The organism is Haloarcula salina, from assembly GCF_010119195.1.
GTDB classification, from domain to species: domain Archaea; phylum Halobacteriota; class Halobacteria; order Halobacteriales; family Haloarculaceae; genus Haloarcula; species Haloarcula salina.
In genome coordinates this window covers 552,548-655,411 of record NZ_WRXL01000002.1, presented here as the reverse complement: position 1 = coordinate 655,411, position 102,864 = coordinate 552,548, and the positions used below count along the sequence as shown (strand labels likewise).

Annotated in this window: 106 protein-coding genes, 1 rRNA gene and 1 pseudogene (1 of these 108 running past the window's edge); 50 read left to right on the top strand and 58 right to left on the bottom strand. The window is 65.6% G+C overall.

The window, feature by feature from the left end; all coding sequences use genetic code 11:
• Positions 1-260 precede the first annotated feature (260 nt).
• From GM656_RS08375 to GM656_RS08320, 13 genes are all read right to left on the bottom strand, one after another.
• Positions 261-1,732, bottom strand: a 16S ribosomal RNA gene (locus GM656_RS08375).
• A 142-nt stretch (positions 1,733-1,874) separates the two neighbouring features.
• On the bottom strand, positions 1,875-2,000 hold the full coding sequence (locus GM656_RS19480; RefSeq protein WP_277815045.1) for a hypothetical protein: 126 nt from the start codon (positions 1,998-2,000) through the stop codon (positions 1,875-1,877).
• A gap of 335 nt (positions 2,001-2,335) precedes the next feature.
• The gene (locus tag GM656_RS08370; RefSeq protein ID WP_162413203.1) at positions 2,336-2,632 is read right to left on the bottom strand and encodes a translation initiation factor eIF-1A; all 297 of its coding nucleotides are present in this window, start codon (positions 2,630-2,632) and stop codon (positions 2,336-2,338) included.
• A gap of 159 nt (positions 2,633-2,791) precedes the next feature.
• Positions 2,792-3,028 carry a UPF0058 family protein gene (locus GM656_RS08365; protein ID WP_162413225.1) on the bottom strand — a complete coding sequence of 79 codons (237 nt, stop codon included), beginning with the start codon at positions 3,026-3,028 and terminating at the stop codon, positions 2,792-2,794.
• A 296-nt stretch (positions 3,029-3,324) separates the two neighbouring features.
• Positions 3,325-4,071 carry a DUF7289 family protein gene (locus tag GM656_RS08360; RefSeq protein ID WP_162413202.1) on the bottom strand — a complete coding sequence of 249 codons (747 nt, stop codon included), beginning with the start codon at positions 4,069-4,071 and terminating at the stop codon, positions 3,325-3,327.
• Positions 4,068-4,526: a DUF7266 family protein gene (locus tag GM656_RS08355; protein ID WP_162413201.1), complete on the bottom strand. Its 459-nt coding sequence runs from the start codon at positions 4,524-4,526 to the stop codon at positions 4,068-4,070. The genes GM656_RS08360 and GM656_RS08355 overlap by 4 nt, the downstream gene beginning before the upstream one ends.
• On the bottom strand, positions 4,526-5,407 hold the full coding sequence (locus GM656_RS08350) for a hypothetical protein (protein WP_162413200.1): 882 nt from the start codon (positions 5,405-5,407) through the stop codon (positions 4,526-4,528). Before GM656_RS08350 ends, GM656_RS08355 begins: the two co-directional genes overlap by 1 nt.
• On the bottom strand, positions 5,401-5,973 hold the full coding sequence (locus GM656_RS08345) for a DUF7288 family protein (protein ID WP_162413199.1): 573 nt from the start codon (positions 5,971-5,973) through the stop codon (positions 5,401-5,403). Before GM656_RS08345 ends, GM656_RS08350 begins: the two co-directional genes overlap by 7 nt.
• Before the next feature lies 1 nt (position 5,974).
• Positions 5,975-6,493: a DUF7287 family protein gene (locus GM656_RS08340; RefSeq protein ID WP_162413198.1), complete on the bottom strand. Its 519-nt coding sequence runs from the start codon at positions 6,491-6,493 to the stop codon at positions 5,975-5,977.
• Between the two features lie 55 nt (positions 6,494-6,548).
• Positions 6,549-8,585 carry a type II secretion system F family protein gene (locus tag GM656_RS08335; RefSeq protein ID WP_162413197.1) on the bottom strand — a complete coding sequence of 679 codons (2,037 nt, stop codon included), beginning with the start codon at positions 8,583-8,585 and terminating at the stop codon, positions 6,549-6,551.
• Complete coding sequence (locus GM656_RS08330; RefSeq protein WP_162413196.1) at positions 8,582-11,080, bottom strand: type II/IV secretion system ATPase subunit; 2,499 nt, start codon at positions 11,078-11,080, stop codon at positions 8,582-8,584. The genes GM656_RS08335 and GM656_RS08330 overlap by 4 nt, the downstream gene beginning before the upstream one ends.
• 263 nt (positions 11,081-11,343) lie before the next feature.
• Complete coding sequence (locus tag GM656_RS08325; RefSeq protein ID WP_162413195.1) at positions 11,344-12,489, bottom strand: pyridoxal phosphate-dependent aminotransferase; 1,146 nt, start codon at positions 12,487-12,489, stop codon at positions 11,344-11,346.
• The gene (locus GM656_RS08320; RefSeq protein ID WP_162413194.1) at positions 12,486-12,980 is read right to left on the bottom strand and encodes an Lrp/AsnC family transcriptional regulator; all 495 of its coding nucleotides are present in this window, start codon (positions 12,978-12,980) and stop codon (positions 12,486-12,488) included. The genes GM656_RS08325 and GM656_RS08320 overlap by 4 nt, the downstream gene beginning before the upstream one ends.
• Before the next feature lie 105 nt (positions 12,981-13,085).
• On the opposite strand from GM656_RS08320, the gene GM656_RS08315 reads away from it, so the two are divergent.
• Together GM656_RS08315 and GM656_RS08310 are read left to right on the top strand one after the other, a co-directional pair.
• Positions 13,086-13,415 carry a hypothetical protein gene (locus GM656_RS08315; RefSeq protein WP_162413193.1) on the top strand — a complete coding sequence of 110 codons (330 nt, stop codon included), beginning with the start codon at positions 13,086-13,088 and terminating at the stop codon, positions 13,413-13,415.
• A 77-nt stretch (positions 13,416-13,492) separates the two neighbouring features.
• Positions 13,493-14,083: a thioredoxin family protein gene (locus GM656_RS08310; RefSeq protein ID WP_162413192.1), complete on the top strand. Its 591-nt coding sequence runs from the start codon at positions 13,493-13,495 to the stop codon at positions 14,081-14,083.
• Between the two features lie 7 nt (positions 14,084-14,090).
• Here the strand turns inward: GM656_RS08310 and GM656_RS19060 are convergent, their stop codons facing one another.
• A complete protein-coding gene (locus GM656_RS19060; RefSeq protein WP_174242951.1) occupies positions 14,091-14,252 on the bottom strand; it encodes a hypothetical protein in 162 nt (53 codons plus the stop codon).
• Between the two features lie 282 nt (positions 14,253-14,534).
• Between GM656_RS19060 and GM656_RS08305 the strand changes: the two genes are divergently transcribed.
• The 5 genes from GM656_RS08305 (at position 14,535) to GM656_RS08285 (ending at position 19,180) form a co-directional block, all read left to right on the top strand.
• Positions 14,535-15,569 (top strand): DUF7504 family protein, encoded by a 1,035-nt coding sequence (locus GM656_RS08305; protein ID WP_162413191.1) that lies wholly within the window; start codon positions 14,535-14,537, stop codon positions 15,567-15,569.
• Between the two features lie 48 nt (positions 15,570-15,617).
• Complete coding sequence (locus GM656_RS08300) at positions 15,618-16,286, top strand: O-methyltransferase (protein WP_162413190.1); 669 nt, start codon at positions 15,618-15,620, stop codon at positions 16,284-16,286.
• A gap of 68 nt (positions 16,287-16,354) precedes the next feature.
• Positions 16,355-16,744, top strand: a complete 390-nt coding sequence (locus tag GM656_RS08295) for a hypothetical protein (RefSeq protein WP_162413189.1) — start codon at positions 16,355-16,357, stop codon at positions 16,742-16,744.
• 99 nt (positions 16,745-16,843) lie between these two features.
• A complete protein-coding gene (locus GM656_RS08290) occupies positions 16,844-17,446 on the top strand; it encodes a chemotaxis protein CheC (RefSeq protein ID WP_174242950.1) in 603 nt (200 codons plus the stop codon).
• A gap of 81 nt (positions 17,447-17,527) precedes the next feature.
• Positions 17,528-19,180, top strand: coding sequence for a long-chain fatty acid--CoA ligase (locus GM656_RS08285; protein ID WP_162413187.1), 1,653 nt, complete (start codon positions 17,528-17,530; stop codon positions 19,178-19,180).
• Between the two features lie 35 nt (positions 19,181-19,215).
• Here the strand turns inward: GM656_RS08285 and GM656_RS08280 are convergent, their stop codons facing one another.
• Positions 19,216-19,989, bottom strand: a complete 774-nt coding sequence (locus GM656_RS08280; RefSeq protein ID WP_162413186.1) for a DUF6517 family protein — start codon at positions 19,987-19,989, stop codon at positions 19,216-19,218.
• 125 nt (positions 19,990-20,114) lie between these two features.
• Here GM656_RS08280 and GM656_RS08275 point away from each other — a divergent pair, with 125 nt between their 5' ends.
• Positions 20,115-21,269 carry an acyl-CoA dehydrogenase family protein gene (locus GM656_RS08275; protein ID WP_162413185.1) on the top strand — a complete coding sequence of 385 codons (1,155 nt, stop codon included), beginning with the start codon at positions 20,115-20,117 and terminating at the stop codon, positions 21,267-21,269.
• 703 nt (positions 21,270-21,972) lie between these two features.
• On the opposite strand, the gene GM656_RS08270 is transcribed toward GM656_RS08275, so the two are convergent.
• Positions 21,973-23,301, bottom strand: coding sequence for a Cdc6/Cdc18 family protein (locus tag GM656_RS08270; RefSeq protein WP_162413184.1), 1,329 nt, complete (start codon positions 23,299-23,301; stop codon positions 21,973-21,975).
• A gap of 564 nt (positions 23,302-23,865) precedes the next feature.
• Positions 23,866-24,585, bottom strand: a complete 720-nt coding sequence (locus tag GM656_RS08265) for a DICT sensory domain-containing protein (RefSeq protein ID WP_162413183.1) — start codon at positions 24,583-24,585, stop codon at positions 23,866-23,868.
• A gap of 294 nt (positions 24,586-24,879) precedes the next feature.
• On the opposite strand from GM656_RS08265, the gene GM656_RS08260 reads away from it, so the two are divergent.
• From GM656_RS08260 to GM656_RS08235, 6 genes are all read left to right on the top strand, one after another.
• Positions 24,880-26,778 (top strand): 2-oxoacid:acceptor oxidoreductase subunit alpha, encoded by a 1,899-nt coding sequence (locus GM656_RS08260; protein ID WP_162413182.1) that lies wholly within the window; start codon positions 24,880-24,882, stop codon positions 26,776-26,778.
• Positions 26,779-26,781: 3 nt separating this feature from the next.
• Positions 26,782-27,720 (top strand): thiamine pyrophosphate-dependent enzyme, encoded by a 939-nt coding sequence (locus GM656_RS08255; RefSeq protein WP_162413181.1) that lies wholly within the window; start codon positions 26,782-26,784, stop codon positions 27,718-27,720.
• An 85-nt stretch (positions 27,721-27,805) separates the two neighbouring features.
• Positions 27,806-28,234, top strand: a complete 429-nt coding sequence (gene lrpA1, locus GM656_RS08250; protein WP_162413180.1) for an HTH-type transcriptional regulator LrpA1 — start codon at positions 27,806-27,808, stop codon at positions 28,232-28,234.
• Between the two features lie 34 nt (positions 28,235-28,268).
• Positions 28,269-29,858 carry a DHH family phosphoesterase gene (locus GM656_RS08245; protein ID WP_162413179.1) on the top strand — a complete coding sequence of 530 codons (1,590 nt, stop codon included), beginning with the start codon at positions 28,269-28,271 and terminating at the stop codon, positions 29,856-29,858.
• A gap of 38 nt (positions 29,859-29,896) precedes the next feature.
• A complete protein-coding gene (locus GM656_RS08240; RefSeq protein ID WP_162413178.1) occupies positions 29,897-30,688 on the top strand; it encodes a CBS domain-containing ParB/RepB/Spo0J family partition protein in 792 nt (263 codons plus the stop codon).
• A gap of 123 nt (positions 30,689-30,811) precedes the next feature.
• Positions 30,812-32,515, top strand: coding sequence for a methylmalonyl-CoA mutase family protein (locus tag GM656_RS08235; RefSeq protein ID WP_162413177.1), 1,704 nt, complete (start codon positions 30,812-30,814; stop codon positions 32,513-32,515).
• Here GM656_RS08235 and GM656_RS08230 read toward each other — a convergent pair.
• The 4 genes from GM656_RS08230 to GM656_RS08215 all read right to left on the bottom strand — a co-directional run bounded on the left by GM656_RS08230 (position 32,512) and on the right by GM656_RS08215 (position 35,773).
• Positions 32,512-32,781, bottom strand: coding sequence for a DUF7520 family protein (locus GM656_RS08230; RefSeq protein WP_162413176.1), 270 nt, complete (start codon positions 32,779-32,781; stop codon positions 32,512-32,514). The genes GM656_RS08235 and GM656_RS08230 overlap by 4 nt on opposite strands.
• Before the next feature lie 247 nt (positions 32,782-33,028).
• Entirely contained in the window at positions 33,029-34,807 is a 1,779-nt protein-coding gene (gene ctaD, locus GM656_RS08225; RefSeq protein ID WP_162413175.1) for a cytochrome c oxidase subunit I, read from the bottom strand.
• Positions 34,808-35,000: 193 nt separating this feature from the next.
• Entirely contained in the window at positions 35,001-35,327 is a 327-nt protein-coding gene (locus GM656_RS08220) for a DUF6684 family protein (protein ID WP_162413174.1), read from the bottom strand.
• A gap of 44 nt (positions 35,328-35,371) precedes the next feature.
• Complete coding sequence (locus tag GM656_RS08215) at positions 35,372-35,773, bottom strand: DUF7541 family protein (protein ID WP_162413173.1); 402 nt, start codon at positions 35,771-35,773, stop codon at positions 35,372-35,374.
• Between the two features lie 140 nt (positions 35,774-35,913).
• On the opposite strand from GM656_RS08215, the gene GM656_RS08210 reads away from it, so the two are divergent.
• Entirely contained in the window at positions 35,914-36,168 is a 255-nt protein-coding gene (locus GM656_RS08210; protein ID WP_162413172.1) for a hypothetical protein, read from the top strand.
• Positions 36,169-36,284: 116 nt separating this feature from the next.
• Positions 36,285-38,786, top strand: coding sequence for a DUF7527 domain-containing protein (locus tag GM656_RS08205; protein WP_162413171.1), 2,502 nt, complete (start codon positions 36,285-36,287; stop codon positions 38,784-38,786).
• Between the two features lie 12 nt (positions 38,787-38,798).
• Here GM656_RS08205 and GM656_RS08200 read toward each other — a convergent pair whose 3' ends face one another.
• Entirely contained in the window at positions 38,799-39,104 is a 306-nt protein-coding gene (locus GM656_RS08200) for a hypothetical protein (protein WP_135304560.1), read from the bottom strand.
• 180 nt (positions 39,105-39,284) lie between these two features.
• Here GM656_RS08200 and GM656_RS08195 point away from each other — a divergent pair, with 180 nt between their 5' ends.
• Positions 39,285-40,661: an adenylosuccinate synthase gene (locus GM656_RS08195; protein WP_162413170.1), complete on the top strand. Its 1,377-nt coding sequence runs from the start codon at positions 39,285-39,287 to the stop codon at positions 40,659-40,661.
• A 14-nt stretch (positions 40,662-40,675) separates the two neighbouring features.
• Here GM656_RS08195 and GM656_RS08190 read toward each other — a convergent pair whose 3' ends face one another.
• Positions 40,676-41,038 (bottom strand): group I truncated hemoglobin, encoded by a 363-nt coding sequence (locus tag GM656_RS08190; RefSeq protein ID WP_162413169.1) that lies wholly within the window; start codon positions 41,036-41,038, stop codon positions 40,676-40,678.
• 169 nt (positions 41,039-41,207) lie between these two features.
• Between GM656_RS08190 and GM656_RS08185 the strand changes: the two genes are divergently transcribed.
• The gene (locus GM656_RS08185) at positions 41,208-41,402 is read left to right on the top strand and encodes a methytransferase partner Trm112 (RefSeq protein WP_162413168.1); all 195 of its coding nucleotides are present in this window, start codon (positions 41,208-41,210) and stop codon (positions 41,400-41,402) included.
• 100 nt (positions 41,403-41,502) lie between these two features.
• Positions 41,503-42,066 (top strand): DUF7524 family protein, encoded by a 564-nt coding sequence (locus GM656_RS08180; protein ID WP_241692726.1) that lies wholly within the window; start codon positions 41,503-41,505, stop codon positions 42,064-42,066.
• Between the two features lie 41 nt (positions 42,067-42,107).
• Here GM656_RS08180 and GM656_RS08175 read toward each other — a convergent pair whose 3' ends face one another.
• Positions 42,108-43,184 (bottom strand): DR2241 family protein, encoded by a 1,077-nt coding sequence (locus GM656_RS08175; RefSeq protein ID WP_162413167.1) that lies wholly within the window; start codon positions 43,182-43,184, stop codon positions 42,108-42,110.
• Positions 43,185-43,280: 96 nt separating this feature from the next.
• A complete protein-coding gene (locus GM656_RS08170; protein ID WP_162413166.1) occupies positions 43,281-44,162 on the bottom strand; it encodes a CbiX/SirB N-terminal domain-containing protein in 882 nt (293 codons plus the stop codon).
• Positions 44,163-44,246: 84 nt separating this feature from the next.
• On the opposite strand from GM656_RS08170, the gene GM656_RS08165 reads away from it, so the two are divergent.
• The 6 genes from GM656_RS08165 (at position 44,247) to corA (ending at position 48,775) form a co-directional block, all read left to right on the top strand.
• Positions 44,247-44,732, top strand: coding sequence for a DUF7523 family protein (locus GM656_RS08165; protein WP_162413165.1), 486 nt, complete (start codon positions 44,247-44,249; stop codon positions 44,730-44,732).
• A gap of 63 nt (positions 44,733-44,795) precedes the next feature.
• Entirely contained in the window at positions 44,796-46,274 is a 1,479-nt protein-coding gene (gene cysS / locus GM656_RS08160; protein ID WP_162413164.1) for a cysteine--tRNA ligase, read from the top strand.
• Between the two features lie 86 nt (positions 46,275-46,360).
• Positions 46,361-46,882 carry a hypothetical protein gene (locus GM656_RS08155; RefSeq protein WP_162413163.1) on the top strand — a complete coding sequence of 174 codons (522 nt, stop codon included), beginning with the start codon at positions 46,361-46,363 and terminating at the stop codon, positions 46,880-46,882.
• 65 nt (positions 46,883-46,947) lie between these two features.
• Positions 46,948-47,583 (top strand): DUF6517 family protein, encoded by a 636-nt coding sequence (locus GM656_RS08150; protein ID WP_162413162.1) that lies wholly within the window; start codon positions 46,948-46,950, stop codon positions 47,581-47,583.
• Positions 47,584-47,630: 47 nt separating this feature from the next.
• A complete protein-coding gene (locus GM656_RS19055) occupies positions 47,631-47,801 on the top strand; it encodes a hypothetical protein (RefSeq protein WP_174242949.1) in 171 nt (56 codons plus the stop codon).
• Positions 47,798-48,775 carry a magnesium/cobalt transporter CorA gene (corA, locus tag GM656_RS08145; protein WP_162413161.1) on the top strand — a complete coding sequence of 326 codons (978 nt, stop codon included), beginning with the start codon at positions 47,798-47,800 and terminating at the stop codon, positions 48,773-48,775. Before GM656_RS19055 ends, corA begins: the two co-directional genes overlap by 4 nt.
• Here corA and GM656_RS08140 read toward each other — a convergent pair.
• On the bottom strand, positions 48,770-49,996 hold the full coding sequence (locus tag GM656_RS08140; protein WP_162413160.1) for a tripartite tricarboxylate transporter permease: 1,227 nt from the start codon (positions 49,994-49,996) through the stop codon (positions 48,770-48,772). The genes corA and GM656_RS08140 overlap by 6 nt on opposite strands.
• A gap of 103 nt (positions 49,997-50,099) precedes the next feature.
• Positions 50,100-50,510, bottom strand: a complete 411-nt coding sequence (locus GM656_RS08135; protein WP_162413159.1) for a winged helix-turn-helix domain-containing protein — start codon at positions 50,508-50,510, stop codon at positions 50,100-50,102.
• Between the two features lie 98 nt (positions 50,511-50,608).
• On the opposite strand from GM656_RS08135, the gene GM656_RS08130 reads away from it, so the two are divergent.
• Entirely contained in the window at positions 50,609-51,229 is a 621-nt protein-coding gene (locus GM656_RS08130) for a DUF7509 family protein (RefSeq protein WP_162413158.1), read from the top strand.
• Between the two features lie 20 nt (positions 51,230-51,249).
• On the opposite strand, the gene GM656_RS19050 is transcribed toward GM656_RS08130, so the two are convergent.
• Complete coding sequence (locus tag GM656_RS19050) at positions 51,250-51,408, bottom strand: hypothetical protein (RefSeq protein WP_174242948.1); 159 nt, start codon at positions 51,406-51,408, stop codon at positions 51,250-51,252.
• 68 nt (positions 51,409-51,476) lie between these two features.
• Between GM656_RS19050 and GM656_RS08125 the strand changes: the two genes are divergently transcribed.
• Both GM656_RS08125 and GM656_RS08120 read left to right on the top strand, forming a co-directional pair.
• Complete coding sequence (locus GM656_RS08125) at positions 51,477-52,694, top strand: molybdopterin molybdotransferase MoeA (RefSeq protein WP_162413157.1); 1,218 nt, start codon at positions 51,477-51,479, stop codon at positions 52,692-52,694.
• Entirely contained in the window at positions 52,691-54,571 is a 1,881-nt protein-coding gene (locus tag GM656_RS08120) for a molybdopterin biosynthesis protein (RefSeq protein WP_162413156.1), read from the top strand. Before GM656_RS08125 ends, GM656_RS08120 begins: the two co-directional genes overlap by 4 nt.
• A gap of 297 nt (positions 54,572-54,868) precedes the next feature.
• Here GM656_RS08120 and GM656_RS08115 read toward each other — a convergent pair whose 3' ends face one another.
• Both GM656_RS08115 and GM656_RS08110 read right to left on the bottom strand, forming a co-directional pair.
• On the bottom strand, positions 54,869-55,714 hold the full coding sequence (locus tag GM656_RS08115; protein WP_162413155.1) for a BKACE family enzyme: 846 nt from the start codon (positions 55,712-55,714) through the stop codon (positions 54,869-54,871).
• 2 nt (positions 55,715-55,716) lie between these two features.
• Positions 55,717-55,902 (bottom strand): hypothetical protein, encoded by a 186-nt coding sequence (locus GM656_RS08110; RefSeq protein ID WP_162413154.1) that lies wholly within the window; start codon positions 55,900-55,902, stop codon positions 55,717-55,719.
• 125 nt (positions 55,903-56,027) lie between these two features.
• Between GM656_RS08110 and GM656_RS08105 the strand changes: the two genes are divergently transcribed.
• The 5 genes from GM656_RS08105 (at position 56,028) to GM656_RS08085 (ending at position 61,323) form a co-directional block, all read left to right on the top strand.
• Positions 56,028-56,984, top strand: a complete 957-nt coding sequence (locus GM656_RS08105; protein WP_162413153.1) for a ring-cleaving dioxygenase — start codon at positions 56,028-56,030, stop codon at positions 56,982-56,984.
• Positions 56,985-56,990: 6 nt separating this feature from the next.
• Entirely contained in the window at positions 56,991-58,211 is a 1,221-nt protein-coding gene (locus GM656_RS08100; protein WP_162413152.1) for an iron-containing alcohol dehydrogenase family protein, read from the top strand.
• Positions 58,212-58,961: 750 nt separating this feature from the next.
• Positions 58,962-59,336, top strand: a complete 375-nt coding sequence (locus GM656_RS08095) for a winged helix-turn-helix transcriptional regulator (protein WP_162413151.1) — start codon at positions 58,962-58,964, stop codon at positions 59,334-59,336.
• A gap of 47 nt (positions 59,337-59,383) precedes the next feature.
• On the top strand, positions 59,384-59,794 hold the full coding sequence (locus GM656_RS08090) for a CoA-binding protein (RefSeq protein ID WP_162413150.1): 411 nt from the start codon (positions 59,384-59,386) through the stop codon (positions 59,792-59,794).
• A gap of 71 nt (positions 59,795-59,865) precedes the next feature.
• Positions 59,866-61,323: a lipase maturation factor family protein gene (locus GM656_RS08085; RefSeq protein ID WP_162413149.1), complete on the top strand. Its 1,458-nt coding sequence runs from the start codon at positions 59,866-59,868 to the stop codon at positions 61,321-61,323.
• A 76-nt stretch (positions 61,324-61,399) separates the two neighbouring features.
• Here the strand turns inward: GM656_RS08085 and GM656_RS08080 are convergent, their stop codons facing one another.
• A complete protein-coding gene (locus GM656_RS08080; protein ID WP_162413148.1) occupies positions 61,400-61,798 on the bottom strand; it encodes a thiol-disulfide oxidoreductase DCC family protein in 399 nt (132 codons plus the stop codon).
• Between the two features lie 79 nt (positions 61,799-61,877).
• Between GM656_RS08080 and GM656_RS19045 the strand changes: the two genes are divergently transcribed.
• From GM656_RS19045 to GM656_RS08070, 3 genes are all read left to right on the top strand, one after another.
• Positions 61,878-62,054 (top strand): hypothetical protein, encoded by a 177-nt coding sequence (locus tag GM656_RS19045; protein ID WP_174242947.1) that lies wholly within the window; start codon positions 61,878-61,880, stop codon positions 62,052-62,054.
• Positions 62,055-62,123: 69 nt separating this feature from the next.
• The gene (locus tag GM656_RS08075) at positions 62,124-62,366 is read left to right on the top strand and encodes a BolA/IbaG family iron-sulfur metabolism protein (protein ID WP_162413147.1); all 243 of its coding nucleotides are present in this window, start codon (positions 62,124-62,126) and stop codon (positions 62,364-62,366) included.
• A 90-nt stretch (positions 62,367-62,456) separates the two neighbouring features.
• Positions 62,457-62,795 carry a glutaredoxin family protein gene (locus tag GM656_RS08070; RefSeq protein WP_162413146.1) on the top strand — a complete coding sequence of 113 codons (339 nt, stop codon included), beginning with the start codon at positions 62,457-62,459 and terminating at the stop codon, positions 62,793-62,795.
• A gap of 4 nt (positions 62,796-62,799) precedes the next feature.
• On the opposite strand, the gene GM656_RS08065 is transcribed toward GM656_RS08070, so the two are convergent.
• Complete coding sequence (locus tag GM656_RS08065) at positions 62,800-62,973, bottom strand: DUF5786 family protein (protein WP_162413145.1); 174 nt, start codon at positions 62,971-62,973, stop codon at positions 62,800-62,802.
• Positions 62,974-63,203: 230 nt separating this feature from the next.
• On the opposite strand from GM656_RS08065, the gene GM656_RS08060 reads away from it, so the two are divergent.
• Positions 63,204-65,126, top strand: a complete 1,923-nt coding sequence (locus tag GM656_RS08060) for a beta-CASP ribonuclease aCPSF1 (protein WP_162413144.1) — start codon at positions 63,204-63,206, stop codon at positions 65,124-65,126.
• A 34-nt stretch (positions 65,127-65,160) separates the two neighbouring features.
• Here GM656_RS08060 and GM656_RS08055 read toward each other — a convergent pair whose 3' ends face one another.
• The 6 genes and pseudogenes from GM656_RS08055 to GM656_RS19600 all read right to left on the bottom strand — a co-directional run bounded on the left by GM656_RS08055 (position 65,161) and on the right by GM656_RS19600 (position 71,760).
• Positions 65,161-66,171 carry a DHH family phosphoesterase gene (locus tag GM656_RS08055; protein ID WP_162413143.1) on the bottom strand — a complete coding sequence of 337 codons (1,011 nt, stop codon included), beginning with the start codon at positions 66,169-66,171 and terminating at the stop codon, positions 65,161-65,163.
• 85 nt (positions 66,172-66,256) lie between these two features.
• Positions 66,257-67,345, bottom strand: coding sequence for a GTP 3',8-cyclase MoaA (gene moaA, locus GM656_RS08050; RefSeq protein ID WP_162413142.1), 1,089 nt, complete (start codon positions 67,343-67,345; stop codon positions 66,257-66,259).
• Between the two features lie 127 nt (positions 67,346-67,472).
• The gene (locus tag GM656_RS08045) at positions 67,473-68,075 is read right to left on the bottom strand and encodes a molybdenum cofactor guanylyltransferase (RefSeq protein WP_162413141.1); all 603 of its coding nucleotides are present in this window, start codon (positions 68,073-68,075) and stop codon (positions 67,473-67,475) included.
• A gap of 663 nt (positions 68,076-68,738) precedes the next feature.
• On the bottom strand, positions 68,739-69,503 hold the full coding sequence (locus GM656_RS08040) for an IclR family transcriptional regulator (protein ID WP_162413140.1): 765 nt from the start codon (positions 69,501-69,503) through the stop codon (positions 68,739-68,741).
• Positions 69,504-69,863: 360 nt separating this feature from the next.
• A complete protein-coding gene (locus tag GM656_RS08035; protein ID WP_162413139.1) occupies positions 69,864-70,628 on the bottom strand; it encodes an IclR family transcriptional regulator in 765 nt (254 codons plus the stop codon).
• An 86-nt stretch (positions 70,629-70,714) separates the two neighbouring features.
• Positions 70,715-71,760 (bottom strand): annotated as a pseudogene (locus GM656_RS19600) (zinc-dependent alcohol dehydrogenase).
• A 91-nt stretch (positions 71,761-71,851) separates the two neighbouring features.
• Between GM656_RS19600 and GM656_RS08025 the strand changes: the two are divergent.
• The gene (locus GM656_RS08025) at positions 71,852-72,625 is read left to right on the top strand and encodes an SDR family NAD(P)-dependent oxidoreductase (RefSeq protein ID WP_162413138.1); all 774 of its coding nucleotides are present in this window, start codon (positions 71,852-71,854) and stop codon (positions 72,623-72,625) included.
• 98 nt (positions 72,626-72,723) lie between these two features.
• Here GM656_RS08025 and GM656_RS08020 read toward each other — a convergent pair whose 3' ends face one another.
• The 8 genes from GM656_RS08020 to GM656_RS07985 form a co-directional block, all read right to left on the bottom strand.
• Entirely contained in the window at positions 72,724-73,878 is a 1,155-nt protein-coding gene (locus GM656_RS08020; protein ID WP_162413137.1) for an ABC transporter ATP-binding protein, read from the bottom strand.
• Complete coding sequence (locus GM656_RS08015) at positions 73,878-75,026, bottom strand: ABC transporter ATP-binding protein (RefSeq protein ID WP_162413136.1); 1,149 nt, start codon at positions 75,024-75,026, stop codon at positions 73,878-73,880. Before GM656_RS08015 ends, GM656_RS08020 begins: the two co-directional genes overlap by 1 nt.
• 2 nt (positions 75,027-75,028) lie before the next feature.
• Positions 75,029-75,958: a carbohydrate ABC transporter permease gene (locus GM656_RS08010; RefSeq protein ID WP_162413135.1), complete on the bottom strand. Its 930-nt coding sequence runs from the start codon at positions 75,956-75,958 to the stop codon at positions 75,029-75,031.
• A 2-nt stretch (positions 75,959-75,960) separates the two neighbouring features.
• A complete protein-coding gene (locus tag GM656_RS08005; RefSeq protein ID WP_162413134.1) occupies positions 75,961-76,911 on the bottom strand; it encodes a carbohydrate ABC transporter permease in 951 nt (316 codons plus the stop codon).
• A 49-nt stretch (positions 76,912-76,960) separates the two neighbouring features.
• Entirely contained in the window at positions 76,961-78,304 is a 1,344-nt protein-coding gene (locus tag GM656_RS08000; protein WP_162413223.1) for an ABC transporter substrate-binding protein, read from the bottom strand.
• A gap of 453 nt (positions 78,305-78,757) precedes the next feature.
• The gene (locus tag GM656_RS07995) at positions 78,758-79,990 is read right to left on the bottom strand and encodes a mandelate racemase/muconate lactonizing enzyme family protein (protein ID WP_162413133.1); all 1,233 of its coding nucleotides are present in this window, start codon (positions 79,988-79,990) and stop codon (positions 78,758-78,760) included.
• Between the two features lie 119 nt (positions 79,991-80,109).
• On the bottom strand, positions 80,110-80,973 hold the full coding sequence (locus tag GM656_RS07990) for a fumarylacetoacetate hydrolase family protein (RefSeq protein WP_162413132.1): 864 nt from the start codon (positions 80,971-80,973) through the stop codon (positions 80,110-80,112).
• Positions 80,974-81,829: 856 nt separating this feature from the next.
• A complete protein-coding gene (locus GM656_RS07985) occupies positions 81,830-82,681 on the bottom strand; it encodes a formate/nitrite transporter family protein (RefSeq protein ID WP_162413131.1) in 852 nt (283 codons plus the stop codon).
• 321 nt (positions 82,682-83,002) lie between these two features.
• Between GM656_RS07985 and GM656_RS07980 the strand changes: the two genes are divergently transcribed.
• The gene (locus GM656_RS07980) at positions 83,003-83,545 is read left to right on the top strand and encodes a hypothetical protein (RefSeq protein ID WP_162413130.1); all 543 of its coding nucleotides are present in this window, start codon (positions 83,003-83,005) and stop codon (positions 83,543-83,545) included.
• Positions 83,546-83,583: 38 nt separating this feature from the next.
• Here the strand turns inward: GM656_RS07980 and GM656_RS07975 are convergent, their stop codons facing one another.
• From GM656_RS07975 to gvpA, 3 genes are all read right to left on the bottom strand, one after another.
• A complete protein-coding gene (locus GM656_RS07975) occupies positions 83,584-84,240 on the bottom strand; it encodes a helix-turn-helix domain-containing protein (RefSeq protein ID WP_162413129.1) in 657 nt (218 codons plus the stop codon).
• A gap of 79 nt (positions 84,241-84,319) precedes the next feature.
• Positions 84,320-84,832 (bottom strand): gas vesicle protein GvpO, halophile-type, encoded by a 513-nt coding sequence (gene gvpO, locus GM656_RS07970; protein WP_162413128.1) that lies wholly within the window; start codon positions 84,830-84,832, stop codon positions 84,320-84,322.
• A gap of 23 nt (positions 84,833-84,855) precedes the next feature.
• Positions 84,856-85,137, bottom strand: a complete 282-nt coding sequence (gene gvpA, locus GM656_RS07965) for a gas vesicle protein GvpA (protein WP_162413127.1) — start codon at positions 85,135-85,137, stop codon at positions 84,856-84,858.
• A 182-nt stretch (positions 85,138-85,319) separates the two neighbouring features.
• Here gvpA and GM656_RS07960 point away from each other — a divergent pair, with 182 nt between their 5' ends.
• From GM656_RS07960 to GM656_RS07920, 9 genes are all read left to right on the top strand, one after another.
• Positions 85,320-85,967, top strand: coding sequence for a GvpL/GvpF family gas vesicle protein (locus tag GM656_RS07960; protein ID WP_162413126.1), 648 nt, complete (start codon positions 85,320-85,322; stop codon positions 85,965-85,967).
• Entirely contained in the window at positions 85,968-86,219 is a 252-nt protein-coding gene (gene gvpG, locus GM656_RS07955; RefSeq protein ID WP_162413125.1) for a gas vesicle protein GvpG, read from the top strand.
• Positions 86,220-86,241: 22 nt separating this feature from the next.
• Positions 86,242-87,090 carry a hypothetical protein gene (locus GM656_RS07950; RefSeq protein WP_162413124.1) on the top strand — a complete coding sequence of 283 codons (849 nt, stop codon included), beginning with the start codon at positions 86,242-86,244 and terminating at the stop codon, positions 87,088-87,090.
• Entirely contained in the window at positions 87,083-87,502 is a 420-nt protein-coding gene (gene gvpJ / locus GM656_RS07945) for a gas vesicle protein GvpJ (RefSeq protein WP_162413123.1), read from the top strand. The genes GM656_RS07950 and gvpJ overlap by 8 nt, the downstream gene beginning before the upstream one ends.
• Positions 87,489-87,854, top strand: coding sequence for a gas vesicle protein K (locus GM656_RS07940; RefSeq protein ID WP_162413122.1), 366 nt, complete (start codon positions 87,489-87,491; stop codon positions 87,852-87,854). Before gvpJ ends, GM656_RS07940 begins: the two co-directional genes overlap by 14 nt.
• Complete coding sequence (gene gvpL, locus GM656_RS07935; protein WP_162413121.1) at positions 87,847-88,704, top strand: gas vesicle protein GvpL; 858 nt, start codon at positions 87,847-87,849, stop codon at positions 88,702-88,704. The genes GM656_RS07940 and gvpL overlap by 8 nt, the downstream gene beginning before the upstream one ends.
• Before the next feature lie 39 nt (positions 88,705-88,743).
• Complete coding sequence (gvpM, locus tag GM656_RS07930; protein WP_162413120.1) at positions 88,744-89,028, top strand: gas vesicle protein GvpM; 285 nt, start codon at positions 88,744-88,746, stop codon at positions 89,026-89,028.
• A 105-nt stretch (positions 89,029-89,133) separates the two neighbouring features.
• Positions 89,134-90,615, top strand: a complete 1,482-nt coding sequence (locus GM656_RS07925; RefSeq protein ID WP_162413119.1) for a hypothetical protein — start codon at positions 89,134-89,136, stop codon at positions 90,613-90,615.
• A gap of 191 nt (positions 90,616-90,806) precedes the next feature.
• Positions 90,807-91,550: a GNAT family N-acetyltransferase gene (locus GM656_RS07920; protein ID WP_162413118.1), complete on the top strand. Its 744-nt coding sequence runs from the start codon at positions 90,807-90,809 to the stop codon at positions 91,548-91,550.
• Positions 91,551-91,884: 334 nt separating this feature from the next.
• Here GM656_RS07920 and GM656_RS07915 read toward each other — a convergent pair whose 3' ends face one another.
• From GM656_RS07915 to GM656_RS07875, 9 genes are all read right to left on the bottom strand, one after another.
• Positions 91,885-92,661 (bottom strand): ABC transporter ATP-binding protein, encoded by a 777-nt coding sequence (locus tag GM656_RS07915; RefSeq protein WP_162413117.1) that lies wholly within the window; start codon positions 92,659-92,661, stop codon positions 91,885-91,887.
• The gene (locus GM656_RS07910; protein WP_162413116.1) at positions 92,658-93,476 is read right to left on the bottom strand and encodes an ABC transporter permease; all 819 of its coding nucleotides are present in this window, start codon (positions 93,474-93,476) and stop codon (positions 92,658-92,660) included. Before GM656_RS07910 ends, GM656_RS07915 begins: the two co-directional genes overlap by 4 nt.
• 2 nt (positions 93,477-93,478) lie before the next feature.
• Positions 93,479-94,468, bottom strand: a complete 990-nt coding sequence (locus tag GM656_RS07905) for an ABC transporter substrate-binding protein (RefSeq protein ID WP_241692723.1) — start codon at positions 94,466-94,468, stop codon at positions 93,479-93,481.
• Between the two features lie 154 nt (positions 94,469-94,622).
• A complete protein-coding gene (locus tag GM656_RS07900; protein ID WP_162413114.1) occupies positions 94,623-95,462 on the bottom strand; it encodes a hypothetical protein in 840 nt (279 codons plus the stop codon).
• A gap of 334 nt (positions 95,463-95,796) precedes the next feature.
• On the bottom strand, positions 95,797-96,477 hold the full coding sequence (locus GM656_RS07895; protein ID WP_162413113.1) for a class I SAM-dependent methyltransferase: 681 nt from the start codon (positions 96,475-96,477) through the stop codon (positions 95,797-95,799).
• A 279-nt stretch (positions 96,478-96,756) separates the two neighbouring features.
• Entirely contained in the window at positions 96,757-97,422 is a 666-nt protein-coding gene (locus GM656_RS07890) for a PHP domain-containing protein (RefSeq protein WP_162413112.1), read from the bottom strand.
• A 2-nt stretch (positions 97,423-97,424) separates the two neighbouring features.
• Positions 97,425-98,369: a diacylglycerol/lipid kinase family protein gene (locus GM656_RS07885; RefSeq protein ID WP_162413111.1), complete on the bottom strand. Its 945-nt coding sequence runs from the start codon at positions 98,367-98,369 to the stop codon at positions 97,425-97,427.
• An 8-nt stretch (positions 98,370-98,377) separates the two neighbouring features.
• Entirely contained in the window at positions 98,378-99,502 is a 1,125-nt protein-coding gene (locus GM656_RS07880) for a CBS domain-containing protein (RefSeq protein WP_162413110.1), read from the bottom strand.
• Between the two features lie 101 nt (positions 99,503-99,603).
• The gene (locus tag GM656_RS07875; RefSeq protein ID WP_162413109.1) at positions 99,604-100,386 is read right to left on the bottom strand and encodes a YihY/virulence factor BrkB family protein; all 783 of its coding nucleotides are present in this window, start codon (positions 100,384-100,386) and stop codon (positions 99,604-99,606) included.
• 207 nt (positions 100,387-100,593) lie between these two features.
• Here GM656_RS07875 and GM656_RS07870 point away from each other — a divergent pair, with 207 nt between their 5' ends.
• Together GM656_RS07870 and GM656_RS07865 are read left to right on the top strand one after the other, a co-directional pair.
• Complete coding sequence (locus GM656_RS07870) at positions 100,594-100,893, top strand: amphi-Trp domain-containing protein (RefSeq protein WP_162413108.1); 300 nt, start codon at positions 100,594-100,596, stop codon at positions 100,891-100,893.
• A 1,213-nt stretch (positions 100,894-102,106) separates the two neighbouring features.
• Positions 102,107-102,864, top strand: partial view of a PKD domain-containing protein gene (locus tag GM656_RS07865; RefSeq protein ID WP_162413107.1) — the beginning only. Its footprint extends 1,570 nt past the window's final position; only the first 758 of its 2,328 coding nucleotides appear in the window; its start codon is at positions 102,107-102,109; its stop codon lies off the right edge, out of view.

Here is a 102,864-nt window from a genome sequence, read left to right as displayed (position 1 = left end):
GCGGTTTGACCCGGCTTGGTGCATCTGTCGTCGTACCATATCCCATCGCCGTCCCACACTTAAGGGGCACGGTTCGGAACCGGCACGAGGTACGGACCTGTCGGGAGTTGCACCCGACATCCCCGCGAGGGGATATCCGCCTCGGATAGGTCTCGTGAGCCCAGCGGGCCCAAGCAGTAGTCGGCGCTTGCCGACTCGCGGTGACTTGTGGTCACCAGTCAATGTAGGTGGGTTGGGGCGATGCCCCAATCCCGGTCAGTAGGAGGTGATCCAGCCGCAGATTCCTCTACGGCTACCTTGTTACGACTTAAGCCCCCTTGCGAAGCCCAGATTCGACCAGCGCATGCTGGCCTCATCCGGACCTCACTCGGGTGCTTTGACGGGCGGTGTGTGCAAGGAGCAGGGACGAATTCACCGCGCGCTTCTGACACGCGATTACTACCGAATCCAGCTTCATGCGGGCGAGTTTCAGCCCGCAATCCGAACTACGACTCCGTTTCGAGATTAGCTTCGCCTCTCGGCGTCGCATCCCTTTGTCAGAGCCATTGTAGCCCGCGTGTTGCCCGGTCCATTCGGGGCATACTGACCTACCGTTGCCCGTTCCTTCCTCCGCTTTAGCAGCGGCAGTCTCCGTAGTGTACCCAACTACCACGTGGGTATTGCTGGCAACTACGGATGCGGGTCTCGCTCGTTGCCTGACTTAACAGGACGCCTCACGGTACGAGCTGACGGCGGCCATGCACCTCCTCTCAGTAGCGTCGGGTAAAGTCGTCAACCTGACCGTCATTACTACTGTCGGGACCGGTGAGATGTCCGGCGTTGAGTCCAATTAAACCGCAGGCTCCTCCGGTTGTGGTGCTCCCCCGCCAATTCCTTTAAGTTTCATCCTTGCAGACGTACTTCCCAGGCGGCTCGCTTCTCGGCTTCCCTACGGCGCAGCGCAGGCTCGTAGCCTGCGGCACACCTAGCGAGCATCGTTTACAGCTAGGACTACCCGGGTATCTAATCCGGTTCGAGACCCTAGCTTTCGTCCCTCACCGTCGGGTCCGTCTTCTTGAGGTGCTTTCGCCATTGGTGGTCCGTCCAGGATTACAGGATTTCACTCCTACCCCGGACGTACCCCTCAAGTCTTCCGGCCCCAAGCCGGACAGTTTCCGCTGGACGCCGACCAGTTGAGCTGGTCGATTTCCCAACGGACTTGTCCGGCCGGCTACGGACGCTTTAGGCCCAATAATATCGGCCATCACTTGGACTGCCGGTATTACCGCGGCGGCTGGCACCGGTCTTGCCCAGTCCTTGTTCCTGCACCACCTTACGGTGCAGAAAAGCGAGGGCTATATGCCCTCGCACTCGGAGTCCCCCTATCGCACTGTCGTGCAGTGTAAAGGTTTCGCGCCTGCTGCGCCCCGTAGGGCCCGGTATCTTGTCTCAGATACCGTCTCCAGGCTCTTGCTCTCACAACCTGTACCGATTATCGGCATGGTGGGCCGTTACCCCACCATCTACCTAATCGGCCGCAGCCACATCCTACAGCGCCGGAACGTTTCCAACTCTCGACACTCCAGTCTGAGAGTCGTATCCGCTATTAGCCTCAGTTTCCCGAGGTTATTGCGGTCTGTAGGGTAGTTTGGCCACGTGTTACTGAGCTATATGCCACGAGTATGAACTCGTGCGACTAGCATGGCTAAATCGGACTCCGATAGCAATGGCCTCCGGCAGGATCAACCGGAATGTGCTGATATACATCAGCGGCGGAAGTGGTTGCACTCCGTCGGAAGCTAACCCATCGATTCCTACGTCGATGGTGACTACTGCATGGGTCCGTGGGCTCACATCAGATTCCATCTTAACGGCGGACCGCAGGGGTGGAATCCTCATGGGGTGAGCAGTCGCCGACCCCAGACGGGGAAGACGACGAACTCTCGTAGCCCGATCGGCCAGGTGGCCGACGTGGGCTGTGTCGTCCCGGGCTCGCCGCCCGGTGCGACCTTCGCATTCATTCGGATGGGTGGGGTACATATAAATGAATCGTCTCGCAGCCGCCCTGTGTCGGTTGCACACGACGCATACGTAACGTGATGCCCACACACACATATTCGCAAGACAGCGGCCAGATAATGAGAGTTCGACACACATACCTTATCGAAATCTATCATATCTGATCGCTCGGCGGCGGCGAGACGGCATTACATATCAATAGGTAGCGGTATTGAGCAAGCCTATTTCGAGGTCTCGTACGCGCGTGGCCGACGCTATGCGTCACGAAGCTCGAGATGGGTTCGGAGAAGTCGCGCTGTGTTGCGTTCGCTGGTCGGTTCGAGTCAGTACGGTGTGACTATGCGGTCAGGGAGTCGATGTGGCCCTCGGCGCGGAGCTGGTCGGCGTCCTGGCCCTTGTAGCGCCATTCGATGTTGGCCTTCTCGTCCTGCCAGTCCCAGGGCTCTGCGAGGACGATGTCGTCCTCGTTGATCCAGGTTCGGAACTTCATCCGGCCCGGAATCCGTCCCATTCGGGTCTCGCCGTCCTCGCAGAGGATGCGGACGTGGTTGCCGCCGAGGTGTTCTGTGACCACTGCAAACAGTTCGTCGCTTGTAGGCATGCGGAGATTCCGCCGCCCTGAATCGTCGCTCACAGCATAAATACGTGCGCCCGCTGTATAAGTCATCTGAGAGTTACGATAGCGTGTGCCATGCAGGGGCCCTCGAATCGAGGGGGGACACGATCCAGTCGAAGAAAGCGAAAAGCGTTGAGATGAGAATCGTCGAGTGAGAGCCGATCCGAGTCGAACGGGTCAGTCGGCAGCCATCGGGCGCGGCTCGTCGGTTGCCTCGGCCATCTCCGTCGTCAGTTCGGTAGCGAGCGCGAAAACAGCTTCCTTGTGGTCGGTCTTCGACTTGTGAATCGATGTCGGTTTGACGCCGAGATCGGCGTATCGGTCGTGTTCGACTTCAGAATCGGCTTCGGCCTCGTAGTGGTGCTGTACCTGTGCGAGAAGGCTGTGAAGGTGAATGAGCTCCTGTTTCTTCATTAGTAACCAACCCTTGTAATTGGAGGCTAATAGTACTACCTTGCCAACAGTTATCACGTTCTATCACTGAAATTTATTCACAAGTAAATATCAGGATTAAAATAGTCCATCTAATTCATCGTATTCAGGGATCTATAGCCGGTTTCTGTATTTCAAATCGTAATATCCTCGTCAACTCGAGAGATATTAATCAGATTTTCACGCACGCCGACAGGTTTGTGACACGTAGCGAAGCGCCCGAGCGTTGCGACGATTGGGTCGCTGGCAGCCCACAGGCGAATACCAGAGAGCGCCCGTCAAGAGATCGTCCGAAGGCTAACCGACGTGTTGTGGACTACGGCGCGATCGATGCCCGTACACCGGTAGGTGTACGACTCGCTCGGGTGCGGTTTCCATCGAGGCGCGTTTCGCTCGAAGAGTCGCTGCCATGCGGCGGGATAGGCGGTGTTAGAGACGTTGACGGAGACCGTCGCTGCAGACGGAGCGTCACCGGCCTTCGGAGAGACGAGTGTCTCGTCCCGGAGCGACGTCTCGAGTGTCACGCGATTCGCCGCGGAGAAGTTCGTCTGGCCCGTGAGTGTGAGTACGGAGAGATACGCGCTATCCGGACTGCACCGGAACGACGGCTCTCGCGAGACGACCAGTCCCTCGCGTTGCACTCTGAACACCGCGCCACTGGTGTAGACGATGTCGGTACCACTGTCGGTCTCGCGGACGAGCGACCGACTCTGTATCACTGTTGAGTCACCGTCGACCGTCACGTTGATCCCGGACGACCGCTGGGAGAGGCCGTGTCCCTGGAGCTTGATGCTGGTCGTCCGACGCGGCGCGCCGTCGCGAACGTGGTCGCTCGTAGTCTCTGCGAACCCGACCATCGTCGTCTCTGCGACGTCCGTGGCGGCCCCACGCTGTATCGTCTCGAACGCACCGAGGCCGCCGAGAGAGACCAGTGCGATTCCGCCCACGATGATGCTGAAAGTCAAGGTGAACGCGAGCAGGTCAGAGACACCGCGGTCGTCGCGGGCGATCTCGTTCCCCCTCATCCGCGGACCACCTCCATGCAGTCGGTGGTCGCGTTGTACCTGACGATCATCGGCCCGCTGCTGGCGAAGGACCGACAGACGGCCGTCTCGTTGTTGAACCGGACGACCGCGAACCGATCCATCGCCGTCGCGTTCACGTAAACGCGCGTGCGCGAAGCGTCGGCGGTCACCTCCACGTTGTACGTCTGATCGGCGATCCGATCGGGATACGTCGCTCGGAAGGCCACCGAGCCATTGAGATCGGACGTGGCGAACGCGTCGAGTCGGAGCAGGTCCCTCGCGACGCCGTCGCCGACGTTCTCGAGCGCTTCTTCGGTCACGCGCTCGCGCTGGGACTCGACCATCTGACTCCCGCCGATGAGGAGACCCGTCACCAGCAGCGCCGTGATGCCGATCGTCAACGCCTGCGTCACCGCCGGTGAGACGCCACGGTCGTCCCGACGCAGTCTGTCCATCACGTGCTGTTCACCTCCACGAAGACCGTCCGGTTGTAGCTCGCCGACGGCGTGTCGTACGTGGTGTCGACCGCGGGAACGACCGGGTAGGGCGCTTTGTGATCGGAATGGATGTCTGAGAAATCGCCGAGTGCGGCAAATCGATACCGGACATCTGATTGGGCCCCGTGTTTGATCGTGACGTTGTAGGGGCCCTCAAGTTCGCTGGCGAAGGTCGGGTACGTTCCAGTCGAGCCCGCGACCTCACACGTTCCGGATAGAATCTCGAGGTGGGCCGTCCCGCTACCCGAACATCTGGAGACGCCGTTGACGAGTATCTCTTTCTGTGTTCCCGGCGGCGTGCCATCGAGTGTCATCGTCCAGCGATCCGTCGCGTTCTCGACGACGATAGTGGTCGGATTCCCACCGCCGTTGAGGTCGACATACGTGATGTTGAACACCACGATGCGAGTGCTTTCGTTCACCAAGTTCCACTTGTTCCCGCCGCCGCCACCCGGCTCCTTGAACTGCTTCGCGGGTGTTTTGGTCTGATTGACCTCGGTCCCGAGCGACGCGCTCTCGTTGAGTGTCGCGTTGAGGTACGTTCCGTCGCGGCTCCCGACGACCCGGTTGTAGGTCACCGTGTAGTTCGAGAGGGCGTCACGATAGCGCGTCTCGTACCCGTCGAGGTCGTCGCCGCGGGTCTCGACTGCGAGGCGCCCGAGGTCGCGGTTCACGGACGCTTCGCGATCGGCGAGTCGCTCGATGCTTTGGGCGCTTCCCGTCGTCGCGATCGCGTCGGTGACGGCCAGACTGTGCGCGAAGAGGATCGTGCTGAAAACGACGATGGCGATGGCGACGCCGCCGATCAACAGCAACTGTCCGCGGTCACGCGCTACCATACGACCAGGCGCACCTCCACGACGTTGTAGACGATCGAGTCCGGTCTCGCGTCCGGAGCGAAGTAGTCGCCGACGGCGGAGAGCGGCGGCCCGGTGCCACTACAGTCGCCGATGCGCGTTGGCATGTCGTCGGTCAGCGTGACCGTCTCCGTCGCGACGGCCGCATCGGCGGGATTATCGGCCGCGTTCCGAGTCGCCGCCTGTGAGACGAGATCGGTTTTCCTGTCGTTCGCGCCCCGATCCCAGTAACTGAGATAGATGTTGTACTCGTCGCCCTGCCGATCGAACGTATGGTTGAGCATCCGCTCGAATTCGGTCGTACTCCCGGTCTGGTTCCCGTTGAGCGTCGGGGCCCCGACGCTGTAACACCGCGTCGCGTTCTGCAGGGTTCCGGTCTCGGCAGCCAGCGAGAGGAGGTCTGCCGCGCGCGCGTCGAGTTCGGCCGTCCGCTGCTCCGCGCCGGTCTGGAACGGTCCGGTGTCGACCGCCGAGAGTCCGTACACCGTCGCCGTCACGACGACGATGGCCGCAAGCACGCCCTCGAGCGTGTACGCCTGTCCCCGCATGTTACCACACCCGCACCACGAGCCAGCACACCGGATCGCACTGGTCAGTGTTGGTCAGTTTCACGACGCGAGTCGCTCGCGCGACGTTCTGCCGGTCCGTCGCGTCGGGTCCCCAGGCGAGCGTGTCGCCGTCGTCGACCGCCGGTGCACGTCGGCTCTCGAAGAGCGTCGACGCGTTGACGATGGTCACGTTCACGCGCGGATTCGCCCGTCTCTCGGACGCGACGAGGAGTCCGGCGTCCGCCTTCAGCGCGTCGAGTTCGGCCGTGTCAGCATCGAGCGACGCGTTGATCCCCCCGGTCGTGTTGTAGACGAGATGGTTTCGCGTCCCCTCGACCGTGAAGTTCTCGACCAGGTAGGTCGCGGTACGGTCCGCGATCGGTTGGCTGCGCTGTACGTCCGGGGACTCGTACACGGCGATAGCACTGCCCTGTACGAACGCGAGTACCCCGATGATCGTCACGAGCAGGACGCTCACCCCGACGGCGAAGTCCTGCGGTGTTTGTGCTCTTGTATCCATGTCCCACACCCCGTTTGTCGCGTTGTTCGTTCGCTGTCGAAACCCCCGGAGTTCGCTACCCCACGGCGATCCACACCACCAGTGCGATCGTCGAGAGGATGACCGCGAATTTGACGCCGGCGACGAGCTTCACCTCGCGGATGTACCCCGCGATGAACGACGACAGCAGCGCCTGCAGCGTCACCGCGTGGAAGAACAGCATCGACAGGAGGTCCGTGTCGACGCTGCCCCCGAAGTTACCGCCGGGCGCGCCACTGCCGCTCGATCCGGACGCCTGCGTTGCGAGCCCGGCCATCACGTCGAGGAACTGCGTCTTCAGCAGCGCCATGACGCCCAGTAGCGTCAGGTACGTCATGATGATGATGACCGTCTGCATGCGCGTTCGCGACTTGCGCTCGCGCTCGATGTCGTCCTGGTTCTCCGAGGCCTGTGCGGCCGTCGAGAGCACGTCCTGAATCTGGCTGGAGGCCTCCTGTGCCTCCGCGATGAGCTTCACCGTTCGGGCCAGCCGCGGGACGTGGTACTTGTTGTTGAACTCCCGAAGCGCGTCTTTCAGGCTCGTCCCGTAGTTCACCTTCGCGTGGATCGTCTCGAACTCGTCGGAGAGCTTGCCCGCGGAGGTCTCGGAGACGACCTTGATCGACTCGAGCAGGGTCATTCCGGTGTCGTTGGCCGACGCGAGCTTGCGGAGGTTCTCCGAGAGATTCCCGATGATCGCCTTCCGCGAGCGGAGGTTCCACTCGTAGAAGATCATCAGCGGGACGAAGTTGATGTACATCGGGACGTACACCCAGAAGAACGTCGAGCGGACCGGAACCGCGATCATCCCGTCCAGCGACAGCGGCGCCCAGCCGAGGACGATGGCCACAACGATCGCGAGAATCGAAGTCGGAATCGTCAGCCCGAGGACGAGCAGCGGATGGTCGCGGAAGAACAGGTCCGGTCGCTTGAGGATCTCCATGAGTTCGTAGGTCCCCTCGCGGCGCTTGATCCGGTCGAAGACGCCGTAGGTCCCGGCGTAGTTCTCGATGAGGCCGAGATTGAACACGCCGACGCCCTCGTCGACGACGAGTTCCTTTTCGCCGGCGTGCGACCGGAGGTAGCCGTCGCCGATGGAGTCCTGCGTGACCGTCGAGACAAGGACGAGAAAGCCCAGGCCGGTCAGCGGGATCAGCCCGTAGACGGTCCCGTAGATGAGCGACTGCTGGGCGTTGCCCATCATCGACATGATGACGAGGATGATGATGAGAAGCAGCGGGAACAGCGAGAGCGTCATGTACATCTCGCCGAACAGTTCGAGCGTCTCCAGCTGTTTGTTCTGCTCCTGTCTGGCGGTCCGCATGTGCTTTTCCTTCTGATCTTCGAGGAACGAGGTCATGTCCCCGCCGGAGTTGATGATCGAGAGCATGTCGGTCAGAAACTGCGACAGCTCGTCCGACGGCGTCTGAATCGCCTGGTTCCGGACGGCGGTCCGGTAGTCGGTGTCGAAGTACTCCGTCTCGAGGACGATAGACTGGAACTCTTTTGCCACCTCCCCGTAGGTGTCTTCGGCCTGTCCCATCGCCTGCAGGATCTCGAGTTGGTTGAGCCCGCCGACCGACAGGGCGTACATGAACGAGACTGCGTCCGAGAGGAGGACGTTAATCTCTCGTTTCCGGGCGCTCGCCCGGAAGTAGGGGATGGAGACGAGCGAACCGAACCCGATTGCGAATCCGATCGCGCCGAATATCACTCCGGTCACGAGCACCAGGAACGGGACCTTCAACACGTCGAGGATGGCGGAGACGTTCTCCGGGACCGGGATGCCGATAAGCGTCGGGGCTTCTCCGCCGGCAAAGAGCAACTGGACGAGGAGGTAACCGAGCAGCGTCCCGACGAGCCACAGCGCGAGGCCCGCGATGACGCCGACAGCGAGGGCGCGCGCGAGGAACATCTCGACGTTGTCGGCCATCCGGGCCTGTGCCAGCTTGTTCTCGACGCTGTCGACGAAGTCGCCCTCCTCGTCGAACACCATCTTGTACACCGGGTAGAACGTGTCGCCGAGCGCACCGCCGCTCCCGAGCTGTTTCTGTCCCGGTGTGTCCATGCTCATTCGCTATCTGCCTCCGCGCCGGCCTTGGGAACGAACTGGCCGAAGTCGATGCTGTCGTCCTCGCCGGCGTCGTCGGCGTCCGTGTCTCCGTCCATCAGGGCCGAGACGATGTCCGGCGTCTCGCGGCTCTTGTAGGTGTCGAACAGCGGCTGTGCGTTGTCGAGGACCTGCTTGGTCTCCTCGACCATCTCCGGCGGGGCGTCGGGACGCGGGACCATCTCCTCTTTCTCCGGCTCGATGTCGATCTTGACGGACTCCATCTCGCGGAGGTCTTCGAGCGACAGTTCGAGCTGCTCGTTCGCGATGAGCGTCAGGATGGTCTCGGGGTCGTTGACGAACGCCTGCACCGTCGCGGCCACCTGCGTGTACGTGTTCAGCCCCTGTTCGATGAGGTACGCCAGGACGACCTTGCGCTTGAACAGTTCCTCGTCGAGCTTCTCCTGTGTCCACCCGCGGTCGAACTTGATCTCTTCGAGGGTGTTCGAGTTCCCCATCTGGATGTACTCGTCCGTCTCGGCGCGCCACTCGTAGACGTCCCTGACGTTGATCTCGTCGTTCTCGGCGGAGTACTCGTTGATCTCGGTCAGCGACTTGTTCCGGCGCACCTTGCTGCCGTCGACCCGGGTCTGGGTCTGGATGGAGACGAGGTCCAGCGCGGTGAACAGCGTCTTCGAGACGTTGATCGGCTCGGTCGTAAAGCGCTTGATGACCTCGCCCACGGAGTCGGCGTGGAAGGTCGTGTACGTGGTGTGGCCGGTCGACATGACCTGGAACAGCGTTCGCCCCTCCTCGCCACGGATCTCACCCATGACGATGTAGTCGGGCCGTTGCCGGAGTGCGGCCTCCAGCAGGTCGAACTCGTCGACGTCGCCCTTGTCGTCCTCACCGAAGGAGGGGCGGGTGACGCTCGCCACCCAGTTCCGCTGGGGGAGCTCGACCTCCCGCGTGTCCTCGATGGAGACGATCTTGGAGTTAGAGGGGATGAACAGCGAGACGGCGTTCAGCGAAGTGGTCTTCCCGGACGCCGTCCCGCCGGCGAAGATGAGGCTCTTGTTGTTCTCGATACAGAGCCAGAGGAACGCCATCTCGTCGAGCGAGAACGTGTTCCAGTTGATGAGGTCGATGGGGGTAAACGGTACGTCCTTGAACTGACGGATGGTGTAGTTGGTCCCGTGATCCGACACCTCGCGGCCGAGCGTCAACTGGGCGCGTGACCCGTCCGGCAGGGTCGCGTCCACCTGCGGCTGGCGCTTCGAGATGCCCTTGCCCGAGCGCTGGGCCAGTTTCACGACGAAGTCATCGAGTTCGCCCTTGCCGTGTTCGACGTTGGAGATGATCTGCTCGTAGTCGGTGTGGTAGACGAAGACGCGGGAGTTGTAGCCGTCACAGGAGATGTCCTCCACGTTGATGTCGTGTTTGACCGCGTCGATGCGGGCGTAGCCGACGAAGTCCCGCTTGAGCATGTACAGCAGTTTCTCGACCTGGTACTCGTTCAGTTGCGACTCGTCGTCCTCGATGACGGCCGGCTCCGGGCGAGTCGAGAGGCCGGTCAGCGGCCCCGTCGTCTCGTCACTCTCGCCTTCGTCGAGACCGAACAGTTCCTTGACCTGGCCGAGGACGCTCTCGCTCCCGCTGGCGTCGACCGGTCCGTCGTAGAGATCGTACCGCGAGAGGAGCTGTTCGGCCTCGCGCTGGATGACCTGTGCCCGGTCCGCGTCCGTCCCCTGGACGATGACGTCGTCCTCTGAGTACTTGATGGCGGTCTTGAGTTTGCCCGATAGGAACTCTCGGAGGTCGATCTCGATGGCATTGAGGTACGGCTCGACGACGTAGTACTTCTTCTCGTTCTCCTTGCGCGAGTGGAAGATGACGACGCAGGCGTAGGGCTTGTTCACCCAGTAGCGTTCGAGTTCCGAGAAGTGGGATTTCTTCGCCTGCGGGACCGCCTTCTCGAGGTCGTATCGGTTGACGACCGTCGTGTGGCCCTCGCGCGTCGAGAAGAACTCGTCTTCGTCGAGGTCTGGGTTCACGTCGACCGTGTTCTCGTCGACGTACTCGTGGAGTTCGCTGGCGATGTCCTCCGCGGCGGATAGTTTGTGTTCAGTGTGATCCGGGTCGAAGCCGAGATGCTCGCTGGCGTCGAACGGCACGATCGCACCCTCGCCGTCGCGCGGACGGCTGCCGTCCTCGTAGTAGTATTCCCGTTTAAAATGCTCCCAAGAGTAGACGTCCTTCGCGACAGGGGTGGTCTCCGGATCCAGAAACTCCTGAAAATGGTCGTCGAGCGTCTTCCCGGCGCTCGCCGCGTCTTCGATGCGGTCTGGGAGATCTCGGGGTTCGAAGCCGAGGTATTCGCTTCGGTCGAACCGACCGCCGTCGTGGAGTTCACGTCGGAGGTCGTCCCAGGTGTACTCGCCGACCCGGGCCGAGCGGTCAGTCAGGCCGCCCCCACTGGCCTGATCCGAACCGCCTCCCCCAGTGTCATCGATAGCCATTGTTATTCATCTCCTGGTACGCAGGAAAAAACTTTACGCCCAGAAAATGTATGATAAGATATACTTTTAATCGGTTCCATCCAAGTCTGACTACAATAGTAAGTCATCCATACTGAACGTTTCGGCGAAGAAACCCGAAATCGGTCGCGGTCGCACCGAGTGAAGACGGAGTCGAGCGGAGTTAGCGACTACCGACCGAAACGTCGATCACGTTGGGCTGGTCCGGTCGAGATAGCGCAGACGGCTGGAGTAGGAGGTGATTACTACTCGATGAACGACTCGATTCGAGCCATCGCTTCCTTGAGGTCGGACAGCCCGGTCGCATACGAGACGCGGAGGTGCCCAGCGCCGCCCGCGCCGAAGGCCGATCCCGGCACGAGCGCGACGCGCTTCTCCTGCAGGAGCGCTTCGGCAAACTCGTCCGCGTCGTCCCAGGGGCACTCCGGGAACGCGTAGAAGGCACCGGCGGCGGGGAAACAGTCGATGCCCATCTCCTCGAAGCGGGTGAGGACGTACTTCCGTCGGCGGTCGTACTGGGCGGCCATCTCGGTGACCTCGTCGCGGCAGTTATCGAGGGCCTCGATCGCGGCGTACTGGGCGGTCGTCGGTGCGGACAGCATCGAGTACTGGTGGATGCGGTTCATGGCCTCGATCGCCTCGGGCGGCGCCATCGCGTAGCCCAGTCGGAAGCCAGTCATCGCGAACGCCTTCGAGAAGCCATTGAAGACGACCGTCCGCTCGCGCATCCCGGGGAGCGACGCGATCGAGGTGTGTTCGTGTTCGTACGTGAGGTCGGCGTAGATCTCGTCGGCGAACACGACGAGGTCGTTCTCGCGGCAGAACGCGGCGACCTCGGCGATCTCGTCGCCCGTCATCGTCGCGCCGGTAGGGTTGTTCGGGTAACAGTAGACGAGCGCGTCGGCGTCGGCCGCGCCGGTCGATTCCAGCACCTCCCGGGTGAGCTTGAACTCGTCCTCGGCGCGCGTGGGCACGTCGACCACGTCGACGCCCGCGAACGTCGCGCCGGGGACGTAGGAGACGTAACAGGGCTGGGCGATGGCCACGGTGTCACCGGGATTCAGCAGCGCCCTGAACGCCAGGTCGAGTCCCTCGCTCGCCCCCGCGGTCACGAGGATCTCCTCGTCGGGGTCGTACTGGAGGCCGTGGGTGGCGGCCTCGTAGTCCGCGATCCGCTCACGGAGTTCCCGCTTCCCGCGGTTGGCCGTGTAGGACGTCCGCCCGCGTTCGAGGGACGCGATAGCCGCCTCGCGGGCCGCCCACGGCGCGGAGAAGTCGGGCTCGCCGACGCCGAGTGAGATGATGTCGTCCATCTCCTCGGCCAGTTCGAAGAAGCGCCTGATCCCGGACGGAGGGACGCTGTCGACGCGTGTGGCGGGTTCGAGCGTCATGGTGAGACCGACAGCCTATCGTCGTCGTCGTGGTCGTCGAACTCCATGCCCTGTTCCTTGTAGGACTCCATGATGTAGTGGGTCACGGTCTGCGTGATCTCCGGGATCGGGGCGATCTTGTCGCTGATGAAGTGCGAGACCTCTCGCATCGAGTCGCCCTCGACCTCGAGATCGAAGTCGTAGTCGCCGCTGACCAGTCGGAGCGAGGTCACCTCCGGGAATTTCGCGATGCGCTCGGAGATGTCGTCGTAGCCCGTCTCGCGGTCAAGCGTGACGTTGAGTTCCACCGTGGCGCGGACGCGCTCCTCGTCGGTCTCGACGGCGTTCCAGTCGACGACCGCCTGATAGCCGCGAATGACGCCTGCCTCCTCGAACTCCTCGATGATCTCGGCTACCTCGCTCTCCGAGAAGTCCGTCAGCCGAGCGATGTCCTCGGTGGTGTAGCGAGCGTTCTCCCGTAGCAGGTCCAGTATCTCGCGGCGACTGCTCATACAGAGGTGGCGGAGCGAGGCGGACAAAAGCCTTGCTCAATGGTGAGAACGCGTCGCATCCGGGCCGGAGATGGTTTTAATACCGTCCACGGTAAGGATTCGGTAATGTTCGAAGAGGGTGAACGACGCAGCGACTCACAATCGGGGTGGGCATTCATCGCCGCGTACGACGGGGCAGCGGCGGTGATCGACGCTGTACTCGAACTCGATCCGACCGAGCGGTACACGAAGACTGAACTGAGCGACGTGGCCGGCGTCCCGCTGAAGACGCTGTATCTGGACGGCACGCTCGAAGAACTGGTGACGGTCGGTCTGCTGGAGAAGCACGGGGACGAGGGCGAGGAGACGGTGTTCTCCGTCGACGACGGAAGCCCGGTGTTCGACGCGGCACTGGCGTTCGACGACGCGGTCCGAGACCAGCAGTCGGACGCCTGAGCGCGTCCCCGTCGTGGAACTCCGGTCGATCGGGAGCATCCGTGAGGTTTTATTTCGGGCGGTCGAAGTCGTCGTCGATGGTCTCACTCGACTCGGAATCCGACGTGCTCCAGCGCGGTGACGAGGCCCCGTCGTTCGAACTCACCGGAACAGACGAGGAAACGCACTCGCTGGCCGAGTTCGCCGACAACGAGGCCCTCCTCGTCGTGTTCACGTGTAATCACTGTCCCTACGCGAAGGCCAAGATCGACGAGCTGAATCGCCTCGCGGCAGACTACGACGACCTCGCCGTCGTCGGGATCAACGCGAACGACCCCGAAGAGTACCCCGACGACTCCTTCGAGCGGATGCAAGAGCTCGTCGAGCGCGGCGACATCGACTACGACGCGTACCTCTTCGACGAGTCACAGGAGGTCGCGGCGGCTTACGGCGCTCGCTGCACGCCCGACCCGTTCCTGTTCCGCAACGACGGCGGGGCGTTCAAACTGGCCTATCACGGGCGCCTCGACGACGCGCCGAATCCTGACGACGAACCGAGCGAACGGGAGATGGCGGCCCACGTCGAGACGCTTCTCGCGGGCGAGGACGTCACCGCCGCCGAGAAGCCGTCTCGCGGCTGTTCGATCAAGTGGAAACCCGGCAACGAACCGGACTACTGGGACGTCTGACGCCTCGTCACTCGATTTCGTCGAGCGAGTCGAACCCGCTCCAGCACTCGCAGTCGAGGTCCTCGATCGACGTGACCTCGTCCGGGAGCGAGGAGATCGGCATCCCGTCGTCGAACTGGTCACACCCGTCGGCGTGGATGGAGAAGTCGTCGCTCGCCATGACCGGCATGGTCGTAGTTTTCGCGTACCGTCGCAAAAATCCTCGGTCTCGCGCCAGAACTGCGCCGTCTGCACGTGCGGACGGTCGGCGAAATCATCGCGCTAGTGACGGTTATCTCTGTGTGAGGGCGGCCCCGTCCCCGGAAACTCCGACCCGGAGCGGGACAGCGCGGCCGTGTGAGTCCTGAACGATACGGTAGTGTTATCTGTGAGCACTGGACAATTAGATGTCACGAACCCCGAACTATTTTTGATTGATGGGTTTATGGTTGCTGGTACGATACAACAGCCAATGACCGGCGGGCCAGAGACACCGAACGAGTTCATCGACAGCACGTCTTCGGTCCTGTTACTGGCACGGTCCGGGAGCGACGCCGAGTGCGAGGGCTGTACCAGCCTCCTCTCCGAGCACGGTCTGCGCGACTCGAGAGCCATCTGTATCACGATGACGGATTCCCCCGACTCACAGCTCTCGCTCTGGCAGCAGCAACTGGACGACGAGATGCCGGAGGAAGCAGTCATCCTCGACGCAGGGAGTCAACTCCCGGCCGAATCCCAGGCAGCCGGATCGGGCGCGTTTCCCTCACTGACGCTCGAAACGCTCCAGTCGTCCGTCGAGCCGATCGACATTGGGCTCGCAGTCTCCCGTCACCTCGGCCGGTGGGAGGCCGCGGACGGCCCGTCGGTCCTGTGTCTCAACTCGCTCACAGACCTGTTGAACGAGTGGGAGCGCGATCGCGTCATCTCGCTCGTGACCGCGCTCAACCGACAGTGTAGCGAGATGGGCGTGATGTGTCACCACCACCTGGACCCGGAGGCAAACAGCGAAGAGACCGTCGAGATGTTTCGCCCGCTGTACGACGTGGTGTGCGAGTACATCCCGGACCACGGCTGGACGATCACCGGCTCCCCGAACGACGACGCGCCGACGTTCCGCGACTCCGTCACGCCGCCGGGCGGGGTCGCGAAGGGGAACCCGCAGGAACCAGAGACCATCCCGATTCCCTACTCCTTCGACCAGGTGCTCGAACTGATCTCCTCACCGCGGCGTCGGTGCCTGCTCTATCACCTGAAAGACCGCACGGAACACACGATGGACCTCGGCGAGCTCGTCGAGCGCGTCTACGAGCGCGAGAGATCTATCCCAGCGCGCAAGACGCCGAAGTCGCGCGACGAGGTGAGCGTGTCGCTGGCGCACAACCATCTTCCCCGACTAGACGACCTCGGAATCCTCTCGTACGACGCCGACGGCAACACCGTCGAGTACTATCCGAACCCCGCGCTGGAGTCGGCGATGCGGTACGTCGAGCGCCTCGAACTCGGATAGCCGCCGCCACGTCGTACCTTTATATCGCCGCTGGCGGCATACACCGACATGGACGAGACACCGCTGCCGGCGGTCACCGAGCAGTTCGCCCGAACGATAGCGCCCGACGCCGACGATGTGATCGCGGAGATGGACGCGAAGGCCGACCGCGAGGGGTTCCCGACGGTCGGCCCGGCGGTGGGCGGTTGGCTCCGCCTCGTCGCGCGGATGGTCGACGCCGAGCGCGTCTTCGAGTTCGGGTCCGGATTCGGCTACTCCGCGTACTGGATGGCCCCTGCGATCCCCGACTCGGGACGAATCGTGCTGACGGAGATCGACGCCGACGAACTGGCCGAGGCGCGCGAGTACCTCGGACGCGGGGGCTTCGCGGACCGTGCGGCCTTCGAGCACGGCGACGCGATTGACATCGTCGACGAGTACGACGGCCCCTTCGACGTGGTCCTCATCGACAACGAGAAGCACCGGTACGCCGAGGCGTTCGAGGCGGTCCGCGAGAAGGTACCGGTCGGCGGGGCCGTCGTCGCCGACAACATGATCGAGGCCGGCCCGCTCGACTTCGAGGACGTGCGCGCGCTGCTCGACGGCGAGGACGTCGACGCCAACGAGACGAGTCGCGGGATCGCCGCTTATCTAGAGCGCGTGGGCGAGGACCCAGCGTTCGAGACCGGACTGCTGCCGCTCGGCGAGGGCGTCGCCGTGAGCGTCCGCGTCGACTGAGCCGTCATTCGGCTGGTCGCGGCCGTGTACCCAAACGCTATAGTAGTGTGCTAACGAATGTCATAGATATGGCGGACGCCGACACCGGGACGGCAGCGACTGAATCGGGCCTCGACAGCGCCGTCATCGAGCGCGCGGCCGAGCGGGCCGGCGTCGACGAGCGCGACCTGTGCGACGCACTGGTCGTCCTCCACGCCGACCTCATCGGGCGACACGGCCGGTTCGAGCGGACCGTCGACTACGTCACTGTCGACGGGACCCGGGCCTACCGCGTCGCCGACGATACCTGGGACGAACTCCTCGGCGAGTTCGAGTTCGAGAGCGCGGTGGCCGACGCGGCCAGGCACGCACACACCGAACAGGCCAAGCTGCTGTTCGCGGCGTCGGTACGTGGCGACGACAACTTCGACGACGAGAGCGGTGTCGTCATCGGGATCGACACGGCAGAGCAGTTCTGAGTCCGGCGGTCGTCGGCTCCGATTCTCGTCTGCGAAAATGCGGGTGCATAGCTTATGTAGGAGGCAGGGTAACTGAGGGCCAACGGCTAGTCCTAACGCATGAGTCTGATGATAGATATACGGAAGCTCGGGTTGTTCAATCAGATGGCAAAGGAGGGCGGGAACACCGTCGCGAACCACCTGAGCCAGATGACGGGGATGGAGACGGAGATGGAGATCACCAAGATCAATTTCATCGACATCCCGGACATCAAGACCCACGTTGGCGACCAGAAGCAGATCGGTATCAGTATCGAGATGGTCGAGAAGCCCCACGGCCACATCCTCTTTCTGTTCAACGCCGCCAGCGCGAAGGACCTGGCAAGCGGAATGATCGGCGACATGGGCGAAACGGATCCGAACGCCAACGGCTTCACCGACATGGAGCGATCCGCCATCCAGGAGATCGGCAACATCATGACCAGCGGCTTCATCGACGGCTGGGCGAACGTCCTCGATACGACCATCGACATCTCGACGCCGAACTTCACCTTCGGGCCGGGCAGCGGCATGGTCGACCAGCTCGTCGGCGACCGCGAGAACGAGATGGCGTTGATGTTCGACTCGCGCGTCCACGCGCTGGAGTCCGACATCAACGTCAAGGTCTACACGTTCCCGGAACTGGAAGAGCTCGTGGACCTCATGCAAGAGATCGAGGTGTAGGACTCACCTCGCGGATAAACTCCGTTTCTTCCATGAACAATTTAGCAGATCTTCATGTGTCATGCGCCCCTGGGGCACGGTATGCCAGGAGGTTCTTCCCAGCGGCTGCGACCGTTCCTGTGGCGCGCCGAGCAACTGTACGCCGACACGGAGATCGTCTCGCGGACCAACGAGGGGCTGGTCCGGTACGATTACGCCGAGTACGGTGACCGGACTGCCCAGCTAGCGAACGCCCTCGACGCCGCCGGCTACGGCGACGGGGAGCGACTCGGGACGTTCTGCTGGAACACGAACCGGCACTTCGAGACCTACTTCGGCGTCCCCGGCATCGGCGCGCAGTTGCACACGATCAATCCGCTCCTCCCGGACGAGCATATCCAGTACATCGTCGAGAACGCGCGGGACCGGACAATCTTCGTCGACGTGTCGCTGCTGCCGAAGCTCGAAGGGGCCGTCGCCGACGACCCCGAGCCCTTCGAGTCCGTCGAGCGCTACGTCGTGATGAGCGACGAACTTCCGGAGACCGACCTCGACGCCGTCGCCTACGAGTCGTTCATCGCTGACCAACCCACGGAGTACGACTGGCCGTCCCTCGAAGGGGACCGACCCGCCGGCCTCTGTTACACCTCGGGGACGACCGGCCGGCCGAAGGGCGTCGAGTACACCCAGCAGATGCTCTGGGCGCACACGATGGGGATCCAGTCCCCCCAGGGGATCCCGCTGGCCGACGACGACGTGGTGATGCCAGTCGTCCCGATGTTCCACGTCAACGCCTGGGGACTGCCGTTCTCGGCGACCGCCGGCGGCGCGAAACACGTCTACCCGGGCCCACAGCCCGATCCGGCGGACCTGGCAAAGCTCATCGAGGAAGAGCGCGTCACGGTCACCGCGGGCGTCCCGACGGTGTGGCTCGGCCTGATGGAGTACGTCAGGGAGAACGACGTCGACCTCTCGTCGCTCGACCGCCTCGTGGTCGGCGGGAGCGCGGCCCCGGAGGCGATGATTCGCTTCTTCGACGACCGCGACGTGGAGCTCGTCCACGCGTGGGGAATGACCGAGACGGCTCCGGTCGGCGCGGTGGCGACCCTCAAGAGCGACCTGCGGGACGCCGACTACGAGACGCAGTTGGCCAAGCGCTCGAAACAGGGCCTCGTCTCGCCCGGCCTGGAGTTCCGCGTCGTCGACGACGACGGGAACGAGGTCCCGCACAACGGCGAGGATTTCGGCGAACTCTACGTCCGCGGACCGTGGGTGACGACCGAGTACTTCGAACGCCCCGACGCCACCCGGACGGACTTCGAGGACGGTTACCTGAAGACCGGAGACGTGGTCACCGTCGACGAAGACGGCTACATCGAGATCGTCGACCGCGCCAAGGACGTCATCAAGAGCGGCGGCGAGTGGATCTCGTCGGTCGAACTGGAGAACGAACTGATGGCCCACGAGCACGTCGCGGAGGCGGCGGTCATCGGCGTCCCCCACGAGCGCTGGCAGGAGCGCCCGCTCGCGATGATCGTCCCGACGGCCGACGCCGACGAGGACACGCTCGGCGACGAACTGCGCGAGTACATCCTCGACTCGTATCCGAAGTGGTGGGTCCCGGACAACTTCGTCGTCATCGACGAGGTCCCGAAGACGGCGACCGGGAAGTTCGACAAGAAGGCCCTCCGCGAGGCGTACGGCGACGAGTCCCTCGTCGAGGGGCGCGTGCCGGACGACGCCGCACCGGAGTAGCGGGCCGTCCCACTTGGATCGAGCGACCCACCCGACTACTGAACGCCGGCGACGAGCCCTCTGATCTCGGTCCGGTACGCCTCCGGTTCGAGGCCGAGATCTACGTCGACGGTCACCGTGATCCCCTCGCTCAGGGAGTTCTCGACGACCTGATCGAAGTTCTGGGCCGGATAGGCCCCACCGGAGATGAGGACGTAGTCGCCGTGGTGCCAGACGGCGAGGAGCGCCGCGATGTCGATGTCGGCCGGCGGAATCTCCACCGACTTGTCCTCGGTCACGTCGAAGCCGATTCCCTGGAAAGGGTACGCGGCAGAGAGCCGGATCGTCTCGGCCGTCTCGCCGGTGTCGATATCCAGTGTCCCTTCGCCGGTCTTCTCGATGTCCGTCAGGCCCTGGTTCCGCATCTGCTGTTCGAAGGTCTCCCGTGCGTTCGACTGCACCTGGCTCAGGAGCTCCGCCCGCCCGGCTCCGGCGGGGAGGTTGTCGAGGTTCGGGCTGAAGTCGACGCGAGTCGCGAAAAACACCGATAGGGCGGTCTGGACCTGTTCGAGCGTTCGGCCGGCGACGCGCTCCTGTAACTGCTCGTCGACGTACTGGACCGTGTTCGACACCGCTTCGATGGTGACCGGCCCGTAGCTCCGTTCGAGCACCGTCTCGGAGGCCTGGTTCGTGCGCGTCCAGCCGCCGTCGTCGAGTCGCTGTTTCGGGACGTTCGGCGCGGGTGTCGCGGCGGCGGCCAGGAACGAACACCCGGCGAGTCCGGCCGTTCCGAGGCTCGCGCCGGCGATGAGGTAGTCACGACGGTTCATATCCGACCCTGGCTACTGCGACCCAAAAGCGTGCTGGCCGATTATCAGCGAATTTTCGGGAACAATCCCACCGAGGTTTGTCCGAGTTTCACGAATTATATGCCAATTCGGGCCGTGATACGGATATGGAGTTACTGTCCGAAGAACTCGTCCCGGAGCACGCACGCGAGGTCAAGCGAGCGGCCCGCGAGTTCGCGACGGAGCACATCGAGCCCGCGGCGGCCGAGTACTACGCCTCGGGCGAATACCCGTGGGAAGTCCTCGAAGCCGGCATGGACGCCGGGCTGGTCGCACAGGACATCGGCGAGGAGTGGGGCGGCCGCGGGTTCGACCTCCAACAGGTCCTGGCCGTCGCCGAGGAGTTCTACAAGGCCGACGCGGGCATCGCGCTGACGCTCCAGCTCGCCAGCTTCGGGGCCGAGATCGTCGAGGACCACGGCGACGAGTGGCAGAAAGAGGAGTTCCTCCGTCCGGTCGCGGCGAACGACAAGCTCACCGGGCTCGCGGTCTCCGAACCGGAGACGGGCAGCGACCTGGCCGGGATGTCGACCACCGCGGAGAAGGACGGCGACGAGTGGGTCCTCGACGGCGAGAAGTACTGGATCGGTAACGGCGTCGAGGCGGACTGGGTCACGCTGTACGCCAAGACCGGCGACGACCCGGACAACCGCTACGGGAACTACTCGCTGTTCATCGTGCCGACCGACGCCGACGGCTACCACGCCGAACACATCCCGGAGAAGATGGGCTTTCGGGCGTCCAAGCAGGCCCACATCGTCCTCGACGACTGCCGGATCCCGGAGGACCACCTCATCGGCGTCGAAGGGGCCGGATTCTACATGCTCGCGGAGTTCTTCAATCACGGCCGGACCATCGTCGGCGGCCACGGTATCGGACTCGCCGCGGCGGCCATCGAGGAGGCATGGGAGTTCGTCCACGACCGCGAGGCCTTCGGCAGGACGGTCGACGAGTTCCAGGCGGTCCAGCACAAACTGGCCGACATGCAACTGGACTTCCAATCGGCCCGCACGCTGACCTGGCACGCCGCCGACCGCGTCGCGAATCAGGAGAACGCGGGCTACTGGGCGGCGCTCGCGAAGACGCAGGCGACAGAGGCCGCGATGGACTGCGCTGAACGGGGGATGCAACTGCACGGCGGTCGGTCGGTCCTGACGGAGAACCGGATCTCGCGGGTGTACCGCGACGTTCGCATCCCGGTCATCTACGAAGGAGCCAACGACATCCAGCGGAACCTCATCTACAATCAGGCGCCCCAGTGACGGGCCGGATCGTGGGAGCGGACAGGGCGCTCTCACCAGTGGAACGTGGTGCCGTCACACACCACGCTGCAAGTGTTCTTGACCGCCGACGTATCGGCCGATGCTGTCGCTGAGACACCACCCTGCAAGTGTTTCTCGTGAAGAGCGACGGTTCCCTGTGACAGTCCCAGTCCTCGAATCCGATGTGGCTCCCGGATCAGATACCGAATTGCCGTCTCACCGACCCACACCACCTTGCAAGTGTTTTTCAGCGGTTTCGAGACGGTTCGATCGGTTTCGTCCTGTACCCGAGAGCGCGGGACACCACCGTGCAAGTGTTCCGCAGGGGTAGTATCGCCCCCCGTTACACACCCTGAACCGCCGTGTTCCGGGACCACACCACCCTGCAAGTGTTTTCAGCGATGGCTGGGGGGTCTCGGTCCGTCCCGACGCCCGTCGACCACCGGACACCGCCGTGCAAGTGTTTCCACCGCCAATCGGACCGATAGCCCGGTATTTCTCCGGTCACAGAGGCCCCGAACGGCCGGATGACACACCGGCTTGCAACTGTTCTCCGTCGCGATAGCGCCTGGTACCACCGATAACTGACGGACACCCACACACCACGCTGCAAGTGTTCTCCGATCCTGCGGCGGCCGGCCCCAGGTGAACTGCCAGAGGTTCTGTTCGACCTCAGGTGAACTGCCAGAGGTTCTGTTCGACCTCAGGTGAACTGCCAGAGGTTCTGTTGTTCGTCGTCGGTGGTGTCCGGCGCCTCGAACTCGGTCGCCTCCCCCTCCAGATAGTGTTCGAGGATGCCATCGACGTTGCTCGGGACGGCGTCGCTGTAAGAGGACTGGAGCGCGGCGCTGATGATGTCGGCCGGGTCGTCGGTGACCTCGTAGATGTACTTACGACCGCCCTTCCGACCGAGATTCCGCTCGGCGGAGCGGACGAGTCCCTGCATCGAGAGCTGATCGAGGAACTCGTAGATCTTGCGCTCGGACTTGACCCGGCGGCCGCTGGACTCCGCGATAGATGAGTACAGATTGTAGATTCGCTTCGTCGACGCCTCGTGTTTCGGTTCGATGAGAGCGAGCGTCGTCGCCAGATACGTCAGCGCCTGCTGTGAGCTGAGGTCGTGTTCGAAGTAGTCGAGGAGTTCGTCGGTCTCGATGGTGTCTGTCGCGCGGCGCGTGTGAGCCTCCGTCACGCCCTCTGTACCCTCCATCCGGGCGTACTCCCCGGCTTTCTCCAGAATTCGGAGCCCCTGGCGCACGTCGCCGCGTTCCTGAGCGGAGAACGCCGCGGCCAGCGGGACCACCTCGTCACCGAGGACGTCGTCCCGGAACGCGATGTCGGCGTAGTAGCCGAGGATGTCCCTGAGTTCGTTCGCGTCGTAGGGCCCGAACTTGATCTCGCGTTCGCCCAGCGTCGACTTCACTTTCGGTTCCAGCACGTCGACGAACTTCAGATCGTTCGAGATGCCGATGAGACCGACCTTCGCGTCCGTGATCGGCGTGTTCTCGTTTGCCTCCGCCCGCGGCAGTTCGTAGAGGAAGTCGTTTCGCGCGTCCGCCGGAATGTTGTCGATCTCGTCTAAGATTATGAGGACGTTCCCGCCGACGGCCTCGATCTCCTCGTAGAGGAACTCGAAGACGCTGTCAGTGCTGTAGCCGCTCTCCGGGAGCTGGTCTTCGGGGTCGCGGAACTCGTTGACGAGCGTGTTGACGAGCGCGTACGCAGACCGGTAGTTCCGGCAGTTGATCGGGCCGACGACGGTGAGCGGGATCTCCTCCGCGTCGGCCTTCTCCTCGAGTTTGTCCCTGACCCATTTCGTGACGGCGGTCTTCCCGACGCCGGTGGGTCCGTAGACGAAGACGTTGTTCGGGTCGTGGCCGACGATCACGTCCTGGAGCGCGTTGATGTAGAACTCGATCTCCTCGTCGCGGTGGAAGATCGTGTCGGGAGTGAACGTGTCCTTCTTCAGTGGCTGCTTCCGCTCGAAGATCGCGTCGGTCCCGTCGAAGGGGTTCTCGTTCACGTCGACCATCCGTGGACCACCTTTCGGTCGGTCATATATAAAATCCACGACCACCGTTCAAGTGTTTCAAGTGTTCTCGATGGAGGTGGGCACACACCACCGTGCGAGTGTTTTTTCGAGACTAACTCGTAGTCATCCCGGTGAGAACTGCTCTGTCGGGAACCTGAAGTCACGATACTTCAGTCCTGTGATTTAGCGTCAGACCAGACGTTTGCAATTCGGAGAATCCGGCTATTTGTTATATTTTACGATACGTGCAAAATTTACTACTGCGAAACCGAGAGTGGTTCAGACGAGAAAACAATCAAGAGTCGATATGCTCCGAGAATACTCGAATCTCGCGCATTCTGAGTTATGGACCAAACGACCAATCGCCCCGCAGTATTCTCGAAGTTATATCCGAATCCGCGTCTCGGTCGCGTCGTCGTGTCCACCCACCACTCTCCGATTCAGAACACTTGCAGGGTGGTGTGTGTCTGTCCCGCCGGATAGAGTAGTCCAAACGTAAAAGGAGATCGATGATCACCGGACGAATGAGAGCGCGCAGACGCGCCGTTCCGGGGGATGTGGGCCTTACTGTTCGAGATAGCCGTAGGTCGACTCCAGGTAGTCGATGATCCAGTCGACCGTCGATTCGTCGTAGGTCCAGAACCCGTAGAACTGTCGGGGCTCTCGCTCCTCGGCCAGCAGCGCACACTTCTGTCTGGGATCGCCGCCGCCGTCGAAGACGACGAACCAGGAGTCGGCGATCTCCTGGCTGCGTTCGAGGTGGAGGGAGAACGCGCTCGATTCCGGGGGTTCGATGTCCGGGACGGCGTAGGCGTGGACCGACACCTCCGTCTCGCCGAGTCGCTCGTACAGGTCGAGTTCGCCCTGCAGGGTCGACAGCGTCTGGAAACCCGCGTGCAGCGACCCGTTTCCGACGCGCCACGCGCGATCCTCGATCTCGCGCGAGGCGGCGACCATCCGTTCGATGGACCACGACGTGAACATCGTTTCGTCCATGTGATCCAGAATCGAGCGATAGGGACTGCTGTCGCGCGTGATGTAGCGATCGCCGTTCGAGAGCGTCTCGGTGAACGAATCGAGGCTCGCGGCCGCGACGACTTCGTCGCCGTCGCTGAGCGTGATGAACTCCCCGGGACGGCCGCTCTCAGTTCGTTCCGCACGCACCCGCACGTTCCGATCGGAAAAACGCTCGCGCAGGTCGTCCACGACCGACTCCCCGGCGTTGAAGACCGTCAGCGTCTTCTGGTGGTCCTCCACTCCGGCGATGAGTTCCGTTAACGACATCCTCGATTAGACATCGGTTCTCACTGTGTTAGTCGTTCCGACGACTCTCACCGAGAGTCACCCGACGGGCCGTGAATTACAGGCACTGCGGGCGATATATTGCGGCCGTATTCTCCGCATAATCGCGGTATTCTCCGACATACCACGGACAGACGATCCGAAAGTCGAAATCCGGCACGTGAGCCGCTGAATCGAAAGATAACGATTAATGAACGGTGTTGTAGTGGAAAATCTTTAGTCACGGCCCTCCAATTGGCGAGATACGGCACCAGAGCTGGGGCCGAGGATTTCACCATGACAGACAACGAACTAATCTGGCGCATCGCTGGCGGTTCCGGTGACGGGATCGACTCGACGAGCCAGAACTTCGCGAAAGCCTTGATGCGGTCGGGGCTTCACGTGTTCACACATCGCCACTACCCGTCGCGCATCCGTGGCGGCCACACGTACGTGGAAGTACGCGCGAAAGACGAGCCGGTACAGTCACGCGGTGACGGCTACAACTTCCTGCTCGCGCTGGGCGACTCCTTCGCCCGCAACCCGCAGGAAGAGGCCTATTACGGGAAGGAAGAGCTGAAGCCGCTGTACGAGAACTTCGACGACCTCCGCGAGGGCGGCGTCCTCCTCTACGACGAGGGGCTCCTCGACGAAGAGGACGTCGAGGAGATCGAACTCGAAGAGGCCGCCGAGGAGAACGGCTGGCACGTCGTCCCGATGGACCTGCGCGGCATCGCCAAGGAACACGGCCGCGAGATCATGCGGAACACGGCCGGGATCGGCGCGACCGCCGCCATCCTCGACATCGACACCGCCGAGTTCGAACAGCTCATCGAGCAGAACATGAGCGGCGACATGCAGGAGGCGAACCTCAACGTCCTGCACGACGCCTACGAGGCCGCGGCCGACCTCGACATCGACCACGACATCGAGGTGCCAGACAACTCCCACGACGAGGAGCAAGTCATCCTCTCGGGTTCGAACGCCATCTCCTACGGGGCGCTCGACGAGGGCTGTCGGTTCATCTCGGGCTACCCGATGACGCCGTGGACCGACGTGTTCACCATCATGTCACAGCACCTGCCGGAGTTCGGTGGAATCTCCGAGCAGGTCGAGGACGAGATCGCGGCCGCCGCGCTCGCCCTCGGTGCGTCACACGCCGGCGTGAAGGCCATGTCCGGGTCGTCCGGCGGTGGCTTCGCGCTGATGTCAGAGCCGCTCGGACTCGCCGAGATGACCGAGACGCCCATCGTGCTGGTCGAAGCCATGCGTGCCGGTCCGTCGACCGGGATGCCGACCAAGCCCGAGCAGGCCGACCTCGAACACGTCCTGTACACCTCGCAGGGCGACTCCGCGCGCGTCGTGTTCGCGCCCGCGAACATCCGCGAGTGCTACACGCAGACCCGGTCTGCGTTCCGCATCGCCTACGAGTACCAGATTCCGGCCATCGTCGTCTACGACCAGAAGATCCAGGGCGAGCTCCGGAACCTCCCGGCCAGTCACTTCGACGAGGAGCCGAACGCCGACCCCGGCTCCGTCCTCACCGAGGAGGAGATCCAGGAGGCCGCACACCACCCCTCCGGGAAGTTCCAGCGCTTCCTTCACGAGCCGGAGGACGGCTCGAACGTCAGCCCGCGCTCCGTGCCGGGCCAGAAGGACGGGCGCTACCTCGCGACCGGCAACGAGCACAACCCCTCGGGCCACATCAGCGAGGACCCCGAGAACCGCATCGCCCAGATGGAGCGGCGGCTGAACAAGCTCGACGACATCCGCGCCGACCTAGACGAGAACGCGGGCCACCAGACCTACTACGGGCCGGAGGACGCGGATCACGGGATCCTCGTCTGGGGGAGCCAGCAGGACACGGCCTTCGAAGCCGTCGACCGGCTCAACGAGAACGGTCACTCCGTGAAAGCGCTGGGCGTCTCCGACATGATGCCCTACCCGGTCGAGGAAGTCAGCGAGTGGCTCGAGTCCGTCGACGAGGCGCTCGTCGTCGAGATGAACGCCACCGCCCAGTTCCGGGGACTGACCCAGAAGGAACTCGGCAAGTACGGCGAGAAGCTGTCGAGCTTGCTGAAGTACAACGGTAACCCCTTCGAGCCCGCCGAGATCGTCGACGGGTTCGAGTCCAGCATCGACGGCGAGGAACTCGCCGCGAGCAACATGAAGTTCGTACCCGCGGCAGGTGACTAACCCATGAGTGCATTCAGTGCAATCGGCGACGAGCGAGAGATCGACCGCGACGAGTTCACGCCCGGCATCGAGCCGCAGGCGACCTGGTGTCCCGGCTGTGGCGACTTCGGCGTCCTGAAGGCGCTGAAACAGGCCATGCCGGAGGTCGGACGCAATCCCGACGAGGTCGCCCTGTTCACGGGCATCGGCTGTTCCGGAAAGCTCAACAGCTACTTCAACAGCTACGGCTTCCACACCATCCACGGCCGCTCGCTGCCCGTCGCCCGGGCGGCGAAGCTCGCCAACCCCGAACTCGAAGTCATCGCCGCCGGCGGTGACGGCGACGGGTACGGCATCGGCGGAAACCACCTCATCCACACGGCCCGTGAGAACCACGATATGACGTATATCGTGTTCAACAACGAGATCTTCGGGCTGACCAAGGGGCAGACCTCGCCGACCTCGCCGAAGGGGCACAAGTCCAAGACGCAGCCCCACGGCTCGGCGAAGTCGCCGATCCGGCCGCTGAGCCAGTCGCTCAACGCCGGCGCGACCTACATCGCTCGCACGGCCGCCGTGAATCCGAACCAGGCCAAGGAGATCATCGCCGAGGCCATCGAACACGACGGCTTCGCGCACATCGACTTCCTGACCCAGTGTCCGACCTGGAACAAGGACGCGAAGCACTACGTCCCGTACACGGACGTCCAGCAGTCCGACGACTACGACTTCGACCTCTCGGACCGCGCGGAGGCCGCCGAGATGATGCGCCAGACCGAGGAGAAGCTCTACGAGGGCGAAGTCCTCACCGGACGGATGTACGTCGAAGACGCGCGCCCCTCCTACGGACAGGAGAAGCGCCAGATCGGCGAGATGCCGGAGGAACCGCTCGCGGAGCGGTACTTCGACGAGGACGCGGAGTGGGAGCGGACCTACGACAACCTCCTCGAGCATCACAAATAAGGGTCCCGTCGGTTCGTTCGACGGCTTCCCGAAACCGGCTTTCCGGTTCGGAAGATATTTTTTCATGCACCGAAAAGATAGCTCCATGAGTTCCGAGTCTACGGAGCGTCGAATCCTTTCGGTCCTCGAAGAGGACGCACAGGCTTCGTACGCGGAGATCGCGGAGCGTGCAGACGTGTCGAAGCCCACGGTGCGCAAGTACATCCAGAAGCTCGAAGAGGAGGGCGTCATCGTCGGGTACTCCGCCGACATCGACCCGAAGAAGCTGGCGGGCCAGTCCATCGCGCTCGTCGGCATCGACGTGGCGAGCGAGCGCTACGTCGAAGCGACGCGCCAACTGAAGGACATCCCGGCGGTCGAAGAGCTGTACACCTCCAGCGGCGACCACATGCTGATGGCCGAGGTCCGCGCGCTCGACGGGGACTCTCTGGCAGAGGTCATCGAGGACAAGATCCTGTCGCTCGATGGCGTAACGGCCGCGCATCCGTCCTTCCTCCAGGAACGGCTGAAATAACGGGATTTTAGGCGCTCCAGAGCCGACTGCGAGTATGCTTTCTCGGCTGGTGCTCGGATTCGGGCCGACGGCACGACACCTCCTCGATCACGTCAGCGCCGACGCCGGCGATCTCGTGGTCGTCACCGACGACGAGCACCGGGTCGAGACGCTCCGCGCGGACGGGGTCGAAGTCCACGAGGCCGATCCGACCGACCGCGCGACGCTCTCTGCGCTGGATTTCGAACCGGAGAGCGTCGTCGTCGCCGGCGAGGATCCGGACCGGAACACCGCGGCGGCGACCCTCGCGGCCGAGTGCTTCCCCGACGCGTTCCTGTTCGCCTACGCCGGGACGGAGGCACCGCCGGAACAGCGCGAGCGCCTGGAGGCCGCGGCCGACCGCGTGGTGGTCCCCGAGGCAGTCGTGACGGAGCGCCTCCAAGAGATTGTCGGCGACGAGGGGACGCGCGCTCGCAAGCTCCAGCAGGTCCTCCGGGACGTCGACGACCACCTGGCGGTCGTCACGCACGACAACCCCGACCCGGACGCGATCGCGAGCGCCGTCGCGCTTGGCGAACTCGCCGAGCGGGCCGGCTGCGAGGTGACGATCTGTTACTACGGGGAGATCTCCCACCAGGAGAACCGCGCGTTCGTGAACGTCCTGGAGTTCGACCTCGCGAACCTCGACCCGGACGACCCGGACGCCTTAGAGCCGTTCGACGGCTTCGCGCTGGTCGATCACTCCCGACCGGGCGTCAACGACCAGCTCCCGGAAGAGACCCCGATCGACATCGTCATCGACCACCACCCGCCGCGCGTGCCCGTCGAGGCGCGCTTCGTCGACCTCCGGAGCGGCGTCGGGGCGACGAGCACGCTGCTGGTGGACTACCTCCAGCGGTTCGGCGTCGACATCTCCGGCCCCATCGCCACGGGCCTGTTGTTCGGTATCCAGGTCGATACGAAGGACTTCCGGCGCGAGGTCGTCGCGAAGGACTTCGAAGCCGCCGCTCACCTCGTCACCGACGCGGACATGGGAGCGCTCCAGCGCATCGAGAACCCGAGCGTGAGCGCCGAGACGCTCTCTGTCATCGGGCGCGCGATAACGAACCGCCAGCGCGAGGGCTCTGTGCTGTCGAGCGGCGTCGGCGTGATCGGCGACCGAGACGCGCTCGCGCAGGCGGCGGACCGCCTCCTCAACCTCGAAGGGGTCCAGGCGACGATGGTGTACGGCGTCATCGACGGTGTGATCTACGTCTCGGCGCGCGCCCGCGGGGCCGACATCGACCTCGGCGAGGCGCTGCGGGACGCCTTCGGGCAGATCGGTTCCGCCGGGGGCCACGCCGATATGGCCGGCGCGCAGATCGAACTGGGCCTGTTAGAGGCCGTCGACGACCGCGAGGAGTCCCTCGAAGCGGTCGTCGAGTCCATCGTCTCGGACCGCTTCCTCGACGCCGTCCAGTCGCGGTCCAACCGCCTCCTCGGGCGGATGTACGGTCGCGCGGGCTACGACGGCGAAGCGTTCGCGGAGGCGACGGGCGTCGGTCGAAGAATCCACGGCGACCGCGACGAGGCCGAGAGCGCGACTGACGACGCCGACGAGGCCGAGGACCTCGTCGACCCCGAATCGGATCAGGACGCCAGGTAGGCGAGCCTTTTTTGCCGTCGGTCGAGAACTCACCGGCGATGGACGAATCGAGTCGACCGACGGTCGGGGATTACATGAGCCGCGAGGTCGCCACCGTCGAACTCGACGACACCGTCGGTGAAGTGGCGCGACGCATCGCCGACAACGATCACTTCAGCGGCTTCCCGGTGACGGACGGCCGGCGCGTCGAGGGATTCGTCAGCGCCCGCGACCTGTTGCTCGCGGAGGACCACGAGCCGATGTTCCGCGTGATGACCGAGGACATCCTCGTGGCCCACCCGGACATGGCCGTCCAGGACGCGGCCCGGGTCATCCTGCGCTCGGGCATCCAGAAACTCCCCGTCGTCGACGACGCCGGCCACCTCGTCGGCATCATCTCGAACGCCGACGTGATCCGCTCGCACATCGAGCGGGCGACGCCGGGCAAGGTCGACAAGCTCAGCCGAACGCTGGAGAACATCCACGGCATCACCACCCACGAAGGCAGGCGGGAGGTGAAGCTGTCCGACCTCACGCCGACGCAGACGACGGTGTACGCCGACGAACTCGAAGGACGGGTGTACGAACTCGAACGCGGGCTGGCCGAGCCCCTGGTCGTCATCGACAACGGCGGGGACCTCCTGCTGGCCGACGGTCACCACCGGGTGAAGGCCGCCGCGCGCCTCGGCATCGAAGAGATGGACGCTTACGTCATCGTCCTCGACGAGACGGTCGAACTGGGGATGGCCGAGACGGCCGCCAACTCCGACCTCGAATCCATCGAGGACATCGAAGTCGTCGACTACGCCCACCACCCCCTCGTCCAGACGACCGAACGGCTCCAGGAGTAGCGCTCACCAGCGGAGCGCCGTCGGGAGCGGCTCCGCCCGGAGGGCACACGTTGGCCGGCCGGTACCTGCCGCCCCCTCCCGACCGCCCGAACCTTCTTGCTAAATCGTGACATACTCGCACGCATGTACGACGAGGCGGACCTCCGGCGGATCCGCGAGCAGCGAGACGAGTGGGAAGCCGAGACGCTCGACCCGGTACTGGACGCCTACGGCGAGCGCGACGACCGCTACGCGACGGTGTCGAACCACGAGGTCGACCGGCTGTACACGCCGCTGGACGTGGCGGACCTCGACTACGAGGCCGACCTCGGCTTCCCCGGCGAGGAACCGTACACCCGCGGCGTGTACCCGACGATGTACCGCGGCCGGCAGTGGACGATGCGTCAGTTCGCCGGCTTCGGGACCGCCGACGAGACCAACGAGCGCTTTCACTACCTCATCGACGAGGGCCAGACCGGGCTCTCGACGGCGTTCGACATGCCGACGCTCATGGGTATCGACTCCGACGACGCGATGGCCGACGGCGAGGTCGGCAAGGAGGGCGTCGCCGTCGACACGCTGGCGGACATGGAGCGGTTGTTCGACGGCATCCGCCTCGACGAGGTGTCGACCTCGTTCACCATCAACCCCAGCGCGCCGGTCGTCTACGCCATGTACATCGCGCTCGCTGACCAGCAGGGGGTGCCGCGCGAGGAGATCCGCGGGACCCTCCAGAACGACATGTTCAAGGAGTTCATCGCACAGAAGGAGTGGGTAATCCCGCCCGAGCCGTCGCTGAAGCTGGTCACCGACGTGATCGAGTTCGCCTGTCGGGAGACGCCGAAGTTCAAGCCCGTCTCGGTCTCGGGCTATCACATCCGCGAGGCCGGCTCGACCGCGATCCAGGAGCTCGCGTTCACGCTCGCCGACGGGTTCGCCTACGTCGAGGACTGCCTGGAACGGGGCCTCGACGTCGACGAGTTCGCGCCCCAACTGTCCTTTTTCTTCAACTCGCACAACTCCATCTTCGAGGAGATCGCGAAGTTCCGCGCGGCGCGGCGCATCTACGCGCGCGTCATGGACGAGTGGTACGGCGCGGAGGCCGACGCCAGCAAGCAACTGAAGTTCCACACCCAGACCGCCGGACAGTCGCTCACCGCCCAACAGCCCGTCAACAACGTCGTCCGCGTGACCATCCAGGCGCTCGCCGGCGTCCTCGGCGGGACCCAGAGCCTCCACACCAACAGCTTCGACGAGGCGCTCGCGCTCCCCTCCGAGGACGCCGTCCGCGTGGCCCTGCGCACCCAGCAGATCATCGCCGAGGAGTCCGGAGCCGCCGACATCGTCGACCCGCTCGGCGGGAGCTTCGCCGTCGAGGCGCTGACCGACGAGGTCGAGGAGAAGGCGATGGCCTACATCGAACACGTCCGCGAGGAACTCGGCGACGGGTCCGTCCGCGACGGCGTGCTCGACGGCATCCAGGGCGGCTACTTCCAGCGCGAGATCCAGGACGCCGCCTACGAGTACCAGGAGCGCGTGGAGGAGGACGAGGAGGTCGTCGTCGGCGTCAACAAGTACACCGTCGAGGAGGACACCGAGCCGGAGATACTGACCGTCGACGAGGACGTCCAGGAGCGCCAGCGAGACCGGCTGGCCTCGGTGAAGGCGGACCGCGACGACGCGGCCGTCGAGGCCGCACTCGACGACCTTCGCGACGCCGTGGACGCGGGCGAAAACGTCATGCCGGTCATCGTCGACGCCGTCAAGGCGTACGCGACGATGGGCGAGATCATGGCCGTCTTCGAGGCCGAGTACGGGTCGTACCAGGAGACGGCGAGCGTGGCCTAGTTCGCGGCCGCGTCGTCGAACCGCGCGGAGACGTACATCACGAGCGCGAGGAGCGCGCCGAGGCCGACGCCGACGGTGACGAGTCCGTAAATGGCGACGCCGAGCGGCGTCGGCGGGAGCGCGAGCACGCCGAACAGCCTCGGCTGAAGGTTCTCCGGGCGGATACTTCCGAGAACGAATCCCATCACGCCCGCCAGCACGACGATGGCGACGTACAGCCGGACCACGATGCCCTGTCCGGAACGGCCCTCCGCTCGCTGGGTCATACCGGAACGAAGGGCCCGAGACGATTAGCCTTTTTCACTTCGGCCCCGTAGTTCACGTATGTCCCAGAAGGAACTGCTGTTTCTCGTTCTCTCGGGTATCGCCCTCATGATGTTCGTCACCGCCATCGTCCTCGTCTCCGGTGCGAGCTAGGCCGCGGCGCTCTTGCGGCCGCGCTCACGCGGTTGTAGCGCCGCTGTCGAGTTCAGCATCGAACGAGAGAACCGCGGTCGAAAACAGTCTTCTCGCTTACGAGTCCGTCTGTTCGTCCTGTCCGCCGTCGGCGAGCAGCGACGGGTCGCGCTCGTGTTCGTCGGCTTCGAGCTGCTCGTCGAACCACTCGAACTCGCGGTCGAGCATCCCGTCGCGTTCGAGGTTCCACGGGTCGCCGTCCTCGACCTTCGGTCCTTCGAGCCAGGACTGGACGATGTTCCAGACGAAGATGAGCTGACCGACCAGCAGGATGACCGCGCCGACCGTCGCCAGCTGGTGGAACGTCGTGACCTGGACCAGCGGGGCGATCGCGCCGTCGAACTGGTAGGTGGCGTACCGGCGCGGCATCCCGAGGTAGCCAAGCGCCAGCATCGCGAAGAAGGTGAGGTTGGTCCCGACCATCGAGAGCCAGAAGTGCGCCTTCCCGAGGGTGCGCTGGTACATCCGGCCGGTGAAGACCGGGAACCAGTAGTAGATGCCCGCGAAGGCCGCGAAGCCGATCGCCCCCATCACGATGTAGTGGAAGTGACCCACGACGTAGTAGGTGTCGTGGAGGATGAGGTCGACCGGAACGGCGGCGAGGAACACGCCGGTGACGCCGCCGATGATGAAGTTCGAGACGAAGCCGATACAGAACAGCATCGGCGTCGTCAGGCGGAGCCGACCGTTCCACATCGTCGTGATCCAGTTGAACGTCTTGACGGCGCTCGGGATGGCGATGGCGAGCGAGACGGCCATGAACGAGGCGCGCAGGCGCGGGTCCATGCCCGTCGAGAACATGTGGTGTGCCCAGACGCCGAAGGAGAGGACGCCGATGGCCAGCGTGGAGTAGACGACGAACTTGAAGCCGAACAGCTTCCGGCCGGAGAACTTCGGCAGGATGAGACTCACGAGCCCCATCGGCGGTAGGACGAGGATGTACACCTCGGGGTGGCCGAAGAACCAGAACAGGTGCTGCCACAGCAGCGGACCTCCGCCCTCGACGGCGAAGAACGTCGTCTGGAGGTTCCGATCCATCAGCAGCATGACGAGGGCGCTCCCCAGCAGCGGGAACGCGAACAGGATGAGCGCGGACTGGGTAAGCATCGTCCACGAGAAGATGTCGAGGTTCGCCCAGTCGACGTCGCCGTCGCGCTCGGTGAAGATGGTCGCGATGAAGTTGATCGCGCCCATCGTCGCTCCGACCCCGGAGAGGTGGAGTCCGAGCAGCATCAGGTCCACGCCGGGGTTCGTCTGCTCGACCGACAGCGGCGTGTACATCGTCCAGGCCGTCCGGGCCGGCTCGATCATGTTGTCGGTCACCGGCGCGAGGAAGAACCCGGCCCAGATGAGGAGTGCCGCGGGCGGGAGGACCCAGAACGCGATGGCGTTGATGCGCGGGAACGCCATGTCGTCGGCCCCGATGAGCAGCGGGATGAAGTAGTTCGCGAACGCCGCGATGATGGGCGTCCCGAACAGGAACAGCATCGTGATCCCGTGGCTCGTCAGGATGGAGTTGTAGGCGTTGTTGCTCAGGATCGCCCCGGCGGGCGTGACGAGCTGGACGCGGATGAGAAACGCCATGATGCCGCCGACCGCGAAGGCGATGATGGCGTACAGCCCGTACAGCAGGCCGATGTCCTTGTGGTCGACGGTTGTCAGCCAGCGAATGATACCAGCGGGTTTCTCTCGATGAACCACGGTCTCACCCGTGGCGGTCCCGCCCCCGGCGAGGGGCGTATAGGACCGCCAGTTCTCGATGCGCGTGAGAAGCGCGGCGATGCCGACGAGGAGGACGGCCATGAGCCCCGTCAGCACAATATCTCCTGCTACCATGGACGATTCTCAGGACTGGGCCATAATGAAAGGGTCGGTTCACGCGCCTCGTGCGCCCGCGATCGCTTGCCCCGACCGGCACACGGCACTGGCGTGTGAACGTCGGCGACGCCACTTGCCTGGGTCTCGTTGGAGTGGGTATCCGTCGAACTGCAGAACGGCTCTCGCGGGGCCCCGGGCGACCGGGTATCGTTTACTCCTGGGTCGCTTCGCCGTCCTCGACGCCGGTGTCGTCGAGCCCGGTGACTTCTCCTGGCGGTTCCTCGACGGCGGACGCCGCTTCGACGCTCTCCTGGCGCGACTCTGCGTTCTCGATGGCGCGGCCCGCGTAGTACGTCAGGACGGCGAGCAGCAGGAACATCGAGACCATCAGCGCGAACTGCATCCCGGAGAAGACGGGGTCCGTTCCGAAAGCCGGGAACACGGCGAACGCGGCGATGAAGAAGAGGATGATACCCAGCGGAATGACGTTCACAGTGAGGTCGAGCAGGGTGTCTTTTTCGAACCCAAACAGTGCCATGGCTGGGCCTTTGTAGAGGCCGGTAAATAGGCTGTTGGTTTCGCTCAGGCCGCGGTCTGTTCGAGGAGCGACGCGACGCTCCCCATCGCGGCCATCACGAGACCGGCGACGGCGACGGCGACGAGGCGGGTCAACAGCGGCCCCTCGCCGACGTTCGACAGCGCGATGTCGGCCAGCGGAATCTGCCAGAGCGCCAGCGCCGCGGCGAGTACCGTCAGCACCGCGCCGACGCCGAGCAGCGTCGGCCACGGGCGCTCGGCGTACCCTGACTCGGTCAGAATCCCGGCGACGCTCCCACCGAACAGTATCAGCCCGAAGACGGCGACCGGAAAGAGGCCGATGAACACGCCGATCTCGGACAGCGTCAGCCCGAGAGCGACGAACAGCGGCCACGGGCTCGCGGTCGGATACTGGTCGCTCAGTCCCGGCTCCTCTGCCTCTGCCATACCGTCACTTGCGACCGGCCGGTGATATGTCCATCGGACCGCCGGTACACCGTCCGCCCGAGACCCGGTCCCGCGCCGACCGGACTGTCCCGCAGTATCCGGGAGCTACTTACGAGGGGGCGGTGACCGGTCGGACAGGTATGTCGCCCTTCGTCGACCCCGCTACCGGGGACCTGAACGTCGCACAGATCCTCTCGGAATCCCGGCCGCTCGCGAAACTCATCGGCGCGTTCGTCGCCGTCGCCCTCGTCCCCTACGCCCTCGTGTACCTGGCGCTCGGCAGTTCACCGCTGGGGGCCGTGCTGGCCCTGCTCGGCCAGTTCGTCCTCGCCGTCGGGACCGGCATCGTTCTCATGTACGTCGTCGCTCGCGGGCGACACCTCGCCGACTCGTAACTCCAGTCCCGACCCGATTCGGGCCCGACAGCCCGCGACGCCGGCCAAACCGAGGCCGATAACGCGTTCCGACCCGGGCACAAACTATTTGTCCGCCATCCGGCTTGAGTGAGGTAATGAGTACACGCACGGTCGAGCGGATCGACGGCTGGGAGTCGGTCCCGTTCGAGGGCGGGTACGCGGGCCTGCAGGCCCTCGCCGGAGAGGAGTTCTCCGGCGCGGTGACCGCCGGCCCCACCCGTCTGTTCATGTTGAACGGGACGGTCGTCGGCGTCCTCGACGGCGACATCGAGGACTTCGAGGCCGCCGAGGGGACCGCCAGACGCGCGCCTCACGACGCGCTTGCCCTCCTCGCGGTGATGCAAGAGCGCGCCGACGAGGTCAAAGCGAAGTACTACACCGAGGAGACGCCGCTCTCGGAGGTCGACCGGACGCTGAGCGACGGGAGCTTCACCGGGTTCATCGAACTCTCCGAGAACGTCCTCTCCGGGGACTACTACACGGTGTATCACCAGGGCCGGTCGATGAGCGTCGCGTGGGTCGGCAACGCGGAGAAACTGCTCACCGGCGACGAGGCCTTCGAGACGGCCGACGACGAGGTGGGGATCTACGAGGTCATGCCGGTCGACATCGATCCGGTCGAGATCCCCGAACCCGTCGACGACGACCCGACGGACGCGGCGGCCGCCGTGCCCGACAGCGACGAGGGCGGTGCGTCCGACGACGCTGACGACGCGGATGCCGCCGATGCGGCGGCCGTCCCGACAGACGATGCCGCCGACGCGACCGACACCGACGAGTCGCCGAACGACTCCCGGTCGTCGTCGGCGATAGAACCGACCGAACCACCGGCGGACTCCGGGCGAACGGACCGGCAGCCGTCCGAGGGCGGTCCGACGGGCGGGGCGGGCGGTCCTCCCGGAACGAAGGGGACGAACCCCGGCGGTGCGCGCCAGCGTTCCGCGGACGACCGGGCGGACCCGGCGGCCGATCGAACCGCCGACGCGACCGGGCAGTCCTCGACTACGGAGGAACCGAACAGCGACGTGAGCGAAGACACGGAGTCTGCGACGACACCCGAAACCGACTCGGCCCACGAGGGACCGGTCGCGGGTGACCAGTCGAGCGCGCGCGAGCAGACTGACGCGACCTCGACACGAGAGCCGGCTCAGGCCGCCGAGACGCGCACCGAGGACAGCGCGCAGGCGAGCGAGGCGAGTCGACGCACGCCGGAGACGAATACCGAGCGCGCCGGCCCGACGGAGCAGCACCGCGAGCCGCGACGGCCCCGAGCGCAGGCGGAAACGGCGGCGGCCGAGCCAGAACCGTCGAGCGCCGACCTGGAGACCCGGTCCATTCCGTCGCTCGACCCCGGCAAGTCCGCGAGCGCTCGGGAGCAATCGGGCGGCGGAACGCAGGTACCGCCGTCGGCGATGGGGCCGGCGTCGGCGTCTCGGCGCGACCAGTCCGCCGGAGATGCCGACGCGAACACGCCCCAGTCGTCGGGCGCGGGCCGCTCGCAGGACCGGTCTCCGCACCGCGAGACGCCGACTTCGGCAGAGAGGCGCACCTCCGAACCGGCGACCGTCGAGCGGGACCACCAGCGGCAGGAAGCCACCGGCCAGGAGCCACCGACCCAACCGGCGCCCGACCGCGACGAGTCGTCGTCCGGTTCCGACGAGCGCGTGGCCGAACTGGAGACGGAACTCGAAGCGCGAGCCGAGACGGTGTCGGAACTCGAATCGGAGCTTGCCGACCTCGAAGCGACGACCGAGGAACTTCGGACCGAACGGGATCGACTGGAGTCGGAACTGGCCGACGCGCGGGCCGAGATCGAGCGCCTCGAGGACCGCCTCGCCGAACAGGCCGGCGACGGAGCCCCCGCCGGGCCGCGGCTGAGCACTGCCGAGGCGATCAACGGGACGAACCTCTTCGTCAGGTACCACTCGAAGGGGAAGGCGACGCTGGAGAAGGCCCGCGACGGGGAGGCGACCCGCGAGCAGGTCGAGGAGAACCTCCGACTGGAACACCACACGCAGTTCGAGGCCGAGGGCGCGACGGTCGACGGCACGCCGTTCGAGGAGTTCCTCTCGGAGAGCATCCAGTACCGCTTCGTCAACTGGCTCGTCCGAAACCTCCTCTACGAAATCGCGAGCACCGGCCACACCGGTTCGATGAAGGACCTCTACGAGGGGCTGCCCCAGATCGACCGTGCGGAACTGAACGGACAGGTCTCGGTGACCTACACGGAAGACGGCCAGGAGACCCGGTCACAGGAGCGCTTCGACGTGGTCGTGCGCGACCGGATGGGGAACCCGCTGGTGGTCGCGAACATCAACGACTCGCGGGACCCGGCGACCGACAGCCAGATGACCGATCTGGTCACCAACGCCGAGCGGGTCGGGAACGCCTCCGATTCGCTGGCCGCGGCGTTCCTCGTCACTAGCAGTTTCTTCGAACCCGGCGCGCTCGAAACCGCCACGGAGGCCACGTCGAGCGGGCTGTTCAGTCGGGACAAGCGAAAGAGCTTCGTGAACCTCTCACGCAAGGAGGGCTTTCACCTCTGTCTGTTAGAAGCGAGAAACCAGGAGTTCCACCTGGCGGTCCCGGAGCTCTGAACGGAGAAGAGGTTAGCCTTCGATCTCGGCCGCGTCTTCGATTTTCATGCCTTCGAGCTTCTCGATGATCTCGTCGATCTTCTCGTCGAGATCGTCGACGAACTCACCGGTCTGTTCGGTGGTGATCGCGCCCTGACTGGAGGGCTCGATGAGGTTCTCCTCCTCGAGGACGCGAAGGGAGTAGCGCACCTTGTGGTGCGGGTAGCCCGTCTCGTTCGACATCTTCACGATACCGATAGGCTCGTTCTCAATAACCATGCGCAGCACCTGCAAGTGGCGCTCCAGCATGTCGACTTCCTTTTCAAGCCTGTCTATCATGGCAATTGTTAACTTGTGTTTGCGGGATTTAAATGTTCCCCTCACACACCCGCCTTTACCGGTTTTTACTTCAAACAGGTGCGTATTAAAGGCGTCGTAACGGTTCACATGGGGACTGCTGGCGAGGGTGACGTGTGCGGACCGTAATCTGTTTATCACGGAGGCTGGAAGGTCCGTGCGATGACCGTAACCATCGTCGGCTCACAGCTCGGCGACGAGGGGAAGGGCGGCATCGTCGACCTGTACGGCGACGACGTGGACGTCGTCGCGCGCTATCAGGGCGGCGATAACGCCGGCCACACCGTCGTCCACGAGGGCGAGGAGTACAAGCTCTCGCTGGTTCCGAGCGGAGCCATCCGCGGCAAGGTCGGCGTACTCGGCAACGGGTGCGTCGTCAATCCGCGAACGCTGTTCGACGAGATCGACACGCTGCAGGACCGCGGCCTCGACCCAGACGTCCGCATCGCCGAACGGGCACACGTCATTCTCCCGTTTCACCGGGTGCTCGACGGCATCGAGGAGGAGGTCAAGAGCGAGTCCGACCAGGAGGTCGGGACCACCGGCCGCGGCATCGGGCCGACCTACGAGGACAAGGCCGGCCGGCGCGGGGTTCGCGTCGGCGACCTGCTCGACCCCGACGTGCTGCGCGAGCGCCTGGAGTACGTCGTGCCCCAGAAGCGCGCCGTCGTCGAGGACGTCTACGGCCTCGACGTGGACGACCTGGAGGACCCGGACGCCCTCGACGTCGACGCGCTCTTCGAGGAGTTCCGCGACTTCGGCCGCCGCTTCGAGGCCGAGGACATGACCGTCAACGCTGGTGCGTTCCTCTCGGCCGCCATCGACGAGGGCCAGAACGTCATGCTGGAGGGCGCACAGGGGACGATAATCGACATCGACCACGGGAACTACCCGTACGTCACCTCCTCGAACCCGACCGCGGGCGGCGCGGCGACCGGGACCGGGCTCAGCCCCGGCGTCGTCGGCGGCGGCGAGATCATCGGCATCGTCAAGGCGTACCTCACGCGCGTGGGCAGCGGCCCGCTCCCGACCGAACTCGGCGGCGTCGTCGGCGACACGCCCGGCTACGACGAGCAGGGCGAGGGCGAGAACGAGGAGCTGGCGAACTACATCCGCGAGGAAGGGGGCGAGTACGGCACGGTCACCGGACGGCCGCGACGGGTCGGCTGGCTCGACCTGCCGATGCTCCGGCACTCGACGCGCGTCTCCGGCTTCACCGGCATCGCCATCAACCACCTCGACGTGCTCGCCGGCCTCGACGAGGTGAAGGTCGGTCACACCTACACGCTCGACGGCGAGGAACTGGCGTCGATGCCCGCGACCACCGAACAGTGGGCCCGCTGTGAGGCGAACGTCCGCTCGTTCGACGGCTGGCCCGAGGCCGACTGGCAGGCCGTCGCCGACGAGGGATACGACGCGCTGCCGGAGAACGCGAAGGCCTACGTCGAGTACATCGAGGACGAACTCGACACGCCGGCCTACGCCATCGGCGTCGGCCCCGGCCGCGGCGAGACCATCGTCAGAGAACAGCCGTTCTAGCCGCTCGTCGCTTCTTATCGGTTCAACACGTCGGCTTCGAGATCCGCGACAGCCGACAGCACCGCCTCTCGGTCGGCCTCGGAAACGCCCGCCGCCCGGAGCGCGTCGCCGAGGTGGCCCGCGACCCCCTCGAAGTCGGCCACCGACAGATCGAGGTGGGCGTGGGCCGCCCGCATGTCGTCGCCGTCGTAGGTCGTCGGCCCGCCGGTGACCATCGTCAGGAACGCCCGCTGGTGGTCGCGCAGCGCCTCCATGTCGGTGTCCTCGAAGTACTCGCGCAGGTCGTCGTCGGCCAGCACGCGCTCGTAGAAGTCGTCGACGACCGCTTCGAGTCCCTCGTCGCCTCCCAGTCGGTCGTACAGGGTGTCCTCGGCCATACCAGGTCGGTCCGTCCCACGTCGGATAATGCATGCTGGTGGCGGCAAGGCGGCGACGAGACGGTCAGTATTCGGGGTCGGCCGGAGTCGTTGAGCCGCGAGCGGCACTGCGGGACCCCGGGCACGCGAGAGCGGCAGACTTTTGCGACCGCCGGACCTGGCCCAGCGTATGAAAGAGGACCTGATGGAGATTATCTGCTGCCCTCTGGACAAACACGACCTCGACCTGGACGTGACCGAGCGCGAGGACGGCGAGATCATCTCGGGCGAGCTGGTCTGTACCGAGTGCGGCGAGTCGTTCCCCATCGAGGACGGCATCCCGAACCTGCTCCCGCCGGACATGCGCGACGAAGCGCCGGCGTGAGGCCGTCCCTGACGGAGCCCGCCGGTCGAACGACGGTCGTCTCGACGGGAGACAGTCAACAGTATGAACCTTTTTCTCCTCGCCCCGTGCAGACAGGTCCGTGCCTGACTCCCTGCCCGTGCACGTCAATCGGACCGGCATCCACAGCCTGGAGGTCCCACACGAGTTCGACGCGACAGGGAGTTTCGACGTGGACGTCGTCAACCACGGCGAGTCCCTCCACGTCCACCTCCACCTCGACGACGCGCTCTCGTCGGTCGCGTCCATCGACGCCGCGAACCACCACATCGAGGCCGACAGCGAGCGCCGCATCCGGGTGACCGTCGACGGCGACGGACCGGTGCGCGGGAAGCTCAAGGTCGTGACCGCCTACGGCGCGGAGACGCGCTACGTCGACGTCGTCGTCCCCGAAGGGGGGCCGGAGAACGAACCGGTCATCGTCGACGAGGAACTGGCGAAGCCCCAGCCGAAGACCGAGACGGAGTCCGAACCACTTCTGGAGGTACTGTCGACGGAGACGCTGTTCGCCGCCGGTGGCGGCGTCCTCGCGCTCGTCGTCGGCCTGCTGACGCTGGCGCTCACGAGCGATTTCCTCCTCACCCTCGGCGTCCTGATCGTGGTGGCCGGCGCGCTGGGCGCGCTGTATCTCACCGTCGTGCGATAGTCCACGGCGACGCGCGAGGGGGTCCCCGCCGCCGCTCCCGCTCAGTCGTCCGTCTCGACGCCCGCGAGATTCCCGTCCTCGTCGAACAGCTTCGCCCTGAGGTACCGGACCCGGTAGCGGTTCGCCCCCTCGTAGATGTCGGCCTCGCGGATGTCGTCGGCCTCGCCGTCGGCGACGGCGTCGATGACCGCTTCGAGTTGCTCCTTCTCGCTCGGCGTCAGCTCGAACTCGTAGGTCCGCGTCGCCTCGCCTTCGAGCTTCGTCCACTTGCGGGCGGCGGCGATGACCAGCGAGCAGGGCTCGCGGCAGGGGAACGTCCCCGAGCCGCCGTCCACGTCGAGATCCGTCTCGTCGTCGTACTGCCACTCGCGTCGCTTGAGACACTGGGAGTCGTCACAGCAGGCCTCGGCGACCCAGTCGACGTGCTCGTGGCCGTCGCCGCGGTCCCAGGTGTCGACGACGCCGTAGATGCCCGTCTGGCGGGAGACGGTGTCGCGCCAGTGGCTCACGTCGAGGTCGCCCTCGCGCTCGCGGTGCCAGTTCGCGATCGTCGCCGGATAGAAGGCGTCGACGGTCGCGACCAGTTCGGCGGCGGTCAGGTCCGGGAACGCCCAGCCGGTCCGCAGGGACGGCGCGGTCTTGAGCGGGCGGTACTGACCGTCGTCGTCGTGCTTGGCGAGGTCGCGCGCGTCGAGCGGCTCGTCGTGCTTGGCGAGGTCTTCCGAATCCGTGTCGGCGTCGGCTACGTGTCGAACGTGATACCGACGCTCGCCCCCGGTCAGTTCGACGCGCAGGTGGAGCTGGCCCCACGTCGCCGCGACGCCGTCCGAGAGCGCGTCGTACCGCTCGGTGACGCCGCGTTCGTCGGCCCCTTCGAGCCAGCGCAGGAACGCCCAGTGGTCGTCCTTCTGGGGCGCGACGGCGTGCCAGAAGTACCAGTTTCGGACGTACGGCGAGTCCGCCGCCACCTCGCGGAGCGTCTCCTCGTCGATACCGGTGTGGGTCGCCGCCGGCGTCCGGAACGCGTACCCGTCGGGGTCGCGGTCCACGTGGAGGTCGTCGAAGTCGATCCCGTCCGGGGCGGTGTCCACCAGCGCGTCCACGTACTCGCCGTCCATACGCCGAATCGGGGCTCGGCGGGCAAAAGTCGGCTGGTTCCGCTCCGCTCTGCCGGGGCCAACGACGACGACCCGGCGGACGGACAGCGGTCCGCCTCAGTCGCCGGTCGCCGGCCGCACGCCGCCGGTCTCCTCGCGTACCTGCTCGATGGCTGCGCTCACGTCGGCCCCCGCGTCGGCGGCCCGTTCGAGCACCACGTCGGCCATCAGCGGCTCCGTGCCGACGGCCCCGGCGTACCAGATGTCGTGGCCGTCGACGGTCGTCGGCACGTCGTAGCCGGTCCGGTAGTCGTCGGTCAGCCCCATGTCCTCGGGGATGTCTTCCTGCGTGTGGAAGCCGTCGGCGATGAACAGCGGGACCACGACGATGTCGTCGCTCTCGAAGTGCTCGGTCACGTCGTCGACCTCCGGCTCCTCGTCCATGAACAGCGACTGGACCTCGTCGAAGCGATCGCGGTCGCGGATGCGGTCGGCGTGGTACTGGATGGCCTTCGCGGAGTTCTCGTTGCGCTCGGTCCCGTGCCCGACGACGGCCAGACCGAACCCCTCGCCCACGTCGGAGTCGCCCGTGACGGACTGGGCCCGCTGGACGATCACGTCGCTCATGGTGTCGTGGGTCCCGACCGGGCCGCAGTAGTGGACGGTCTGGCCCGTGTCGCCGGCGGTCAGTGTCGCAGTCGTGGCGCTCGTGCCGTCGGAGTCCCACAGCTCTGGGTCCCAGTCGTCGAGGCGGAACTCCCGCGGGATGACCTGTTCGGTGAAGTAGCCCTCGGAGATGAACAGCGGCACGAGGTAGACCTCCTCGGCGTCGACGGTCCGCAGGACCTCCCGGAACGACGGCTCCTCCTTCCAGAACGACTCGCGCACCTCGGCGAACGCGCCGGTCGCCCGGATGGTGTCCGCGTGGTCGTAGGTCGGCGTACTCGACTCGGCGTTCAGGTGGGAACCGTGGGCCGCGATGACGAGCGCTTGGTCCATACCTTCGGTTGGAACGAGCCGGTCTTAGGAGCTTCGCTGGCGGCATCTGGGCACGTTTTTATCCGCCGGGCTCGGGCTTCCGATATGTCACTCGCAGCCGCCACCCGCGAGGCCGTCCGCGAGCGCCCGTTTCTCTACGACGCGCTCCGAGCCGGCGTCGTCAACTACACCGCCGCCGCGCGCACGCTCGACGTGGACGGCGAAGCGGAAGCCATCGCGACGGCCCTCAGGCGATTCGCGGAGGAACTGCCCGACGACCCGGTTCACGACGCCGACGCCCGCGTGTCGATGCGGAGCGGGCTGGGACGAGCGGACGCGGCCGAGCCGGCCGACGAGTGGGTGCTCGCGGTCGGTGACGCCCGGTTCGCGGCGGACGCCGGCTCGTTGACCGGCATCGTCGCCGCCGGCGACCTCGGTCCAGCGGCTCTCGGTGACGTGCTCGGCCGACTGCGGACGGCCGACGTGCCCGTCGAGGCGGCCGGCGTCACCGAGGCATCGCTCGTCGTCGTCGTCGCGCGCCGCGACGGGCCGGACGCGCTTCGGGTCGTCGAAAGGGCGGTCGGGAACTGAATCGGCAGGCGCCGACGAGCCGTTCCGACGCCTTGAAGCGGCCCGGCGCAGTGTCGTTCGACAATGACGCTACGCGTGACGAACACGCTGACCGGCGAGACGGAGCCGTTCGAGCCACGCGACCCCGACTCCGTTCTGCTGTACTACTGCGGCCTGACGACCTCCGACCCGCCGCACCTCGGCCACGCCCGCGGCTGGGTCCACGTCGACGTGATGTGCCGCTGGCTCGACTGGCTCGGCTACGACGTCCGCCACGTCGAGAACTTCACCGACGTGAACGAGAAGATCGTCGCCCGCGTCGGCGAGAACGGCGACAGCGAGGCCGAAGTGGCCCGCCACTACGTCCGCCAGGTCATCGAGGACATGCGCTCGCTCAACCTCGACCGCGCCGAGGTGTACCCCCGCGTCTCCGAGCACGTCCCCGAGATCATCGACCTCGTGGAGCGCCTGCTCGAACAGGGCCACGCCTACGAGGCCAACGGCTCCGTCTACTTCGACGTGACCAGCTTCGAGGACTACGGCAAGCTCTCGAACCAGTCCGTCGAGGACATCGAGTCCCAGGGCGAGGAGAGCGCGGGGGAGAAGCGCCACCCGGCGGACTTCGCGCTCTGGAAGGCAGGCGGCGTCGCGCCCGAGGACATCGCCGAGCACCAGCACCCCGGGGCCGCGCCGGCCGAGGAGGCCTGCGCGACCGCCCAGACGTGGGATTCGCCGTGGGGCGAGGGCCGACCGGGGTGGCACATCGAGTGCTCAGCCATGTCGATGACGCACCTGGACGAGTCCATCGACATCCACGTCGGCGGCCAGGACCTCGTCTTTCCACACCACGAGAACGAGGTGGCCCAGAGCGAGGCGGCGACCGGCGAGCAGTTCGCGAAGTACTGGCTCCACGTCCGCCTGCTGGAGACCGACGACGAGAAGATGTCCTCCTCGCTGGGCAACTACTTCACCGTCGGCGACGCCGTCGAGGAGTTCGGTCCCGACGTGCTCCGAACCTTCCTGCTGTCGACGGCCTACACCTCTCGGGCGACCTACAGCGACGAGACCATCGCCGAGGCCCGAGAGCGCTGGGACCGCCTCTCGCGGGGCTACGAGCGCGCCGTCGCGGCCTGTGACGACGTGGACGCCTACGCGAAGGTGACCGACGAGGCGCTCCGGAACGCCGTCGACGCCGCCCGGGACGACTTCGAGGCGGCGATGAACGACGACTTCAACACCCGCGAGGCGACGACGGCACTGCTCGACCTGACCGCCGCGGTCAACACGCACGTCGACGGCCACGACGAGTACGACTACCGGGGCCTCCGACGCGCCGTCGAGACTTACGAGGAGTTCGGCGGCGGGGTACTCGGACTGTCCTTCGGCGACGAGGACGGCGGCGACGTGTCGCTGGCCGGTGACGTGGTCGACCTCGTGCTCGAACTCCGCGAACAGGAGCGCGAGGCGGGCAACTACGACCGCGCCGACGACCTCCGGGACGAACTCGAAGCGCTCGGGGTCGAAGTGCAGGACACCGACGACGGGCCGACGTACCGGATCTGACACTCTATTCCCGGTAGGCGGACAATAACCGGTGTAACACGGCTCACTACGGCTTTATATACTATTCGAACGTTTATATATTCGTTATGAAGTACGTACCAGCTACAGTCGATTTCGCCCGCGTAGTCGTCTCTCTCATGCTCGTCGTCGCCGCGGCCGGCGCAGTCGCCACACCCGTCGTCGCACAGAGCGACCAGCCGGACTGGGCCGTCCAGCTGTTCGAGGACATGGGGCCGATGGTCGAGACGTACAACGCGAACGTCGACGTGAGTGATTTCGGGTTCCTGGCCGGGCAGTTGCAGGGCGAGAACGTGAACCTCGTCGTGGACGACCCCGCGAACGGAACCGAGGCGTCCGTGTCGTTCACCCTGGACGACGACCTCCGGATGCAGGAACTGACGCTGGGAACCCGTGACGACGCCACGATGCAGATGAGCACGGACAAGGCGACGATGGACCGCATCATCGCGTCCGGCAACCCCGCGACGGAGTTCAAGAACGCCGTCGTAGACGACGATATCACCATCTCCGGAATCGGGACCGTCAGCCAGGTGAAGTGGGCCGTCATCAACATCGTCGGAGGCGTCCTCAAGGGCATCTTCGGCTGACGCGGCCGGCCGCTACCGAGCGGCCACAAAACGTTTTATCATCTCGGACAGTGGTATACGAGAAGATGGCACACCGATGGCTCCTCGTCGCCGTGTCACTCCTTATCGTGACTTCGGGCTGTTCCGGGCTCATCACCGGAGAGACGCTCACCTTCGAGTCGTCGCCGGCTTCGGTCTCGAGCGATGCGCTCCAGGAGACCGGCTACGAAGAGACGGTCGCGAACGAATCGACCATCGAGCGGACCGTGACCGTCGCCGGCCAGGAGCGGACGGTCCGCATCACGAATCACATCCGACAGTACCAGCGCGGGATGGAACTGGGCCCGGTCGGCGAGGTGACCGCGGGGCAGTTCATCGTGCTCTCGACGCCGAGCGCAAGCGTCGCGGGACAGCCGCTGAACCCGGCGGCGAGCTGGTCCAATCAGCGGCTCGTCCGGGAAGTGGCGAGTCGGAGCCGCGGGGTCAGCGACGTCCAGTTCGAGCGCAACCGGACGGTCCAGTCGCTCGGTGACTCCCGCGAAGTCTCGGTGTTCTCCGGAACCACTACCATCGAGGGCCAGGAGGTGGACGTGCTGGTCCACCTCGCGAGCTTCGAGCACGAGGGCGACGTGGTCATCGCGGTCGCGGTCTACCCCGAGACGATCGACGAGGGGGAACGGGTCGACACGCTCCTGTCCGGGCTCACGCACTCCGGGAACTGACCGCCGCGTGGGACACTGTTTTCTCTCGGGCCGGCGATAGCGGAGTCATGAATCGGGTGTTCGCCGCGGGCGCGGCGCTGACGCTCGCTGGCATCGCCGGCTACCTGCTCGGCGTCGTCGCCGCTTATCCGGGCCGCTCGCTGTCGGTGGCCGCGGTCATGGTGGGGCTGACGGTGGCCGCCGTGGGATACTCCTCGCCACCGGAGGGTGCGACGTGATCTCCGCGCTGGTGTACGCTGACAGACACGCCGAGGAGTACGAGGACCTGACGGCCGCCCGGACGGCGGTGGGGACCACGTGGGTCCACGTCAGCGACGCGAGCGCCGCGGAGATCGACGCGGTCCAGTCCGCGTTCGACCTCCACGCGCTCTCCGTCGAGGACGTGCAGAACGACGTCCGAGCGAAGGTCCAGGAGTTCGACGCCTACACCTTCGTCCTCGTCAAGTCCACGTCGCTCACCGCCGGCGACACGACGTTCGACAAGGAGGTCAAGACGACGCCGGTCGGCGTCTTCGTCGGCCGCGACTGGGTCGTCACGCTGTCGACGGGGGCCGTCCCGCCCGTTCAGCGGGTGATGGACGCCGCCGCCCGCGGGGACGAGCGCCTCCTCCACCGCGGCCCGGACTTCACCGCCTACCGGGTCATCGACGTCATCGTCGACGCGTACTTCGACCTGCTCGACGAGATCGAGACGGACATCGAGGCGATCGAGGAGGAAGTGACCGTCTCGACCGAGATCGAGACGCTCGAACGCATCAACGACGTTCGCCGGGACCTGCTGTCGTTTCGCAAGCAGGTCTGGCCGGCCCGCGAAGCGGTCGGGGTCCTGGCCCGCGGCGACCCCGACCAGATCCAGCCCCAGACGGAGAAGTACTTCCGCGACGTGTACGACCACCTGGTCCAGATCGTCGACCTGACCGAGACCTACCGCGACCTGGTGGCCGGCGCGCGCGACATCTACCTGAACACCGTCTCGCAGTCGACAAACGAGGTGATGAAGGTGCTCACCGTCGTCGCGACGATCTTCATCCCGCTGACGTTCGTCGTCGGCGTCTACGGCATGAACTTCGCCGACAGCCCCTACAACATGCCGGAGCTCGGGTGGCCGATGGCCTACCCCGCGGTCATGCTCGGGATGGGGCTCATCGTCGCCGTCCTCCTCGTCCACTTCCGCCAGCGCGGGTACCTATAGCGCCAACGGGACGAGCAACACCCCCATCAGCGCGGCTCGCCGAGAGCCGAACCGCGGCGGGAGGTGCCCAACAGCGGTCGCCGCCCCGAACGCCCCCACGCCGAGGAGTCCGGCGAAGAGCGCGGAGAGACAGACGAGCAGGCAGACGACGGACAGCGAGAGCCAGCGCGGGTCGAGACGGCCGACCGTCCGGAGGTACCGGTCGCCGAGGACGGGGACGAGCACCGCGCCGGCCGCCGCGGCGACGGCGACCGCCGCGAGCAGCGCCGGCAGGACGAGCGGAACGGCCGCCCGGTCGAGCGCGACGAGGACGCCCGTTCGCGGCGTGCCGAGCGCGATCAACGCGAACAGCGCGAACACCGCCGTCGCCGTGTTGACGCCGCTGGTCGTGACGACGAACGCCCGCGGCCCGCCGTCGGCGATAAGACCGAGCGCCAGCGTGGCGGCGACGGCGCTCGACACGCCGGGAAGATAGCCGACCGCGCCGCCACAGAGCGTCCCGACCCCGGCGAGCGCAACGACCGCTCGCGGGGGTGTCGTCACCGCCGCGTCGGCCTGCGATGGAACGCCGGCCCCCTCCAATGCGGCGATCAGTACCGGCGCGCCGAACAGCCCAGAGAACAGCGGGACCAGCACGTCCGAGACCGGCAGCGGCCCGGAGACGGGGGCGTCGAGCAACGCGAGTCCGAGCAGTCCGCTCGCGGCGAGCGAACAACACGCGCCAGTCTTTCGGCGGAGTCCCCGTTCGGTGACCACGAGGAGGGCGGCGATTCCCAGCAGGACGACCGAGAGCCAGCGCTGGAGCAGCGGGTACAGCGCCTCCATCGCCATCGTCAGCGGGACCGCCAGGGGGGCGGCGAACGCGACGGCCAGTCCGCTCCCCAGCGCCGACAGGCGGAGGGCCTCGCGGCCTCGGCCCTCGATGACGAGGCGGTGGCTCGGGAGCGCGCCGGCCGCCATCGCGGGGTCGGGGACGCCGAGCGCCAGCGCCGGGACCACGTCGAGGAAGGTGTGCGTGACCCCGGCGGCGAGCATCGCGACGCCGACGTATAGCCGCGGCCCCGGGAGCGCGCTCGCGGTCGCGGCGAGCAGGAGCGCGAACGTGTTGGCGTGCAGGCCCGGGACGAGCCCGCTGACGGTCCCCAGCGCGACGCCGCCGCCGACTGCGAGGAGGAAGGCGAGCGTCCCCGCGAGATCGACGGTCGGCGTCACCGGGAGCATACCGGGTCGTCGTCGCCTCCCCGTATTTGAAGGTCAGTACGCGACGGATCGACAGCCGCCGCTCACCATCGCGGTCGCGTCACGGCCGACGGAGCCGCTGTCGTCACTCGGCCGAACTGTCGTACATCTCGTCGAAGGCCCGTTCGCCGCGAATCAGTTCGTCGACGCCGTCGGAGAGCGTCACCTCGCCGAAGACGGTCGCGCGGTAGTAGGTGTACAGCCCGTCTCGGTCCCGTTCCGTCCGCTGGCGCTTCTCGACGAGGCCGACATCGACGAGTTCGTTGAGGTGGTAGTGGAGCGTGCTGTCGTCGATCTCCATCGCGGCCGCCAGTTCCGTCGGACTCATCTCGCCGCCGTGAACCAGCCGGTAGAGGACCTCGTACCGAGTCCGGTGGCCGACGGCAGCGTGCATCGCCAGGTACTCGTCGAGAGAGAGAACGCTGTCGTCGGGCAACAGGTCGGACGGGTCGTCCGGGAACTCCCGGTCGAACGGACGCGTGTGATCCGTGGCCATCTCGTCCCGTTGTACGAGCGGGGAACTCTTAGCAGTTATCAAGCCAACAACCGCTGAAAACACGACTCTTTACATGCTAGTGTGCGATACGAGACGCTATGTCGACCGCGATCACGCGCGATCTGATCATCGAACGGGTCGGGGCAGTCACGTACGACCGCTTTCTCTTCTATCTGATGGGACCGTACAAGTCGTTCAATCTCAACTACGTGCTCAGCGAGGAGGAGCGCCGGGATATCGAGGTCGAGGACCTTCCCGGTCCGCTCAGGAGGCTCTTCCGGAGCAGGGACGAGATCGACGCGGCGCAGGCGCTCTTGCGGCGGGTACAAGGCGCACTCAGGTCGGACCCCGGCGTCAACGCGTTTCTGGCTCTCGACGTCGACGTGGACACCGACGACCTGGACGCTGTCACCCAGAGCATCGAGTACGCCCGGTGCAGCAACGCGACGGCGTTCGTGCTCCCGTTCCTCGGACACAACTTCGGCGTCGGCGAAGAGGCCGGGAGCGTCCTCGAAACCCTGGCCGACACGCACGGAGAGCGACTGGTCTTCGTCCACGAAGCCGACGTGACGAGCGCGATGATCCGCTCGGCGTCGGTCCGCTGGGACCTCAGAATCGAGACGTACGAGACCGAAGCGGAGCTGGTCGACCGGCTCCGACTGTTCGCGGCCGCCATCATGCACCGAGAGCGACGGGGTGGCCTGGACCGCCTCGACTGAGCGCTCCGCCGTACTCGCGCTCACCGCTCGACGGCGTGGTGCGGCCCGACCGGTCCGTGCTCGGGACAGGCCCCGGCGATGGGCGTCGCGTTGAGACAGCAGTGCCGGCTGTCGGTCGCGACCAGGCCGGTCGACAGCCGGTTCCCGCAGAGGCGACAGTACAGGTCCGACTCGGACATACCCGGTAGAGAGGGCCGCGAGACCTAAACCTGGCGAGCTTTTTGGTGTGGCGACCGCTCGTACGAGCATGAGCAACGAGTCACGCAGGTCGGCCGGCTTCAAGGACCGGACGCCCGTAGCGGCGGCTAGAGAGGCGCTGCTGGCGGCCGTGACGCCACACGAGCGGACCGAGCGGGTGCCGCTCCGCGACGCCGACGAGCGCGTGGTCGCGTCGACGGTCACCGCGGATCGACCGGTCCCGCACTACCGCCGGGCGGCGATGGACGGGTACGCGGTGCGGGCCGAGGACACGTTCGGCGCGAGTCGGCGGTCGCCGGCGAACCTCAGAGTCGACGAGGCAGTGACGGCCGGGACGGCGACCCGGGTCCACACGGGGAGCGAACTCCCGGAGGGGGCCGACGCCGTGGTGATGGTCGAGGAGGCGGACCGGACCGGCGACACCGTCGCGGTGTTCGACGCGGTCGCCGGCGGCGAGAACGTCGCGCCGGTCGGCGAGGACGTGGCGAAGGGCCAGACGCTGTACGAGGCGGGTCACCGGCTCCGCCCGTCGGACCTCGGGCTGGTGAAGTCCGTCGGCCGCGACGCCGTCGAGGTGTACGAGCGCCCCCGCGTCAGCGTGCTCCCGACCGGAGAGGAACTGGTTCAGGACGACCCCGGCCCCGGCGAGGTCGTCGAGACGAACGGCCAGACGGTCGCCCAGTACGTCGCGCGCTGGGGCGGCGAGGCGAGCTACCGAGAGGTGGTCACCGACGACGCCGACGCGCTCCGAGCGGCTATCAGCGCGGACCTTGACCACGACCTCGTCGTGACGACTGGCGGGTCGTCAGTCGGCGAGCGCGACCTGCTCCCGGAGGTCGTCGACGACCTCGGCGAGGTGCTGGTCCACGGCGTCGCGCTGAAGCCCGGCCACCCGGTCGCGCTGGGCGTCGTCGAGGGGACGCCGGTCCTCGCACTGCCCGGCTACCCCGTGGCCTGTATCGTCAACGCCGTCCAGTTCCTCCGGCCGGCGCTCCGCCGCGCGGGCCACCTCCCGCAGACCGCTCCGCCGACGACCGAGGCCGAACTGACCCGGAAGATAGCGAGCGAACCGGGGACGCGGACGTTCGCCCGGGTCGAACTGGACGACGAGGGGGACGAACCGACAGCGACGCCGACGCGCACCGGCGGCGCGGGCGTCCTCTCCAGCGTCGCGCTGGCGGACGGCTGGGTCGTCGTCCCCGAGTCCGTCGAGGGGTACGACGCCGGAGCCATTGTCGCAGTCGAGCACTGGGAGTGGTCGCAGTGAGCGACCGACGGGAGTTCCGCGACCTCGCCTCGCCCGAGGAAGCCCGAGAGGCCGTGGACGGCCTCGACATCGCCCCGGAGCCGGAGACGGTCCCGCTCGACGCGGCGCGTGACCGCGTCCTCGCCGAGCGGATCGACGCCGCCATCGACGTGCCCGGCTTCGACCGCGCGAGCATGGACGGCTACGCCGTGCGCGCCAGAGACACCTTCGGCGCGGACGAGGCCGACCCGAAGACGCTGTCCGTCGCCGGCGTCGTTCACGCGGGCGAGGAGCCCGACGTGACCGTCGAGCCGGGAACGGCGGCGGAGATCTCGACCGGCGCGGTGCTGCCCCCCGGCGCGGACGCCGTCGTGATGGTCGAGCGGACGACCGAGACCGACGACGGCGTCGACGTCCGCACGGCCGTCGCGCCCGGCGACCACGTGATGCTGGCCGGCGCGGACATCGCGGCCGGGGCGCGGGCGCTCGGCCCCGGGACGCGGCTCACGGCCCGGGAGATCGGCCTCCTCTCCGCGCTGGGCGTCGACGAGGTCCCGGTCCGGGGTCGCCCGCGCGTCGGCATCCTCTCGACGGGCGACGAGCTGGTCCGCCCCGGCGACGCCCTCGACAGCGCCGCCGGCCAGATCTACGACGTGAACAGCTACGCGCTCGCGACCGCCGTCGAGGAGGCCGGCGGCGACCCGGTGCTGTACCCCCACGCCGGCGACGACTTCGACGAGATGGAGCGGCTGCTCCGCGAGGCGGCCGACGAGTGCGACCTCGTCCTCTCGTCGGGGTCGACCAGCGCGAGCGCGGTCGACGTGATCTACCGCGTCATCGAGGAGCGCGGCGACCTCCGACTCCACGGCGTCGCGATCAAGCCCGGCAAGCCGATGCTGGTCGGGACCATCGGCGACTCGGCCTACGTCGGCCTGCCGGGCTACCCCGTGTCGGCACTGACCATCTTCCGGACGTTCGTCGCGCCGGCGCTCCGCGACGCCGCCGGACTGCCCGCGCCGGAGACGGCCGTCGTCACCGGTCGGATGGCGGTCGAGGAGCGCTACGGCGAGGGGCGTAGACGCCTGCTGCCCGCCGGACTCGTCGAGGACGGTGCGGGGACGACGCTGGTCTACCCCGTCGACAAGGGCAGCGGCGCGACGACGAGCCTCGTCGACGCCGACGGCTTCGTGGACGTGCCGGCGGGGACGGACTACCTGGCCGACGGCGAGGCCGTCGAGGTGACGCTCTTTTCGCCCGCCGTGAGACCGCCGACCCTGCTGGGGATGGGCGAGGACGATCCGCTGCTCTCGCGCCTGTTAGACGAGATCGACCGACCGCGCTACCTCCCGGTCGGCACGGCCGAGGGCCTCCGCCGTCTCGGTGACGGCGTACCGGACCTCGCTGTGGTCGCGGGCCCCGTCGATGCGGAGCCCGACGCGACCGACATCGGCGGGTGGACGCGAGAGTGGGGCCTCGTCGTCACCGAGGCGAGCGACGTGACGAGCCTGTCCGACCTCGTCGACGACTCGGTCCGGTTCGTCAACCGCGACGGCGGCTCCGGCCTGCGGCGGAGCCTCGACGACTCGCTCGACGCGCTGGCCGACGAGCGGGGCGTCGGTCGGGCCGCCCTCACCGAGGCCATCGAGGGCTACGAACTCACCGCGAAGGCCCACGAGAGCCCGGCCCGGAAAGTGCGAAACGGGGACGCCGACGCCGGCCTCGGGCTCCGCGCGACCGCGACGAAGCTCGGGCTCGGGTTCGTCCCGCTCGGGACCCAGTCGGTCCGCGTCCTCGCCGCTCCAGACCGGCGCGAGAAGCCGAGCGTCGCCGACTTCGAATCGATACTCGACGACCTCGAAGCGCGGACGGACGGCCTAGACGGATTCGACCCCCGCTGACGTCGGCGGTCGCGACCGGTTCCGGAGTTCGTCTGCCTGCGCGATCCCGTGCGCACCTCTCGGAATATGATAGTATATCTTCCGGGGGAAAAATACAATACTCGTATATGGGCGTATCACCTCTCGTTATTCGGTATTTCGAGGATATAGTTGTCTATATATCCCCACATTTCCGCATCTGGCGGCTACATTACTGATACTGCACACGCGTCGGTCGAAAAAGCGAACATATCCGTTTCCTTCTCGCTCGAACGGATCGAAGTAGGAACCGGCCGCCGATGGAATTGCGGGGGTCGGTCACTTCAGCCCCAGAATCGCCCGCGCTTCCGCCGTCGAAGCGACGGGGCGGCCCAGTTCGGCGGCCACCCGCACCACGCGCTCGACGAGGCGGGCGTTGCTCTCCGCGAGTTCGCCGCGCTCGTAGTAGACGTTGTCTTCGAGGCCGACGCGGACGTGGCCGCCGAACAGCACCCCCATCGCGGCGAAGGGCAACTGGTGGCGACCGAACCCGAGCGTGTTGAACAGCGCGCCCTCGGGGAGATTTCGGACGGCGTTGAGGAAGTTCCCGGGCGTCGGCGGGGCGAGCGTTCCCGGGCCGAAGATGAGGGTCGCGTACACGGGGTCGGCGAGGTCGCGCCGGTCGAGCAGGCCGCGGACCTCGTTCAGGTGGCCGTCGTTGAACGCCTCCAGTTCCGGCTTGATGCCGCGGTCGACCATCTCGGCGTGGAGCGAGTCGACCAGCGCGCGGGTGTTCTCGCTGGTCAGGCGGTCGTAGCGGTTCAGCGGCCCCATATCGAGCGACGCCATCTCCGGCGGCGGGTCGGTCCGAAGCGGCTGGTGGCGAACGTCGTCCGGCGCGCCCGTCCCGCCGGTCGAGTGCTGGATGATCACGTCGTCGGTGTGCCGGCGGACGGCGTCGTCGATCTCCTGGAACCGCGCCGTCTCGAACGAGCGCTCGCCGTTCGGTCGGCGAGCGTGGAGATGAACCACCGAAGCGCCCGCGGCCTCCACTTTTGCCGCCGCTCGACCGATCTCCGCGGGCGTCTCGGGGAGGTTCGGGTTCGCCTCCTTGCCGTGGACGCCGCCGGTCAGCGCCGCGGTGACGATCACCGGCTCCGCGGCGAGGTAGTCGTCGTATCCCACGGCTACTCGACCTCCGCGTGGGCGCGGTAGATCTCGCAGTCGCGCTCGTGGTCGAGGTCGTAGCGGTCGTTGCAGATGTCGGCCCGCATCGGCTGGACGAGCGACGACGACGCGGTGCAGTACGCCCGCTCGTGGTCGAACGACGCGTGCCCGTCGGCGCTTCGGTACTCGAGATAGGGACAGGCCATGGCCGGCGATACGATCCGGGGCGTGTTAACGCTTCAGTTGCCTCCGGTGACGTAGTAACACCGGCGTCCGCCGGTGACGCGGGGGTGAGAAAAGCTACTCAACCGTGGGGGCCGTATTCGTCGGTATGGCACCCGACACCGGCGGTCTGCACCACGTCACGGCCATCGCCGGCGACCCGGAGCGCAACGCCGAGTTCTACGTTGAGACGCTCGGCCTCCGGTTCGTCAAGCGCACCGTCAATCACGACGACCCCGGAACGTACCACTTCTACTTCGGCGACGGCGAGGGGACGCCGGGGACGAATATCACCTTCTTCCCCTGGACAGACAGCGGCCGACGGGGGACCTTCGGGGCAGGCCAGACGCAGACGACGGCGTACCTCGTCGACGAGGGCTCGATGGGCTACTGGCTCGACAGACTCGGCGACCGCAGCGTCGACGTGACGCGGACCGAGCGGTTCGACGAGACCGTCCTCCGGTTCGAGGACCCGGACGGTATCACCCTCGAACTCGTGGCGGCCGACGTGCCGTCGGACGCCGTCCCGTGGGACGACAGTCCCGTTCCGGCCGAACACCAGCTCCAGGGCTTCCACGGTGTCACACTGGCGCTCAGCGACATCGAACCCACGGCCGAGGTGCTCACGGACGTGCTGGGATACGTCCACGAAGCGACCGAGGACGGCCGCCACCGCTACCGGAGCGCGACCGGCGGCCCGGGTTCGGTCGTCGACCTGGTCGAAACGGACCTCGAACGGGGACGGATGGCCGTCGGAACGGTCCACCACGTCGCGTTCCGGGCCGAAACCACCGCGGACCTGGAGGCCTATCGCGAAGCGTACCAAGAACGCGGGATTTCGCCGAGTCCCATCATCGACCGCACGTACTTCCACGCGCTCTACGCCCGGGAGCCCGGCGGTGTCCTGTTCGAGATCTCAACTGCGGGCCCGGGCTTCACCGTCGACGAGGACCTCGACGACCTCGGCTCGCGGCTGACGCTCCCGGAGAAATTGGAACCGGACCGCGACGCCATCGAGCGACAGCTCCCCCCGTTCGAGAGGCCGAATCCCGAGGGAGGCGACTGAGTGGCGATGGCCAATCCGATCGGTGGGGACCTCGCCGCGCCGTTCCGGTTCGACTACGACCCGGCCGCGCTCCGGTACGGCCCCGGTAGCACGGCGTCACTCGGCGACGAACTCGCCGCGCACGGCTGCGACCGCGCGCTCGTCGTCTGCGGGTCGACCGTCGGCGAGACGCCGGCCGTGATGGACCCCGTCCGCGACGGTCTCGGCGACAGTCTCGCCGGCACCTTCGCGGAGACGACGCCGCAAAAGCGCCTCGGCACCGCATACGACGCCCTCGACGCGTTCCGAGCGGCCGACGCAGACTGCCTCGTCGCCGTCGGCGGCGGGAGCAGCCTCGACGTGGCGAAAATCGCCGGCGTCCTCGCCGCGACCGACCGCGACCCCGACGCCGTCGGTCGCACGCTCGTCGATACGGGGACGCTTCCGGTTCCCGACGCGGGGCTGCCGCCTGTCGTCGCCGTCCCGACGACGCTCGCCGGGGCCGACCTCTCGTCGGTGGCCGGCGTCACCGCGGCCCCCGACACCTGTCCGGTCGACGAACCGGTCAGCGGCGGCGTCGGCGACCCCGGCCTGATGCCGGCCGCCGTCTGCTACGACCCCGAGCTGGTGGCGACGACGCCGCGGACCGTCCTCGCCGCGTCCGCGATGAACGGCTTCGACAAGGGCGTCGAGACGCTGTACGCCGCGAACGCCACGCCGGTCACCGACGCCACGGCCTCGCGCGGCCTCGAACTGCTCACCGAGGGCCTGCTCGCCTACGGCGACGGCACCGAGGAGCCGTGGGTGTACCGCGCGCTCACCCAGGGAATCATGCTCGTCCAGTACGGCATCTCGCGGGCCGACGGGACGACGCTGTCGCTGATCCACGCCTTCGGCCACGGACTGACGCGCACCTACGCGGTCCAGCAGGGCGCGGCCCACGCGGTCGTCGCTCCGCACGCGCTCTCGTACCTGTTCGAGCGGGTCGACGGCCGGCGGGACCTGCTCGCCGACGCGCTCGGGGTCGGCGACGCCGACGACCCCGCCGCCGCAGTGGTCGACCGCGTGGCAGCAGTCGCCAGCGCCCTGTCGCTTCCGACGCGCCTCCGGGACGTTGACGGTCCGGACCGCGACGCGTTCCCGGCCGTCGCCGACGCCGTGCTCGCCGACTCGTTCATGGCGAACGCGCCGCCGGGGCTGGACCCGTCGACGGACGACCTCGAAGGCGTGCTCCGTGCGGCCTGGTAGGTCAGCGAACGGTCTCGACCGGGAGCGTCTGGTCGGCGCGCTTGACCTCGTGTTGCACGTCCCGTGGCGGTGTCGGTCAAACAACACCCGACGCTAGCATTCGGCAGCGAGAGCACTATCGGAGTCCCGTTCGTGACGACGGCCTGGTCGACCCGTCGTTCGCGAAAAACACATCAGTGATGAACCGCGAGCAATTCGTCGTAACGTACGTACTGCTGTTATTTATCTCTGCTAGACCGGTCGACGGCAGTGGCCCATCCCGATGGCATCGGTCCCGGCGGTTCGGGCCAGTGACCGACAGTACAGCTGACAGGTAGCCGAACTCACGACCCTGTTCACCGATCGCCTCGGAGCCGCCCGATCGACGAAATGATAAATATACTAGTATCAAGTGAATTCTGATAATACTGATGTGCCGATCGTACCGCGTGTTTCTTCGAGCGGTGAAATCAGACCAACAAATAGACTCTACCGACAGATGTGTCGCTCGAACTGTACGGCCGGCAGCGTTCGGTCGAACTCTCTCAGATCCTGCTATGACGCCAGTCAGAGTTAGTTGAGAGGGGTTCGAATAATATCGGGGGAGACAGCTACTACCTATGTTTATTCGATTATTTAGATAGAATAGTAAGAATTCGATAATATCGTATACGACGGTCGATTGGAGGGTCGCACTGTGGCGACTGACGCGACGTAATGGCCTAACCAGGGGTAACCTATTAGCGGGCCGCGAGTGAACGGTCACCAACAATGACCGACTCACCGGAGAAGCTCTCCGTCTGGTGTGCCGGCGAAGAGTGGTGTCCGATAACCACCACGGCGTCGCTCATCGGGAAGAAGTGGCACCCCGTCATCGTCCACCGACTGCTGGAGCACGGTCCCTCGGGGTTCAACGAGCTCAAGGAGAACGTCGACGGCATCTCCTCGAAGGTGCTGTCCGACAGTCTCGAAGACCTCCAAGAGAAGGGGCTGGTCGACCGAGAAGTCATCAGCGAACAGCCGTTTCGAGTCAATTACTCGCTGACGGAGCGCGGGGCGTCGCTCGAACCGGTCATCGACGAGATGGCGAAGTGGGGCCAGGAACACCTGGATGAACCGGCCGACGCGGACGACGGCATCCGGTGACGGCCGCCGGGCAATAGCTTTTGACGCTGCCCGGCCAATCTGGTGGTATGCCCGTAACTGACGAGGCGGAACTCCAAGCGATACTGGAACTGGACCGCGTCGCCGTCGTCGGCTGTTCGGCCAGCCCCGGCAAGGACGCCCACGAGATCCCGAAGTACCTCCTCGAGCAGGGCTACGACGTGATTCCGGTCAACCCCTTCGCCGACGAGATATTCGGCCGCGAGACGTACGACTCGCTCGCCGACGTGCCGGGCGAGGTGGACATCGTCGACGTGTTCCGGCCGAGCGAGGAGGTCAGCGACATCGTCGACGCGGCGCTGGAACGCGACGACGACGCCGTGATCTGGCTCCAGCTCGGAATCCACGACGACGAGGCCGTGGAGCGCGCGGAAGCGGCCGGTCGCCGCGTCGTCCAGGACCGGTGCATGAAGCCGACGCACCAGCAGCTCATGGGCTAACGTGGCCGGCCCGGACGACCGCGTCGCCCACGCCCGGTACGTCTATGGCGATGGCCGGACGATAGCCGACCATGCTCCCGTGGGACGCGGGGTCCTACTGGCTCGTACGGGTCCTGTTTCACAGGGGACTCGCGGCGATCTACCTGCTCGCCTTCCTCGTCGCGGCCAAACAGTTCCGGCCGCTCGCGGGCGAGGACGGCCTGCTTCCGATCCGGCAGTACGTCGACCGTCACTCGTTTCGAGAGCGGCCCAGCCTGTTCTACTACTATCCGAGCGACCGCGTCATCGGCGTCGCGGCGTGGGCCGGCGTCGGCCTCTCGGCGGTCGCGCTCGCGGGCGGCCCCTCGTGGCTCCCGACGCCCTACGCCGTCCCGGCGTCGATAGCGCTCTGGCTCGCGCTGTGGGGGCTGTACCTCTCCTTCGTCAACGCCGGGCAGACGTTCTACGGGTACGGCTGGGAGTCGATGCTGCTGGAGACCGGCTTCCTCGCAGCGTTTCTCGGAGCCGGGCCGACGGGGCCGCCGGTGGTCGTCGTCTGGCTCCTGAAGTGGGTGCTGTTTCGCAACATGTTCGGCGCGGGCCTCATCAAACTCCGCGGGGACGACTGCTGGCGGGACTGCACCGCGCTCGACTCCCACTACGAGACCCAGCCGATCCCCAACCCCGTGAGCTGGTACGCCCACCACCTGCCCGACCGCTTCCACAGGGTCGAAGTGCTCGGGAACCACGTCGTCGAAGTCGCGGTCCCGTTCCTCTACTTCGCGCCCCAGCCCTGGGCCTCGGTCGCTGGCGCGGCGACCGTCGGCTTCCAGGGGTGGCTCATGGTCACGGGGAACTTCTCGTGGCTCAACGCCCTCACCATCGTCCAGGCGGTCGCGACGTTCAGCGACGGCGTGCTCACCGCCGTCCTGCCGGTCACCGCGCCGACGGCGTCTAGCCCGCCGCTGTACCTCCAGGTCCTCGCTCTCGCCCTCGCCGCCGTCGTCCTCTGGCGGAGCGTCGGCCCGGCGCGAAACATCCTCTCGGAGCGCCAGGTGATGAACACCGCCTTCGACCCGCTGCACCTCGTCAACACCTACGGCGCGTTCGGGTCGATCACCCGCGACCGCTACGAGATCGTCGTCCAGGGGACGGCCGAAGACGCGGTGACGCCCGATACGGAGTGGGAGACCTACGAATTCAAGGGCAAGCCGACCGACCCTGGCCGGCGACCGCGACAGGTCGCACCCTACCACTATCGGCTGGACTGGCAGCTGTGGTTCGCGGCGATGGCCCCGACGCCCCACCGGAGCCCGTGGTTCCTGGCGCTGTTGCAAAAGCTCCTCGACGGCGACGAGGCGACGCGCGCTCTCCTCGAATCGGTCCCGTTCCCCGAGGGGACGCCGACGCACGTCCGCGCGGTCCGCTACCGCTACCGGTTCACGACTCCGGAGGAACGCCGCGAGACCGGCCGATGGTGGGTCCGCGAGCGGGTGGGGACCTACGTCAGTCCGGTCGGCGAGGGCGACCTGCGGCTCACCCGGGCCTGACGCCGACTATAGTAGCCATTGAAAGTCAGTACACACCCGATCGCACGACAGCAGTGCGATCGGTGTGTTTATCGTTTCAATTGTTACTATAGCAGTTCGAATCGCCCGTGCTCGCCGGCGGCGTCTTCGAGAGGTACTTCCCCCACCGACTCCGGTCGTCCGCGACGCGGCGGTAGGCGCGCTCGCGGAGCCGTTCGTAGTCCTCGAACTGGTCGAGGAACTCGATCACCGGGCGCGCCAGCTCGCCCGGGCCGGTCCGCGCCAGCGCCGCCTCGATGGACGCGCCACAGGAGTACACCTCGTCCCCGGTGACGAAGTGCGAGCAGGACTCGTAGTCCTCGGGCAGTCGCGCCAGCAGGTCGTCGTCGAGTTCCGAGAACCCGACGATGTCGACGTCCGAGCGGGTCCGGACGAAGTCGGCGCACCAGGTACAGAAGCCGCAGTCGTCGTCGTAGACGAGTGTACCGTCGCTCATATCCGTGTCTAGGGAGGCGACGCACAAACGGGTTCCGCCGGTCGGCAGGACTTTACCGCCGCTCGTGCCAGAACGACGCATGGAGCGGTTCGTCGAACTCGTGGTCGCCGGCGGGCTGGCGACCGTCGCCGGACTCTGGGTGACGCGGCTGGCGGCGTCCCGCTCGTCCCTGTGGCTCGCCGGGGCCGCGCTCGCGGGCCTCGGACTGCTCGCTCTCGGCGCGGGAATCGCCCGCGAAGTGTCGCCTGCCTGGTGACGAGACGCCGGAGCGGTATCGCGCCACGCGACGCCAACTGTTTTGGCCGCCCGCGCCCTCGGAACGGACATGAACGAAGCAGAGGTCGCCGCGCTCATCGAGGACGAACTGCCGGACGCGACGGCGACGGTCACCACGCCGCGAGACCCCGACGACGACAAGCACTACGCCGTCCGGGTGGTCTCGCCGGCCTTCGAGGGAGAGACGCTCGTCGACCAGCACCAGCTCGTCCACGACGCGCTGGGCGAACACCTCACCCGCGATATTCACGCCATCGAACTCCGGACGCTGACGCCCGACGAGGCGGAGTAGCCGGACTCGTCAGGGCCACCACCGGGTCCACGCTCGCGGTCCTTGCCCAGTCGTCGGTACGCCTTTACCCGTGGTCGCACTAGGGCAGGTATGGCATTCGAACCCGAAGAGGTCTCACCCGAGGAGGTCACCGACCACGTCGACAGCGCCATCGCGGACAACGAGGTCGTCCTGTTCATGAAGGGCGACGAGCTGATGCCCCAGTGTGGCTACTCCCGGAAGGCGCTCGGGCTGCTCACACAGTACCGAGACGACGTAGAGACCGTGAACGTGCTGCGCGCGACCGACGCCTACCGCGAGGCGCTGGAGCGCCACAGCGGCCGCGAGACGATTCCCCAGACGTTCGTCGACGGGGAGTTCATCGGCGGCAGCGACATCCTCGAACAGCTCGACGAACGCGGTGAACTCGAAGCGAAAATCGGCGGCTAAGTCCCTATTCGTCGTCTTTCATCTCGCCGAGTTTGTCGACGAGGTCGCTCGTCGACGCCTCCGTCTCGAAGGAGACCGAGCCGTCGTGGTCGTTCTCGTGGACGGCGACGCCGTCGCTGTCGTCCGCGTCTACGTTGTTGTCCTTCTGCTCGGATTCGTCGTAGCTACCAAAACCCATGTCTCGTACGGGGGGCGTGGGACACTAAAATCAGACGATCTCGCGGGCCGGACGCTACCAGCTACCATTCCACGACGACGCACTGGTGTCCCGCGACGACTGGTGAAACCGGACGGCGGCGCCCTGTAAGCAAAGGTTCTTAACTGTCCTCGTTCTCCCACCTAGATAACGGCACCCGAGAGCCGTGGTTTTCCGACGGCTATCGCGCCTCCACCGGAATCTTCAAAGCTATGAGTTCAGCAGACGAGACACTTGAGAGAATCAAAGCACAGGTCGAAGCGGAGACGCCAGACGACATCGAGATCGAGTCCGTCGAGTTCGAAGGGCCGGAACTCGTAATCTACACGCCCGACGCGCGGACCGTCGCCAACCGCGACGGCATCGTCAGGAACCTCGCACAGACGCTTCGCAAGCGCATCAACGTCCGCCCCACGCAGGAGGCGCTGGTCCCCCACGAGGAAGCACGGGTCCGCATCACCGAGACCATCCCCGAGGACGCCGGCGTCCAGAACCTCGATTTCGACAGCCAGACCGGCGAGGTGTTCATCGAGGCCGAGAAACCCGGCCGCGTCATCGGCCGTCACGGCGCGACGCTGGACGAGATTTCGGGCTCGGTCGGCTGGACGCCCGAAGTCGTCCGCACGCCCCCGATGGAGTCCTCGACGGTCTCCAACGTTCGAAACTTCCTCAAGCAAGAGCGCGACGACCGCCGTGACATCCTCCAGCGCGTCGGCCGGCAGATCAACCGCCCGATGACGAACGACGACGACTGGGTGCGCCTGACGACGCTCGGGTGCTGTCGGGAGGTCGGCCGCGCGTCGTTCATCCTCTCGACCCCCGAGTCGCGCATCCTCATCGACTGCGGCGACAAGCCCGGCGCGGAGGGCGAGGTCCCGTACCTCCAGGCCCCCGAAGCGCTCGCCGCGGGCCCGAACTCGCTGGACGCGGTGGTCCTGACCCACGCCCACCTCGACCACTCCGCGCTCATCCCGATCCTGTTCAAGTACGGCTACGACGGCCCCATCTACACCACCGCCCCGACGCGGGACCTGATGGGCCTGCTCCAACTGGACTACCTCGACGTGGCCTCGAAGGAGGGACGCACGCCGCCCTACGAGAGCCAGCAGGTCCGTAACGCGCTGAAACACACGATCCCGCTGGAGTTCGGCAACGTCACCGACATCGCCCCCGACGTGAAGCTGACGATGCACAACGCGGGCCACATCCTCGGCTCCGCGGTCTGTCACTTCCACATCGGCGAGGGCCGGTACAACGTCGCGTTCTCCGGCGACATCCACTACAAGGACACGCGCCTGCTCGACGGCGCGGTCAACGACTTCCCGCGGGTGGAGACGCTCGTCCTCGAATCGACCTACGGGGGCAAGAACGACTACCAGACCGACCAGTCCGACTCCGAGCGCGTCCTGCGCGACGTGATCAACACCGCCCACGAGAAGGAGGGCCACATCCTCATCCCCGCCTTCGCCGTGGGCCGCTCGCAGGAGCTCATGCTCGTCCTCGAAGAAGCCATGCGAAAGGGCGACATCCCGACGATGCCGGTGTACTTAGACGGGATGATCCGCGAAGCGACGGCTATCCACACCGCCTACCCCGAGTACCTCCGCGACGACCTCCGCCAGCGCATCCTCTACGAGGACGAGAACCCCTTCCTCGCCGAGCAGTTCGAGCAGGTCGACGGCGGCGAGGAGATGCGCCGCGACATCACCGACGACGAGCCGGCCATCATCCTGACCACCTCCGGGATGGTCACCGGCGGCCCGGTGATGTCCTGGCTCCGCCTGCTGGGCAGCGACCCGGACAACACGATGGTGTTCGTCGGCTACCAGGCCGAAGGGACCCTCGGTCGCCAGATCCAGCGCGGCCAGGACGAGATCACGCTCGGCGACGGCAGCGGTCCGCGCGCCGAGCGGGTGAGCCTCAAGATGGACGTGGAGACGGTCGACGGCTTCTCCGGTCACGCCGACCGCCAGGGGCTCGAATCCTTCGTCGAGACGATGCACCCCCGCCCCGAGAAGATCCTCTGTGTCCACGGCGACGAGTCCTCGACGAACCAGCTCTCCTCGGCGCTGTACCAGAAGTTCAACATGCGGACGCACAACCCGAAGAACCTCGAAACCTTCCGGCTGTCCTGATCGCGGGGCAGTCCGCCTGTCGGCCGCTTCCCGGCTACTCCTCGGCGATATTCAGTTCGGCTAGCAGGCGAGCCGTGATGACCTGCTCGACGATGGATACGAGGACCGAATCGTCCGTCGTGTAGTCGGCGAAGATGCCGAGCGGAATCTCGCCGCCGGCCATCTCCCGGTGGCCGCCGGCGCTGCCCACGTCGTCGAAGGCGTCATCGAGCGCGTCCCCCACGTGGATACGCGAGTCCGTCGACCGGGCGCTGAGCTGGATGCTGTCGTCGACGATGCCGAAGACGATGGCCGTCTCGACGCCTTCGAGCGTCGCCAGGTAGTCGGCGGCCTGCGGCAGGGCGTCGCGCTCTGACGTCCGGCCGACGTGCGAGATGAGGACCGAGCCCTTGACGTTCCGGTTCTCGATGGCGTCACCGATGGCGTCGATGGTGGCCCCGCTGACCGACGGCGACGCCAGCGTCCGCAGGAGCGACGAGTCCGCCCGGTCGGTGAGAAAGCCCGCCGCCCCGTACTCGTCCGGCGTCGTCCCGCGGAGGAACCCGAGCGTCTCGCGGCGGATGGCGAACAACAGCGCCGTCGCCACCTTCGGGTCGAGTTCGATCTCGAGGTCGCGGACGTACTCCGTCAGTATCGTCGCCGTCGCGCCGATGTGCTCCCGGTGGTCGACGAAACGTCCCTCGATGTCTTCGGCGGGGTGGTGGTCGATGACGATGTCGACCGCCACGTCCTCGGGGACGCGGTTGTTCGTGCCGGGCACGGAGTGATCGACGAACGCCAGCAACTCCGTCGACGGTCGGTCGCGGACGACGTCGGGGTCGAACTCCCGGAGGTCCATGTCGAGGAGGTTGACGAACGAGCGGTTCTGCTGATGGGAGATCTCGCCGCTGTAGAGGATCCGCCGCTCGTCGATGCCGACGTGGCCCGCGATGCGACCCAGCGCGAGCGCGCTCGCCAGGCAGTCCGGGTCGGGGTTGTTGTGACAGACGATGGTGAGCGCTTCCGCTTCGCCGAGCAACTCCGCCAGTTCCATTGCGGGACGCATCTTCTGGTGTCGCTTGGGGCTCCCGACACAAGCGTCTATGGGCGCCACGTCGCAGGCGTCTCTCGCCGAGCGGGTCCGACAGTGACTACTCGGAGTACTCGTAGGGAGCGCGGTCACCGTCGGTGTCGACGTACGCGTCGTTGCGTTCCCACCCGCCGTCGTCGGTCTCGACGAGGTACTCGCCGTAGTACGGGACCCGCGTGTCGACCGTCTCGCGGAACGCCGCCCGCATCGACGACTTGTCGTCGCCGATGTCCCGGAGGTCGTCGTTGCGGTTCAGACAGCCCTTGAGGTAGCCGTCGTGGGTCAGTCGGACGCGGTGGCAGTTGGCACAGAAGTCCGCGTTGCCGACGGGGTCGACGATCTCGACCATCCCGCTGTTGCGTGCGTCGACCGGGGGCGTCCGCACGCCGCCGTCCGAGGCCGCGAGCGAGGTCCCGGTGTGGGCCGCCTCGTCCGCGTCGGCGTCGCTTTCGCTGTGGATCCAGTAGCGCTTGCGGTCGTGCATCTCCCGGTGTTCGACCCGGTCGGCGCGGTCTTCGAGCCAGTCGTGGACGCGCTGGATGTCGATGGCCCACTCCGGGTGGCCGGCCAGTTCCGGCATGTACTCGATGAGCTGGAGCTGGAGGCCGGGGTTCTCGGCGACGTGGTCGACCATCTTCGGGACGTAGCCCGCGGTGGGCTCGAAGACGACCATGTTGAGCTTCACCGGGGCCAGTCCGGCGTCCAGGGCCGCCTCGACGCCTTCGAGAACGCGGTCGTAGGCCCCGCTCTGTGTCAGTTCCGCGAACGCGTCGGCGTCGAGCGCGTCCTGCGAGACGTTGACCCGTTCGAGGCCGGCGTCGACCAAGTCGTCAGCGCGGCCGGGAAGGAAGGTCCCGTTGGTCGTCATCGACACCTCCATCTCGTCGGGCGCGCGCCGGACGATGTCTTCGACGTCCTCGCGCAGCATCGGCTCCCCGCCCGTGAACTTCACCGAGTCGACCCCGAACTCGGCCGCGACTTCGAGGAAGGCGACGACGGTGTCCGTCGAGAGTTCGTCGTCCTGTGGCTCCATCGGGCCGCGCGTGTCCCCGAGTCCTTCGTTGTGGCAGTAGACGCAATCGAAGTTACACCGATCGGTGAGCGAGACCCGCACTCCCGTCACCTCGCGGCCGAAGTCGTCCTCGAGCATTTCCTTGGTACGGATTCACAGCACAGCGTCTTAAATGGCGTGAATGCAACAGTACGCGCCGGTCGATCGTGGCTTCGTGTGGCGAACTGGCCACGCGCGACAACGGTGTCACAAACGGGGCGCACGCTCACAACTGCTCGGCGACCGCGTCCAGTTCCGCAGGGGTGTTGACGTTCTCCAGCGATGGGAGCGCACCGTGTCGCCGGATCGCTTCGCGCTGGACGACCGCGCAGTCCAGTTCCGCCACCGCGTCGCGGAGTCGGCGCTCTCCCCGCTCCAGCGCGCCCCGACAGGCCGCCAGCATCGGTTCGGTCCGGTAGACTGCCTGTGCCGGCTGGAGCCACTCGTCCGGTCGGGGGACCGCCCCGTCGCGTCCGCGGGCCCGCTCGAAGAGGTAGGTGACGAACGCCGGATCGACCAGTGGCATGTCGCAGGCGACGACGGCGGCGTACTCGCTCTCGACGGCGGCGAGACCGGCGGCGACGCCGGCGACGGGGCCTTCGTCCGGCCGCTCATCCGTAGCGAATGTCACGCCGTCGAGGCCGTCGAGCGCCGCTGTGATGGACGTGACCTGTTCCGCACGACAGTTGACGACGAGCCCGTCCACCGCGGAGTCGAGCCGGTCAGCGACGCGACGGATCATCGGCGTCCCCGCGAGATCGGCGACCGCCTTGTCGCGACCGCCAAAGCGCGTCGAGCGACCCCCGGCCACGACGACGCCAGTACGCATACGCGCCCCTTGTCGCACACGGTAGATAGGTGCTTCGTGAGACCGACCACCGGTCGGACGACTCTCGAATCGGTTCCGTGTGGACATCGTCGGCAGCCTTCTCTTCCACCGCATTCAGATGAGGTCTCGAAAATACAAGACTGAAGAAAAGAGATATGAATTCATAAGTAAAAAATCTCTAACGATATTTCGGATATATGGTCTTAGTTTACAGAATAAATATTCAAATAGTGGATTTCCTTCCTCGACTTCAGGGAATCTCTTTCCCAAATACCGCCCGACACGAAAATAATAGGTGTACTCATGTTATTCAGACGCTTATTCGAGTCTGGTCGCACCGACCTGACCGCTCGGCCAGCAGTGTGGGAATATGTTCCATATTGTTGAACGAGCGTCTTCCTGTCAGTCGGTACGAATGACGCTCGAACAGCTAAGTCTTTCAGAGAAAATAGGGGAGGTAACTAATCACACATCCGATCGTAGGAACCGAAACTGAACGGATCCGAAAGGGAGAGTAGTGCCGCTGTCGCTCAATTCTACACTGATTGAGATAGGTACTCGGATCCGAAACAACATTATAAACCATGGACAGAACGTCTACCGCTCGTTCGGCAGATCGCGATCTTCTGCGCCCACACCGTTCAGTTATAGTGAACATCCGCGTCACGAATAGGTGACGTTCAGTTCGATCACGTTCGCCACTTCGAGGACCTTCTGGGCGAGTTCCTCGCGGAAGCGCTCGCCACGGAACCGGTTCGTCGGGCCGGAAACGCTGATCGCGCCGATGACCTCGTGGTCGTGGTTGAGAACCGGAGCGGCCACGCAGCGGAGGCCTTCGAGTCGCTCCTCGTCGTCGAAGGCCACCCCGCGGTCGCGGACGTCTGCCAGCGCGTCGGCCAGTTCCTCGCGGGTGTCGATCGCCTTCGGCGGTTCACCACCGAGGCCGTGACGGTCGACGATGTCGTCGACGCGCTCCGCCGGCAGGTGCGCCAAGATCGCCTTCCCGAGCGCCGTCGTGTGCAACGGGACCCGCGTGCCGATGTGGGCCTTGACCCGGACCGCTTTGTCGCCCCTGGCCCGGTAGAGGTACGAACCGCGGCCGTGCTCCTCGACGAGGATGTTCGCCAGTTCTCCCGTTTCCTCCGCTAACCGATCGACCTCCGGCTTCGCGATCCGGAACAGTTTCCGGTGGTGGCGTGCGTACGCGCCGAGTTCCAGGAACCGGAGACCAACCTCGTAGACGCCGTCCTGTTTCACCACGTACTCTTCCTGTTCGAGCGTACTGAGATAGTTGTGAATCGTGCTCTTGGGCACGTCGAGGTGCTGTGCCAGTTCGGTGACTCCGGCGCCGTCCAGGTCGCGGAGGGCGTTGAGGACCTTGAACGTGGTCTCGACGGACTTCACCGGGTTCCGGGCGGTGTTGGCCATAGCAGATGTATGGGGGCTCTACTACTAAACAGTTGTTCACCCATATGGGACGAATCCGCGTCGGAAGTGTGCTATCCGGCAGCCGAAGCGACCCCGGCGCGAATCGCCGCAGGTAGCTGATGCGAGGGAGTTCAGGTGACCTGGACGAACCGCGATGGTTTGCCAACCAGGCGATCACTGTGAGCGCGGTGTCTCGATCTGTGTGGTCTCGAACGGCAGTCTCGGTCGCTCTGTTCCGGACGCCGCGTCCGCAGTTGCTGCTCGCCTCCCGGCATTCGACAACCGGTGATACACAACCGTTCCATATACCGGAACGAGTGTCCGCCCGAGACGCCGGCCGAAATGCGGCGAACGGCTCTCTCAGGAGTGCGTCACGTTCAGCTCGATCACGTTCGCGGTTTCCAGTACCTTCTGTGGGAGTTCCTCGCGGAAGCGCTCGCCACGGAACCGGTTCGTCGGGCCGGCGACGCTGATCGCGCCGAGCACGCGGCCGTCGTCGGCCCGAACTGGCGCGGCCACACAGCGGAGGCCGTCGAGGCGCTCCTCGTCGTCGAAGGCGACGCCGCGCTCACGGACCGCTTCGAGCGACGCGTCGAGGGCGTCGCGGCTGTCGATGGACTGGGCAGTCGGGCCGCCCAGTCCGTGTCGCTCGACGATGTCGTCGACGCGCTCGCTCGGTAGATGTGCCATGATCGCCTTTCCGAGCGCGGCGGTGTGGAGGGGGATCCGCGTGCCGACGTGTGCCTTCACCGTGACGGCGTCGGCCCCTTGCGCCCGATAGAGGTAGATACCCTTGCCGTGTTCCTCCACCAGGACGTTCGCGAGTTCGCCGGTCTCGGCGGCGAGTCGGTCCACGTCCGGTTTCGCGACTCGAAAGAGTTCTTCGCGGTGTCTGGAGTACGCACCCAGTTCGAGAAATCGGAGTCCGACCCGATATCGGTCACCCGACTTCGTGACGTATTGCTCCTGTCTGAGGGTACTGAGATAGTTGTGGACGGTGCTTTTCGGGATGTCGAGATGTCGCGCCAGCTCCGACAGCCCCGCGCCGTCTAACCCCTTCAGCGCGTCGAGGATCTCGAACGCCGTGCCGACCGATTTGACCGCTGGTCTCTCGGTTCTCGCCATGCAAATCAGTACTCGTCACTTCGTGGCCGACAATATATAACGATTTTTAGTTAGAGAGGCGGCCGGGGCCGATCGGTCGCTCGGCCTCAGTCCCAGATTTGTGACACGTCGAACACCGGCTTGCACGTCTCGCCGGCGACGAACGCCTCGAAGGCCTCGTCCGCCGTTTCGAGCGAGAAGCGGTCGTCGATGAACGTCTCGCAGTCCACGTCGCCGCTGTCGATCAGCCGCAGCGAGCGCTCGAAGTCCTCGTACATCGACGCGTAGGAACACTGGAGGTCGATCTCAGAGCGGACCAGCGGCGAGTACTCCATCGTCGTCTCGCCCGTCTGGCCGACGAGGACGATCTGGCCGCCCTTCCGGACGGCGTCGACGGCCGACGGGAGTCCGGAGGGGTGACCCGTAGTGTCGAAGACCACGTCGTAGCCGATGCCGTCTGTCTGCTCCGCGCGGCGCGCCTCGAAGTCGTCCTCGGCGACGTTGATCGTCTCGAAGCCGAACTCCTCGGCGAGCGGAAGTCGATACTCGGCGTCGGGGCCGACGCCGGAGACGGTGACAGTCCCCCCCTGGGCGCTGGCGATCTGTGCCGTCAGCTGGCCGATCGGGCCCGGCCCCTCGACGAGGACGCGGTCGCCGGGGGAGACCCGGGAGTTCTCGATGACCGCGCGCGCGCGGCGATGCTCGTCGGCTCGACGACCGCGGCGTGTTGCTGTTCGACGGAGTCCGGGACGGGGTGGAGCGCCCGCTCGGGGACGGCGACGAACTGCTCGTACGCGCCGTCGTGGTCGACGCCGGTGATGACCGCGTTCTGACAGACGTTCGGCGAACCGATCTCGCACTGGTAGCAATCGCCACAGCCGCGGATCGGCCGCTCGACGACGCGGTCGCCGACCTCGAACTTCGTGACGGCGTCGCCTGTCTCGACGATACGACCGGCGTACTCGTGGCCGATGACGGTCGGGAGGGTCATCCGCTCGAAGGCCGATTCGAACTCGTAGATGCCCGCGTCGCTGCCACAGAGACCGGCGTAATCGACTTCGACGACAGCCTCGTCGGGGGCCGGTTCCGGCCGCTCTCTGTCGACGAACTCCATCGCGCCGCTGGTACGGCTAACTTTGGCTAATCCACGCATGTATATACGGTGTTCGTCGGTCCGTATAATTCTATGGAATCGCGCCGGACGGTCCACAAGCGTAATATACGAACCCTCCGTCGATTCTCACATGGTTTCCTACGAACACACGCCGGTAACGGTCAGTGACAAGCGCGCCGTGGTCGTCGGCGGGACCAGCGGCATCGGGCAGGCGATCGCGCTCGGCTTCGCCGCCGAGGGGGCGGACGTCATCGCCACGAGCCGAAGCGAGGACGCGGTCGACGCGACGGCCGACGCCATCGAGGAGCGGGGGGCGAACACCGCTCGCGTCACCTGCGACGTGACGGACGCGGACTCGCTCGAAGCGGTCCGCGAGGCGGCCGTCGACGCGTTCGGCGGCGTCGACGTGGTCGTCGCCTCCCAGGGCGCGATCTCCCGCAAGTCCGTCCTCGGCATCGACGACGAGGACTGGGACTTCGTCACCGACGTGGCGCTGAACGGCGTCCGAAAGGTCACACAGGCGTTCGCGCCCGCGATGGACGAGGGCGGCTCGATCGTCAACATCTCGTCGCTCGCCGCTCGGCTGGCGATGTCGAACCTCCCCGCCTACTCTGCCGCGAAGGGCGGCGTCGAAGCGTTCACGCGCGTCTCGGCGAAGGAACTGTCTCCGGACGTGCGCGTCAACGCCATCGCGCCGGGATACGTCATCACGCCCCAGAACGCCGACACCTACGCGGAAGGCACCGAGAAGCGCGAGCGCATCGACGATCGGTGTCCGCTCGGTCGTGTCGCCGAGCGCGAGGAGATCGTCGGCGCGGCGATCTTCCTCGCGAGCGACGCCTCGTCCTACGTCACCGGCGAGGTGCTCACCGTCGACGGCGGCTTCGCGGACAGCACCTTCTGAGCGCGGGAGCGCCCGCTTCATTTTTCGACACCGCTGCGCGCACACGGAGAGTCGACGACGGAACGGAGAAGAACGACGGCCCGCGGGCGAACCCCAGATTACAGCTGGAGCGTCTGCGCGGTGAGGTCGAGCTGGCGGTCGTGGAGCGCGTCTCCGGTCCGGTTGTCGAAGACGTGGACCGTGTCCTCGGGGATGTGGATCGTCGCACGCGACCCCTCGGCGACCTCGCGAAGTCCCGATGTGACCGCGACCATGTCCTCGGACATGTCGTCGGTCCCCGGGAACGAGAGGTGGACGACGTTCTGGTCGCCCATCGGCTCCACGACGGTCACGTCCATCTCGTACTCGTGGTCCGGGTCGTCCCCGACCGCCGCGTCGTCGAGCACGACGACCTCCTCGGGCCGGATGCCGAGGACGATGTCCGACGCCCCGTCCACGTCGTCGTCGATCTGCGGGCCGAACGGGTACTCGAAGTGGTCGTGGACGAACGACGACCCCTCGTAACTGCCATTGAAGAAGTTCATCGACGGCTCGCCGATGAACTCCGCGACGAAGAGGTTGTTCGGCTCGTGGTACAGCTCCAGCGGCTCGCCGACCTGCTGGAGCTCGCCCTGGTCGATGACGGCGATGCGGTCGGACATCGTCATCGCCTCGGTCTGGTCGTGGGTGACGTACACCGTCGTCACGCCGAGCTGGCGCTGGAGCTGCTGGAGTTCGGTCCGCATCTCCGCGCGCAGCTTCGCGTCGAGGTTGCTGAGCGGCTCGTCCATCAGGAACAGTTCGGGATCTCGGACGATGGCGCGACCGAGCGCGACCCGCTGTTGCTGACCGCCCGAGAGCTGGCCCGGCTTGCGGTCGAGCAGGTCGGAGATGCCCATCATCGACGCGACCTCCTCGACGCGTTCCTGGATGTCGCTGTCGGGCAGGTCCGTCGACTGCTCCAGCCCGAAGGAGATGTTCCGCCGGGCCGAGAGGTGGGGGTACAGCGCGTAGGACTGGAACACCATCGCGATGTCGCGGTCCTGCGTGTCCACGTCGTTGATGACGCGGTCGCCGAGGCGGATCTCGCCCTCGGTGATCGTCTCCAGACCGGCGATCATCCGCAGCGTCGTGGACTTGCCACAGCCCGAGGGGCCGACGAGCACGAGGAACTCCTCGTCCTCGATCTCGACCGACACGTCGTCGACTGCGACGACCTCCTCCTCGTCGTCCTGATACACCTTCGTCACGTGATCGAGTGTCAGACTGGACATTATACGTTTCGCACCTCCAGTTCGGTTTCGAGACGCCTGTTGTGCAAGGCGTCACCGGTGGCCGTCTCGAAGACGTGGACCGCCCCGGGGTCGATGGACACGACCACGTCAGTCCCCGCGTCGACGACGGTCGTTCCGGACGTGACCGCGTGCAGCAGTTCGTCACCGCCCGTGTCGTCGGGGTGACGCAGGTGGATCACGTTCTGGTCGCCGTGGGGTTCCACGACGGAAACGGTCATCTGGAACTCGTGGTCGCCGAGCGAGCCGGAGCCGTCCTCCGGGAACCGCCGGAGGTTGATGTCCTCCGGCCGGACGCCGAGGACGACGCCCTCGACGCCGCCGACGTTCTCTCTGATCGGCTCGTCGAACGGGTACTCGATGTACGTCCCGACGAACGTGCCGTTCTCGTTGGTCCCCTCGACGAAGTTCATCGCGGGCTCGCCGATGAACCCGCCGACGAACCGGTTGGCGGGCGCGTGGTACAGCTCCAGCGGTTCGCCCACCTGCTGGAGCGTCCCGTCGTTCATCACGGCGATGCGATCGGACATCGTCATCGCCTCCGTCTGGTTGTGCGTCACGTACACCGTCGTCACGTCGAAGCGGTGCTGGAGCTGCTGGAGTTCGGTGCGCATCTCCGCCCGCAGCTTCGCGTCCAGGTTGCTGAGCGGCTCGTCCATCAGGAACACTTCGGGGTCCCGGACGATCGCTCGCCCCAGCGCGACCCGCTGTTGCTGGCCGCCCGAGAGTTCCCCGGGCCGGCGGTCGAGCAGGTCGGAGATGCTGAGCAGGTCGGCGATCTCCTCGACGCGGGCGTCGCGTTCCTCGCTCGTGTACCCCGGCTCCTCCTCCAGCCCGAACCGGACGTTCTCCCGGACGGTCATGTGGGGGTAGAGCGCGTAGTCCTGGAACACCATCGCGATGTCCCGGTTCTGGGGCACGCGGTAGTTCATGTGCTCGCCGCCGATGTAGATACTGCCCTCGGTGGGGGTCTCCAGGCCGGCGATCATCCGCAACGTCGTGGACTTGCCACAGCCGGACGGCCCGACGAGCACGAGGAACTCGCTGTCGGGGATGTCGAGCGACAGATTCTCGACTGCCGTGGTGTCGCCGAACCGCTTCGTCAGATTCGATATTTCGATTCGTCCCATTGTTATCCTCCAGATTTCAGGCCTTCAGCGAACTGTTCTGCGAACGCCACGTAGATGATCAGCGTCGGCAGCGCCGCGAGGAACGCCGCGGACATCCGGATCCCGAAGTCGATCCCGGAGGTCGACGCCCCGACGGCCGGCAGGATCAGCGTCACGACCGCCTCGGGCGTGTCCGAGCCCGTGATGAGCGTGAACGCGAACAGGAACTCGTTGTAGATCTGGGTGAACTGGTAGATGAACACCACGCCGAACATCGGCTTCGAGATCGGCAGGATGATCCGGCGGTAGATCTTCGTGATCGACGCGCCGTCGATCTTCGCGGCCTCGACGTACGACGAGGGCAGTCCCTGGTAGTACGACCGGAACAGGATCGTACAGATGGGGATCCCGTACGCGATGTGCGTGATCATCAGCGGCACGAGATTCGCGTGGTAGTCCTGCAGGATGGGGGCCGCGACGAACAGCGGCCGCATCATCGAGGCGAGCGGGAAGATGTTGTTCCAGAACCGCGCGAGCGGGACCAGAACCGCCTGGTACGGCAGGAAGATGCCGATGAGGAACAACACGAGCATCCCCATCTGACCGCGCCAGTCGACCATCGTGAGGCCGTAGGCGGCCATGCTCCCGAGCAGGACGCTCCCGATGGTCGCCGGGATGGCCATGAACAGGGAGTTGAAGAACGCGCCCGAGAGCGCGTTCAGGGCGAACGTCATGTTGTCGAGCGTGAACCCCTCAGCGAGCGGCGGCATGAGCGGGATCGTCTCCGCGACGGCGCGGTTGGTCTTGAACGCCGTCATGATTCCCGTCTCGAGCGGTGCGAGGAAGAACCCGATGAACAGGATGACGAGGACGTACTGCCCGATCCGATTGAGGTCGAAGTCCTCGACGAGCGATGCCACGTCGAACGTCTGGTCTGATGATGAACCTGCCATTGTCAGAGGCTCCCCTGTCTGTACTGGTAGTAGAGATACGGTGCGATGACGCCCAGCGCCAGGATGAGCAGATACGTGGCGATGGCAGCCGAGTACGCCCACTTACCGAGTTTGAACGCCTGACGGACCATCAGCGTCGCCAGGATGTCGGTCCCGTTCGGCGGCCGGTAGCGTCCCGTGAGCGAGTACAGGAAGGTGAACGCCTTGAGCGCGAACACCATCAGGACGACGGCTGCGCTGACCGACGCCTCCTTGAGCTGCGGAATGATGATCTTGATGTACGTCGTGAGCGTGCTCGCGCCGTCGACCCGCGCCGCCTCGAACTGGTCGTCGGGCAGCGACCGCAGGCCGGCGAGATACACGACCATCGTGTACCCGCTGAACTGCCAGATGAGCGCGAAGATGACCGAGCCGAGCGCGATCGACGGATTCCCGATCCAGTCGACCGGCCCGATACCGATCCCCCTGGTGATGATGTTCATCAGCCCCACGTCGTAGTTGTACAGCCAGAGCCACACCTGCGCGGTGATGACGAACGACAGCGCCATCGGCAACAGGTAGATCGTCTGAACGGTGTTCTCGTGTCGAATGCCCTGATCCAGCAGGACGGCCAGAAACAGCCCAAGTAACAGACAGACCGTGGTAAACACGACCAGCAGTACGAGGTTGTTCTGTGCAGCGCTCAAAAACGCGCTGCTCTCGAACACCTGGGTGTACATCTCGAAGTCCAGATTGGTGTAATCTGGCGACTGAAGCCCGCGCGCGTCCGTCAGCGAGATCGCGGTGTTGAACCCGATCCCGCCGTAAACGGCGATCCCCATGAGGAGAAACGGTATCCCCCAGTACGGCGACGACCGGACGAGGTCGTTGTTGAGGAAGTACCGTACCTTGGTCTCCCAGCCGACCTCCTCCGTAGCCGGTGTCGTTGATTCTGTTGTGTCTGTAGTACCCATAGATTGAATTGGTTGTATGCTAACAAGTAAAGGTGCCGGTTAGGGCAACTTAGTTCGAGACGGCGCTCAGAAGCGCGTCAGCGGCGGCCTCGACGTCGTACGGTCCCATCATGTTCTCGCTCATCGCCGTCTTGCAGTTACCCATCTCCTCGGGCGTGACCGCCAGCCCGTGCGCGATGGTCGGCGGGTATCGGTCGGAGCTGGTGAGGTCCTCGTAGGTCAGCGCGATGAAGTCACCGAGCTGGCTGGAGTCGACGTCCGTTCGGAGCGGCACGGAGCCCTTGAGGTTGTTGAACGCCACCTGGGCGTCCGTCGTGCCGACGAACTTCTCCCACGCGATGGTCTCCTCCGGGCTCGGGTTGTTCGCGGGCGCGACGATCGCGTCGATGTGGTACCCGTAGGTACCCTCGGTGCCCGGGAACGGGATCCAGTCCCAGTGCTCCTCGAAGTTGAACGAGTCGTCGGTACGGAACTGGCCGGCGAGCCAGTTCCCCTGGTGCATGCAGGCGACCTCGCCGGCGATCATCTTCCCGCCCATGTCCGTGAAGCTGGACGTGGACGCGTCGTTGGTGATGTAGTTCTGCTGGATCTCCTTGACGAGCTCGAGCGAGTCGACGATCGCCTGTCGGTCGCCGTTGCCCTCGATGTAGTTCATGTACGCGTCGACGCCGGCCTGGCTCTGCAGGACCTGTGCCCACAGCTGGAGCACCGTCCACGGAGCGACCATCGCCTGTCCCATCGGCGCGATGTCCGTCTCGCTCTTGATCGCGTCGAGCGCGTCCATGAGCGACGGCATGTCGTTGAGGCTCTCGGGGTCGACGCCGGCCTCTTCGAACGCCGCGATGTTGTAGAACAGATTGTTCATCCGGTGCGATCCCAGCGGCACGGCCGGTATCTGGTCGTTGAAGGTACACAGCTCGACGGCGCGGTCCTGCATTACGTCCTTGTACCCTTCTGCCTCCCACACGTCGGCTTCGAGGTCCATCAGGTTGCCGCGGTAGCGTTCGAGGTTGTTGCCCGGCCAGTTGGCGAAGGAACTCATCGGGTTCCCGTTGACCATCCGCCGGAGGATCGTCGCGTTCAGATTGACGTTCGCGCTCGCACCGACAGCCTGGAACTTCGTCGGCATGTCGGGGTATTCGCTCTTGAACGCGTCGATGAGGGCGTTGACCGCGGCCTCACCGTCGCCGCCGGCCCAGCCGTGGAGGACTTCCAGTTGCGTGTCCCACTGGCTGCCACTGCCGCCGTCGGAGCTCGTGCTTCCGCCGTCGCCGCCGCTTCCGTCGCTTCCATCACTGCCTCCGTCGCCGGAGCTCGTGCTTCCACCGTCGCCGCCGTCGCCACCAGAACAACCGGCTACACCCGCAGCGATCCCCGCGCCGAGGGCCGCCATGTACTTTCGCCGGTCCGTGCTCACGTCTGGTCTGTCATTATCAGCCATACAGTATCCAGAAGAGAGGGACATACAAATAAATCTACCGGATCTTTATGGTAGATAATGCATTTATTCAGCATCTCCAACACGAGTACGGCCGCCTCACGGTTTGTGAATCGAGAGAAAGTCCGAAAAAAGGTTCGTGTGGTAATATTACACGGTTCGCGCGATGGCGCGCGCTCGAAGTAAACAAAGGCACTGGCCGTGACACGATCCGGTTCTGACGGGCGAACACATCGCCGCCGAGACCGAACGCCGCGGCTCACGCTGTGCGATCGGTCGCCGCCGTGACCGCCGCGGTCGGGCCGGTGCCAGAAGCGGCGGGTCGAGCGACCAGACCGACGAGCCCAACCGTACGCGACGCGATCCGATACGGCGTCTCGATCAGCTACTGCACCGGAGTGAGTCGCTTCACTCGTCGAACAGTTCCTGGCCGTCGGCGAGGTGCTCCTCGACGGCGTCGAAGTCCAGCGTCAGGCCAAGGCCCGGTTCCTCGGGGATGGGCATGTAACCGTCCTGGATGAGGTCGTCCTGCTCGACCAGGTCCTCCCACCAGCCCAGTTCGTAGGAGTGGTACTCGACGGCGAGCGCGTTCGGGATGGCCGCGCCGACCTGTGCGGAGGCCATCGTCCCGATGGGCGAGGAGACGTTGTGCATCGCGACGGGGACGTAGAACATGTCCGCGAGCGTGGCGATCTTCGCCGTCTCGCGCATGCCGCCGACCTTCGGGCAGTCGGGCGCGATGATGTCGACGGCCTGCTCCGTGATCAGATTGCGCTGGCCGTGCGTCCGGTAGACGTTCTCGCCGACCGCGATGGGCGTGCCGGTCGACTGCGTGACCTCGCGCTGGACGTCGTGGTTCTCCGGCGGGACGGGGTCCTCGAGCCACCACACGTCGTACTGTTCGAGTTCGCGCGCGAGGCGCTTGGCGCTCCCGCTGGCGAAGGCCCAGTGGCAGTCGAAGGCGGCGTCGGCCTTGTCGCCGACGCGCTCGGTGACGCGCTTGACGATCTCGGCCTTGTGCTCGATCTCCGGCTGGCGGAGGTGGCGGTTCGCGCGGTCCTTCTCGTGGCCGCTGGGCACGTCGAGGTCGAACTTCAGGGCGTCGTAGCCCAGTTCGTCGACGACGCGCTCGGCCTCGTCGGCGCAGGCTTCGGGGTCTGCCTCCTCCTCGGTGTGGCAGTCACAGTACGTCCGGACCTCGTCGCGGTACTTGCCGCCCAGCAGCTGGTAGGCCGGCACGTCGAGGATCTTCCCGGCGACGTCGTGCAGCGCAAGCTCGATACCGGAGATAGCCGCGATGTCCTTGCCGGCGACGGAGCCCTCGCCGGACATCTTCTGGACCATGTGCTCGTAGAGACGATCGATGTCCAGCGGGTTCTCGCCGACGACGAACGGCTTCAGTCGCTCGATGATCTCCGGGATCGCACCGCCCCAGTAGGCCTCGCCGTTCCCGGCGACGCCGGCGTCCGTGTACACGCGGACGAGCGTCCAGGGGTAGTTCCCGTCGACGATGACCGTCTGTACGTCCGTGATCTCCACGTCACGCCGCTCGCCGCGGGAGTCTGTGAGTCCCATGGTCTCCGCCGAGAGGTCGCGCATGGTGTACTCTGCATTCGGGTCTCGTAGGTCTGCGTAGCTCATGCGTCACCCGAAACTCTCCGTCCACGATAAAAACAGTTCCGGGTCAGACCGTCTTCACGGCCGCTCCGCGGGCAATCGTAGCCACTCGAACGTCGGCGAAAACGCAGTTCCCGACCGGATTAGACGACCGTGACGGTGTTCCTGAGCGTACCGATCGACTCGATAGTGATCGCGACTTCGTCGCCCTCCTGCAGGGTGAAGTCGTCGTCGGGGACGAGGCACGTCCCGGTGAGCAGCACGGACAGTTCCGGGACGGCGTTGTGTGCGGTGTACGTCGAGACGAGCCCCTCGCAGGTGCGATCCATCTCGCTCGTGTTCGTCTCGTCGCTGTAGAGACACTCGCCGTCCCGGTGGATCGTCATCGAGAGCGACAGGGAGTGCGGGTCTTCGATGTCAGTGACGACCGTCGGCCCGACGGAGCAACAGCGGTCGTACACCTTCGCCTGCGGGAGATAGAGGGGGTTCTCGCCCTCGATCGACCGGCTGCTCATGTCGTTGCCGATGGTGTAGCCGACGATGTCGCCCTCATAGAGCACGATTCCGAGTTCCGGTTCCGGGACGTCCCACTCGGAATCCGCGCGGATCCCCACGTCCTCGTCCGGGCCGACGGTTCGATTCGGCGTCGACTTGAAGAAAATCTCCGGCCGCTCGGCGTCGTAGACGTTGAGGTACATCTCGGGCATGTCGCTCTCGTCCTTGCGGGCCTCCTCACTGATCTGGTAGGTGACGCCCGCGGCCCACACCTCGTCAGCGGTGACGGGATCCGCGGTGTTGGCTTCCAGTTCCTCGGAAGAGATCGTCTCCGCGGCGGCGAAGTGTCGCGACGCGAGTTCGTCGGGCCCGGTATCGGCGATCGAGGCCGCCCTGAGGAGATCACGAAACGTCCGGAGCTGTGACTTGGCGCTGGTCAGATCGTAGGTGTCCTCGCCCGCCGACACGGCTAACCGCTGGGAATCGCCGCCGCGTAGCTGGTAGTACCTCATAAACAGTAGCAGACTATAATTGTACAAAAATATTGTGTTGCCGGCAGTAAAATTCGCTCGCGTGCGTTCTCACCTTCGGGAATCTGACATCGCGATTCGCCGCTCACGTCGTGGATCGAGCGTTTCGTCCCGTCCCGTCGGGACGACTCCCCTCTCGCCGTCCTGGCTTCGGTTTCGCCTATTTCGACCGACAGGACCGCGACCCGAATCACTGTTCAGTATTGGTGAACAGCGTGGATGACAGACGTACATTAGTTATTTTGTCCCTCGCTGGCAGGGCCGCCGTTACCACGTACTGTAGGGCCGAGCGGAGGATAACGACGCGGATCGGAGTCGCCGCAAACACGGCTGACTCGGTTGTGGACTCGGCGGAGTTTGTTCCATATTGACGAACGCACTTTCATCAAACGTGATCGTATCCCCCGTTTTCGGGAATGCCTGTGTGGAAAGGAGGTACTATATAATACTTTCGTCCAATTCCCCAGACTGGTGGTCGACAGAGATCCGCGTCACCGTGTCGGACACGAACGGACCGAAAGCACGTCGACACAGCCAACTACCGCCGTCTCTGATTACCATCTGTTGTCAGTTCTGCCAGATATATCCCCATCATACCGAAGACACAGTCATATACTTCTATTCTGAGATCTGGAAAACCACCTCGCACCTTTTTTGATTGTATATGCGTTATTTATCTCTATTCTGTCCCGTTCTCTTGCCGAACTACCAAAATATTGTGGCGACCGCCGCGATATTTCGTCTTTTCTGCCCCGGTCGCTGGTTCTGGACGTATCTCTGCCAATCTATAGCCCTATCTCTGCTGAACGTGACCAGGGCATACCGAGATGCGAGGACGTCACTCGGTGCCGGTCCCGTCCGGCACCGTACTCCCGCGGACGACGTGGCCGTATTTCAACACGGCGACGAAGATCGAGCCGCCGATCGCGTTGCCGACCGTGGCCGGGACGAGGAACCGAGCGAAGTCCAGCATCGTGAGCGATGGTGCCACGAACACGCCCGCGAGGACTTCCACCGTGCCGGCGATGCTGTGCGGGAGGTGTGCGAAGCCGATCGCGGTGGCGATGATCCAGACGAACAACAAGCGCGCGACGGACTCCTGTGCCGCCGCGACCAGCCACGAGAGCAGGCCCATGAGCCAGCCGGCCAGAACCCCGGCCGCGAGGATAATCTGCCATCTGTGTTCTGTCAGTGACTTCGCGATCTCGACGAACGCGCTCGCGTCGGCGACGCCGAGACCCGGGGCGACGAAGACGACGATCGCCGCGAACACTGCGCCGCCGACGACGTTCGCTCCGTAGACGATCCCCCAGAGACGAGCCAGCTGTCCGAGGTTCGCCTGTCCGTCGAGGACCGGGAGCACGGCCAACGTCGTGTGCTCGGTGAAGAGCTCGGACCGGCCGAGCACCACGAAGACGAATCCGATCGCGTAGGCGTTCGCCAGGACGAGTTCCTCGACGAGCGGGGCGGTATTTGCGGACTCGGACACCGTCAGCACGATGGCCATCAGCAGCGGCCCGAACCCGATATCCAGACCCGCAGAGAGCCCGGAGAGCGCCAGGCCGTCCGCGGGCCGGTTGAGCTCGCTCAGGCCCTCACGAATCTGTACACGGAGGATGTTCTCCTGGTCCGCTCGCGTGTCGGTCGTCGCCTCGACGCTGGCGTCCGCGTCGGATCCGCTGTCCGTCATCAGTCGTGATCCCCCCCGGGCGACACTCCCGATAGCGTCTCGAACGACCGCTGACACGGCGAATCGGACCTGGATCGGGACCCAACCCACTCCGTTCCCGCTGCTTCGATCGTTTCGCGTCCGGGGGCGCGGACGGCGAATCGAGTGGACGGCATCGGAGAGGCGTACGCCGTCGGGAGGTATTCCTCCGGTGGTTGCAGGCGCAAGCCAGTTCGTCCACTGCGGACGCTCTCCGGGCCCGATGCGTTCAGGTCGTGGCGCGACAGCGTTGCACTCGAAGGCCACAGCAGTATCCTCGTGGCCCTCGTCCGTCGTATCGTAATGAGTGATTCCACTATCGATGCGCGACTCGAACACGTCGAACGAACGCTCGATTTCGTCTTCGCGGCCGACGTGGCCAAGGAGATCCTCCAGGCGGTCGATTTCGAGGCGATACTGGCCGACGAACCGGCGGAGAACCCCGTCGACGTCGACGACCTCACGAAGGCGGTCGGTCGACCGGTCGGCCGTCTCCTCGTGGCCCGGCTGATCGACGGAACTGGTGTCGGAGGCCTCGCCAAACGGACGCTCGGGAGCGAAGTCGGAAGTCGTGTCGCCAGCAAGACGTTCCGCGTCGCCGCCGAGAACGTCGACGTGAACGCCGCCACCGAGCGGCTCGTCGAACTCGACGAAGAAACCCTGCCCGGACCCGCCCTGCGCGAGACGCTCGAACCGATGGTCGGCGACAGCGACGTCTTCGATTCGGATCTCGGGGACGCTCCCGCAGACGCCGGCGCGGACGGAACCGGTATTCGCGACGCGAGCGGTGACGGTCACAGCGGTGCGGTGAACGCCACCGATTCACCCGACGGTTCGCCGCCCTGACTGAGCCGTGGCGAGGCCGAGACCAGCGCCCGGCCCGCTCACGTCGAATCGGTTCCGACGAGGAGCGTGTCTTCGACGAGCGCCTCGGTACCACGGTGGAGTCGCTCGGAGAGGGCCTGGTGGGTGATGCCGAGTTCGTCCGAGAGCTCTTCGAGTGTCCGTTCCTGGGGCACCGAGTAGTACCCCTCTTTCGCCGCCAGGACGAGCGCGTCGTACTGTCCCTCTGTGAGACCGAACCGGCCGGCCGGCTGTCCGTCCAGCTCTCGAATCGAGTCGATATCGAACGTGAGCCCGTGCTCCGCACAGAAGTCGTGCGTCTCCGAGAACTTGTCCCGCGTCGGGAACATCACCCGGAGACACCACTCCTCTCGTTTGCCGTACGCGTCGAGGATCGTCGCTTCCCCGTTCGTGAGCATCCCAAGCAGGAGCTGCACGTGGTCGACCCAGTCCATCCGGTAGAGGTACTCGTCGTCGAAGTCGGCGAGCAGTCTGACCCTGTCGACGGTCGAGTCCGCGTCGAACGCGTCTTCCAGTTCCAGGCGGTCGACGTTGCGCGCCCAGAGTAACGGCATGACCGCCTCTTCGCCGCTCTTGATTATTCGCTCGCACTCGAACCGGGTCGTCGGCTCCGTCTCGAGCGTGTGTACGAGCGCGAACTCTTCGGCCGGGATCGTTCCGGTAACGATTGTCGCCATTCGTCATCTCACCCCTCTACCGAGGGCCAAGACGCCGTTCTGTATCTATGCATCGTCGGTCGAAGTGGTTGGCGTGTCGTCATTCGAATCCCTCCTGTCGATCGGTGTCGAGTCTGCGGTAACGCGAGCGGCGACGGTAGCCGGTCACCGTCCCGTCGCCGTCGAACGTGAGTTCGTAACAGCCCAGGATGTCCTGGGTGTCCGGGACCGCGCGCCGCTCGACCACTTCGACGACCGCGATCCACCCGTCGTCGTCCGCGTAGACCTCGACCACGCCGTCGAGCGGTCGCTCGATCAGTTCCGCGGCGACGGACTCGGCTTTTCGGCGGATCTCGACGAGCGGGGCGACCTCGCTGATAGCGTCCGCCTCGTCTCCGCCGGTCGAGTCGCCATCTGTGGACGAGTCGTCGGTCTCGGACGGGCCCTCGCTGTCGTCGTCCCGCTCGGCCGTCTCGTCATCGCTGTCGACGGTCGGATCGGACTCGTCGTGCTGGTGGCAGAACGTACCGTCGGACGCCGAGTGTTGACATCGGTCGCCGTCGCTGGTGAGCGCGCGGCACTGGTCGGTAGTCTCTGCGTCTGTTTGTGACATGGGTTCGAACTATCCTCCGAGCGTTACTGGGAGGGCGCCTGCTGGTAGTTGTCCGGGCGGGCGGGCTTCTCGATCTCGATGTCTTTCAGCTCCTCCATGTCCCCGGATTGGCTCGCCTGTTCGATCTTCGTGATGTTCTCCGCGTAGTGGAGGAACGTGTCGACGGAGGCGGCCACGACGCGTGCTTCGACGGTGAGGATCTCGATGCCCACGACGGAAACTCGCGCCCAGATGTCGACGACGAGACCCTTGTCGAGGATGCGGTCGAGCACTGCTGCCAGGCTGCTGGAATCGGGGTTTGCCATACCTCTCACGAGGGGAGAACGGTACCTGTCACTGACGCTTGCAGTTGCAGGCCACCGACAGCCCAAGAGAGGCCCACTGTGGCGCGATTCGCTCACGCAGTCCGAGAAGCGCCACCGCTGACCACCTCAGGCTTGCGACTGCCAGCAGCAACGCTTCGTCACTATGAAGCGGTGTTTTGCACATGAGCGCCGAACAGACCGTCGCCGACGAAAAGCTGTACGTGTACGGGATTGTCGAAGACGAGGCGATCGACGTCTCGACGACGGGCGTCGAGGCGGCGAGCGACGTGTACACGATCTCTCACCGGAAACACGCCGCCGTCGTCAGCGGCATCGACACGCTCGATCCTGACGAGAGCGACGAGAACGCGCGCGCTCACGACGACGTCCTCCGCGAGGTGATGACCGCGGGCGACGGTCGCCCGGTCGTCCCGATGCGCTTCGGAATGGTGTTCGACTCCGAACGCGCGCTGAAGAACGTCCTTCGGAACAGCCGGGTCGAACTCACGGGCTCGCTCCGGCAGGCCGCCGGCCGCGAGGAGGTCGGCATCAAAGTGCTCGTTCCGGAGGGGGGCCTGACCGATCCCGACGACACGCGCGCGGCCATCGAGGCCGAACTCGACGACCACGCCGAAGACGTCGAAGACGGCGACCTGTTCAGCGACCGACTGCTGATGAACCGCGCGTACCTCGTCGCCCGCGACGACCGCGAGCGGTTCGACCGGGCCGTCGACGCCGTCCGCGAGGGTCACCCCGAACTCACCGTCCAGTACTCCGGGCCGTGGGCACCCTACAGCTTCGTCGACTTCACCATCGCGACGGAGGCCTGAATGTTCCTCCTCGACGATCTGTTCCTCAGACCGATCACGTCCCTGCTGACGGTCATCCACGACATGGCACTTCAGGAGCGCTACGACGTGGAACGGATCCGCGACGACCTCAAAGAGGTCCGTCTGCTCTACGAGGTCGGTGAACTGGACGCGGACGCGTACGAACGGCGCAAAGCGACCCTCGAATCCGAACTCGAAGTCGCCGAGGCCGCCCGCGAGCGACTCAGCGGTAGAGTCGAGGTCAAACGATGACGAACCCGACGACGATCACACTATGACACAGAACGCACACGGCCAGACGGCCGACGCGCTCCTCAGTCGTATCGACGATCTGCTATCGAGTGCCGAACGGGCGGCGGCCGGCCACGACTCGGTCGAGCGAGCGATCGACTCGCTCGACGACGCCCACGACGTCGCCGACTCCGTCGAGGAGTTGCTCGGAACGGTCGACCTGACGGACCTCCTCGGCGAGATCGAGTGGGAGTCGCTCCCCGAGGCGATCGAACTGGAGGAGGTCCCCGACGCCATCGAGGACCGCAATCCCACGGCCGCGGTGAAGTTACGCAAGCTCCTCTCGGTGACCGACATGTCGGAGGTCTGGGACGCGGTCGACGCCAGGGCCTTCTGGCGACAGTCCCGGGAACTCGACGACGAACTGGACGATTTCGACGAGGAATCCGACGAGGGGTTCTTCGAGGGGATCTCCCTCGACGGACCGTTCGCCGACGACGACGGCTCCGGCGACGAGACGGCCGACGAGGCGTCCGCCACCGACGGACTGGGGGGGCTGGGTCCGGACGACGACGGCTTCGACCCCGAATCCCTCGAAAACGCAATCCAGTCGCAGATCAGCGACTCGGTCGGGGCGTTCCGCGAGCGCATCCTCGAAGCCCGCGAGCGCCTGCAACAGCTGCGGAAGGAGAACATCGAACAGAGCGAGCGGCGACACTCGAAGACGTCGAACTCGCGAAACCCGACGGCAGTGTCGACCATGTCGTCCCAGCGCCCGTCGTCCGGGCGCGCCGCGTTCTCGACGGTCCCGGAGGAGACCCGGTACTCGACCGCGCCGAACCGACGCCGGATCTACGGGAGTCGGTTCGACGAGGAGGAAACCGATGAGTAGTCCGGGCCCGACCCGCGCCTCTGCCGACCTCGCGGACGTCGTCGAGTTGCTGCTCGACAAGGGACTGGTCATCAACGCCGACATCGCCGTCTCCGTCGGCGACACCGAGCTGCTGGGGATCCAGATTCGGGCCGCCGTCGCGTCTTTCGAGACGGCCGCACAGTACGGACTCGAATTCCCCGAGGGGACCGACCAGGAACGAATCGAACAGGTCGCCAACCGGAACCGGCTCGGACCGCCGCACGAGGGCAGATTCGAGAGTCCGAAGGAAAGCGTTCCGGACACGCCGACTGCCGAAGTGCCCGACGGCGAGCGCACCGAGCGAGCCGCGACCGAGGCGGCGGACGAAGCGGGGGCCGAAAGCCCCGCTGGAGAGGCGACGAACGGAGGATCGAACGGTGACGACGATTGACGTCGACGGCGAGGACGCCGGCGACGGCCTCCTCTCGCTGGTCGTCGCCGTCGTGGAGTTGCTGGTCGAGGCGATGGAGCGGGAGGCGATTCGGCGGATGGAGTCCGGGCGCCTGAGCGACGAGCAGGTCGAGCGACTCGGCCAGCAGCTACAGGCCATCGAAGCCCAGATCGAGGAGATCAAGACGAACACCGGGATCTCGACCGAAGTCGATCGAATCCGCTCCGACCTCGACGGGCTGGTCGCCGACGCGCTCCAGTCCGTCGATCCCGAGGACCCGACCGCCGGCGTCGCGGCCGACACGAGTCCGTCGACGTCGCGGACGACCGACGACGGAGGGACCCGTGACTGACAGCACCGAGGCGGTCGGCGACGCCGGCCCGGACGGCGAATCCGCCGGGACGGGCCGCTACCTCTACTGCGTGGCCGCCCTCATCGACGCGCCCGAGGTCGCGGACGGCACCGGACTGTCGACGGACGGCGTCGACGGCGAACGACCCTACCTCGTCCTCGACGACGGGGTCGGGGCGGTCGTGCACCGCCGGAACGACCCCTACGACTCGAACGACGGAGCGACGGTCAAGCGGTGGCTGCTCGAACACCAGGGCGTCGTCGACGCCGTCCACGACCGCTTCGGGACCCCGCTACCGGTCCGGTTCGACACCATCGTCGAGGGCGACGACGAATCGGTGGCGGCGTGGCTGGAGCGAACCGGCCCGACGCTCCGGTCGGCGCTCGACGACCTCGCCGGCCACAGCGAGTATCGCATCGAACTCCGCTGTGACGCCGACCCGTTCGGAGCGAGCGCGGTCGACGCGGATGCGCGCCTCGACGAGCTTCGAGACGACGCGACCGAGGCCGGCTCCGGTACCGCCTTCCTGCGCGAGAAGCAGGCCCGGCAGCGTGAGCGGTCGCTGGTCGCGACCGAGTGGCGGGAGACGGCGGCGGCGGTCCGCGAGACTCTCGCGTCCCACGCGACAGAAGTCGAGTCCGTCGACCGAACCGTCTCCTCGCTCGTCGAGACGGACCGGGCCGACGACGCGGACTTCGAAACGACGTTCGCCGCGCTTGCCGACGACGCCGCGGCGACCGCCATCGGGGAGCGCCTCGACGAGGTGGCCGCGACGCCCGGCGTCGAAGTCCGTTACACCGGTCCCTGGCCGCCCTACACCTTCGCACCGACGCTGGAGACCGACCAATGACTGCCGAACGCCGCCTTCACGGCGTCTCCACAGTGAGCAATGGAACCCACCCGTGAGGGCGACGCCGTCGTCGACCTGCTCGACGTGCTCCTGCGCGACGGCGTCGTCCTGCAGGCGGACGTCGTCGTCACGGTCGCGGACGTTCCACTCATCGGAATCAGTCTCCGTGCGGCGATCGCGGGCATGGCGACGATGCGGGACTACGGCTACTTCGAGGACTGGGACGACGACGCGAGGGCGGCCATCGACGGGAGCGAAGCGGCCGACGGACGCCGTGATCGGACGGGTTCGGGTCGGCCCGGAGACGGCGAGAGCGGGCTGTAGCGGCAGCTCGGATTCGATCGCATACTGGCCCGAAGCCGTCGCTGTGGCGAACACCGCGTATATACAAGCTCTAGACTGAGGGGGGCAGGGCGAGTGTCAGTGTATATGAAGGAAACAGAACTGGCGTCACAGGTCGACTCGCTCTGCACTCGCGACCCGACCGAGTTCGACCACCGCGTTCGCGAGGAGGCCTCGTGGCTCGTCAGCGCTGTCGAAGACGGAGCGTTCGACAGCGAACTGGCGACGACCGGACTGGAGTACGAGTGTTACGTGGTCGATCGAGAGAACGCGCTCACGACGCTTCCGCGGTGCACGGACGAGATACTGGGCTGTGAGAAGGAGATCGGTCGCCACCAGATAGAGTTTCAGTCGTCGCCCCAACCCTTTAGCGCCGCGGGCCTCCAGACCATCGAATCCGAGATGCGGGCGCGATTCGAGGCTGCGAGCGAGGAGCTCCTCGATCCGGAGGAACGACTGGTCAGCGACGGGTTCTGGACGATCTCGCCACAGACTGAGACGGGGGTCGAGTACCTCACCGACCACACCACGACCGACGACACGGTGCTCGCGACGAACATGTGCGACACCGCGAGATACCACGCGCAAGGGCAGTCCGCGGCCACCAGAATCGACGCTCCCAACGCGACCTACGAGGGGAAGACGGCACTGCTGAACAGCCTCACGACGTCGATCCAGCCCCACTTCGTCGTCGAGCAGGCGAGCGAGCTACCGACGTACTTCCGGTACGCGCTCCGCGTCGCGGGGCCGATCCTCGCGCTCGGCGTCAACTCACCGCTCTTCCCGCCGGCATTCTACGACGACGTCGACGGCGAGACGATCCTGGACGGCGCGAGGATGGAGAACCGGATCGGGGTGTTCGAGTCCGTGATGAACGACGAGGACGGGCCGGCAAAGGTCGCGTTCCCGGAGGACATCGAGTCCGTCGGCGACGCCGTCGAGTCCATCGCCTCCGACCCGACCATCGTCCCCAGACTGTTCGAAGATCCGTCGGCGCTGACGCACTTCACGCACAAGCACGGCTGTTACTGGCGCTGGGTCCGACCGGTGTTCGACGAGGGAGTCATGGGGGAACCGAACGTGCGCATCGAGTTCCGTCCGCTGGCCGGCCAGCCCACGCTGGGGGACACTATCGCGTTCGTCGGCCTCTTCGCCGGGCTGCTGACCGACCTCGCCCGGCGGGAGCACCCGGTCAGCCGCCTCGACTGGGCGGACGCGCGCCGCAACTTCTACGCGGCGGCGACCGACGGGCTGTCGGCCGATCTCCGGTGGATCGACCGCTCGGGCGACCGGGTCACCGACACCGACGCGCTCTATGCGGACCTGTTCGCGTGTGCACGCGCTGGGCTCGAAACGGCCGGGTTCGACGCCGACTACGCGGACGACCTGCTCGCACCGCTCGAATCGCGCGCTCGAACCCGGCAGACTCCCGCCAGGTGGAAGCTCGATCAGGCACGCAGCCGACTCGACGAGGGGGCATCCCTCGATCGCGCGGTCCGGGAAACCCAGCGGCGCTACATCCGTCGACAGGCGGCGACCTTCGAGACGGACCGGTTCACCGCGTGGTGACCGGAATCCAGCAGGCGAGGCGGCCGCCATCGCTCGCCCAGTTGCGCCACTTGTTCTGGCCGCCACGGCCGCGCCGCCCATAGATCGACCCACCAATCAGGGGCACCGACCCACCGCGATCCGACGGCGTGGCGGGACTGCCCTTCACCTGCAGGGACGCCGCCTATCACCACAGAAGACCGACACGTCGTATGGAGATACGCCCCGCGACGGCCGACGACAGCACTGCCATCGAATCGATCGCTCGGCGGTCGTTCCGCGCGTCGTACGTTCTCAGTCCGGCGAAGATCGCGACCATCGTCGAAACCACGTTCGCACCGGCCCCGGTCGGCGAGCGGATCGAGAACGGAGACGACGAACTGGTGGTCGCCGAGGAGTCCGACGACGACGGGACTCGCCTCGTCGGGTTCGGCGAACTCGGCGACGGGACGACCATCGAGTGGCTCCACGTCCACCCGGAGGCCCGCGGCCGCGGTGTCGGCCGGGCGCTCGTCGAGGAACTCCGCAGCGAGGCGGAGACGACGGCACCGCAGTTCACCGCCCGGGCGCTGGAGAGCGCCAGGGAAGGCGCACCGTTCCTGGAACGGTTCGGGCTCTACGCGAGCGAGCAGTACACCACCGAAGTCGGCGGTGAGCGGTTCACCGTCGAGGTGTACACGCGGCACAGAGCGAACCCGGACCGTCAGGAGCGAGACGACAGCGTCCCCGACGAAGTCACGCTGGACGGGGAGCGCCAGCCGGTCGCGACCGACGAGTCGCTCCAGGGAGCGCGCGGACCGTTCTACGCCGTTCGCGACGACGGCGGGACCCGCGTCGGCTACCTCTGTTCGGCGTGTGAGAGCACGTCGGTTACCTCCGACGGACTCGAACGACTCCAGTGCACCGACTGTGGAAACACGCACCGGCCGGACGAGTGGGATCCGGCCTATCTCTGAGTCGGCGGCGACGCCACGTTGACGCGCTACCTCGTCACCGAAGCCACCGTCCCAGCCGAAACGCGTCACACGCCGTTCGCACGACGGACGTGGGATCCGGTGTGCAGTACAGTGACCGTGTCGTCACCGCCAGGCGGTGATAGGCAGTGACTGCCGCGTCGAATGCAAGGCGCGAGTGGATCACGCTGTCCCTCCCACCGGCACGCCGTAGAGGGAACTGACGTTCCGCCCTCGAATCACCGGTAACGCAGGTGTCGCCCACCGGACGTTCCCTGGGCCGTCACGCGTTCCGAGATAGGTGTGAGGGGCGAAGTCTGTGCCGTGGTGTCGGCGCTCAGATCGTTGTTTCGACCAGGTCGAAGAGCGTGTCCACGTACCCGATGAACGCGTCGTCTGTCCGGTCTCGCGGCCGAGGCAGTTCGACGGTGACGTCGTCGCGGACTCGGCCGGGCGTTCCCGTCAGCACGAGGACTCGGTCACTCATCAGCACGGCCTCCTGGATGTCGTGGGTGACGAACACCACGGTCTTCTCCACGGTGCGCCAGATGTCCAGGAGTTCACGTTGGAGGCGCCGCCGCGTCTGCGAGTCGACGCTCCCGAACGGTTCGTCCATCAGCAACAGGCCCGGATCGACCGCTAGCGCTCGGGCGAGCCCCACCCGCTGTTTCATGCCGCCTGAGAGTTCCGCGGGATACGCGCTCGCACGGTCGCTCAATCCGACCAACTCGAGCATCGCCTCCACGCGCTCGTTCCGTACGTCTTCGGCCACCCCCTGTTCGACGAGTCCGAAGGCGACGTTCTCCTGGACAGAGAGCCACGGGAACAAGTGATACGCCTGGAACACCATCGCCCGGTCCGGTGCCGGACTGGTAACGGGCGTCTCGTCGACGAGAACCCGGCCACTGGTGGGAGACTCGAATCCGCCGACGAGCCGTGCGAGCGTCGTCTTGCCACAGCCAGACGGCCCCACGACGGTGACGAACTCGCCGGGGTCGATGGTGAACGAGACGTCGGCGAGCGCGGTCGTCCCCGCTCCGTCAGTAGTCTCGTACCGTTTGTGAACGCCTTCGACCGCGACTGTCGGGGCCGGAGACGAGACGGTGTCGGTCATGGCTGCCACCGGAGCAGTCTCGCTTCCAGGCGGCGAACTCCCCAGTCGCTCGCGAGGAAGACGGCGCTGATCGCCAGCATGTAGGCGACGCTCCGCTCCATCGCGAGGTTGTTCGCGCTCGTGATGATCTCGTATCCGACGCCGGGGGCGCCGAACAGCTCGGCGGCGACGACCATCATCCAGCACTGGCCGACGCTCGTCCGGATGCCGGTCAGGAGTTCGGGGGTCGCGTCGGGAATGACGACCCGTCGAATCAGCCGGTACTCGCTGTCGATGCCGAGATTCGTCGCAACCTCCAGCAACTCTCGAGACGAGTTCTCGACCCCGCTGTAGGCGTTGTAGAACGTGATCCAGAACGCCCCGATGAACACGATGAACGCGGCACCGGTGTGCCCGAGGCCGAACCAGATGATCGCGAACACGATCCACGCCAGCGGCGGAATCGGCCTGAGGACGCGGACGACAGGCGTCAGGACGTCGTCGAGGCGCCCCCACCAGCCCATGGCGATGCCGAGCGCGCCGCCGGCCGTCACGCCCAGGGCGACACCAGGGAGGTAGTGGAGGAGGCTCTGTCCCAGGTGGACGAACAGGGCTCCACTGGCGAGTTCGCCCCAGAGAGCGCCCCCGACCTCCAGCGGACTGGGGAGCAAGTACGTCGGTTGAGTGGACGCTGCCACCCACCAGACGACGAGGAACGCGGCCGTCCCGAACACGCCACGACGGAGCCTGGCGTAGTCCCACTTCCGGCTCAGGTCACGGGTCGACGTTCGGTGGCCGTGTTCGGTGCCGGACCGCAGGGAGAAATCGTTCGCCATCCCTACTCGGTGGCGTCTTCGTAGAGCGATGGTTCGAAGATGGCCTCGTTCGACACGGGATCGGCGATCTGGCCGAGCGAATGCATCCGCTCGATGCACCGTTCGGTGCCGGCGGAGATGGTCCGTGGATCGGTGATGTAGTTCGAGACCTCCGACCGAATGGCCCGTTCGGCGAGTTTCGTCGAGAGGGAGTCGCCGAAGACGGTACTTACGGCCTGTGCGGCCTCCGCGGGCTGTTCGTTGATGAGTTCGGTCGCTCGGATGTGCGCCCGGAGCACGTCCTTCGCGACGCCCGGATTCTCGTCCCACAGCCGATCGTGCATGAACATGATGCCACCCGGTGGCCCCTCCATGAATTCGCCGGTGTGGGCGATTCGTCGGAACGGCGCGTCTTTCGCCGCGAGTATCGTCGGGATCGGTTCCATGATGAGCGTCCCGTCGGCGTTACCGGACAGAAGCGACCGTTTCACTGGACCGAGACCGGCCATGTTCTCGGTCTCGACGTGTTCCGTGCCGACGCCGAGTTCGGCGTCGAGCCACTGGCGCAGTAAGACGTAGGCGACGCTGCCTTTCGGGAAGGTGGAGAACCTGAATTTCCGGTCGTGTTCCTCCCGGAACGCCTGGAAGGCGTCGGCGCCGTGCTCCTCGAAGAGGGAGGCGAACTCGTCGCTGGTGAGGACCGCGAAGCCACCGGTCTGATTCGCCGCTGTAACTTTCCCGGGAACCTCCTTGTGCTTCATGCGGATCGCGGGAGTGATACCGATGAACGCGACGTCGACGTCGCCGTCGGAATAGGCCGACACGATGTTCAGCCCCTGGTTGGCGAAGTTCGTCGACTCGACGTCCGGCCCGACATCGGAGAGATACCCGCGTTCGTCCATCACGAGGAACTGCAGGAAGGGGAAGATGGGCTTGTACGCGATCGAGAGCGTATCGAGATTGTTCCCGCCGAGGACGCTGGTACACCCGGAGAGACAACTAGCGGCGGCCACGCCACCGATCTTCAGGAACCGCCTTCGCGAACTCGAGCAGCGTTCCGTACGACACTCGCCTGTTTTAGGCTTGCCTAAAACCATGCGCTGTTCTATTTTCGGCCCGAGAAAAAAGGTTTTCCCGCACATGTTCGGGCGAGACTGGCTGGCCCCACTAGGACGTGCTCTCGGCGGTCGAAGTGGCAGTTGAACGCCGCTTCAACAGCGAGCGAGCGACGACCGTCGCGAGGGCGAGGACGGCCGCGAGTTTCAGCGTGACGAAACGACCAGCGCTGGTCGAGAGGTACGTCGACGGGGCCGTTCCCAGCCAGGTCGTCGCCTGGTGGACGCCCGTCCCCAAGACCGCGACGATGAGCACCGGAACGGCCCGCTGAAAGCGACGTAAAACGGTCTTGAGCCCGTCACCGTCAGGCGCCGCGAGCGACGGTACCACGACCGTGTTGTGCCAGACCGCCCCGCCAATCCACGCACCCGCAGCGACGAGGTGGATCGCTCGCACGACCGTCTCCCCGAGTGTTCCGCCACCCATACCGACGTCGGCCCACGCGAGTCCGACGAGCCCACCGACGGCGAGCGCCGAACCGAGGCCGACGAACCGGTGCGACGGCCGCGTCCGGTCCATTCGCCGGACGCCAACCGCGAGTCCGCCAAGCACCACCACTCCAACGGCGAGAGGCATCGTGGACGGGAGGGGGCGGTTTACGACCGCTCCGCCACCGAGCAGTCGAATACAGAGGCCTGTTACCGCTGCACCACCTGCGGTGTATACGAGGGTCGCCCACCGGCGAGCGAGTCGGTCCGGTTGCACCTCCGTCACTTCAGTAAACATCCACCAGAGGGGTCCGGCAGTCAGTAGAGTCCCCAGGGAGACGACCGCGATCCAGGAGGCGAACGGGACGACGAGCGACACCGCGGAACCGGCCCAGGTGAGGGACGCACCGAGCAGTGAGGCGGTCAGGAGCGTGGCGAGTACGAGTCGTGGTTTGAGTGCCATTAGCTACCGCCCAGGATCCTCCACACCGTTCGAACGACTCCCCCGGAAGACGCTGCGTGCCAGTGGAGTGAACTCTCGGGGCGACGGTCCCCGTTCGCCGGTGCTCGTCACGGGGTCGAACATCAGATACTGGTGTCTCTGCGTCGGTCAGCGACCCGAAAGCCCCGGTACTGCCACAGTGATTTAGGCACACCTAATCCCATGCACTCGAACTTCTGCGTGGCGGACCGTTAATCGTTTCCCCGAACATGACTGGGAGCATCCACCCCAGTCGGCGAGTCCGGCCGGGAGCAAGAGGCAACCCGCGAATCACGCCGTGGGCCATCCTCACCGGCTACGGTGCAACCCCGACGGTCAGCAACGTCCCCCACGTCCGATAGCGGTCGACCATCGCTTCGCGCGTCTCCCACTCGTCGGTGGGGAACTGCTCCCCGGACGGAATGTCGATTTCCTCGTCCGGAATCGTCTCCTGTACGGCGACGCGCAATCCGGCCTCGCGGAACAGCGTTCGATACTCTCGCTGACTCCACAGGTACATCGGCAGATCGATTCGATCGCACCACCGGTGGGACTGTTCGGACTCCTCGTAGAAGTTCACCAGACAGAAGCACGTCCCTCCGGGGCGGAGCACTCGCCGAATCTCCTCGAGCATCTCGACCGGTTCGTGTGCGAAGAAGAACGCCTCCATGCTCCAGACGTGGTCGACACTGTCGTCTGTGAGCGGAAGGTGATGGAAGTCGGCCACCGTGTACCCGACGGAGTCGGCCCGAGTGTACTCGCGTGCGTTGGTCGCCATCTCCGGGCTTGCGTCGAGGCCGACACCACGGTCGAGCGCGTGTATCTCGTCGAGCGCCCGCAACGCATATCCCGACCCCGTACCGAGATCGAGAACGGCGTCGCCCGATTCGACGGGCATCATCGCGAGGGCGTGCTTTGCCGTGTTCCAGTGAGTCTCTTCCATGTCGCGATCTCTTCCCGACGCGGCCCACTGGTCGAATTCCCGTTGGGCGGTCATTCCGACAGCCGGAGGGTCACGAGTACACCGGCGGTACCGCGACTGCGGATTACTATCGACTGTTCGCCGAGGTGCGCTCTGCTGTGGCCGATGTGATTGCGGATCATTTTTAGGCTTGCCTAAATACGTGTGACACATCCAGAGGATACAGACAAAAAAGTTTCGTCACTGGCGATATCGACAATCGGTGAGAGGGGTCACCGTCGGTGCGGACTACACCCTCTACGCGCAGAACGCCGCTATCGCTAGACGTCGGGAGTTGCGAAAGATCCGTCCCCCTCAGTCGCTCCGGTCGGCGTGTCCCTTCGCACGGTGGACCCGTGCGTATAGCTTTCGGAGGAGGCGATCCGAGAGGCGGTTGTCGACGCGCGGTTCAACGCGCCCGTCGCGGATGGACTCGACGACGGCCTCGGGCGTCCGCTCGTTCGCGTCGACGACGGTGAACGCACGCCCCGCCTCGATCGGGTAGTGTGCGTCGCTGCCGCCGACCAGTGGCAGGTCGAGTTCGACGGCGAGTCGCTCGACTTTCGCCCGGCGCTGGGGGTGCTTACCGTTGACCTCGACGGCGTCCAGCGCGGCGTCGCTCTCGGCGACGGTGCTGTTCCGATAGGGGTGTGCGAGAATCGCCGCGCAGCCGTGGTCGTGTGCCGCGTCGGCCACCGCCGCCGGCGTGTGTTTGTCGGGGGCGGTGTCCGTCGGCGGATCAGGCCCGACGACCAGAACGTGGCCGCGCGTCGTCGAGACTTCGATCCCCGGAAGCGTCACGAGCGAGGACCCCGGCTCGTACGGGCGGTAGTAGTCGTGGTTCGTCAGCGCCATCCCGTCGAGGTTTCTGTGGCGGGCGACGCGCCCGAGCAGGCGAGCGCCGAGCGGGTCGAACCACGTCGGAGACCCCTCGTTCCAGTGGAAGAACCGGGTGTGCGTGTGCAAGTCGAGTCTGAGCATCGCTACTTTCCCGCCCCGGCCGGGTCGGGGTCGTAGCCCGGACCGACCGCGACGTCGAGCGCCTGCTGGCGTGCGCGCACCGAGAGGGCCGTCCGCTCGACGACCTCCCCGTCGAGACTGAACGCCGCGGACTCGTCCGCGTGGACCTCGACGTCGAGCGATGGGACCCTGAAGCGATGGGTCCGCTCGGTATCTTGCGTGAACAGGCGCTCGACCGTCCCGGTCTCCAGCAGGCCCATCGAACCGTCCCCCTCGACGACCGTGACGTCGAATCGACCGTCTTCGACGTTGGCCGCCGTGCTGCCGCCCGGCGGGAATCGGCGGGCGTTCCCGATCAGGACGGCGATGGCCGACCCCGACCACACCGACGGGCCGTCGGCCTCGTCCGAGAGCGTCACTGTCATTCGAATCCCGTCGAACGACGGGATCGTCTTGAGCGTCGTGATCACGTACGCCAGCGACCCGAACCGATCTTTCAGGTCCGGATCCGTCTCTGCGCTCGACTCTGCCGTCAGCCCGCCGACACAGGAGTTCACGAACGGGGCCTCGTCTGCGAACCCGAGGTCGATGCGCCGGCGCTCCCCCGTTTCGACCGCGTCGAACCCCTGCTCGATATCGCTGATTCCGACGTTCTCGGCGAAGTCGTTGCCCGTCCCACAGGGGAGGACGCCGACGGTGACGGCGTCGAGCGCGTCCGCCTCGACGACGCCGCTGACAACGCCGTTTACCGTTCCGTCACCGCCCGCGGCGAGGATCTCGGTCGCGCCCGCGTCGATGGCCTCCTTCGTCAGCGACGCCGTGTCGCCCGCCGACTCCGTCTCGCGGACGCCGTAGCCACGCACGGCGGACTGTTCGCGGACCGGATCGACGTGCGTCCCGTCGCCGCTCACCGGATTGAGGACGACGACCGACTCAGCACTCGTCTCGGACCCTGATTCGTTCACCATCGCACTGGCTAGCGCTTTCGGGGGACCGTCTCCTGTCGGTCCGAGTCGGTCTGTTTGCCCTTCAGTTCCAGCACGTTCTGCTCGAGCGTCTCGAGCGCCGCGTCGAACGCGTTCGCCGCCCCGTACTCCTCGCCGGTTCCCGCGATCCGATCTTCGTCGGTGAACAGGCGGACCTCACACCGCATGAGCGACTCCCCGCGGTGACTCTCCTCGTGTTTCTGGACGGTCACGCGAGCGTCGAAGACGTCGAGTTCCTGGTATTTCTCCGTGACGCCCTCGATACGTTCGGTGATCGCTGCCCACTCGATCTCCCGGAAGTACTCCGGATTGACGACCTGCACGTCGAGGTCGGGCGTCTCGGCGTCCGTGATCGCCCGAAGCACGTCCGTCTTCGTGAGGACGCCGAGCGGGCGCTCCACGCTCGATCCGTCGGCGACGACGAGCCCGTCGTACCCCTTCTCGAACATCGTCTCCAGGGCCGACTCGACCGTCGCCGAGGGCGTCGTCGTCTCCGCCGGTCGGCTCATCACGTTCTCGACCGGGAGATCGACGAGGTGGCGCTTCTCGCCGCGTCGGTCGCCCTTGGTCGCGGTATCGGTCCCGCGGACGACGAACTCGACGAGGTCGTCCGTCGTCGCGATCCCGACCAGTTCGTCGCCGTCGACGACTGGCACCCGAGAGATCCCGTGTTCCCGGACGAGGTTGACGACCTTCCCCATCTCGGTCTTGCGGTCGACGGTAACGGGGTCCTTGGTGTAGATCGAGTCGACGCCGATCGCGCCGAAATCGGTGTCGATCGCTCTGAGGAGGCTGTCTCGGGTGACGATGCCGCGGACCCCCGCCTCGTCGGTGAGGGGAGCGACCGTCGACTCGGACTCGACCAGCACGCGCGCGATCTCGCTCGTCTCCGCCGTCGGATCTGGCTTCGGAACCGTCCCCATGACGGTCTGTGCTTGCGCGTCGTCGCTGAGGCGCGAGCGGAGCAGGTCTCGGGGGAGGACTGCGCCCTCGATCTCGTCGTCACCGACGAGGACCGCCGCGGTGGAATTGTGCTGCAGGTCTGACCTGAGTTTCCCCGCCCGCGTCTCTGGCGTCACGATCTCGAACTCCTGCGTCAGTATCGATCGGTTCATCTGTCAGTTCATGCGAGTGCACGGGCTATCAGCGACCGGCCTGCGACTACAGGCCGGCCCGGCCTCCACCCGCGTCACCGTCGGACCGGTCCGACGGTCGATCACTCGTCGAAGAGGTACCAGTCCGTGTCCGCCTCGATCCGGTCGGCGAGCTGTGCGTTCAGGACGACGCCCAGCACGATCGAGAGCCCGACGACGTACAGCCAGGTGAGCACCAGCAACAGCGCGCCGACGAGCCCGTACAGGTCGACGCTGCTGGAGACGTTGACGTACAGCCGGAGCGCGATCGCCGAGACCGTCCAGCCGGACGCCGCGACCGCCGTCCCGGGGAGCACCTCGGAGACGGCGGTCTCTCCGCCGGAGAACGTGTAATAGAGCGGGAGGAACAGGAGACAGAGCGATGCCCAGAGAACCACCGGCCCGAGGACGGTCCACAGCAGTCCGGTAGTCCGAAACAGGAAGAGCGAGCCGACCAGTCCCATCACGCCGACGGTCAGCGTCACCGCGACCCAGACGAAGAGGCTGTCGACGAGGTGTCGAGTGAGCGATCGCTCCTGCCGGATGTCGTATATCTCGGAGAACACGCCCTCGATCGCTCTGAACAGCCGCAGCGAACTCCAGGTGGAGATGAGGACCGCGAGGGCGACCGCTCGGCCGCGTCCCGGCGCGCTCCCACCCGCTCGCTCGACGGTTCGACGGAACTCGCTCGTCGTGACTCCGGTGAGCACGTGCAGCGTCTGCGCGAGCGCGCCGCTGTCCTGGAACTGGGTCAACAGCGCGTAGCTCAACACGACGAGCGCGACGACGACGTCGAACGCGTAGAACGCGAGGCTCGCCGCGTTCGCGGTGACGCGCTTCTCACGGCTCAGTGCGACGAGTCGCATCACGACCGTACTCCGTTTCACGACGCTCTCACGTCCCCAACATCGGAACAGTCCCTCGTCATTCTGTTTGCACAGGCAAAGCGGCCGAGCGGTGCCGGACTCCGCCGTTCGAGCGACTCCGCTGGTATTTGCAAGCAGACACACGATAGCGACGGAGCACGAACACTGAACCGGTTCATCATGACCACACTCGAATCAGAACGACAGATGACGCGCGACGAGATCGCAGAGTACCTCCACGAGTTCGCGACGCAGTTAGACAGCGACTCGACGACGTCAGCACCGACGCTCAGCGGCGGTTCGGACGAGGACGACACCCGGATCACGTTCATGGTCGGCAACGAGAGCCAGACGATCGATCCGCCGGAATCGATGGCGTTCGAGGTCGAGGTCGAATCGGACTCCTCGCTGGTCGGCACCGGGACCGAGACCGAGGTCGAGTTCGAACTGAGCTGGACGAACGAACCGAGCGACGAAGACGAACGGGACGAAATGGAGATCAGGTAACGCTCGACTCCACCAGGGTACGTCTGTGCCCCGGGACCCTTCTTTTTGCGACTCTGCTACTCCTCCTCAGCGACCGCCCGTCACTGACCACCGCTGGTCCTCGCAGAAGTCACGGGCGCAGAGGGCGTTCACTCGCCTGGCGAACGAACCCCCCCGTTAGACGTGCGGCGACTCCATTCGAGGGTTTGAATACTGACTATCTATCAGAAATAGTTTATTTGGTCACCTCGTGCTGAATACACAGCGCATATCGGTTACCAGTTCACCTCACGCGTTACGCTATTCGAATTCCACTGCGTGACGTATGTTTGAAAAGTCGCTTCTATAGTAGGCTGATAATAGACTCGGTCTGCTAAATGGCTGAACTGTACTGACCAACTCACGACGTGTCTGAGAAGTCGTTACGACGGGCCAACCTTCGTTTCACGCTCGTCTGAGAGAACAATCCGATCAGTAGATGTGCGTATTCATCATCCCCGATATTTTTTGTAAGGATAGCCCATATGTGCCTTTCAGCAGCATGTACCCCATTCTACAAATTGGGCTTGAAGGGTCTGGAAGCCCGGTCGACTTCCTTTTGGCCGTGGTAATCTGGGTCGGTGTTTTCGTCGTCGTGCTTATTCTCGGTAAGTTAGTTAATTCCCTTGTTTGATCTGAATATTATTGACAACTGGTAAAGGTAGATTGGTAGATTCACCCTCTGTACTGACCACTACGGCTGTGAATAGATTCGCTGTATTCACGAGGACTGCTAAGTGTGGGCGAGAGGTCGGTCATCGGTGCCTGGGGTCGCCTCCCGATCCGCCACACCCGCCGAAGAAACCCGGATACTAGAGGACATAACTGGTCAGCCGACGCTCCGCCTGTGGACCAGTACACCCCCGTTTCGCAGGGAATTCAAGAATAAGCGTCTCTCTAAGTTCGTAATTCAGACAGTTACCGACAGCGTCATACGAGCGGTGACAGCGTATGATGGTTTGATAGGTATTTCTGTCGAAGGACCTGGAACGGTCGATAACCCCCTCAAAGTAGCCGTTACTCCGAGGACATGCGAGACGATTTTCACTTCTGGAACTGCGGACGGGTTTCAGAGTTCTATCGAGAGGTCTTCGACCCCATAGACCTATATTGCAGATAGTCAAATGTATTATAATATGTGGGTAGTCGAATGAAAAATCCATTTTACACTACGGTAACACTCTCTATCGTTGTCATGGTCGCCTTCGCGACCGGACCAGCGATGGGGGCAATCGCACTGACACCCGTCTCCGACGATCAACGAGAGTCGTCGGCGTTGCGGTCGTCTGTGGGCACGGGTGACGGAGTACTGTCAGCGGCGCAAGTCGAGTTCGAGACGAAAGGCTCGGGAGCGGTAGAGGAGCTCGTCATTGTCGAGCGTGTCGATCGTGATGGTGACGGCTACGCATCGGGATTCCGCCTCAAAATCGTCAGCGACACGCGCCCGAAGGACCCAAAGGAGAACAGCCAGGCCGGGCGTTCGACAGCCAAACTGTTCTCGGTCCTCGTCGGCGGCCCGTTCAAGAAACTGCATAATTTCTTCACCAAGGAGGCTTCCGACGAGTTCTTCGCTCCCGGCCAGGTCGTGCGAGCGGGTACTGCCGACGGGACTCGCGACGTCGTGACGTACCGGCCAATCGGGCCGAAAAAGTACCTCGGCCCCGGCGAAGACGCCGACGAAACGCCACTGTTCGTCGGGACCGCACGCAAGGGGTCGGCGTGGACCCACGAGAGTCACGCCATAGGGATGTCGCAGTTTCTCGGACCGGACGAGGAGCGAACGACCATCGAATCGATCACGTTCGAAGCCTGCTGGGATCCAGAAGCGAGAGGATCACTGACGGGGAAAGACTTCGATGCATGCCTCCAGCCGACGGACATCCCCGACCAGGGCTTCGCCGCCATCTTCGACTCGCTCTACGGAACGGCGCCGTTCGTGTTCGTCCCCGACGA

What these genes read in the sequence shown, in the direction of transcription:
- GM656_RS08070 (WP_162413146.1), top strand. Translation starts at nt 62,457, where the DNA reads ATGGCATTCGAACCCGAAGAGGTCTCACCCGAGGAGGTCACCGACCAC.
- moaA (WP_162413142.1), bottom strand. Translation starts at nt 67,345, where the DNA reads ATGCTCGAGGACGACTTCGGCCGCGAGGTGACGGGAGTGCGGGTCTCG.
- GM656_RS08210 (WP_162413172.1), top strand. Translation starts at nt 35,914, where the DNA reads ATGTCGCCCTTCGTCGACCCCGCTACCGGGGACCTGAACGTCGCACAG.
- GM656_RS07990 (WP_162413132.1), bottom strand. Translation starts at nt 80,973, where the DNA reads ATGAGGTACTACCAGCTACGCGGCGGCGATTCCCAGCGGTTAGCCGTG.
- GM656_RS08005 (WP_162413134.1), bottom strand. Translation starts at nt 76,911, where the DNA reads ATGGGTACTACAGACACAACAGAATCAACGACACCGGCTACGGAGGAG.
- GM656_RS08340 (WP_162413198.1), bottom strand. Translation starts at nt 6,493, where the DNA reads ATGGATACAAGAGCACAAACACCGCAGGACTTCGCCGTCGGGGTGAGC.
- gvpM (WP_162413120.1), top strand. Translation starts at nt 88,744, where the DNA reads ATGGAACCCACCCGTGAGGGCGACGCCGTCGTCGACCTGCTCGACGTG.
- GM656_RS08125 (WP_162413157.1), top strand. Translation starts at nt 51,477, where the DNA reads ATGAGCAACGAGTCACGCAGGTCGGCCGGCTTCAAGGACCGGACGCCC.
- GM656_RS08015 (WP_162413136.1), bottom strand. Translation starts at nt 75,026, where the DNA reads ATGGGACGAATCGAAATATCGAATCTGACGAAGCGGTTCGGCGACACC.
- GM656_RS08345 (WP_162413199.1), bottom strand. Translation starts at nt 5,973, where the DNA reads ATGCGGGGACAGGCGTACACGCTCGAGGGCGTGCTTGCGGCCATCGTC.
- GM656_RS08200 (WP_135304560.1), bottom strand. Translation starts at nt 39,104, where the DNA reads ATGATAGACAGGCTTGAAAAGGAAGTCGACATGCTGGAGCGCCACTTG.
- GM656_RS08280 (WP_162413186.1), bottom strand. Translation starts at nt 19,989, where the DNA reads ATGAACCGTCGTGACTACCTCATCGCCGGCGCGAGCCTCGGAACGGCC.
- GM656_RS08255 (WP_162413181.1), top strand. Translation starts at nt 26,782, where the DNA reads ATGAGTGCATTCAGTGCAATCGGCGACGAGCGAGAGATCGACCGCGAC.
- GM656_RS07900 (WP_162413114.1), bottom strand. Translation starts at nt 95,462, where the DNA reads ATGGCACTCAAACCACGACTCGTACTCGCCACGCTCCTGACCGCCTCA.
- GM656_RS08320 (WP_162413194.1), bottom strand. Translation starts at nt 12,980, where the DNA reads ATGAGCAGTCGCCGCGAGATACTGGACCTGCTACGGGAGAACGCTCGC.
- GM656_RS08110 (WP_162413154.1), bottom strand. Translation starts at nt 55,902, where the DNA reads ATGGCCTGTCCCTATCTCGAGTACCGAAGCGCCGACGGGCACGCGTCG.
- GM656_RS08220 (WP_162413174.1), bottom strand. Translation starts at nt 35,327, where the DNA reads ATGGCACTGTTTGGGTTCGAAAAAGACACCCTGCTCGACCTCACTGTG.
- GM656_RS08035 (WP_162413139.1), bottom strand. Translation starts at nt 70,628, where the DNA reads ATGGCGAGAACCGAGAGACCAGCGGTCAAATCGGTCGGCACGGCGTTC.
- GM656_RS08025 (WP_162413138.1), top strand. Translation starts at nt 71,852, where the DNA reads ATGGTTTCCTACGAACACACGCCGGTAACGGTCAGTGACAAGCGCGCC.
- GM656_RS08315 (WP_162413193.1), top strand. Translation starts at nt 13,086, where the DNA reads ATGTTCGAAGAGGGTGAACGACGCAGCGACTCACAATCGGGGTGGGCA.
- GM656_RS08285 (WP_162413187.1), top strand. Translation starts at nt 17,528, where the DNA reads ATGCCAGGAGGTTCTTCCCAGCGGCTGCGACCGTTCCTGTGGCGCGCC.
- cysS (WP_162413164.1), top strand. Translation starts at nt 44,796, where the DNA reads ATGACGCTACGCGTGACGAACACGCTGACCGGCGAGACGGAGCCGTTC.
- GM656_RS07895 (WP_162413113.1), bottom strand. Translation starts at nt 96,477, where the DNA reads ATGACCGCCCAACGGGAATTCGACCAGTGGGCCGCGTCGGGAAGAGAT.
- GM656_RS08305 (WP_162413191.1), top strand. Translation starts at nt 14,535, where the DNA reads ATGACCGGCGGGCCAGAGACACCGAACGAGTTCATCGACAGCACGTCT.
- GM656_RS08105 (WP_162413153.1), top strand. Translation starts at nt 56,028, where the DNA reads ATGGCACCCGACACCGGCGGTCTGCACCACGTCACGGCCATCGCCGGC.
- GM656_RS08310 (WP_162413192.1), top strand. Translation starts at nt 13,493, where the DNA reads ATGGTCTCACTCGACTCGGAATCCGACGTGCTCCAGCGCGGTGACGAG.
- gvpG (WP_162413125.1), top strand. Translation starts at nt 85,968, where the DNA reads ATGTTCCTCCTCGACGATCTGTTCCTCAGACCGATCACGTCCCTGCTG.
- GM656_RS08060 (WP_162413144.1), top strand. Translation starts at nt 63,204, where the DNA reads ATGAGTTCAGCAGACGAGACACTTGAGAGAATCAAAGCACAGGTCGAA.
- GM656_RS08300 (WP_162413190.1), top strand. Translation starts at nt 15,618, where the DNA reads ATGGACGAGACACCGCTGCCGGCGGTCACCGAGCAGTTCGCCCGAACG.
- GM656_RS08170 (WP_162413166.1), bottom strand. Translation starts at nt 44,162, where the DNA reads ATGGACCAAGCGCTCGTCATCGCGGCCCACGGTTCCCACCTGAACGCC.
- GM656_RS19045 (WP_174242947.1), top strand. Translation starts at nt 61,878, where the DNA reads ATGGAGCGGTTCGTCGAACTCGTGGTCGCCGGCGGGCTGGCGACCGTC.
- GM656_RS08155 (WP_162413163.1), top strand. Translation starts at nt 46,361, where the DNA reads ATGAAGTACGTACCAGCTACAGTCGATTTCGCCCGCGTAGTCGTCTCT.
- GM656_RS07985 (WP_162413131.1), bottom strand. Translation starts at nt 82,681, where the DNA reads ATGACGGACAGCGGATCCGACGCGGACGCCAGCGTCGAGGCGACGACC.
- lrpA1 (WP_162413180.1), top strand. Translation starts at nt 27,806, where the DNA reads ATGAGTTCCGAGTCTACGGAGCGTCGAATCCTTTCGGTCCTCGAAGAG.
- GM656_RS08150 (WP_162413162.1), top strand. Translation starts at nt 46,948, where the DNA reads ATGGCACACCGATGGCTCCTCGTCGCCGTGTCACTCCTTATCGTGACT.
- GM656_RS08350 (WP_162413200.1), bottom strand. Translation starts at nt 5,407, where the DNA reads ATGGTAGCGCGTGACCGCGGACAGTTGCTGTTGATCGGCGGCGTCGCC.
- GM656_RS08085 (WP_162413149.1), top strand. Translation starts at nt 59,866, where the DNA reads ATGCTCCCGTGGGACGCGGGGTCCTACTGGCTCGTACGGGTCCTGTTT.
- GM656_RS08360 (WP_162413202.1), bottom strand. Translation starts at nt 4,071, where the DNA reads ATGAGGGGGAACGAGATCGCCCGCGACGACCGCGGTGTCTCTGACCTG.
- GM656_RS07960 (WP_162413126.1), top strand. Translation starts at nt 85,320, where the DNA reads ATGAGCGCCGAACAGACCGTCGCCGACGAAAAGCTGTACGTGTACGGG.
- GM656_RS07915 (WP_162413117.1), bottom strand. Translation starts at nt 92,661, where the DNA reads ATGACCGACACCGTCTCGTCTCCGGCCCCGACAGTCGCGGTCGAAGGC.
- GM656_RS08365 (WP_162413225.1), bottom strand. Translation starts at nt 3,028, where the DNA reads ATGAAGAAACAGGAGCTCATTCACCTTCACAGCCTTCTCGCACAGGTA.
- GM656_RS08020 (WP_162413137.1), bottom strand. Translation starts at nt 73,878, where the DNA reads ATGTCCAGTCTGACACTCGATCACGTGACGAAGGTGTATCAGGACGAC.
- GM656_RS08075 (WP_162413147.1), top strand. Translation starts at nt 62,124, where the DNA reads ATGAACGAAGCAGAGGTCGCCGCGCTCATCGAGGACGAACTGCCGGAC.
- GM656_RS07975 (WP_162413129.1), bottom strand. Translation starts at nt 84,240, where the DNA reads ATGGCGACAATCGTTACCGGAACGATCCCGGCCGAAGAGTTCGCGCTC.
- gvpA (WP_162413127.1), bottom strand. Translation starts at nt 85,137, where the DNA reads ATGGCAAACCCCGATTCCAGCAGCCTGGCAGCAGTGCTCGACCGCATC.
- GM656_RS08325 (WP_162413195.1), bottom strand. Translation starts at nt 12,489, where the DNA reads ATGACGCTCGAACCCGCCACACGCGTCGACAGCGTCCCTCCGTCCGGG.
- GM656_RS08230 (WP_162413176.1), bottom strand. Translation starts at nt 32,781, where the DNA reads ATGACCCAGCGAGCGGAGGGCCGTTCCGGACAGGGCATCGTGGTCCGG.
- GM656_RS08065 (WP_162413145.1), bottom strand. Translation starts at nt 62,973, where the DNA reads ATGGGTTTTGGTAGCTACGACGAATCCGAGCAGAAGGACAACAACGTA.
- GM656_RS07980 (WP_162413130.1), top strand. Translation starts at nt 83,003, where the DNA reads ATGAGTGATTCCACTATCGATGCGCGACTCGAACACGTCGAACGAACG.
- GM656_RS08140 (WP_162413160.1), bottom strand. Translation starts at nt 49,996, where the DNA reads ATGCTCCCGGTGACGCCGACCGTCGATCTCGCGGGGACGCTCGCCTTC.
- GM656_RS08290 (WP_174242950.1), top strand. Translation starts at nt 16,844, where the DNA reads ATGAGTCTGATGATAGATATACGGAAGCTCGGGTTGTTCAATCAGATG.
- GM656_RS07950 (WP_162413124.1), top strand. Translation starts at nt 86,242, where the DNA reads ATGACACAGAACGCACACGGCCAGACGGCCGACGCGCTCCTCAGTCGT.
- GM656_RS07890 (WP_162413112.1), bottom strand. Translation starts at nt 97,422, where the DNA reads ATGCTCAGACTCGACTTGCACACGCACACCCGGTTCTTCCACTGGAAC.
- GM656_RS08040 (WP_162413140.1), bottom strand. Translation starts at nt 69,503, where the DNA reads ATGGCCAACACCGCCCGGAACCCGGTGAAGTCCGTCGAGACCACGTTC.
- GM656_RS08010 (WP_162413135.1), bottom strand. Translation starts at nt 75,958, where the DNA reads ATGGCAGGTTCATCATCAGACCAGACGTTCGACGTGGCATCGCTCGTC.
- GM656_RS08090 (WP_162413150.1), top strand. Translation starts at nt 59,384, where the DNA reads ATGCCCGTAACTGACGAGGCGGAACTCCAAGCGATACTGGAACTGGAC.
- GM656_RS08240 (WP_162413178.1), top strand. Translation starts at nt 29,897, where the DNA reads ATGGACGAATCGAGTCGACCGACGGTCGGGGATTACATGAGCCGCGAG.
- GM656_RS19050 (WP_174242948.1), bottom strand. Translation starts at nt 51,408, where the DNA reads ATGTCCGAGTCGGACCTGTACTGTCGCCTCTGCGGGAACCGGCTGTCG.
- GM656_RS08265 (WP_162413183.1), bottom strand. Translation starts at nt 24,585, where the DNA reads ATGTCGTTAACGGAACTCATCGCCGGAGTGGAGGACCACCAGAAGACG.
- GM656_RS07995 (WP_162413133.1), bottom strand. Translation starts at nt 79,990, where the DNA reads ATGAGCTACGCAGACCTACGAGACCCGAATGCAGAGTACACCATGCGC.
- GM656_RS08185 (WP_162413168.1), top strand. Translation starts at nt 41,208, where the DNA reads ATGAAAGAGGACCTGATGGAGATTATCTGCTGCCCTCTGGACAAACAC.
- GM656_RS08245 (WP_162413179.1), top strand. Translation starts at nt 28,269, where the DNA reads ATGCTTTCTCGGCTGGTGCTCGGATTCGGGCCGACGGCACGACACCTC.
- GM656_RS08270 (WP_162413184.1), bottom strand. Translation starts at nt 23,301, where the DNA reads ATGGTCGACGTGAACGAGAACCCCTTCGACGGGACCGACGCGATCTTC.
- GM656_RS08235 (WP_162413177.1), top strand. Translation starts at nt 30,812, where the DNA reads ATGTACGACGAGGCGGACCTCCGGCGGATCCGCGAGCAGCGAGACGAG.
- GM656_RS08260 (WP_162413182.1), top strand. Translation starts at nt 24,880, where the DNA reads ATGACAGACAACGAACTAATCTGGCGCATCGCTGGCGGTTCCGGTGAC.
- GM656_RS08000 (WP_162413223.1), bottom strand. Translation starts at nt 78,304, where the DNA reads ATGGCGGCCCTCGGCGCGGGGATCGCTGCGGGTGTAGCCGGTTGTTCT.
- GM656_RS08045 (WP_162413141.1), bottom strand. Translation starts at nt 68,075, where the DNA reads ATGCGTACTGGCGTCGTCGTGGCCGGGGGTCGCTCGACGCGCTTTGGC.
- GM656_RS08165 (WP_162413165.1), top strand. Translation starts at nt 44,247, where the DNA reads ATGTCACTCGCAGCCGCCACCCGCGAGGCCGTCCGCGAGCGCCCGTTT.
- GM656_RS07920 (WP_162413118.1), top strand. Translation starts at nt 90,807, where the DNA reads ATGGAGATACGCCCCGCGACGGCCGACGACAGCACTGCCATCGAATCG.
- GM656_RS08295 (WP_162413189.1), top strand. Translation starts at nt 16,355, where the DNA reads ATGGCGGACGCCGACACCGGGACGGCAGCGACTGAATCGGGCCTCGAC.
- GM656_RS08355 (WP_162413201.1), bottom strand. Translation starts at nt 4,526, where the DNA reads ATGGACAGACTGCGTCGGGACGACCGTGGCGTCTCACCGGCGGTGACG.
- GM656_RS07885 (WP_162413111.1), bottom strand. Translation starts at nt 98,369, where the DNA reads ATGGTGAACGAATCAGGGTCCGAGACGAGTGCTGAGTCGGTCGTCGTC.
- gvpO (WP_162413128.1), bottom strand. Translation starts at nt 84,832, where the DNA reads ATGTCACAAACAGACGCAGAGACTACCGACCAGTGCCGCGCGCTCACC.
- GM656_RS08335 (WP_162413197.1), bottom strand. Translation starts at nt 8,585, where the DNA reads ATGAGCATGGACACACCGGGACAGAAACAGCTCGGGAGCGGCGGTGCG.
- GM656_RS08095 (WP_162413151.1), top strand. Translation starts at nt 58,962, where the DNA reads ATGACCGACTCACCGGAGAAGCTCTCCGTCTGGTGTGCCGGCGAAGAG.
- GM656_RS08215 (WP_162413173.1), bottom strand. Translation starts at nt 35,773, where the DNA reads ATGGCAGAGGCAGAGGAGCCGGGACTGAGCGACCAGTATCCGACCGCG.
- gvpJ (WP_162413123.1), top strand. Translation starts at nt 87,083, where the DNA reads ATGAGTAGTCCGGGCCCGACCCGCGCCTCTGCCGACCTCGCGGACGTC.
- GM656_RS08195 (WP_162413170.1), top strand. Translation starts at nt 39,285, where the DNA reads ATGACCGTAACCATCGTCGGCTCACAGCTCGGCGACGAGGGGAAGGGC.
- GM656_RS07925 (WP_162413119.1), top strand. Translation starts at nt 89,134, where the DNA reads ATGAAGGAAACAGAACTGGCGTCACAGGTCGACTCGCTCTGCACTCGC.
- GM656_RS19060 (WP_174242951.1), bottom strand. Translation starts at nt 14,252, where the DNA reads ATGCCGGTCATGGCGAGCGACGACTTCTCCATCCACGCCGACGGGTGT.
- ctaD (WP_162413175.1), bottom strand. Translation starts at nt 34,807, where the DNA reads ATGGTAGCAGGAGATATTGTGCTGACGGGGCTCATGGCCGTCCTCCTC.
- GM656_RS07910 (WP_162413116.1), bottom strand. Translation starts at nt 93,476, where the DNA reads ATGGCGAACGATTTCTCCCTGCGGTCCGGCACCGAACACGGCCACCGA.
- GM656_RS19055 (WP_174242949.1), top strand. Translation starts at nt 47,631, where the DNA reads ATGAATCGGGTGTTCGCCGCGGGCGCGGCGCTGACGCTCGCTGGCATC.
- GM656_RS08135 (WP_162413159.1), bottom strand. Translation starts at nt 50,510, where the DNA reads ATGGCCACGGATCACACGCGTCCGTTCGACCGGGAGTTCCCGGACGAC.
- GM656_RS08190 (WP_162413169.1), bottom strand. Translation starts at nt 41,038, where the DNA reads ATGGCCGAGGACACCCTGTACGACCGACTGGGAGGCGACGAGGGACTC.
- GM656_RS07880 (WP_162413110.1), bottom strand. Translation starts at nt 99,502, where the DNA reads ATGAACCGATCGATACTGACGCAGGAGTTCGAGATCGTGACGCCAGAG.
- GM656_RS19480 (WP_277815045.1), bottom strand. Translation starts at nt 2,000, where the DNA reads ATGAATGCGAAGGTCGCACCGGGCGGCGAGCCCGGGACGACACAGCCC.
- GM656_RS08175 (WP_162413167.1), bottom strand. Translation starts at nt 43,184, where the DNA reads ATGGACGGCGAGTACGTGGACGCGCTGGTGGACACCGCCCCGGACGGG.
- GM656_RS08055 (WP_162413143.1), bottom strand. Translation starts at nt 66,171, where the DNA reads ATGCGTCCCGCAATGGAACTGGCGGAGTTGCTCGGCGAAGCGGAAGCG.
- GM656_RS08275 (WP_162413185.1), top strand. Translation starts at nt 20,115, where the DNA reads ATGGAGTTACTGTCCGAAGAACTCGTCCCGGAGCACGCACGCGAGGTC.
- GM656_RS08205 (WP_162413171.1), top strand. Translation starts at nt 36,285, where the DNA reads ATGAGTACACGCACGGTCGAGCGGATCGACGGCTGGGAGTCGGTCCCG.
- GM656_RS07875 (WP_162413109.1), bottom strand. Translation starts at nt 100,386, where the DNA reads ATGCGACTCGTCGCACTGAGCCGTGAGAAGCGCGTCACCGCGAACGCG.
- GM656_RS08330 (WP_162413196.1), bottom strand. Translation starts at nt 11,080, where the DNA reads ATGGCTATCGATGACACTGGGGGAGGCGGTTCGGATCAGGCCAGTGGG.
- GM656_RS07870 (WP_162413108.1), top strand. Translation starts at nt 100,594, where the DNA reads ATGACGCGCGACGAGATCGCAGAGTACCTCCACGAGTTCGCGACGCAG.
- GM656_RS08130 (WP_162413158.1), top strand. Translation starts at nt 50,609, where the DNA reads ATGTCGACCGCGATCACGCGCGATCTGATCATCGAACGGGTCGGGGCA.
- GM656_RS08100 (WP_162413152.1), top strand. Translation starts at nt 56,991, where the DNA reads ATGGCCAATCCGATCGGTGGGGACCTCGCCGCGCCGTTCCGGTTCGAC.
- GM656_RS08080 (WP_162413148.1), bottom strand. Translation starts at nt 61,798, where the DNA reads ATGAGCGACGGTACACTCGTCTACGACGACGACTGCGGCTTCTGTACC.